Raw genomic sequence first — 115,343 nt, forward strand, 5'->3', positions numbered from 1 at the left:
CGCCAAAAGATAATGCGTTATCAACAGCAGAAGCTGGGTATCATGTATTAAACCAACTAGACAATGAGTCAACAGTAACCGAAGAATCGGATAAATTTGGTTCGATCCTAACGGCATTTGATAACATGATTGAATTTCACATCAGTCAAATGCCTGAAGGGGTGTACCAAAAGAACTACCGTTCAGAGTAGCTCTTTTATTGTTTAGTCTTGGATTGGTATTTGATCAGATAGGAACAAAAAGTTGATTATATAAGCGCTGGGCATAGCCATCGGTCATGCCTGCAATATAATCGGCAATCACTCGATGCGCATTTCCCCCTGAAGCGATAGCCTCTTGCCACTCCCGTTTATCATTTTCAGGTAATAAGCGCTCAGGATCTGAATTAAGCGCATCAAAAATCTCCATCACAATTTGTTGGCCTTTGTATTCAATACGCTGCATTTCAGAGTTATGTATTACATATTGGCCAACAAACTTTTTCAGAATATCCAACGCATAAGTCATTGATGGTGTTAAATAGGCATTCCAACGTAATAATTTAGATTCAAATTCCGGCTCTTCTTCAAAGGTTGTTTTTTTAATGCTAATCGAAGTTAATAGGGCATTTACGATACTGCCAATACCATCTTTTCGTTGGTATTGTAGACCAGAGAATAATTTATCACTGATGGTTTCAATGTGTTCTTCAAACCATTCATCTCCGCAGTCTGCGAGTTTACTTGCTACTGATTCTTGCCATTGATTGCGAGTAACAATCCCCATAACGATGGCATCTTCCAAGTCATGAACCCCATAAGCTATATCATCAGCTAGCTCCATGATAGAGCAGTCAATAGACTTAAAGCGCGTTTTCCGATGAGAGTTATTCCCTTCTTTTTGAAAGCGAAGGGTCGAAAAAAGAGATCTATCGTGTTCTGATAATGGAGCCAAAACCCAATTTAGGGTCAGGGCATCATCACGGTAAATACCTTTGGGTGGGTGCCATTCTATGGATTTTAAGTGTCGTAAATTAGTCACAGCTTCAGGTCGGTAACTTGAGTGAACTTGATCTAAGAAAGCTGGATACTTTAAAACACCAAGTAAGGTTCTTCTTGCTAAGTTCATACCGAAATGTTCAGTATAAGGTTCTAATTTACTTAAAATTCGTAAAGTCTGGCCATTACCTTCAAAGCCCCCATGATCACGCATCATATAATTCAAGGCAATTTCACCCCCATGTCCAAAGGGAGGGTGGCCAATATCATGCGTTAAACAAATGCTTTCCATTAAACTGGTTGAGGTCAGTAGCCCCCTAAATTCCGGCTGCCTCAGTTTTAGTTGAGCAACAATCCCTGTACCAATTTGAGATACTTCGAGTGAGTGTGTTAGGCGAGTACGGTAAAAATCATTGGCGCTACCTGGCCCATGAACTTGAGTTTTTGCTTGAAGGCGACGAAAAGCGGCAGAGTGGAGAATACGAGCACGATCTCGTTGAAAAACGCTGCGCTGATCATTACGACGTAATTTCTGTTCGTTACTGATGCGGTCTTCCCACTGTTGGGATAAAGTAATATCGATTGGTTTATTCATTATTGTTATTCTCGAAGTTATTGCTACTGATATATCATTACAGCTTTGTTACAAAAAGATCAATGAGTTATTTGAAAAAGAGAACAAGAACACACGGTTAAATTAGAGTTATTTAGTTCATTAAGATGGGTTGCTATAATAAGGCACACTTTGTTGAATGGAATAAGCTCATGAGTAGTGACGTTAATTTATCGTATGAATTTGAACAGCTGCAACAAGCCTATCAAGCCTCACCTTATCCTTCAAAAGAGGCGAGACTGTCGTTATTGAACAGGCTAAAAACGGCACTTTTAGCTGAAAAAGACGCTTTGGTGTCTGCATTAGAAAAGGATTATGGTTTTCGAAGTCATTTTGATTCCACTATTTGTGACTTGATGCCTTCTATTCAACACATCAATTATACGCTTAAGCGATTACCTAAATGGCTTAAAGTAAAAAAGCGTCATGCGGGCTTACTGCTTTCTCCCTCTAAGGTTTCTGTTTGTTATCAACCGCTAGGCGTGGTTGGTGTGATTGTTCCGTGGAACTTTCCGATATATTTAAGTATTGCTCCAATTGTGACTGCAATTGCTGCGGGAAACCGTGTCATGGTGAAGTTGAGTGAATACACCCCTGAAACAAATCAAATACTTTGTCGTGTATTTTCGGAGCTCTCTGAGCACGTTTGCATTATAGAAGGGGAAAGCGACATTGCCGCTGAATTTTCACAATTGCCTTTTAATCATCTGCTGTTTACGGGCTCTACTCAGGTTGGGAAATTAGTTGCTAGCGCCGCGGCTAAAAATCTTACGCCAATTACACTTGAATTGGGTGGTAAATCGCCCGTGATAGTTGCTGAAGATGCAGAGTTAATCTCAGCGGTTGATGCCATTATGCTTGGGAAATCAATGAATGCAGGGCAAATATGTGTGGCGCCTGATTATGTGTTTGTTCCAAAAGATAAGGTGGATAAATTTATCTCGCTTTATACTCGCCGGTTTTTACAGGCTTTTCCTGAGAAAAAAGGGCGACGAGAGTACAGTCATATTATTAACCAAACTCAATACGATCGTTTAATGGCTTATCTTGATGATGCCCAAGAGAAGGGAGCAAGTATCACCGTGATTGGGGATATGGAGAACCAACAAGGACGCTCGTTTCTACCCCATTTGATTACAAACGTAACTGAAGACATGCGGGTTATGCAGGAAGAAATCTTTGGTCCGATTTTGCCTATTATTGGTTATGACGATATAGAAGAAGCCTTGAGTTATATTCAGGCTCGTCGACGACCATTAGCGCTTTATATTATGTCATTAGATAAAAAATTAGTTAAAGATATTAGCCAGAGAACACACAGTGGTGGATTGGCAATTAATGACACCATTATGCATGTAGCAGCCGATGATGCGCCTTTTGGGGGGATCGGAGATTCAGGCATGGGGAGCTATCATGGTATTGAGGGCTTTCGAACGTTCTCTCATGCTAAAACAATATTAAACACACCAAATTGGTTACCAAGAGCAAGATTGCTGCTAAAACACAAAAAATGGATGCTAAAAATCCTAAGTCGTAAGTTTATGAGCTAATCATTACTAATAAGCTCTGTTTATATGTGATTGTTGGGGCTTAGCGGTTGGCAAAAGAGGGGAACAGTCGTATGATTTGTTTCCCTTTTTTAATGTGAATTGCTCTTTATGTCTCAGCATCAACCAGTCCAAGGCGCTTCTTGGATGTTAACCGCAGGCCTTGCCTTTGCGATTGTTAACAGTATTGCTCAATACGTCAGTATGAATTTTGGTCTTCCTTCAACGATGGTTGCTTTAGTTCAATATGGGATTGCGTTGATCGTCATCTTGCCTTATTTACGCACATTAGGGCTGCGTAATTCTCTTCGAACGGAACATTTTGGTATGCATGCGTTGCGTGTATTCTTATCCGTAATTGGTATCCAACTTTGGTTGTGGGCGCTGGCATATCCAGTACCAATTTGGCAAGGTATTGCACTGTTAATGACTTCTCCTTTATTCGCGACTATTGGCTCTGGTTTATTCTTAAAAGAGAAAGTGGGCGCGGCTCGTTGGTGTGCAACATTAGCTGGTTTTGCCGGGGCGATGATCATTCTTGAACCATGGGCAGATAGCTTTACATGGGCAACCTTATTGCCAGTTGGCGCGGCGTTCTTTTGGGCGTGTTATTCGTTAATGGTTAAGAAGATGTCGGCAAATGATTCACCATCAACCATGGTGGTTTATCTTCTGGTTCTTATCACTCCATTTAATATCTTACTGGCGTTACCAGATTGGCAGACACCAAGCGGCATGAATGTGTGGCTATTGCTATTTGGTGCTGGTGTTATGACAGCATTAGCGCAATGGGCGATTGTAAAAGCCTATGCAGTCGCTGATGCCTCGTTTGTGCAACCGTTTGATCATGCTAAGTTACCATTGAATGTATTAGCCGGCTGGGTAGTATTTGGTTGGGCACCACCAGGACGCTTATGGTTAGGTGCTGCAATAATCATTGCTTCTGTTGCCTTCATAACTCAATGGGAGCGTAGAAAGAAATAATCACGACTATATGATTTATTGTTTCAATAAAACCGATGCATTAATGGCATCGGTTTTTTATTAGGTCAGGTTATTATTTCGTGAAAAACATGTCTTTAGCGTAGATATTTCCTTTGGGATTATTATTTGGAAATCCCTTTAACGTTGAGCGAACTAAGCGAGTATGGTTATAGTAATAAAGAGGGATCATTGGCGATGCATCGTTTAGAATCTCTTCTGCCTGTTGATAAATAGTGTAGCGTTGTGATTCATCTTCAGTATTTCCTGCACTTTTCATTAATTGGTCAAATTTAGAATTACAAAAACCACTTTCATTCGCTGTATGCTCACAAGTGAAAGCCTCTAAAATTGAAGATGGTTCAGCATAGTCACCAAATGCCCATGAGCGAGCTAATTGATAATCGCCTAGATTTTTGGCTGATACGTAAGACTTCCACTCCATATTTTCAAGTGTCACTTTTACGCCTAACGGTTTCCACATTGATGCGATAGCAATAGCAATCTTCTTATGATTGTCACTGGTGTTATATGTCAGCGTGAATGTTAGTGGATTATCTTCATTATAACCCGCTTCGTTTAATAAACGCTTTGCCGTGTTTATTCTTTTTTTCATCGACTCATTGTTAAAGCTGAGTTTGCTCGAACGATAATTAGGAATCGTGGTAGGAACGGCAGAGTAAGCTGCAGGTTCACCTTGGCCCGTAATTTTCTCAACTAAAATATCTCGATCAATCGCCATGCTTAGTGCACGTCTTACTTTTTTATTATCAAATGGTGCTACTTTAGTATTGAAAGAATAAATATAAGAGCCTAACAATGCCTGAGCTTTTATTTGTTCAGGTGATTCTTGTTTTAATTTTTGATAATACTCAAGTTGAACACGGTTAGTCATATCAATTTCACCCGCTTGAAAACGAGTGTATTCAGCTTGCTGAGAAGATAGCCCTAGGTAGGTAACTTTTTCAATCACTGTTTTTTTATTATTCCAATAACTAGGATTTCTTACGACATCAACTAATTCATTTGGTACCCATTTTTTTAAAACATAAGCACCATTAGTGACTATGTTTTCAGGTCGAGTCCAGTTATCTTTATGTTTTTCAATTATTTTTTGAGGTAATGGATAAAAATTCTTTAGTCCCATTAAACTTAAGAAATAAGGGGTCGACTTTGATAGGTTGATTTCAAGTGTCTTATCATTTAATGCCTTAATCCCTAAACTAGATGGCTCTAGTGTTCCTTTTTGAATCGCATCTGCATTTAAAATATTGGCGGTAACAAAATAGTGACCAGTATTATTCCCTGTTTTAGGGTTAATGCCTCTTTGCCAAGCATACACAAAATCTGAAGCGAGTAGAGGTGAGCCGTTTGACCAAGTTAATCCTTCTCTCAACGCAAAGGTAATTGTTTTACCTCCATTGCTGAACGTCCAGTTAATTGCTTGACCTGGTACCAGTTCCCCTTCGCCATTCTCAATGAGCAATCCTTCGAACATGTCGTTCGCAATAATATCACCAGGCATACCTGAGTTAACAAAGCTTGGGTCAAGAGTATTAGGCTCTGCTCCATTACCACGGACTAAATGTTGTTCTTTAGCAAGCTTAAGATCGGGAGAAACAACGGCAGAGAATGCTGTTGTTGAAGAAAGCGATAGAGCGGTAGAGATAAGAATGGATAGGGTTGATGTACGCATTGCAATTCCTTTTACAATTTTAACAAAACTGCATACATTAAAATATAGATTTACTTAAAACGCAAGGTACAAAAAAGCCAGTGAATAAATGTTCACTGGCTCTATTATTAATTATTTTTTAATATTAGGTTTACTTCACGGCATCTTCTAGGATTTCACGAGACACCTCAAGGGTAATCGCTTGATGTTCGCCTAAAGCAACCATCCCATGAGCTTCAAGTTGTTTGATGATCGCATCAATTGCTGCTGCTTTATCATCGCCGTGTTCAGTTAGCTCTGTTGGAGAGTTCAGGCTATGGTAGAACGTTTCGATTTCAATGATTGTGCGCTCTGCTAGATCATCAGAAGCGTTTAAACCAAATACATTTTTACCCATTTGTTCTAGTTTAGCGCGTTTTGCTTCGATTTGGTTACGAAGTAAAGATGGCTGAATGATAGATAAAGAACGAGCATGATCAACATGATAAAGCGCTGTCAGTTCGTGGCCAATCATATGTGTAGCCCAATCGTGAGGAACACCAGTACCAATAAGGCCGTTTAAGGCTTGGTTTGCTGTCCACATTAGGTTTGAGCGCCATTCATTATTATCACGGTTCTCGTATTGCTCACCAAGAACTAACAAATTACGAAGTAGAGTTTCTGCGTAACCATCTTGAACCATTGCACCAGCAGGCATCGTTAGGTATTGCTCACAGGTATGAACCCAAGCATCGACTAGGCCATTTGTTAGCTGGCGCTCTGGTAGCGTTTTCATTGAATCAGGATCAAGCACTGCGAATTTTGGTTGTACTGCTGCCGCCATGAAAGGCAGTTTCGTTTGTGTTGATTTTTGAGTAATAACCGCGCCTGAGTTAGACTCAGAGCCTGTCGCTGGTAGTGTTAAAATAGCGCCTAAAGCAACCGCTTCTGTCACCGTGTGCTTACCAATTAAGATATCCCAACCGTTACCATCGTACTTTGTTGCAGCAGCGACGTACTTTGAACCATCAATAACTGAACCGCCACCTACAGCAAGAATGTAATCAACGTTCTCAGCTTTAGCGATAGCTACGGCTTTATCTAAAGTTTCAACCGTTGGGTTTGGCTCTACGCCCGAAAACTCAATCCAAGAATGGTTAGAAAGTGCTGCAACAACTTGGTCATAAACACCGTTTGTTTTAATTGAACCGCCACCATAAATCACTAATACTTTTTGATCTTGTGGAATAGATGTAGCGATTGCTGCAATTTGACCTTGGCCAAAATGGATTTGTGTAGGGTTAACGTAAGAGAATTTCATTGCTGTACCTCATTTCTTCCAAAAGGTGATGCTCTATTTTCTAGAACTTATCATTTCAATAAGTGCATATTAGTATTCAATAGTAACTTTAGGAAGGTGGATTTCTGCTTTTTTATTGCCTATTTCTACAATTATGGGTATTTTGGAAAAAGAAATCGATAGATGTGATCTTGATTGAGATAAAGGAGCGATGATGAAATCTCTTGGTGAATTAATGCAAAGCTATGCGGATCATTATGGTTTTAATGATCTAGAAGGGATCAGAGAAACGGCTATTCCTGGTGTATGGTTTTATCGCAGCAGCAAAGGAAATCAGCGCCAGCCATTTGTTTATCAATCGGGCATTATAGTCATGGGTAAAGGGCATAAACACATACATATTGGTAATCAGCCTGTGCACTATGGGCCTGACGATTATCTAGTTGTCGGTGTGCCGATGCCACTAGAATGTGAAGCCTTTCCTGAAGATGATAGTCCATTACTTGGGTTAACAATTAATGTTGATTCAACCTTACTTCATCGCTTAGTTAATGAGCTTGAGGCGGCTAATTTTCAAGCGCCAGCAAAATCAAATCAAGATGGCTTTGGCCTTACATCAGTAAAAATGGCTGATGATATGTTGGAGAGCTGTAAGCGTTTGATGCAGGCACTACATAGCGATCTCGATACCAAGTTACTCGGTGAATCATTATTAAATGAAATTGTCTATCGAGTACTTACTGGGACTGAAGGCCATGTGTTGTTTAATTTGGCGCACCATGATGGCCAATATGCACGAGTAGCCAAAGCGATGAATAAAATGCACCAATCTTATGCGGATGGATTAACCGTACAAAACTTAGCCGAAGAAGCCAATATGAGCGTGTCAGCGTTTCATTCGGCTTTTCGTAAAGTCACGTTAGAATCTCCACTGCAGTATTTGAAAAAAGTACGTTTGAATAAAGCCAAAGAGTTAATTCAGTTAGAGGGAAGACGAGTAAATGACGCTGCTCATTCTGTGGGTTACACCAGCACATCCCAATTTAGCCGAGAGTTTAAACGCCATTTTAATATGACACCTAAAGGGTGCGTCGCTTAGTTTTAATAAAATAGAGAATTCAAATATGTCAAATGTCGTATTTATAGCAACAAGCCTAGATGGATATATCGCGGATAAAAATGGTGGAATTGATTGGTTACATGCGATCCCTAATCCTGAAGGAAATGACATGGGTTATGCTAAGCATATAGCTAGTATTGATGCGTTAGTGATGGGACGTAATACGTTAGATATGGTATTGAGCTTTGGTATCGATTGGCCTTACTCAAAACCTGTTTTTGTATTGAGCAATACGATGACTTCAGTCCCTGATGGCTATGAAGATAAGGTGTTTCTTATTAATGGCCCACTAAAAGAAGTGCTAGAGAAAATTCATGGGAAAGGGTTTGTGAATTTGTACATTGATGGTGGTGTAACAATTCAGAATTTCTTAAAAGAAGATCTGATTGATGAGATGATTATTACCACGATTCCAGTACTTTTGGGTGGTGGTTCCCCGTTGTTTGGTGATTTAGAAACTTTAATGGATTTTAAATGTATAAAAAGTGAGATGTTTTTGGATTCAATTGTTCAAAATAAATTTGTACGTCAGCGTTCATAGCATTCACTGTTTTTTAATATAAAAAAGCCTGCAAATTCAGCAGGCTCTATTTTTCATTTTATATTCGCGTGATTGGTATTAGAACAATTACTGCTTATAAGTATGTAAGAAGCGCTCTAAACGACCAATTGCCGTTTCTAAATCATCAACACGAGGCAGTGTTACGATGCGGAAATGATCCGGTGTTGGCCAGTTAAAGCCTGTCCCTTGAACTAATAATACTTTTTCTTTAATTAAGAAATCTAGAACAAACTTCTGATCATCTTTAATTTTGTACATCTTAGGATCAAGTTTAGGGAACAAGTACATTGCACCCTTTGGCTTCACACAACTCACCCCTGGGATCTGAGTGATTAAATCATACGCTTTATCACGCTGTTCTAATAAACGACCACCCGGAAGCAGAAGTTCATTAATACTTTGGTAGCCACCTAATGCGGTTTGAATCGCATGTTGCATTGGAACGTTTGCACATAGGCGCATAGAAGCAAGCATATCTAAACCCGCAATATAGCCTTGAGCATGATCTTTTGGACCATTCAAGAACATCCAGCCACCACGAAAACCACAAACACGGTACGCTTTAGACAAGCCATTAAAAGTCACGGTTAAAATATCCGGAGCTAGCGTTGCTAACGTCGTATGAACAGCACCGTCATACAGCACTTTGTCGTAAATCTCATCGGCAAAAATAATCAGATTATTTTGACGCGCAATTTCAACAATTTGTAATAAGAAATCACGGCTATATACCGCACCCGTTGGGTTGTTTGGGTTGATTAGTACAATACCTTTAGTATTCGGTGTGATCTTCTTTTTGATATCGTCAAGATCTGGGTACCAATCAGCGCCTTCATCACATAAGTAATGAACTGGCTTACCACCAGACAGTGCCACTGATGCCGTCCATAATGGGTAATCAGGCGCAGGGACTAGCATTTCATCGCCATTATTTAATAGCGCTTGCATTGCCATTACTATCAGCTCAGATGCACCGTTACCGATGTAAACATCTTCCACATCTAAATCTAATAGACCGCGACGTTGATAATGCTGAACAACCGCTTTACGAGCAGAGTAGATGCCTTTTGAATCACAGTAACCTTGCGATGTTGGTAGGTTTTTAATCACATCAACTAGGATTTCATCAGGGGCGTCAAAGCCAAATGGGGCGGGATTCCCAATATTTAGTTTAAGAATTTTGTGGCCTTCTTCTTCCATTCTTTTAGCATGTTTAAGAACTGGACCACGGATGTCGTAGCATACACTGCTAAGTTTTGATGACATTCCAATATTTTGCATGGTGAAACCCTGATGAAAAAATACGTTATAGACTCAAATTACACTATTTCTAGGGGACTGAGAAACAATTTTTAGAAAATAATCACGCAAAATTCGCATCAGCAATATTTCCTACTGAGAAAGAAGCTTTTACCATTTCTTTTAAAAATGAACAGTATTGGCTGATATATGTGCAATAAAGGAAAATTTACATTGTTTTAGATTTACATAAATAAGCAAAATTTGATAAGAGTTTTATTTTTTAGACATACAATTGATGTGAATTATTTTTTATTTTCAATCATTTTGCTAGAATCACTAGTTCATACAAGGAATAGCAAGCAATTCTGCTTGTGCAATACGGTTGCCAAGATGGCTGAAAACGATCAAGAGAGGTTAATTTGTCCACTTTTCAAAATGCCATTGAATCGATTCGTCATCAAATTACGCAGGCAACGTCACCCCATACCATCAGTCTTGAGTTAGATTGGTCTATTGGTGAACAACTGATTGACTGGCTAGAAGCTCAACCTGTGTATCCTAAATTCTATTGGCAATCTCGTGATGGCCAAGAAGAAGTTGCGGTTGTTGGCCAAGTGAAGACTTTTACTGACCCTAGTGCAGCACAAAAAAAGTGTTAGCGCCACAACAGCGTATCTGGGGGGGCCGCTCTTTTGATGGCCGTACCGAACGTAATCGACGTTGTATGTCATCTTTTTTCTTTTTGCCACAAGTTGAAATTAGCCGTTTAGCGTCATCTTGGCAGATCATGGTGAATTTATCGGAAGATAATTCACGTCTGCTATCGACACTCGATAAACTGGTAGAGCATTTTTCACCATTATCTGAATTACACTGTAAAGTTACTCAGCGTATTAATACTCCAGAAAAAGCCGATTGGACTAATATGGTCAATAAAGCGTTGAAAGCAATTTCAAATAAACAGTTTGAGAAAGTGGTTCTTGCGCGTAAAACCACATTAACATTAGACCAAACCTTATCGTCTGCCCAATTTTTAAAAGCGAGTCGTAAAGCTAACAGCCATAGCTTTCATTTTATGATGGCGTTAGATAGCGAGCACTGTTTTATTGGCTCTACACCAGAACGTTTATATGTACGTAATGGCTACGCCTTAAAAACAGAAGCACTGGCAGGAACGATTGGTCGTGGGCATGATGAAGAAGAAGACAATCAATTAGCATCATGGCTAATCTCTGACAAGAAAAACCAATATGAAAACCGCCTTGTAGTGGATGATATTATTAATAGATTGTCTAAATTTAGTCTATCAATGAAGGTTGCAGAAAAATCTGAATTGGTGAAGTTACGTAAAGTTCAGCACCTAAAACGCCCAATATCTGCTGAGATCAACTCAGATTGCAGTGATTCACAATTATTAGATAACTTACAGCCAACCGCTGCTATTGCTGGCCTACCTCGTATGTCGGCTTTAGATTTTATCATTGATAATGAACCGTTTGCCCGTGGTTGGTACAGTGGTGCGGTAGGTTTTTTAAGCCAACAGCGCAGCGAATTTTGTGTTGCGATTCGCAGTGCATTAGTTATGGGTAATAAATTGCATTTATTTGCAGGGGCTGGGATTGTTCCTGGCTCAGAACCAAGTAGTGAATGGGAAGAGTTAGATAAAAAAACCTCAACCCTATGCACCTTATTAGAATCTGATACAGCCTTAAATGCAGAGATCAAGGAGTCGCAAGTCGCATGATGCAACCAGATCTGCAAGTAATGCTAAATCAAGTTTGGGCTGAGTTGATTATTGAAGAGTTAGTTCGACATGGAGTAAAACATGTTTGTATTGCTCCGGGATCACGCTCAACACCGTTAACACTTGCTGCCTCAGAGCATCAAGTGTTAACTATTCATACTCATTTTGATGAGCGAGGGTTGGGTTTTCTTGCTCTTGGTATTGCTAAAGCATCAAGTGAATCAGTGGCGATTATTGTGACATCTGGAACCGCGGTAGCTAACTTATTGCCAGCGGTTGCTGAATCAGGATTAACCAAAGAGAAGCTTATATTACTGACGGCAGATCGTCCTGTTGAGTTGATTAACTGTGGTGCAAATCAAGCGATTAATCAGCAAGGTATATTCTCATCTCATGTTTGTCATTCGCTACAACTGCCATCGCCAAGCATTAATATTCCAGCCCAGTGGTTATTAAGTCGATTAGATCAAGCCTGCTTTGCTCAGCAAGAGCAGGGTGGTGCTATTCATATAAACTGTCCTTTTCCTGAACCATTTTATGGTAAGAAAGATAATGATCTTGTGCGAGATTATCTTATTCCAATTCAAGAGTGGAAAGTGGCATCCTCAGCCTATATTCAGCAGCCTAAATACTCTTCAGTGGTAACGGTATCTCCTCAATGGATGAAAACGACGCAGAAGAAGGGCATTGTGATTATCGGTAAAGTCACATTAGAAGAGGCACAAGCAGCGGCTAAATTAGCGCAAGAGTTAGGATGGCCAGTATTGGCAGATCCACAGTCGGGTTATTACTCTGAGTGGGCGCATTACGATTTATGGCTACAAAATACAGCCTGTCTAGAATTACTTTCTGATGTTGAATGCGTATTCCAGTTTGGTGCTCGCTTAGTGTCTAAACGTTTAAGTGCATGGCTAGATAAATATCAGCAAGATTACTACTTAATTGATCCGCACTTTGAACTACTCGATGCCAGTTGTCATTCTCATGTTCGCTACCGTGTTGACATTACTGCGTGGTGTCAGACTCATACCGATAGTTTAACCGAACGAGATTGTTTTTTTGACCATGCTCCTTCTGTATTATGGAGTGAGTCGCTAAAAGTAGCTTCACATAATGCACTGGCTTTAGCTCGTTCAATGGCATGCCACAGTGAAACATTGTCAGAATTAAGCTTTGCTCTCACCATAGGTCAGAAGGGTGAACCTTGTGATTGGTTTATTGGCAACAGCTTAATTGTTCGTTTGTTAGATATGGTTGGAGAGTTAAACCAACAGTATACCTATACCAATCGTGGCGCTTCAGGTATTGATGGATTAATCGCAACTGCGGTGGGTGTTCAACGAGCAAATCAAAATCCACTATTGGCTTTAGTCGGCGATACGTCTCTGCTTTATGATCTAAATTCACTGGCATTATTAAAGCAAGCAACACAGCCTGTTGTCATCGTAGTTATGAATAATGACGGCGGTGGTATTTTTGATTTATTGCCTGTCGATGAGAAGAAAAAAGACGACTTTTATCGAATGCCTCATCAACTTGAGTTTAGTCATGCTGCTGCGATGTTTGGGTTGAATTACCATAAACCAGAAACCTTGACTTGTGCGATGTCCATAATAAATGAGGGACTCAATGAGGGGTTTCATTTAGTTGAAATCAATACCCCATCAGGTCAAGTAGGCGAAGAGCTGACGCGTTTATTCCAAACTATTCAACATGCCACTTTATTTTAAATTAAATATACCCAAAGAAAATACGACGCAACCTTGCGTTGTATTTTTGCATGGGTTATTAGGGTCAATTCAAGATTGGGAGCACATAGCCTCCGCTATTTCTCAGTCATATCCTGTGTTATTGATTGATTTACCTGGGCATGGACGAAGCCAATCGACAGTGTTGGATGAATCGTTAGGGTTTGAACAAACATGCCAGCTTATTGTTGAATCACTACAGCAAACACCCTATCAATCGTTTGTTTTTGTGGGGTACTCTTTAGGTGGGCGAGTGGCAATGTATTTAAGTTCGTACTTTGCATTACCACCATTAATGTCTATTTGTGGTTTATGTATTGAAGGTGGCAACTTTGGCTTGCGTTCAAAACACGACAAGCAAACTCGATTTAACAATGATGTTCAGTGGGCTGAACGATTTGAGCAACAACCTATTGCTGATGTTTTAGACATTTGGTATCAGCAAAAGGTATTTTCTTCACTAAACCCTGAGCAAAGACAAGTTTTAGTAGCTAAAAGAAGTGATAATCTTGGTCACTCAATTGGAATGATGTTGAGATCTACATCACTGGCTAAGCAACCATATTTGCTTGAAGCCTTACATCGTAGCACCATTCCCATGCTTTATATTTGCGGCGAAGCAGATAATAAATTTCAACACTTGGCTGAGCAAAGTCAATTAACGTATCAAATCATTGCTCAGGCAGGGCATAACGCTCATGTGGAACAGCCAGAACGCTTTACACATGTACTTAATACATTCTTACAACAATGGAAATAAACCCATGGCGAGAACTGTTGGCATTTCAGAACAAGAACTTTACGCTCCAGTAGATTGGACAGATTGCACAGCTCAATACGAAGATATTCAATATCATAAATCCGCTGATGGCATTGCGAAAATCACTATCGCACGCCCACAAGTACGCAACGCTTTCCGTCCTGGTACGGTTAAAGAGATGATCGATGCGCTAGCGGATGCACGCTACGATGAAAAAGTTGGTGTTATCGTCCTAACGGGTTTAGGTGAAGATGCGTTCTGTTCTGGTGGTGACCAAAAAATCCGTGGCGATTACGGCGGTTACCGTGATGACAGTGGCACACACCACTTAAACGTATTGGATTTCCAACGTCAAATTCGTACGTGTCCAAAACCAGTTATTGCTGCTGTTGCAGGCTATGCTGTTGGTGGTGGTCATGTTCTTCATATGATGTGTGATTTAACTATCGCAGCAGAGAATGCGCAATTTGGTCAAACAGGCCCTAAAGTGGGTTCTTTTGATGGCGGTTGGGGTGCTTCTTACATGGCCCGTATCGTTGGTCAGAAAAAAGCGCGTGAAATTTGGTTCTTATGTCGTTTCTATGATGCACAAGAAGCATTGGACATGGGCCTAGTAAACACGGTTGTACCTGTTGCTGATTTAGAAAAAGAAACGGTTCGCTGGTGTCGTGAAACACTGCAACACAGCCCTATGGCATTACGTTGCCTTAAAGCGGCATTAAATGCGGACTGTGATGGTCAAGCAGGCCTTCAAGAGTTAGCGGGTAACGCAACCATGATGTTCTACATGACTGAAGAAGGTCAAGAAGGCCGTAACGCATTTAATGAAAAGCGCCGTCCTGATTTCGATAAATTCCCTCGTAATCCATAAGCCGACTATCACTGATTTAGTGCAAGTATTTAGAGGCTCTTTATGAGTCTCTTTTTTCTTTTTATTGGTTGGAGTAACAAATGAAAACAGCCAAGATATATCAATATCAACTCCCTATGGATAGTGGAGTGATTCTTCGTGAGCAGCGTCTTCAACAGCGAGATGGATTGATCATTGAATTAAGTGATGGATCGCGTATTGGTAAAGGTGAAATTGCGCCTTTGCCTGAATTTAGTAAAGAAACACTAGAGCAAGCACGTGAAGATCTTATTTCATTAACTCAGTTATGGTTAAGCGGTGAAGAAGTAGATCTAGATTCACATTGTCCATCAGTAGCGTTTGGTTTTAGTATGGCTTTGTTAGAACTTGAAGGAAGTTTACCACAACAAGGTAACTATCAAGTTGCACCGTTATGCTCAGGCGATCCTGATGACTTAGTGGTGAAACTCAATGAGATGAATGGCAAAAAGATCGCCAAAATTAAAGTAGGGCTCTATGAACCAATTCGTGATGGAATGGTGGTTAATATGTTTTTAGAGCTTATTCCTGATCTTTCTTTACGTCTTGATGCTAATCGTAATTGGACACCAAAAAAAGCCGAACAATTTGCTAATTACGTCAATCCACAGTTTCGCTCTCGTATCGAGTTTTTAGAAGAGCCTTGTCATACACCAGAAGAGAGCTTGGCATTCTCAGAGGCAACAGGTATTGCCATTGCTTGGGATGAAACCGTGCGTGATGACGGCTTTGAAGTGAAAATTCAACAAGGTGTTAAAGCGATTGTGATTAAGCCAACACTGGTTGGATCTGTTGCTAAATGTATTGAACTTATCGAGAGTGCAGAGCAGTTAGGTATGCAAGCTGTGATCAGTTCAAGTATAGAATCCAGTTTAGCATTAACACAGCTTGCTCGATTAGCTGAATGGAAAACTCCAAAGTCGATCCCAGGTTTGGATACAATTGATCTTTTTAAATTGCAATTAGACACAGCATGGCCTAATTGTAAGTTACCGATGAATTTATTATCAGAGCTAGACGTTGTATGGGAAAACTGATCTCACCACACTTTACTACCTGGCCTTGGGCTAAATGGGGCGAAGAGCGTGAACTTGAAATTGCGCTTCGTGATGGCTCTAATGTATGGACTTGGTCTGAAGTTCTAATACAGATTAATCAATACGCTAACGGTTTATTGCAGCAAGGCGTTAAGCGTGATGATGTGGTTGTCGGCATAGCTAAAAGTGGTATTGAGCTAGTCTGGTTGCAATTAGCTTCCATTCGAATTGGTGCACGTTTTTGTGCTATCAACCCTAAGACTCCTAGTCGTCAACTTCATCAATTAGTAACCAATATCTCTGCTAAGCATATTTGGTTTGGTGAAGGACAAGAGACCATCTCAGGAACTTGGCATCATTTACAGTTAATTAACGCAGAATACAGTGTGTTAGCAGCAACATGGCAGCCAAGTCGATTAGCTACGCTAACATTTACCTCAGGTTCTACTGGGTTACCAAAAGCTGTTGCCCATAGTGCTAGTAACCATTTGCACTCTGCTGCCGGCCTGTTAAGTTGGGTCGAGTTTGATAGTTGTGACTCGTGGTTATTGTCACTACCTTTATTTCACGTCTCTGGTTTGGCGATTGTATGGCGTTGGCTGCTCTCTGGAGCAACGCTGGTTATGCCAACAGAAGAAGGGTTACTGAATGATCTTTGTGAAGTGACTCATGCCTCATTAGTTCCAACACAACTTCAACGTATTTTAAGGAGTGAAGATCTTCCTCGGCTTGCTTTAAAGCGAGTTTTACTTGGTGGTGCATTTATTTCAACAGAGCTAACCAATGAAGCTCAAGAAAAAGGCATAGAGTGCTGGGTTGGTTATGGAATGACAGAAATGTCTTCGACAGTAGCGGCAAAATTGGCTGATGGTAAACCTGGAGTTGGTAATGTTTTACCTTATCGCGAATTACGTATAGAAAATGGCGAAATATTAGTAAGGGGTGAAGCATTAGCGTTAGGCTATTTCCGTTTATCTGGCATTATGAATATTACTAATGAGGAAGGTTGGTTCTCAAGTAAAGATCTTGGTCATGCAGTAGGTGCAGAGCTATATATTCATGGTCGTGTTGATAATATGTTTATTTCTGGGGGAGAAAATATTCATCCAGAAAAAATAGAACAAGCCTTACTTAAGCACACTGCGATTGAGCACGCAATTGTCATTGATGTTGTGGATAGTGAGTTTGGTCAGCGTCCTGTTGCTGTTATTAACACTCAGAGTGAACTTACATTTAAAGAGCTTCAGTTATTTTTACAAGATACGCTGACAAAGTTTGAATGCCCAATTCGTTATGAAATATTACCAGAACACTTATTAGGAACTGGTATTAAAATATCACGACAACAAGTAAGAGAGTGGCTTCACTCATTGACAATTACCGCGTAGTTGAATTACTTTTTCACGCATTATCTTTGATGTCGCAAGATGTGGTGGTACGGGTTCTCCGGCTACCACTTCTATTCTTGACCAGCATCGACTAGGACGTTTTAATATCGCTTTTCCTCCATGACGACTAAAAAAGCTTCCCCATAAACCACGTAATGCCATCGGGATGACCGGAACAGGTGAACGTTTGAGAATTATATCCATCCCTCGTAAAAAAGATCCTATTTCACCATCATGTGTTAATACACCTTCTGGAAAGATCATCACAATCTCCCCATCAGACAAGGCCTTTTCAACATCAAAAAAAGCACGTCTAATTGAACTACTTTTGGTAGCATTAATAGGTATAACTCTAGTTATACGGAAAAAATACTTAATCAGGGGGAGTTCTGCGTATTCTTCTTCCATCACAAAGCGAATAGGGCGAGGGCATGCGCCACTAAGAATAAATGCATCCATATAAGTTATATGGTTACAGACTAATAACGCGCCGCCTTCTTCAGGAAGGTGCTGCAGCTCTTTATGTTTTACTCGATATAAAGTATGAGTAATGATCCAAAGTAAAAAACGGATCACATGCACAGGAACTTTATTGAATAAGAAGAGTGCAACCAGGCTATTTACAATGGAAAGTAGAGCAAAAAACTGTGGGATAGAGAGCTCGATTATCGATAAACAGACGATGCCTAATACTGCACTAGTTACCATAAATAATGCGTTGTAAATATTATTAGCAGCAATGATTTGAGAGCGGTGTTCTGGTTTTGGTCGTTGTTGAATTAAGGTATATAAAGGAACGATATAGAGACCGCCACTGATACCTAAGAAAAACAAATTAATAAAAACAGGTAATAACTCAGGGCTCAGAAGAATGTTCATAAACCCTGTAATATCAACAGGGTTATTCGGTGTTGAGAAGTATAGGTTGATACCGAATATAGTAAGCCCTAAACATCCTAATGGAATTATACCTAGCTCAACTCGATGTTTAGATAAAACATCACACGCAAGAGAGCCAATAGCAATACCAATCGAGAATAGAGCCAACAATACAGTAACGGTAATTGCATTATCATTTAGGTGTAAATGAGTATAGTTTGGAAATTGAGTTAAGTAACTCGCGCCTAAAAACCAGAACCAACTGATCCCCATTATGGCTAGAAATACGGTCTTATCTAATTTGGCAATACGGATAGTATGTTTGGTTTGATGGATTGGTTTCCATTTAAATTCTAATTCAGGAGCGATGGCTCTAGCGTAAGGGATTGAACGGCTAGAGAGGTAACCCAAGACGGCAAAAGTAACAACCGCTCCGGCAGCAATATATTTAGCGTGCTCTTGTGAGGCTATTATACCCGCGCTAATCGTCCCTAATAAAATGGCAAGAAATGTCCCTGTTTCAACTAATGCATTACCAGATACCAGTTCTTCTTGTTTTAACTGTTGAGGGAGGAGTGCGTATTTTACTGGGCCAAAGAAAGCAGATTGCGTCCCCATTAAAAATAAAAGAATAAGGAGTAAAGTATAATCTTGAAGGATAAAAGCCACAGCACCAAATAACATAATTGCAATTTCAGCGAGCTTAACTTTTTGGATATAAGCTGATTTTTCGTATTTATCTGCCAATACGCCAGCAGGAGCTGAGAAAAGAAAAAAAGGAAGGATAAAGAGACCAGCAGCAAGGTTAATAAATAAATTAGAAGAGATAGGTAAACTATCAGCACTTGCGAAAGCAACGAAAAGTAACAAGGTATTTTTAAAAATATTGTCGTTAAATGCCCCTAGAGATTGAGTAATAAAATAAGGGAGAAAACGACGCTGAGTTAACAAGTTAGCTTGCTTTGACATATAAAATCCTTTTCACTACAAAGCTAACTTTGCTTCCATTGATTGATATAGTTCGATAATAAGTTAGTAATGAGCTGATGACCATTAATAGGTGATGAGGAGAAAAAAAGATCATCAAGGCTTAACAGAGTTATACCATGTACACTTGCCCAGATGACTCGGCTACTTTGCACTATCTCCGCGTTTTCTTTACTAGGATTAATTGCTTTAAGGATATCTTCGAGAACCGACATCATCTGATTGATCCGATTTTCTTGCCAATCAGGAAGTTCTTCCCCATTCATATTGTGTTGAAATACTAGCTGCCAACGGTTTGGATGTTGCTGAGCAAAATCATAATAGCAATAGGCAATTGTTTGCAATGAGTCCTCTGGAGTTGAACTTTTTTCTAACTCTAGATGAACCTGTTGCATTAATTCATCTAGTGTTTGAGCTATTGCACGTAGCAGCAATAAGTTATAGCTACCAAAGATATTGACTAAGGTACTCGGTACATAGCCAATGCTTTTTGCTAGTTTTCGTAAGCTGAGTTCGTGATGAGTGTGATCATCAAGAAAGATTTTTACATTATCTAAGGCCATATCACGTATTTCTTGGTGAGAATGGTCGTTTCTGCGGGCCATAGTAGCCTTAATTAATAATTATGAACATTGTTCTTAATTCTAAATGTATCTGTTTATTCTTCAAGTTTGAATTGTATCAATTAAGAGGAATTGCACGTTTTACTTATAAAATCGTTCTTGTTTTAACACTCTGAAACATACTGGTGATGATTAATGCTCCCAAAATAGAGTAAGTCAGGCTATTATCACTTCAAATTATTTTAATATAGTAAGGAAGAGATAATGAAACGTCTTTTATCTATTGCTGCCCTAATGTTCGTTTTTGTTCTTTCTGCACCTCATGCAGAAGCAAAGAAATTTGGTGGTGGTAAATCATTTGGCAAAAGCTTTAAAACAGCGCCTGCGCCAAAACAGAAGCAACAAAACACGAATACGATTGGTAAGCAAGACACAGCTAAAGGCGCATCAAGCAAAAAAGGCTTAATGGGCGGATTACTTGGTGGTCTTCTTATGGGTGGTCTTTTAGCATCAATCTTTGCTGGCGGTGGCTTTGAAGGTATCCAGTTTATGGATATTTTAATTATGGCAGGTGTGGCATTTATTCTGTTTAAGCTTTTCCGTATGTTTATGGCATCAAAGGCCAGCAGTATAAATCAGAGGCAAGGGGCTGCATACGCGGGCCCACAAGCATCTCACGACGAGAAACCAAGCTTCCGTGATAACCAGCAATATTTCCAAGCTGACCAAGAGCAACCAAAAACACAAGCTACTGGTGGTTTTGGTGCTACAGCGGCTGATGAAGTACCGCATAATTATCCACCAGGTTTTGATCTGCAATCTTTCATTAATGGTTCTCGCGAGCACTACCGAATTTTGCAAGGTGCATGGAACCATAATCAACTTGAAACTATTCAAGAGTACGTCTCAATTAGCTTATACAATGATTTAGTGAAAGAGCGTGCAAACCTTGAAGGCGAGCAACACACAGACGTAATGTTTGTCGATGCAGAGGTTGTACGTGCTGAACATGATGCAAGCAGTGCTCAACTTAGTTTACAATTCTCTGGTCGTTACCGCGATTCAGTTGAAGGTGTTGAAGAAGAAATTACAGACATCTGGCACTTGGAGCGTGACCTTACGCAGTCAAATGCACCATGGCTAATTATTGGTGATTCAAGCTTAATTGTTTAAATACACAGTAAACTGATTAAAAAATATCCTCATAGAGAGTAATCCTATGGGGATTTTTTATAGGTGTGATCTAGCTCTGTTTTAATCTGTTAAAGACAGTCTATGCTGATTCCAATTAATAAAATAAGAGAGATAAAACTATGCCATTTAATAAAGATATTATCGAAGAAATGAACCTTCTCAAGCAATTCCCACTAGAAAGCACTCAAGCGGGTTTAAAAATTCATTCAGACGCAGCACCCGAAGCAATCGAAGCAATGAAGCGTCTTTTCAGTAAAGGATTGGTTTCACAAGAAGATGGTGGTTATTTAACAAACCACGGTATTGAGATTTCAGAGCAAGTACAGAACGTAGTCCGCGTATTATCGTAATGTAATTCTTCTATAAAATTATAGCGTCATTGACTCAAGTTCAGTGATGGTTTGAATAGCTTGTTCTGGGGTTGACCCACATACGTCAGGGCAAGCTTTAAATTGATGACACACCTTTGGGCGTTCTGCCTTACCAAACAACTTACACAAGTTCTCATCATTTAATTGTACGCAGCGTACCCCAGCAGGTTTCCCATCAGGCATTCCCGGAATAAATGACGTAATACTCGGAGCGATACAGCAAGCACCGCAATATAATCTACACTCCATAACACTATCTCATTGCATCAATTAAAGGATGCGCAAAATACCATTCTTCCCCTTTCAGGTCAAAACTATACCAACCTAGATAAATATTTAATTATTTTTCCTACGCAATTATCTGCTCAACTACTTATCCAGATTGGTATTACTCAGGATTATCTCTTTACTGAATAGCAAACCACTTGCACTTTTAGCTCAAGATGGGTATAAAACCGCCTCTTCCCATAACGAGTGTAAAGCAATGACAGAGCAATTTTGGCAACAAAAAAAATTAGAAGAAATGACAGAGCAAGAGTGGGAATCTCTTTGTGACGGCTGTGGCAAGTGCTGTCTACACAAGTTAATGGATGAAGATACAGATGAGGTTTACTACACTAACGTGGCATGTAGCTGGTTAAATAGTAAAACGTGTTCATGTAAAGATTACGCTAAGCGTTTTACTTCGGGTGAAAATTGTCTAAAACTAAGCCGTGAAAATATTGCAGAGTTTAACTGGCTACCAGTGACTTGTGCATACCGTCTACTGGCGGAAGGTAAAGGCATTCCTGAGTGGCACCCATTGATTACTGGGTCTAAATCAGCAATGCATGCGGCTGGCGAAAGCGTAAGAAACAAGGTTGTTTATGCGATTGACGTGAAAAATTGGGAAGACCATATCACGAATCACCCTCATAGAAACTAATGACCCATAAACCAAAAATACAAAAACCTGATCGTAAAACCGCGATGCTTAACATCATCGAGTTGGTGAAAGCAGACTTTCCATTTGATGCGCCTGAAGCTCAAATATGTGGTGATACCTGTGTTGGTTGCCCACGTAAATTGATTGAATTAGTGGAAGGTGAATTACTGTATTGGGAATCTTACGTTCAACGTGGAGAAACCCCCAATTTCTCTGAGATCGAAAGCTTTGCCAAACTATGCAAAAACGTTCGCCGTGGTTTAGTTAGAAATGGAATCTTAGAGCCGCTACCAAGGTAACTCTATCCCTTCAAAATTTAAAAAATTGCCCGCTATTGTCCATCGATAGCGGGGTAATATCTCCTCATCAATTCTATTTATTAACACTTCACTGTTGTTACACGGAATAGTTGTGTTTCTGACTGTAAACAAATTGTTGTCTATTTTTAGACGTTAGGCCTTGAGGCAATGTACGCATCTTAATACAATTTATATGTACATAATAAAAACACATTATAAAAACCAGTCAGCCAACAATAAGATAATAATTATGAAATTAGAAGCAATTGATTACACTGCTGAGAATGCAGCAGAACTGTTTGTTAAGTCACTGCGTGAGACAGGATTTGGCGTATTAAAAAATCACCCAATTCAACAAGAGCTTGTACAAAGTATCTATGACAATTGGTATGAATTCTTTAATAGTGAAGAGAAAGAAAACTTCCAGTTTAATGTAGAAACGCAAGATGGCTTTTTCCCAGCTTCTGTATCAGAAGTTGCAAAAGGTCATACTAAAAAAGACATTAAAGAATATTTCCACTACTACCCTACAGGCCAGTGTCCTGAGCAGTTAAAAGCACAGATTCAAGAGTATTACGATAACGCGAATACACTTGCTGCTGAGCTATTATCTTGGGTTGAAGCACATTCACCAAAAGAAGTCTCTGAATTGTATTCTCAATCGCTTTCTAGCATGGTTGAAAATAATGATAAGACATTACTTCGTATTCTTCATTACCCACCATTAGAGGGCGATGAGGAGCTTGGTGCTATTCGTGCTGGTGCTCATGAAGATATTAACTTATTAACTGTACTTCCTGCTGCTAATGAGCCAGGTTTACAAGTTAAGAGCAAAGAAGGTGATTGGTTAGATGTGCCTTGCGATTTTGGCAACTTAATTATCAATATTGGTGATATGTTGCAAGAAGCGTCTGGTGGTTATTATCCATCAACAACGCACCGAGTGATTAACCCTGAGGGCTCGGATAAAACGAAATCTCGTATTTCATTACCATTGTTCTTGCATCCAAAACCTGATGTTGTGTTATCAGAGCGCCACACAGCAAACAGTTACCTAATGGAACGTCTACGCGAGTTAGGTGTAATCTAACTTAGTAGAATAGATTTACAAGCGAGTGACTTTGGTTGCTCGCTTTTTTATATTGGTGTGATCAAGATTGAATCTCTATAGTGACTTTGTGCTGAGTACCTCAATTAGATATTTATAGTTTTCTATAATAAAAAGAGTTCAAGATTGGAGAGTTTGGATATGGAATATCGAATTGTAGGAATTACGAGTGATCATGATAATGACATTTGTTATATCATTAAGAATGTTGGTGTTGAGTTTGGAGCTATGGGTGAAGGCTTTGGGCCATCGGATGACGAAGTTCTAGAAATGAGTAAATATTATAACCCTGCATTTAAAAGTAAATATCTTATTTTATTACTTGATGGGAGAGTCGTTGGCGGCTGTGGGCTATCTTCATTTAATGGTAGTGAAACGGTGTGTGAGCTGCGTAAGTTATTTTTATTGCCAGAAGCGAGAGGTCGAGGGTTTGGTAAGACGATTGCTCAGAAAGTATTAAAACACGCAAAAGAGTTTGGTTATACTCAGTGCTATTTAGATACTCTATCAAGTATGAGATCAGCCATTCATCTGTATAAGGACCTTGGTTTTTCTCATTTATCAGAGCCCCTTAATGGAACAATTCATAACGGTTGTGATGTATGGATGCTGAAAGATTTATCATAATATTACTTTAGATGATCTGGCTTTTTGAAGTGCGATAAAGCTTAACGTTGTCTCTTCCTGCCTCTTTTGCTTCATAAAGAGCGATATCAGCAAATTTTAACCATTGATCTTTTGAGGGATTATTTTCAGAGCTACATACACCAATACTGACAGTTATCGGATAGTTTTCAATTATCTGCTCATTTTTGATTTTCAGTCTTAGTTTATCGGCAACACGCAGTGCATTTTCAATATTAGTATTGTGCATTAATAGAACAAACTCCTCACCACCAATCCGAAATACCTTATCCGTCTCACGACTATGGTTTGTAATAATATTAACTAACTCTTTAATAACGTCATCCCCCACATCGTGACCAAATGAATCATTAACAGCTTTAAAATGGTCGATATCAATAAATAGCAGGGCAGAATGTATACTGTCTTCTTTTTGCTGCTTAAGGCAAGTTTTTAAATGAAATGACAGCTCCTTTCTATTATATGCACCAGTCATCGGGTCTCGAATTATTTCATTGAGTAAACGTTTGTTTAATTGATTGATATGCATTAAGACTGAGCCAGATATTATAATGGTCAATAGTAGAGATGTTGAAATTCGGAGAGCTTCATCTAGAGGCATTTCTATAAAGCTAAAGCCACTGATTATCGACCAAACAATTATATTAAATATAAATGCTGATTTAAGAGGTAGCATAAAGAGTAAAGCGATAGAAATAGGGTAGCACCAGTAAATAGTACTTACACCTAAATAATGAACAGTAAAGAAAAGGGATAAAATAAGTAAAATAGCAATGATGTGGGGATGTAGAATGAGTGGGGATTTTTTATAAATGGCCCAAATATGAAAAGTACTTGTAAGAAAGAAAAGAAGTAAAGTTGATGCAAGTAGATGATAACCGAAAAAGTAATTTTTTATTGCAAGAGGTAGCATCATTACGGAAGGGATAATGATGGTGATATATAGTGCCTTTTTATCACCTATATATAGAAATACAGAACCTTTATTTGGTTGAGTAAATATACCTATCAATCTTTTTAGTATATCCATATCTAGCTCTCTATTTACTTAGTGCTAATGAGTACTTGTTTAACTGTTTATTAGGAATGGTATTAATTGAAAGAAATTTTTAATGTTCTAAACGTTGACACTATTATCATTATATCCATATTTTATAAAATAAATTGAGAGGCGGTAGTCATAATTTAAATTGATGTATTTTCGGTTGGTATTTGATTTTTGAATTATTTGATGGTGTTCATTTTTCAGATACAAAAAAGCCCCAGCATTTCTGCTAGGGCTTTGAATGTGGTGGAGGGATAGGGATTTGAACCCTAGAACCGCTATTAACGGTTGCCGGTTTTCAAGACCGGTGCTTTCGACCACTCAGCCATCCCTCCGATGCGGTGAATAATAGGCGTAACCCTTCTTTTTGTAAAGGATTCTTTTGTTTAAAAATACTGTTTGCTCTAAATTCGATCATATCGATGAAAGTTAGAGCAAAATTTAATGTTCTAACAATTTATTTTAGGATAGGGCGGGCATTAATCGCTTGTACTGGACGGTTATTTCCTTGATACAGAGATTTAAACTGAATTAATTGTTCTGCAGAAATCGTGATTGGGTTCTTCATCACGAACCAAGTTACACCTTCTGTACATGGTGGTGTTGTTAGTGAGCCATTAAAACGGTAATAAGCCTGATTGCTAGGAAGCAACCTTGTAAGCATTAGCTTACTATCAAGATTAACATCGCCTGATTTAGGCATTTTATCCCAGACTTTTTCTAATTCTGAGTTCGTATTACCCTCTTTAAGCATTATACCGATAACCGCAAGATTACCTTCTTTATCTGAATGAACCAAGTGCATCTCTAATGGAAAAGAATGGCCAGCGATCAGGTTTTCGCTTGGAGCATGGAAATGAAGTTGTAATAGGTTAAATGTGGTGCCTTCAACCTGAATAGATTGCTTACCATCAAAGTTTACTTGCACGGTATGACCGTTATTAACGATATTCTTACCCGCTTGAGCGTAATTGAATATGATAGGCTCTAAAGTACTCTCAATGGCATTGGTAATATCTATTGGTGATTGGTTTACGCCAGTCTGGCAGGTGCCATGCCAATTAGCAGGAGCGGTTTCTCCAGCATAACTCCATTCTGAAGCTGAAACGAAAGAGCTAGCCGATAGAGTGGTGATAACTGCCAACGTTGAAATAATATTTTTCATGGTTTTTATAGCCTTTTTTCATAAAGTAAGGGATTAGGCTAGTACAGATGTCGCTGAGTTAACAATGCTTTGACTCGAATTCAGCTAGCTACTTCCATTTATATGAAACGGTTTGAAATTTTGTTTTATTTCTAAGGCACTATTGATGGAAATAAGGTCCAATTGGTAAGTTCCAGACTCTATCTGAATGTTGAAAAGTAGTGGAGGGATAGGGTTTGAATTCTAGAGTTAGTCGTTTAATGAAATTTACAGGGATCTCATATTCGACAGATACAAAAAAGCCTCGTCATTTCTGACAAGGCTTCGTTGATGTTGGCGGAGCGGACGGGACTTTCTATCTCACCTTGAGAGCAGCACGTCTCCCGGCGTGTCAGGCCGATAAGCTCTCCAATAGAAAGTCTAACCAACTGAACTACCGCTCCAATTTTTAAAACTCAGACTCTATCTGAATTTTGAAAAGTGGTGGAGAGATAGGGTTTGAATTCTAGAGTTAGTCGTTTAATGAAATTTACAGGGATCTCATATTCGACAGATACAAAAAAGCCTCGTCATTTCTGACAAGGCTTCGTTGATGTTGGCGGAGCGGGCTGGATTTTCTATCTCACCTTGAGAGCAGCACGTCCCCCGGCGTGTCAGGCCGATAAGCTCTCCAATAGAAAGTCTAACCAACTGAACTACCGCTCCAATTTTTAAAACTCAGACTCTATCTGAATGTTGAAAAGTAGTGGAGGGATAGGGTTTGAATTCTAGAGTTAGTCGTTTAATGAAATTTATAGGGATCCCATATTTGACAGATACAAAAAAGCCTCGTCATTTCTGACAAGGCTTCGTTGATGTTGGCGGAGCGGACGGGACTCGAACCCGCGACCCCCGGCGTGACAGGCCGGTATTCTAACCAACTCGAACTACCGCTCCAATTTTTAAAACCCAGACTCTATCTGAATTTTGAAAAGTGGTGGAGGGATAGGGATTTGAACCCTAGAACCGCTATTAACGGTTGCCGGTTTTCAAGACCGGTGCTTTCGACCACTCAGCCATCCCTCCAATGCCGATTATAATATGCGGAACTGATTTTGTTGTAAAGTATTAATTTAAAAAAACATTCTGCTTGGTTTGTTTTTAATCAACCTGTTCGATTTTAAAACTATGTTGAACGATTTTAATTAAACTATTTATAAGGGATATGCTTAGGAGATGAAAGTAAACTACTGAAGGCTAATATAGAAGGGCTATTTGGCTACTTCTAAATTTTGAAAAGTGGTGGAGGGTAGGGGTTTGAATATTACACCTTGTCAATTAAAAGTGCTGTAATTAAGGTGATTTTTCTATAGTGCAGATACGAAAAAACCGCTGTAAAGACAGCGGTTTAAACTTTAATTTGGTGGAGGGATAGGGATTTGAACCCTAGAACCGCTATTAACGGTTGCCGGTTTTCAAGACCGGTGCTTTCGACCACTCAGCCATCCCTCCAATGCCGCGAATAATAGGGGGTTATGACTTCCTTGTAAAGTACTATTTTAAAAAAACGAATTGGCTGGTTTTTTTTTATTCAATCTGTTGATATTTAAGGCGATAAAGTATTAATCCTAGTACTTACCTGCTAATTATTACTAATTAAAGTACTTTAAGTGATTAAGTGATAACAGAGTGGTTTATTAGAGAAGCATTGAATCGTCTTCAACTATATGAGACTTGGAGATCTAAATTTCATATTCGACAGATACAAAAAAGCCTCGTCATTTCTGACAAGGCTTCGTTGATGTTGGCGGAGCGGACGGGACTCGAACCCGCGACCCCCGGCGTGACAGGCCGGTATTCTAACCAACTGAACTACCGCTCCAATTTTTAAAACCCAGACTCTATCTGAATTTTGAAAAGTGGTGGAGGGATAGGGATTTGAACCCTAGAACCGCTATTAACGGTTGCCGGTTTTCAAGACCGGTGCTTTCGACCACTCAGCCATCCCTCCAATGCCGAGAATAATAGGCGGAATTGGTTTTATTGTAAAGCATAAATTAAAAAAAATGGACTGACTGCCCTATTTTTGTGCAATATGCTCTATTTTTAACTTATTACACCATTTTTGTTATATAAAACAGTTGCAATACAGCCATGAGTATCTTTTTTATTAGTCAGAGTGAATGTTAAATTATAGCGCTGGCAAATGTCTCTAACAATCAATAACCCTAAGCCAAATCCTTCTACACCACGTGGTTTTTCATCTAAGCCAATACCTGAATCAATTACAGAGAATCCATCTTGATTCATTGATATGATGATTTCGCCTTCATCTGTACAGTTGAAGGCATTTTTAATCAGATTACCGATTAGGACTTTTAATATATTTTCAGAGATATAAGTAGTAGTTAAGCTTTCTAATTCAATACTGTAACTAACTTTTTTAAAACGCAGTAGATGTGCGTGCGTTTCAATAATTCTTTCCAATTCAGTAGCGTCGATACTTCGATAAATCATGGTTGAATTTTTTAGATCAGATTCATCACGAGTAAGCGATAGTAAGGCATCAACAAAGTCACTCATCTCTTGTACAGCATCATTTAACCGTTTTTGTTGTCTTTGTATGAATACTGGATCATTTGATTGATTAAGGAGTTTGGTTGCTCCTTTTATAATCATTAGTGGTGTACGTAGTTCATGGCTAGCATATCGAGTGAAAGAACGTTCACGTTCGATTAATTGTTCTATTTGTTGATAATTAGCATTAAGGGTTTCAATTAATTGTGCACTTTCTTGGGTATTGCCTGAAATGTTATCTGGAATTTGAGTGATATCACCCTGTTTTCTATTACTTATGTTTTCTGTTAACTGAGTAAGAGGTTCTGTTATTCTTTGTGAGATTTTTAAAATAATAAAAAAGCTGATAAGCATTAGTAATAAAGAGGAACCAATAGTTTTTGATTCCATGAAGAAAATACGACGCTCAGAATCGTCAGTAAAATCACCAGTTAATACAATGTAAATACTCTTGCCATGATTATCTAATGTACGATAAACAAAGGCCTCATTTTCGACATAGCTGTCTTTTTTGAATACCTCTATTGTCGTGTCTAACGGTAAATTGAAGAAATCAGTGTAATTAATATCAATATCTTCTTTGTTTGTATAAACCGTAATACGATCAGTGATAACCACTTTTGTTGCATTGGTATTACCAAGGCTGTTTATTGCAACTTCTTTTGCACTTAGGATTTTCTGTTTAGCGAGTAAGTTTTCAATGCTATCAAGCGTTGAATCAATCACTAATGCATGAACGATAATAATAGCTAAAGCAACGATTGAAAAATAAATAAAAGTAAGGTGTTTAGCACTGTATTTACGCATTTGAGTCTGTTTTTCCGATTAATTGATAACCAGTTTTTGGAATGGTCTTTAAATACTTATGAGTAAATGGTTTATCTATTAAGTTTCGTAGTTGGTAAATATGACTGCGTAGTACGTCTTTTTCTGGTTCATCGTCTCCCCATAACTCATAAGTAATCGCATCTTTATTGACAATCTTAGGGGCAGAAAGAAGCAGATTTTTCATAATAATAAATTGAGTAGGGTTAAGGCTAAACGTTAACCCTTGGCGAGATAAGGTATTTGAGGTGAGGTCTAACAATAACTCTTCAAACTGAAGCTCTTTTTTGGCTTGTTTTCCTGAGGTTCTACGCACAAGTGCATTGATACGGGCATCAAGAATATCAAGATCAAAAGGTTTAACTAAATAATCGTCGGCACCTTGTTTGAAACCAAGAAGAGTATCTTCTGTGGTATCTCGTGCAGTGAGCATAAGAATTGGAGTATCTATCCCTTCTTCTCGTAAGCGATTACATACGGTTAAGCCATCCATTTTAGGTAGCATGACATCAAGAATAATTAAATCAAAATGTTCTTTTTTAGCAAGTTCATAACCTTGCTGACCATCACTTGCATAATCTAATACGTAGCCTTTAATCTCAAAGAAATCAAAAATGATCCCCGCAATATCTTGATTATCTTCAACAAGCAATAGTTTCATATACACCTCTATTTATTTGATTTTATATCTTAACTATTTTATGTGAAAAAAAAGTAGATTTAAGTCGATATTTTAATTGGGTTCAAAACTTAGATATAAAAAATCCCTTTATGAGAAAGGGATTTTTATGAGGCTATTTATTTTTTAGGGTGATAAAACCGTTTGAGTTCTGATACGCCCTGCATTAATAAGGAGAGCTTAGGTTTTTCATCCTTTAAGCGACGATAGTTTTCATCGTAAACTTTATAGTTACCAAAGGTATCAATAACAACGGTATTAGTATCAGTGATTAGAGCAATGTTCTTTCTATCACCAGCAAGCAACCAATTACGTTCACCATCTTGAGTCAATAAATTTAATCCACTACTATAGCTTTTTGATGTGGTTGTTGTTCTTAAAAATGACTCCATCAATGTTGGTGCAAGATCTAAATGACTTGAACGAGTTGTAATTAACTCAGGTTCAGCGTTAGGCCAGTGAATCAACATTGGTACGCGTAATTGATATTGACTAAAGTTAGAGCTTGCTCCCCAGCTGTTTGTGTTTGTTTCATTAAACTCCATACCGTGATTTGAAGTAATAACAACAATGGTTTTTTCCCAATCAGGAGATTGTTTTAATGTATTTAAAACGGCTCTTAATTGTTGGTCTGTTTTTCTGACGGCTTTACGATAGTTTATTTCAAACACACTTTGGTCAGTATTTGTTGTTGAAATAGGCTCTGAACTATCGTATTTCGAGACCGAAGTTAACTCTAAATAGCTGAACCACGGTTTGTTTGATTCTTGAGTGGAAAACCATGAATTCCATTGGTTTATTGCCTTGCTATCTGTCATTTTTTCTTCAGTATTACTCAGCTCTCCCTGAGTAAAGATAATTTGTTTATATAGTGAAGAGTTAAAATTATCACCACTAAATAATCCAAATGTATAATCCCGGGTATGTAGCTCAGCTAAGATCGGTGATTCAACGCTTGAGTTTCTAAAATTATCAACATAACTTCCTGGTAATCCATAGAATAATCCAAACAAACTTGTTGGGTTATTACTTGCACTGTAATGGTTGTTGTAATTTAAATTATTTTGAGCAAAGCGTGTTAAGTTTGGTGTGTCAGTATGATTTAACGTATCAGATCGTAAACTATCAATCATAATGATCTGTAAATTATATTCTGTCTGCTTTTCTTTAAATCTAATTGGTTCAAGAGGATAGCGCATCGCTTCTTTTGCACCACCTACACCTTCTTCTTCGATTTGCCTTGCTAGTGCTTCACTATCAAGGAAACCATGTTTTTCTAAAAATGAGCGTGCAGTCATTGGATAAGACAGTGGGAATGTCGCTCGTTGGGCGGTCACTGGGCCATAAGCCGATGCGTCTGCCCAAGTATGTATTAAATGACTACCAATGAAGGCTACTGAAAATAGAATAGCAAAAGGGCGACCAACATGTTTATGGGTAAGTTTTCGTAATTTATTCCAGACCCATTCAGATAATGAAAGCTGTAATAAAAAGATTACTGGAACAACAATGAACAAATATTGCCATTGGGTGTTTAAATTTGATTTATCGTTATTCAACAGCATATCCCAAACCAGTGGGGTAATATGCAGGTGAAGATTTTGATAAGCATAAGTATCGAGCAGCAGTAAGGTCATACCTGCGGTTGCTATGATGACACTTAAGACTCGCATTAAGCGCTGGGATGGCGTTATAAAGGTTAGAGGAAAAAGTACAAGAATGTAGAATCCAAAAACCAAAAAACCAAAATGACCTATCCAGTTTAATACTAGATAGGTCTGTCCAAGTAGCGTCTCAGGCCATGGTGATTGCGATATATAACGTGTACCAATAAGCATTGCTGCAATGATATTGAAAAAGCTGAACCAGTGACCCCAAGTAATTAACTTAGAGACTTTGTCGCCGTAGGTATTTCCGCTATCAACCATGGTAATTGAATTCTCGCTCTTAGTGAGTTTTTGGTAGATCTAGTGAGCTAAGCAATGCTTGAGCAAATTTTTCAGCGATGATTTTACGCTGTTCTGCTGGCACTTCTTGGTTTAGAACATTAGTTGCAATGTTACCAACCAACATTAAAGATAGATCAGCAGGTGCACGATGTTTATCTAGTACATCGACCATCTCTGTTAACATTTGTTCAATTTGTTTGTTGCTGTATTTCGAAGTAGTAATAGCCATAAGTCTTTTCAGTTAATGATAGTGAAAGCGGCTTATGATAACCTACTATGTACGTCAACTAAAAACCTTTTCTATTATGAGTTTAACCCTTTCAAACGTAATTTTACATAAATTAGTAAAAAATGAGCAAGATGAACTCGAAGTTTGTCTACGAAATCAAACTCTTGAGAACGAAGAGTTCACTGAAGCCCTAGTATCTGAGCTGCATCGTGTCTTTAACTCTAAAGCAGGTAAAGGCTTTGGTGTATTCAAGACTGAGAGCGAGTTTGGGCATTGGCTAGCTTCTGTTCGTAAGAATGAAACACCATTTTTAGAATTCAGTAATAAATCAGCAGAAAAATTAAAATCAGAGCTGATTAAATACCCATTTGCTGAAGAAGGTATTTTAGTCATCGCTGAATATCGCTCATTGGCAACGGAATATTTGTTTGTCGCTGTATTACCATCTAATGAGAGTATGAAGGTAACGGAGCAACTAGACATTAGCTCTACTGACTACCTTGATATAGCTAAAATGGACATTGCGGCACGTATTGATTTATCAACGTGGGAAACGGATTCAGACTCAAATCGCTACCTTACGTTTATTAAAGGGCGCGTAGGCCGTAAAGTCTCTGATTTCTTCTTGGATTTTTTACAAGCAGATGTAGGCATGGATACTAAGGTACAAAACCAAGTATTGATGCAAGCAGTTGAAGATTTCTGTGCTGATGAGCGCTTAGAAAAAGAAGAGAAGCAACAATATCGTAAGAGTGTATATGACTATTGTAATGGTCAATTACAAGCGGGTGAAGAGTTAACAGTAAAAGAGTTGTCTGGTGAATTACCAACGTCTGAATCTGGATCTAACTTTTATCAATTTGCTGAAGAGCAAGGCTATGAATTAGAAGAGTCTTTCCCTGTTGATCGTACAGCAATGCGTAAGCTTACGAAGTTTGTGGGCGCTGGCGGTGGTTTATCTCTGAACTTTGATGCGATGTTATTGGGTGAACGTGTTTTCTATGATCCAGAAACCGATACTCTAACCATCAAAGGCACGCCGCCAAACTTAAAAGATCAATTAACACGGCGTCTGGGTTCTTCTGAATCATAACTCGTGCTTATATTGCAAAATATAAAACCGTTGATTTATGGATAATTAACGGTTTGTTCTCAAATATTTGATAACTTGATTTTTGCAAAATGATACCCTATCTATTCTTTAATTATAAAATTCTGGTTAGGTAGGGTTGTTCATGAAATACACCTCTAAACTCTTTGTTTCTAAGTTCTCTGTTTCTAAGATCTTCTCGATAGCTCTATCCCTTTTTATGCTCAATGGCTGTTCTTTATTTGAGCTAAAGATAGAGTCTCAATCTGTACCGTTAACGACGGCAGAACTCAATACTCGTATTTTAACCCGCGAATACAGCAAACATTTCTTTAGTGAAGTAGAATCTGCTGCGGATCAAATATCAGCGACGTACCCTAAAGATGATACCTTACATCAATCGTATGTTTTGTTATGGAAAATCCATGCAGAAGAAGGATTGCAGCGTGCGGCGTATCAAGTGTCTCCAAAAATAGCCTTAATTGATACTTGGGTCTTTGCTGCACAAATGGAACAATTTTTCTCACCAGAAGGAAAAGGTTCTGAATTATTTGATGGCGATGTAGCTTTTAAAACAAGCCAAGTTCTGAATGATGACATTAAAAATATGGCCGAGAAGCTCTTGTCGAGTTCAGAGTTTAGTGATGCTCAAGACTTTATTACCGCGTTTGTTACAGAGCATCCGTTTGATAGCTTAATGATGCGTAGAACACCAGCGTTAAAGGCGTGGTTAGCCCATCAGAATATCGATGAAACTGAAGCGGTAGCTACGTTAGGGACCATGCCAGAAGCGTTAGGTGATGTATCAGATCGCTTGGGGTTAGTATCAGAACAAACACCGAAGATCATGACATGGAAAGCACAACTGATCGCGATGAACAGTAATCTAAGTGGTACTGATATCAACAAAACTATGGAAAGCTTGCGTCAAACCTCTGAGTCATTTCAAGATTTTGTGCAAAACAACCCTGAATATATGCAAAATCTAGTAGAGCAAATGAGTTTGCAGTTGCAGCCATTACTTGACGATTTGGATCTAAAGACAGATGACAAGTTAAATCAACTTAGTGCAGAGCGAATTGCGCTGGAGGCAATGGTTGCTCGTGAACGAAAAGAGCTAGTAAATATGGTTGAAAGAGAGCGTAATGCGATAGCGATTATTGTTTCTCAAGAGCGTGAGAAGTTTACTCAAGACTTAGATAAAGTGTCACAAGATGTACTGACATTGGCAATGGATAAAGTGATTGATTTAATTAAGAGTACTATCATTTATTTCATCTTGTTTATCTTAGCTATTTTCTTTGCTCCATTAGGTTTAGGTTACTTTTTAGGAAAGCGAGCAGCCGTGAAGAAAACGGTTGTATAAGACCAATCGTAGTAAATAACTGATCATTCTAGCTGGTTAAAATGCTCGATAACTGCGTTGAAATTTTTGATTGTAGAATAACTACTTATCGAAAAATGTCGCCTTGTTCTCAAGCATTTTCCCTGCGCTATTTCTGATCACTTACTTACTGTGATTGGTATAAATATTGTGATGGCTATAGATAATAGTTAGAACGTAAGAAACAGACATAAAAAATGCCAGTGGTTGAGTCAACCACTGGCATTTTTCTATTTAGATGACGCTATTTAAAATAGAACAGTATGAATTATGCTGTTTTTGTTTCTACTGCAATAGCTTCGTCAGTCTCTTCTGCTGTGATAGTCGGTTCACATTTATCAACAAACCAGCCCATGTAAGACGTTACAATCGTTACGATGATACACACAAAGCTTAACCACATGAACGGTGCGTAAGACAGTGTTGCAACACCTAAGATGCTCGCCATGTAGATGCCGTTATCACTCCACGGAACCATGCCTGAAGTTAACGTACCACCAAACTCAGCATTACGAGAAAGGTTCTTACGTTTGTAACCTAAACGGTCGTAGTTTTTCGCACAAATCTTTGGTGTCAGGATAAGCGATACATACATTGCTGAGCCGAAGATGTTACCAAAGAAGGCTGTTGCAATCGTACTTGTTGCTAGTGAACCAGGACCTTGCACACGTTTTTCGAAAAGCTTAGCGACAGTTTCTAACACGCCAACTTTATCTAATAAACCGCCAAATCCAAGACCGAAGATAATAACTGCAACTGAGCCTAGCATTGAAGACATGCCGCCACGGTTTAGAATTGAGTCAATAAAGCCAACACCAGATTCAATTGAGAACGGAGCCCATGCAGTATTGAATGCCGTTAAAAAGTCGATATCTTGAACCATCACTGCCCAGATAATACCCAGAAGAGAACCGAAGCTGATCACTGGGAAAGAAGGCATACGCATTGCTAATAAGCCAAGCACAATAACAACAGGTACAAATGAGAATGGAGAGATTACAAACTGGTTTTCCATCGCAAGGATTACTGAGTCTACTTGGCTCATGTCAACGTTACCTGCGTAATGGAAACCAAAAGCAGTGAACATGATACCTGTGATGATGTAACTGATAAGTGCAACTGGAAGCATACCCTTGATGTGTTCCATGACTTCAACGCCAGACATAGAAGAGGCAAGAATTACTGAGTCAGACAGTGGAGACATCTTATCGCCAAAGTAACAACCAGAAAGGATAGCACCTGCCGTAATCGGAGCTGGAACACCAAGACCTTGCCCAATCCCCATCATTGCAATACCAGCAGTACCAGCAGCACCCCAAGAAGTGCCAGTCGCTAACGCTGTTAGTGAACAGATGATCATCGTTGCAAGAAGGAAGATTGATGGATGGATTGCTTTTAAACCATAGTAAATGATGGTTGGAACAATACCGCCAGAAATCCAAGTGCCTACTAAAGCACCTACAGCCAAGAGAATTAATACCGCTCCTAGTCCATTGGAGATGCCATTTAGAGCTGCTTTTTCTAAAGATTTGTAATCATGACCTAACTTGATACCAAGAGTAATGATAATGAACCAACCAATATAAAGTGCTAATTGGATAGGTAGATCAAGTTGTGCCGTGAAAGAAAAGGCAAGAAGTAGAAATAGCCCTAAAGATATAATTACCTGCATTAACGAAGGTAACTTTGTCGTTGCTTGCTTCATGTATAAAGCCTCTTTTTTGTATGCATGAATAAAATTCATACGATAAGGGATTGTGTTTTCTAAACGAGGATCACTTTACCTTATGATCAACAAGAGATCGATTAACTATGATTGATTTGTGATTTCTATCTATAGTGGTGTTAATGGACTGTTTTAAAGTGAATTTTTGGTTAAATGTTGGTATTAAATTATGAGTTGATTGATTTTGACACTAAGTTAATGTTTTTATTTTGTGTTAATTATTTTTGCTATATGTGAATTTAATTTGCAATTATTAACTAATAATCAGAGTAATCGTTTGCATTTAATCTTATATGTGAAATTTTATGAACTGTAACAGTATGTAAGTATCCTTAAGTATTGGTTTTTAATCATATTAACCAAACATGTTGCTATAAGAGGGTAAAAGTGTGCTTTATGTTAATTGAAAATGGAGTGATAAATAAAGTTAATTTTATAGTTGTTTCTTTTATGCACGGTTAAGTTGAAGCAAAGAGATAGAACGTAGTAAATTTTGATGCATAAAAAAGAGGGAATAGAACAAATAGTACTTGAGATTTTTTCCTGTTCATCATATAGATGGAGTAAGCATTTTTTATTTTTTGAATTACAGGGAGAGTACAATGAGAGTAGGTTTAGTCGGCTGGCGCGGAATGGTGGGTTCAGTATTAATGCAGCGTATGGTTGAAGAACGCGATTTTGACCATATTGAGCCTGTGTTTTACACCACATCACAAGTTGGTATTCCAGCACCAAACCTTGGTAAAGATGCGGGTTTACTGCAAGATGCATTTGATATTCAATCCTTATTAAAACTAGATGCCATTATTACCTGTCAGGGTGGTAGTTATACTGAAAAAGTATACCCAGCTCTTCGTCAAGCTGGGTGGAAAGGCTACTGGATTGATGCTGCTTCTACATTGCGTATGAAAGATGATGCAATTATTACGCTTGATCCAGTGAACTTTGATCAAATTCAACAAGGCATTCATGCAGGTACTAACACCTCTATGTTGGTGGTAACTGTACGGTTAGCTTGATGCTAATGGGCCTTGGTGGCTTATATAAAGCGGGTTTAGTTGAGTGGGTTAGTGCTATGACGTATCAAGCGGCTTCTGGTGCTGGTGCTAAAAATATGCGTGAGCTAATTTCTCAAATGGGTGTAGTGAATGATTGCGTGACCTCTGAACTAGCAAACCCTTCAAGCTCTATTCTAGACATTGATAGAAAAGTAGCTGAAACAATTCGTTCTGATTCATTCCCAACCTCTGAGTTTGGTGCTCCATTGGCTGGTTCATTGATCCCTTGGATTGATGTGAAGCGCGAAAATGGCCAGAGCAAAGAAGAGTGGAAAGCAACTGTTGAAACCAATAAGATCCTTGGTCTTCAAGATTCACCGATTGCGATTGATGGTACTTGTGTACGTATCGGTGCAATGCGTTGTCACTCACAAGCATTAACGATCAAGTTGAAGCAAGATGTACCAATGGATGAGATCGAAGAGATCATTGCAACGCATAATGATTGGGTTAAAGTTATTCCAAATGAGCGTGATATTACTGCTCAAGAGTTAACACCAGCAAAAGTAACGGGCACTTTGTCTGTTCCTGTAGGTCGTTTACGTAAGATGTCGATGGGTAATGATTTCTTGAATGCCTTTACAGTCGGTGACCAATTACTATGGGGTGCAGCAGAGCCACTTCGTCGTACATTGCGTATCATTCTTAACGAAAAGAAATAATCTCTGAGTAGAGTTAACGCAGCCACTAAGTGATTTAACCAGTAATGATGAAAAGATAATTACTGGTATTGGATTCGTTAATAGAATAAAAAAGGCTTCCCATGAGAATATCAGGGAAGCCTTTTTATTATAACAAGATAACTTTGTTACAAGATTAGTGAGTCAATTCGCCACGTAAACTTTGTTGCATCATAGTACGCATCGTTTCATAAGGTAGATCTTTGCTTAGCAGGTAATGCAATTTAGCTAGTGCAGCTTCTGGTGTCATATCATAACCACTGATCACTCCTGCTTCAGCAAGCGCACAACCTGTAGCATAACCGCCCATGTTTACTTTTCCTGATAAACACTGAGTTAAGTTTACAACGACAACGCCACGCTCAGAAGCATCTTTTAATTGTGCTAAAAGCTCTGGATTTTGTGGGGCGTTACCTACACCAAAAGTAAGTAATATCATTGCATTCACTGGTTGGCGTAATGTATTTTTAATCACTTCTGCTGAGATACCAGGGTACATGGTTACTACGCCTATTGGCTGTGGCGTAATGTCATTAACCGTGAATTCACCTTCTGGCTGCTTATTGATTTCTGCACCGTTGATTTGGATATTAATACCCGCTTCAAGTAACGGTGACAGGTTTGGAGACGAGAAAGCATCAAAACCATCAGCGTGTGATTTTGTACTGCGGTTACCACGAATTAATTTGTTATTAAAAAACAAGGTTACTTCGTTAATAGGGTAATTAGCCGCAATGTGTAAGGCGTTTAATAAGTTGCTTTGGCCATCAGAGCGAAGTTCAGCAAGAGGAATTTGAGAGCCAGTTACGATCACTGGTTTACCAAGATTCTCAAGCATAAATGAAAGTGCTGATGCTGTGTAGGCCATGGTATCCGTACCATGAAGAATTACAAATCCGTCGTATTTATCGTAGTTAGCACGAATATCATCTGCAATACGTTGCCAATCTTCTGGCGTCATGTCAGATGAATCAATTAATGGCTCATATTCGTGAATGGTGAAAATTGGCATTTCTGCACGGTGAAACTCAGGCATTTGTTTTAGTTGATGTTGCATAAACCCTGATGCTGGTACATAACCATGATCATCAGATTTCAACATGCCGATTGTGCCGCCTGTATAGGCGATGTAAATGTGTTTTCTTTCCATAATAACAACGGTACAGAGTTATGGGAGGTGGTGCGATTATACTGTGCATTTGGCATAAAGAAAGCCCGACATGTGTCGGGCTCGTCATGCTTTTAAAGATTGCTACAGTTCAGGCAGAAGAGATATTGCCCTTTTGGGTCATTAAAGTTATTCAACATGTTGATGTCTGTTGCAACTTTGCTGATGGTTGGTTGCAATGCCTCTGGTGCCAATGAAAAAAGTTCTGTTTTTATATTGGCATTAAAGCTCATGCTTAACTCTTCAAGGAATTGCTCCATTGGAGATAGTGGCTCTTTAACCCAATAGAGATTATATGACTCCATATTGGCTAATTGAGCTGCGGCTTGCACGGCATCATCAAAATCACCTAATTGGTCAACTAAACCATGTTTAAGAGCATCCTTTCCTGTCCAAACTCGGCCTTGAGCTACTTTATCAACCGCTTCTAGAGATAGATTACGATGGTCACTCACCAGTTTAATAAAACGGTGATAACCATGTTCGATACCTAACTGCATCACTTGAGCGACATCATCATTTAACGGGCGAGTTAAACCAACTCCATTAAATGGAGATGTTGAGATCCCATCACTGTGGATCCCCATTTTTTCTAATCCTTTTTCAAAGGTAGTTAGAATCCCAAAGATACCAATTGAGCCGGTAATTGTGGTTGGTTGCGCGATGATCTTGTCAGCACTTGCAGAGATCCAATATCCACCAGAGGCAGCGACGCTCGACATTGAAATTACGACAGGTTTTCCTGCTTCTTTTAAAGCGTCAACTTCATTACGGATTACTTCAGAAGCAAAAGCACTACCACCAGGGCTGTCAACACGTAGAACGACTGCTTTTACTTTATCATCTCCGCGAGCTTGACGAAGTAGGGCTGCGGTTGAATCACCACCAACAGTACCTTGGCGTTGCGTTCCATCCATGATAGGACCGCTTGCTACAACAACTGCAATATCTTGTGCGTCAGGAATAATAGTCGGACGAACTTGTGGGCGATAATCGTAATAACTGATTTGTTTAAAGCTATCGTAGCCATTAGAACCAAATTGTTCAATCATGTCTTTACGAACTTCTTGGCGTGTTGCTAGCTTATCCACCAAACCAAGTTCTACGGTCATTTTTGATAAGTCACCATTAAGCGTTTTTAACTTCGCAATGAATTGATCCATTGGCATAGTTAATGTTTTAGCATCAATTTGACGGTTAGTGGCAACATCATCTAAATAGGCATCCCATAATTGAGTAAGCCATACAGATGTTGATTCTTTTGCCGCATCAGACATGTCATTTCTAAGGTACGGTTCTACCGCTGATTTGTACGTTCCTACACGGAAAACATGTGTAGATACATTCAGCTTTTCAAGTAGGTCTTTGTAGTACAGCGTATAAGCACCGTAACCACGCAGTAATACAGTACCATCAGGAGCCATGAAGACTTTATCAGCGTAACTTGCTAAATAATATTGGCTTTGATTGTAGTAATCACCAATGGCATAAACAGGTTTACCTGCAGCTTTAAAGGTATTGATGGCTTTTGCTATATAACGAAGTTTGGTTAAGCTGGTTTCATTCATCTCTTTTAAATGAAGTACTAAGCCAGAAACATTGTCATCATGAGCCGCAAAGCGAATAGTATCGACAATATCAAATAAGACATTTTCTTGTGATTTTTGGCTGCCTAATAAATCAGAAGTTACTCGTTCTAATGGCTCACGAAATTTACTCTCTTCAACGATAGGGCCCGCTAAATCAAGGATTAACGCTTTTTTCTCAACTTGTTGAGTTTCAACGCTAGATTCATCACTGGCTAGGAAAGTGAAGGCTATCACTCCCACAAAAGCAAGAAAAAATAGGTTTAATACCAGTTGACGGGTAAAGGAAAGTAGCTTCCATATGGCTTTAAAACATTTTCCTATGAAGTGGAATAACCCTTTCATATTGTTCCTTATTATTAGTTTGAACTCTGTCACTATCCTACGCTAACTGAATCAGAAAGTAACTAGGCTAAATCATTCTAAATGAGAATTATTATTATTAATGAATTGCAATAAAAACATTGATGGATGTTGCATATTTGTAAATACTTAATTGTAGCAGAAGCCTATAGCTACTATTCTGGTCAGACCACAATAATTATAAGCGATGGATTGTTATGATGTACCCACACCTTTTTCAGCCGTTAGATTTGGGGTTTACCCAATTAAAAAATCGAGTATTAATGGGCTCTATGCATACAGGATTAGAGGAGAGTAATGATGGATTTAAAAAACTCTCAGCCTTTTATGCCGCGCGGGCAAAGGGTGGGGTTGGGCTTATTGTTACCGGGGGCTTTGCCCCAAATTTTCGTGGACGCTTAACTCCATTTAGTGCGCAGTTTAGTTCAGCTCGTGCTGCGGATAAGCATAAAGCCTTAACCAGTGCTGTACATGATAATGGTGGAAAAATCGCACTTCAGCTTCTTCATGCTGGTCGATATGCGATGCACCCTTTAGCGGTCAGCGCCTCTGATATTAGAGCACCAATAGGTATGTTTACGCCAAGCCAAATGAGTGAGCGCCAAATCCAGAAAACAATCCATGACTTTGCTAATAGTGCTTTTTATGCAAAAAAAGCTAATTACGATGGTATTGAAGTGATGGGCTCTGAAGGTTATCTCATTAATCAATTTATTTGTGCTAGAACTAACATGAGATATGACGATTGGGGTGGTAACTATCAAAATCGTATGCGTTTTCCCTTAGAAATAATTAAAGCGATACGTGAAAAAGTAGGTACTGATTTCATTATTATCTTCCGTTTATCTATGCTTGATTTAGTTGAGCAAGGCAGTACTTTCGAAGAGGTGGTGGAGCTTGCTCAAGCATTAGAAAAGGCGGGAGTAACGATATTAAATACAGGCATTGGTTGGCATGAAGCCAGAATACCAACTATAGCGACTCAAGTACCGCGAGCGGCCTTCCGCTGGGTAACTGAAAAGCTAAAAGGTAAAGTCTCTATCCCATTAGTTACTTGTAACCGTATTAATACACCAGAAGTCGCTGAAGATATATTGGCATCAGGACAAGCCGATATGGTATCGATGGCACGAACCATTTTTAGCGGATGCAGAATTTGTAAATAAAGCAAAACAAGAGAAATCAGAATTAATTAATACCTGTATTGGCTGTAATCAAGCGTGTTTGGATCATGTATTTAAAGCTAAGCGAGCTACTTGTTTGGTTAACCCTCAAGCCTGTTATGAAACCGAGTTAGTGCTTACTTCTACTGAAAAAGTGAAGTCAATTGCAGTGATTGGCGCGGGAATGGCCGGTTTGTCTTGTGCTACATCTGCGGCAGAGCGTGGGTATCAAGTGACGATCTTTGAACGTAGTGACCGCATTGGTGGGCAATTCAACTTGGCGATGCAGATACCTGGAAAAGAAGAATTTAAAGAAACCATTCGTTATTTCTCTAATAAAATCGATCATAAAAATATTATAGTAAAATTGAACTATAACGTTGAGATGGATGAACTACGCCAATTTGATGAGGTGGTGGTGGCGACAGGAGTTAAACCAAGAGCGCCACAGCTAGAAGGCAGTGATCATCCAAAGGTGATTGATTATCAAACTTACATTAAAACTCAGCCTAAGCTTGGTCAAAAAGTGGCGGTGATTGGTGCGGGTGGTATTGGTGTTGATGTAGCAACCATGATCACTGAGCCAGAGGATCATACATTAGATGCGTGGCTACAAGATTGGGATATAGATAAAAATATTGAGTTCGAAGGCGGTTTAAAGCCACAAGAAACATATCAAACCACTCGTGAAGTATGGCTGATGCAGCGCAAAAAAGGCAGCATAGGTAAAGGGCCCGGTAAAACAACAGGTTGGATCCATAAACGTACATTACAAAAACGCGGTGTGCATATGCTAGCGGGTGTTGAATATCTAAAAGTAAACGACGAAGGCTTATATATTCGTCAAAACGGTGAAGTAAAACTGTTGGATGTTGATCATGTCTTAATGTGCGCAGGCCAAGTATCGGTAAATGAATTGGTTGAAACACTAACGACTGCGGATATTAAACATCATGTGATTGGTGGCGCGGAGCATGCTGGAGAGCTTGATGCGAAGCGAGCAATTCGCCAAGGGGTTGAACTAGCCGCGAAACTTTAAGCTAAACTTCCAATAAGTTAGGCAACAAAACTTGATAACTGTCTATTCATACAGGTATAGTGCTGATGTTATTCACAACATCAGCACTTTTTTATGTCACGATTATTTATTGCAGAAAAACCGAGTTTAGGTCGAGCGATTGCCGCAGGTCTAGCAAAGCCACAGAAGAATCAGCAAGGCTACATTGAGTGTGGCAATGGTGATATTGTAACTTGGTGTATTGGCCACCTATTAGAGCAAGTTGAGCCTGATGCTTATGATGATAAATACAAATCGTGGCGTATGGAGCATTTACCTATTGTTCCTGAGCAGTGGCAACTTCGTCCAAGAAAATCGTCGAGCAAACAATTAACGGTGATCCGAAAATTATTAAAAACCGCTTCTCAGGTGGTTCACGCGGGCGATCCTGATAGAGAAGGGCAGCTGTTAGTTGATGAAGTGTTGGACTATTTAAAGTTATCTAAAACTAAAAAAGCTGCGACTCAACGGTTATTAATTAGTGATTTAAACTTACCGGCAGTAAAACGTGCATTAACGTCAATGCGAAGTAATCAAGAGTTTATTCCTCTCTCTATCTCAGCCTTAGCACGCTCTCGTGCCGATTGGCTTTATGGCATGAACATGACACGTGCTTATACTTTATTAGGCCAACGTGGTGGCTATCAAGGCGTACTCTCTGTTGGTCGAGTGCAAACCCCAGTGTTAGGTTTAGTAACTCGTCGAGATGAAGAGATTGCTAATTTTATTCCTAAAGCGTATTTCACATTAGAAGCACTGATCCCTTATCAAAATCCTCAGCTTAATGATGGACAGACGTTTGATATTCGAGCGAAGTGGAAGCCAAGTGAAGCGTGTCAACAATGGCAAGACGAAGAAGGTCGCGTGCTCAGTCTTAAATTAGTTGAGAATGTAGCTCAAAGAATTGCGAATCAACCGGCGACCGTAACCAAAGCTGAAAATAAAGAAACCAAACAAAATGCGCCATTACCTTATTCATTATCGTCATTGCAAATTGATGCTTCAAAACGTTATAACTTAAGTGCGCAGCAAGTCTTGGATGCGTGTCAGGCGTTGTATGAAAAGCATAAACTAATCACTTATCCACGTTCAGATAGCCGCCATTTACCTAAAGATCACTATAAACAACGTGAACAAGTATGTGCTGCCATTGGTAATAACGATAAGCAGTTATCTAGCGCAGTAACCAATGCCGATTTAACGTTGAAATCACGAGCATGGAATGACAGTAAAGTAGATGCTCACCATGCGATTATTCCAACCCCAAAATCAAGTGGTTCAGCAGGGCTTTCTGGATTTGAAGAGAAGGTTTATCACTTAATTGCCCGTCAGTATTTAATGCAGTTTTATCCTGCAGCGGTTTATGCCGAAGCGGAATTAGTATTTGATATTGCAGGGGGCGTATTTGTAGCTAAAGGCAAGCAGATGTTGTTTGCAGGCTGGCGAGTATTGCTTGGTAAACCCCAAACACAAAACAGTGACGATGATGTCGCAAATAAAGTGCCACCATTAAAAAAAGGTGAGGTTCATACCTGTCGTGAAGGTGAAATAAAACACAAAATGACAGAGCCTCCCAAGTATTTTACCGAGGCAACATTGCTGCAAGCCATGACGGGTATTGCTCGTTTTGTTGAAGATAAAGAGCTCAAAAAGATCCTAAGAGATACTGATGGATTAGGAACAGAGGCCACCAGAGCAGGAATTTTGGATACCTTATTTAAGCGCCAATTATTAGTTCGTAATGGTAAAAACATTAATGCTAGTGAGGCAGGTAAAGGCTTGATCCATGCTTTGCCAAATGAAGCGAGTTACCCTGATATGACCGCGCATTGGGAGTTTCAATTACAAGGAATGACAGAAAGAACCTGTTCATATCGTCCTTTTATGGCAGCGTTAGAAACGAAAGTCTTGAATTTTATGCAGGGTGTACAGCAAGGTCCAGTACCAGATTCATTACGAACGCTTAAAAGTCCGACAAAATCGCCATTTAAACGACGTAGAAAAACAAAGAAATCATAAAATTAGATCCGTATCATCGCATAATTGAAAAGAATAAATTAAGGTGCCTTTTTACACATTCCTATTATTAGAATTTAAGAAGGCACTATGACGTTTAAGCATGTAATTGGTTTTGGTGTGGCAGGAAACTTTGCTGGGCATTTAGAGCAAGCTGGTGAAGCCACCGATTTTTTAAATGTGAAAGTTGACAATGCGATCCAACCGAAAGCGTTATTTCCTTTTTATATCCCATCCTCAAGCGCTGGTTTCTTATCTCAATATCCGCTCTCTTCGGATTCCATTATTCCACCGAACGATGCAGACAACCTACAAATAGAGCCTGAAGTCGCTATTGTTTTTGATATTACTTATCAAGACAATAAAGTCGTTGCGTTAACGCCGGTAAAATTTGCCGCTTATAACGATTGTTCTATTCGTAAACCGAATGCCAAAAAGATCAGTGAGAAGAAAAACTGGGGTGCAAATACCAAGGGGATCTCGCAAGACTTCATTGAACTCACATCGTTTACTAAAGGTTGTGAGTTAGATAAATACCGTATCGCCAGTTTTCATATTCGTAACGGTGAAATGAATCGATACGGTGAAGATAGCGCTGCGATTGATTACAGTTATTTTCATGAGCAATTAAATAATTGGATGATTGACCGTATGAATAATCAGAAAGATGAAGGGCCAGCTGAAGATCTAGCTCTTTATTTATCTGAAGCTAATTACCCTGAACAAGCCATTATTAGTATTGGAGCCACACGATACACCGAGTTTGGTGAAACGAACTTCTTACAATCAGGCGATGAGAGCATAGTGGTAGTCTATGATGGCGAACAGTATGGAACTCAAGATATTGAAGAAATGGCGATCTCAAAAACATGGACTAAAAATGGGGTATCTTTACTTTCTCAAGTAGTTAGATAATCATTAACTATGTTTCTACTGGTAAATTACTGTCAGCTAAATGTTAAAATAAGTATTTCAGCAAGATATTCAGTAAATAAATAGGTATTATAGTCTGTTCATTTTCTGTTAAAGAATTTATATATGCCGAAGTCAAATTTAAAACATATCTTTATCATTCCAACGCTGTTTTTAGTGTTGATTCTGGGTATTGTTTTAAATAATCATATTGATTCGGTTCAAAGGCAAGTACACCGAGAATACAGCCGAATTATTGATTCTTTACAGCGTTCAATCAAAGTAATGATCTCTCTTGATTACAATTTATCTCAACTATATAAACAAAGTACGGGTGAATTCTATAATCATAACTTTGAGCTCGATGAAGAAGCAGGTTTGTGTATCATTCGGCCTAGCAACAATCATGATGCAGTGATGGATAATCAAGAGATATCACTGCCCAAAAGTCGATTAGATTATAGTATTGCAGGCTCTGATTCATTATGTAACCCAAAATCAGAACTTTATGATATTGCTTCAAAGAAGGTGATACTTGCGCCTGTTATTTCATTTATACATGATTATGAAGAGTATCTTCACGGTATCTATTTTATTTCTAAATACGACTACATCATTTCCTCTCCAAAAGAAATAGCTGAAAATTTAACAAAGCAAAGTTTAGAAACTATCTATTCACGTCCGTACTGGATTAAAAGTATGGAAAATAAGAATCGAAAGCACGTTACGTTTACACCACCCTATACCGATGCCTTTTTTGATGGTTTAGAAGTACTGACGTTCTCGACACCTATTTACTATAAAGATTTATTTAAAGGTGTATTAGTCTTAGATCTTTCTGTTGATAAATTATTGCATTCAGGAGGGGAGGCCTCACAGTATATACAGTTGTTGGACAGTGAAAAGTATCAAAATTTTGAACAATACCGATTCATGAAGTCAGTGACTTTACCTGATACTAATTTTTCTAATTTTCTTTATTATAAAAATTCAGTGAAGAATGAATTTATTCATTTTATTGTCCATGATGCAAACACACTAACTCTGATTTTTGTTACTTACTTTTTAACCTTATTATCTATGTTTTATTATCAGAGCAGATTATCACAACGTTACTACAGTAATCTTGCGAAACAAGATCCAATGACCGGGCTATATAACCGTCGTGGCTTTGAGATTAGCTTACAAGAGCGTGTGATAAAAAAATACGTTGGTTTTGCGATTTATGATATAGATGATTTTAAGCAAATAAATGATGTATTTGGGCATGATGTCGGTGATGAAGCGATTATTTACGTAGCTAAGATGCTTAATAAAAGTGTAAGAGATAATGATATTGTATCTCGTTTTGGTGGTGAAGAGTTTGTGATTTGTATTAATGCAGACTCACAAGCAAGTATAGAAAGTGTATGCGAACGTGTCAGAAAATCAATTCAGGACTCATCTGAAAAAATAGTAACAGGTGGTTTTACTGTTTCTGGTGGTGCCATAATAATGGAGGCGGAAAGAGATTTTACGTTTGAGAATATTATTAAAAAAGCAGATGAGCTTTTGTATAAAGCAAAGCAAGAGGGTAAAAATCGAGTTTACTTTTCATAAACTCGATAAAATAAAGAGGTTAACTGACTTTTTCTAACTCTTGATATAAACGTTCAACAATAGGGTCTGATTTTTTATGGCTTCGAATATCCATAAAAATATCTTTGGCTTCAGTGTATTCCTGACGAAGATAAACTAGCCATTGTTTCACTCGGTTTGAGTAATATTGACCCTTGTCACCCGCCATTTGTAGCTTTGAATAATGAATCAGTAGTGCAATCACTTCAGGCCACGGCATCTTGGTGTGATTGTGTTTTACGACATTACCTAAATTAGGAATGTTGAATGCGCCACGACATACCATTAATGAATCAATCCCAGTGGCAGCAATACAACGTTGTCCATCTTCATAGTTCCAAATCTCACCGTTTGCAATAATTGGAATATCTACTTTTTGACGAACTTGATTTATGTAATCCCACTTTATTTCTTCTGCTCGATAACCATCAACTTTAGTTCTAGCGTGAATTGTCAATTCACTCGCGCCTGCCTGCTTTATTGCATCTGAAATAGCAAAACACTCTTCTGGATTTTCCCAACCTAAACGGATCTTAGCTGTGACTTTTTTATCACTTGGTACGGCATCACGACACGATTTTACGATCTGATAAATTAATTCAGGATCCTTTAGTAGTGCAGCGCCACCTCGACTTTTATTTACCGCTTTTGCTGGGCACCCAAAGTTGAGGTCGACACCATCAGAGCCGAGCTCAATGGCACGGACAGCATTTTCTGCCATCCAATTTGGTTCTTGCCCTAAAAGCTGTACACGTATTGGGGTACCAGATTGTGTTTTACTGCCATTAAGTAGCTCTGGACTGATACGGTGGAACACGTGTGGAGGTAACAATTGGTCTACGATGCGAACAAACTCAGTAACGCAGAAATCATAGTCATTAATCTCGGTTAATAGTTCACGCATTAAGTGATCGAGTACGCCCTCCATCGGGCCTAGTATTACTTGCATATCCCACCTCTTTTATTGGAGGTGGGATTGTAGGGGGAAAGTAGGGTTATGTCACTTATTTTGGAAAGGTAGTATATTGAACAGCAGTTTCTCCAGTAAGTACTGAATAAGTCATCATATAACCGTAGGTAGAATTATCTATCATATTTGATGTGTAATAATAGGTACATTCATCTGTCTGATTATACCAATATTTGATATCTGCATCCGTTGGAAACATGGTTGTTGAATATGTTTCTGTTTTTAAATCTGTGGTGATTAAAGAAGTTAGCAATTCACCACAACCGCTTCCAGATATACCGCTATTACCTGATGACGGGTGATGTGTTGTTCCTACTGGAAATCCTTTTGTTGAAGGATAAACCGTTTCGTCAGCAAAAATCACACCAATTCCAGAGCTTACAGAAGGCTCTCCTTGTAAGATCCAAGCTCCGTGATACATATTGACAGCAGAGCTTAAAGCTGAAAATACCCCCTTAGCCCTTGACTCATGAGCATCACTTTGTAAATTTAGAAATCTTGGGGCAGCAGTCACTGCTAGAATTCCCAAAATAACAATAACAACAACTAACTCAATTAAAGTAAATCCTTGATTTTTTTTCATAATGTTTCTCGACAGCAAAAATTAATAATAATGGGACTTATGGCTCTAATAATTATTTGCGGTATACTACGCCGAAAACTTAATTTCGGAAGTGAATAAATAATGAAGTATCAATTAATTGCACTAGATGGTGTTGATTTAAACTGCTCTGGCCTTTTTCTTGAAGGGGTAGTACTTGCTGCAAATATGGCAACCAAGCCATTAGACCCTGAAGTGTGGTTAAGCGACTTGGTTGGTACTGATAATGTACATAAAATACTAAAACCGGTATCTCAGCAAATAGAGCATCAATACACATTACTAAAGCGTAATGAATATGAAGTTACTGAGGTTGTAAATTTTGATGATCTTGGTGATGTATCAGAATTTGCTGAAGGCTTTATGACATTATGGCCAACAGTTGAAGAGTTATGGGCTGATCTCAACGTTGCAGATGGCACAACACGCATGTTGTCTGCACTATTAAGTACAATGATGCTTGCGGTTGATGAAGAAGAAACCCACCGTCAAATGATGGAAGCAGGAATTGATACGCCACCAACACTAGAGCAGATGTTGCCGAAAATTGATTTTATGATACAAGAAGTCGCTATGGCTGCGGATGAATATCAAATTGGTTATAAAGGCCAGAAAGTAAACCCATATAAAAATGTGGGTCGTAATGATGCTTGCCCATGTGAAAGTGGTAAGAAGTTCAAGAAGTGCTGTGGTAAATAGGTAAATTTCTATTTTCTGATTTAAATAAAAAAGCCATCTGGTAATAATTACCCGATGGCTTTTTTGTTATTCGCAATATAAATAGTTAATTATGCGCTTTTCTTATTGAAGAACTGAGCGATAACAAAAATAGCTAAGGCAACAAGGTTACCGGCAAAGATAATAACCAACCATTGTGGCATGGTAAGTGTTAGAAATTGCCAAACAATCTTACTGCAATCACCATACGCTTCAAACATCCATGGTGCCCATTTGTTCAATGGTGCCCACGAAGGGAAAGTAACAAATAAATCACAGGTAGCGAAAGGTGATGGGTTTAACTGAAAATCTACGTGCTGCATTGCTAATTTTAAACCCCAACCAGCACTAATCCCCCAGGCAATAAGACCACACCAACGAACAATTAGATTATTTGGATTTAGCAAACCAATGATAGCAGCACCACTAATCCCCATCATAGCAACACGTTCGTAAATACACATGACACATGGGGGTAGTTTCATTATGTGTTGAAAGGTTAATGCTGAAGCTTCAAAGAAAACCATACATAAAAGTAATAGAAGCCAAGATAAGCGAACACGGGAGAAATGATTAAGGGCTTGCATCTTTATTCCTTGTAAAAATAAAGGCTCCGTATAAACAGAGCCTTTTCATCAAATAAAAGTAGTTATACTTTATTAGTGACCACTAGAAACCGCAAAAGTTGCACTTTCTATTGTACCATGAGTGATCCAACCTAAATCGTAGAACATTGCAGTCATCGGTTCAAGGAAGAACACAATACCAAACATACCAACAAGAGCTAAAACAATAGTATATGGCAATGCCATCCAAACCATACGTCCGTATGATAATTGAATTAATGGAGCAAGTGCTGAAGTCAGTAAGAATAAGAATGCAGCTTGACCATTTGGTGTTGCAACTGATGGTAAGTTTGTACCGGTATTGATAGCTACCGCTAATAAGTCAAACTGGTCACGAGTAATTTGGCCATTTAGTAATGCTGTTTTCACTTCATTAATATAAACCGTACCAACAAATACATTGTCAGAAACCATCGATAATACGCCATTAGCCACATAGAAGAGAGCAAGCTGAGAGCCTTTATCTTCGACTGCTAGTACGGCATCAATGATAGGCTTAAATAATTGTTGGTCGATAATTACTGCAACAACCGCAAAGAAAACAGCTAATAAAGCAGTAAACGGAAGAGCCTCTTCAAACGCTTTACCCATTGAGTGCTCTTCGATAACACCGGTAAATGCAGTTGCTAGGATAATAACAGATAGACCGATAAGACCAACCGCAGCTAAATGAAGCGCAAGAGCGACAATTAACCAAACGGCAATAACAGCTTGAATAATTAGTTTTGCATTATCAATATTAGTACGGTTTCTACGCTCTTCTGATTCATATTCTTCAAGAATATTACGAACATTAGCAGGCAGTTTTGCACCGTAACCACAGATACCTAATTTCTCAACAGCAACACAAGTTAACATGCCACAAACAAATACAGGAGCGGTGATTGGTAACATTCGGATAATGAATTCACCAAACATCCAACCAGCTTGATCTGCGATGATTAAGTTTTGAGGTTCACCGACCATGGTCATTACACCACCAAGTGCAGTACCTACACCCGCATGCATAAGAAGACTACGTAAGAAAGCACGGTAGTTTTCAAGATCATCACGAGTTAGTTCATCTGTTACGTTTGAATCACACGTGTGATCATGGGTTGGCGTACCACCTTGTCCTGAAGCTACGCGGTGATAAATAGCATAGAAACCGACAGCAACACTGATAACAACCGCAATAACGGTTAAAGCATCAAGGAATGCAGATAGGAAGGCTGCGGTAAAACAAAAAGCAGCAGAAAGCGCAGGTTTAGATTTTATGCCAATTAATATTTTGGTAAAAATAAACAGAAGCAATTGCTTCATGAAATAAATACCGGCAACCATAAATACTAATAGTAGTAAGACTTCAATATTGGCAACTAATTCGTGTTTTACTTGCTCAGGACTTGTCATACCAATAGCAATAGCTTCAATGGCTAATAAACCACCAGGCTGTAAAGGGTAGCATTTCAATGCCATCGCAAGGGTAAAAATGAACTCGACAACCAATAGCCAACCCGCAGTAAATGGGTCAACAAGAAAGAAAACTAAAGGGTTAATTATTAAAAAAGATAGTATTGCAATTTTGTACCAGTCGGGGGCTTTACCAAGAAAGTTTTTGATAAATGCATTCCCTAGCGAAATAGACATGTGATGCTCTCTACATTATTACGTTATTATTACGTTAATTCCATGAAAAATAAGGTTAAGTAGGGAGTTGATAATAATCGCCTAACATATTTTTTTTAGTAAAGATAAACAACTATTTAGAAAAACAACAAAGTAATTTTACTGCTTTGCCAAATAACTACCTATATATACTTAACCTTAATACTAAACGTCTGAACTTTACTCTTTATTAACTAATAGTCAATATTTGAAAAGAGGTAAATTGCATAAAATGTGCCTTTGGTCGGCTTTATTAATAAAAGTAAGGCGTTCTACAATATTGGTGGTTTTATATACGATATGATAAGGGTTTAAAGTAATAATTATGTACCTAAAAGCCTCGCTTTATTTAATAAAGAGTTAAGGATTTATTGAACTGGTGGTATGATGAGTCTAGTTTTTACATTAAAGAATGGATTTGAAACTTGTATGGTTATTAAGGCAAAAAGTCCAGCAGCCTTTGCTGAAAAATACATTATTGAAAGTATTTGGAATGGACGTTTTCCACCAGGTTCAATTTTACCAGCTGAGCGCGAGCTTTCTGAGCTTATCGGTGTGACAAGAACGACATTACGTGAAGTACTACAGCGTTTAGCTCGTGATGGATGGTTAACTATTAAACATGGCAAGCCAACCAAAGTAAATAATTATATGGAGACATCAGGACTTCATATCTTAGATACATTAATGACATTGGTTGATGCAAATAATGCGACTTCTATTGTTGAAGACCTATTAGCTGCACGAACTAATATTAGTTGTATTTTTATGAGACAAGCGTTTAAAACAGATAAAGAAGGTTCTTTACGAACGCTTAATCGTGTTATTGATTCTTGTGAGCAATTATTAGCAGCAGATAGCTGGGATACCTTTATTGAAGAGTCTCCTTTTGGCGCTAAGATTAAAGCTGAAGTAAAAGAAGATAATGAAAAAGATCCAGAAAAACGTGAAGAGATATTAATTGCAAAAACATTTAATTATTACGATTACATGCTTTTCCAAGGGGTTGCGTTTAAATCTGGAAACCAAATTTATGGACTTATCTTTAATGGTCTTAAAAAGCTATATGCTCGTGTTGGTAGCTATTATTTTTCAAATCCAGAAGCACGTGAACTTGCACTGCAATTCTACCGTGATTTAAAACAGATTTGTGAAGAAGAAAGAAAAGACGCAGTAATGCCAAGAATGCGGCAGTATGGTCTTGAAGGTAATTTGATTTGGAATGAAATGAAATTGAATTTACCAAGTAACTTTAGAGAAGATGACAGCTAAGTTACCTAAAAATAGATAAAAAGCAGGCGATAAGCCTGCTTTTTATTATCTGTAACTTTATTATTTTCTTTTCTTCATTTAAATATTAAGCCTTATTATTTTCTTTTATGTTATTTATGAGATTCCCGCCTAAATTTACAAAATTAAAAGTAAAAAACTATGAAAAAGTATTAAGTACTGTATAGTGTGCCTATCGTAACGAGTCAGTAATACTATGATACGTTGTCACAAATTAATGAGCTATAAATAGGGTCGCTATCGTGAATAAATTAGTAAGTGGAATGATTGTCGGTGCAGCATTAACTGTTGCCGCGAGTGCAAACGCACAAATTTCTCAGTGGTCAATTGGTGCAGCAGCTGCCTATTCTCCATCTTTTTATAAAGAAACTCCTTCAAATACGACAGTGATCCCTATGATTGGTTATGAAGGAGAGCATCTTTTCCTTCGTGGGTTTAGTGGTGGTTATCGCCTGCGTCCAGTTGGCTCGCCACAGAATATTATTTTCCGTTTTATCTATGATCCTCGAACGTTTAAACCAGAAGATTCGGATAATGCAGCGATGCAACAATTGGATGAACGTAAAAGCACTATTTTAGGCGGTGTGACTTATCAAGCTATTACTCATATTGGCTTGTTTGAAGTTGGTGCAGGCTCAGATATTGGTAATACACACAATGGAATTTATGCTGAAGCGGTTTGGAAGTTACCAATTCGAAGAAAAGGTTGGGCTATCACACCATCATTTGGTTATTCATATAATAGTGAGCGATTAAATAATCACTTATATGGTGTGTCAGCTGAAGAATCAACGAGAACAGGTGGTGCTATGAGTTCATTTGATGCTGATTGGGATGGACAATTTTTTGTTGGTTTATCAACTTACTTTCATTTAACTCCTAATATTCGTGTTACTGGTGGTCTTCGTTACGTAAACTTGGAAGGACAGATTGAAAGTAGCCCAATGATAGAGCATACGACAAGTACAACAGGTAATGTTGGTATAGCATACGTTTTTTAGAGTTAATTTGAAGAAAAGCCGTGATAAAATTATTTTTAACGGTTTTTTTTGATTTTTTAGAATAATAAATCTAAATGCAGTGACTTTGAATTCCATTAATATAATGAATTTGATGTACTGAACATATTTTAAGTCAATACTCAGATATAAAAAAGCCACTCAAATGAGTGGCTTTAAATTATCTTTAGTCTTATCAATATAATGATTAGATTAGGAAATCTTCTAAAGCTTTACCAGCATCAAGTTGAGTCTGAAGTGCCGATGGAGTACGACCTTGGCCTGTCCATGTTTTTTCTGCACCAGCATGATCTGAGAATTTGTATTTAGCAGGACGTGGAGCACGTTTCTGTTTTGTTTTTACTGTAGTAGAAGACATAGTGTCCATTAGATCTTCAGGTGCAATACCATTATCGATCATCATTTGACGGAACTCTTCAAGTTTCGCTTGTTTTTCAGCAAGTTGAGCGCGGTCTTCTGCCTCAGTATCTTGACGTTCAGCTACAACTGATTGTAGTTTCTCAAGAGCTTCTTCTAATTGCTCAAGAGTCATTTCACGAGATAGTACACGTAAGCTGCGTAGATTCAGTAGTGTTTTAATAGTATCAGACATTGTTCATTCCAAAATTATTTTTGATAATACAATTATAATATAACAGAAAAAGAATATATCAAATTAATTAGTCAATAAATTAAAAATATTAGTGATAGATATATTAAAAGATATTGAGATAAGTGTCATAGGTCAAGTTAAATAAGGTTAAAGTATCTCATTCTGAGTGGTGTGGTAGCCTAATGTTAAATTGCTCAAAATAGCATTGCAAATTTGTTTTCAATAAGTACAATGGGCGCACCTAAACGGGTAGAGGCGCACTGCCTAAAAGTAGATTGTTTGAGGGTGATTCTGATGACGGCAATTGAAAGGAGTCAGTGCCGAAGCTAATTACGTTAATCAAGCGTGCTTAGCTGGGGTTATTTCGAAAAGGAATAACACTGCCATAGTCAATTTTATTTTTTCAACTATGGAGCGCTACTGTGGGGAAATGGTTTACATTCACTTCCTTTATAACGGCTTTGCCGTATCAACAGTAGATCTCCAACCAAACTGGTTGTTGTAGATCATGAACTTAGCTGATTTTTCCAATTCTCCAATATCAATATTGCCCCCATTAATGGCTTTGGGTTTAGCAATTATTACACGCCGAGTATTACTTTCTCTTGGTGTTGGTATTATTTTAGGCGCAATCTTGCTGTCTAATTACTCAATTTCTAGTACTGTGTCTTATACCTTTAGTTCTATTAAAGGTGTTTTCATCGATGATGGGGCTATTAATACATGGAATATGAGTATTGTTGCTTTCCTTATTTTATTAGGAATGACAACGGCACTATTAACACTTTCTGGTGGTACTCGTGCATTTGCAGAATGGGCGCAGACAAAAATTAAAAGTAAACGTGGTGCAAAACTACTTGCTGCTTTTCTTGGTGTCTTCATTTTTGTGGATGACTATTTTAATAGCTTAGCTGTTGGTTCTATTTCTCGTCCTGTAACTGACCGTTTTTATGTATCAAGAGCAAAGCTAGCTTATATTCTTGATTCTACTGCTGCACCAATGTGTGTCTTAATGCCTGCATCAAGTTGGGGCGCGTATATCATTACCATTATTGGTGGTATTTTGGTATCACACGGTGTAACTGAATATTCGGCATTAGGTGCATATGTTCGCTTGATTCCAATGAATTTTTACGCTGTTTTTGCTCTATTAATGGTATTTGCTGTTGTTTGGTTCCAACTAGACGTTGGTCCAATGCGTAATCATGAAAATGAAGCATCACGTGGTAATGGTTTTGATGATAAAGCAGTAAATGCTGAATCTAAAGACCTAAACGAAGAGCTAAATATTACTGAGAGTGAAACTGGTAAAGTTTCAGATTTGATTTTCCCAATAATTACGCTAATTGTAGCGACAGTATTCTTTATGATTTATACCGGCGTACAAGCGTTGGTTGCTGATGGTAAAGAAATTAATATTCTTGGTGCTTTTGAAAATACCGATGTTGGTGCATCATTATGTTATGGTGGTTTGATTGGCCTTGGTGCTGCTCTTATTACTGTTTTTCGTCAAGATATTTCAGCAAAAGATATTGGTATGACCATGTGGATTGGTGCTAAATCGATGTTTGGTGCAATCTTGATTTTATTCTTTGCATGGACAATTGGCTCTGTTATAGGTGATATGAAAACAGGTTCTTACTTATCTAGCTTGGCTCAAGGTAGCATCGGTATTCACTGGATCCCTGTTATTTTATTCCTTCTTTCAGGTCTAATGGCATTTAGTACGGGTACATCATGGGGTACGTTTGGTATCATGTTACCAATTGCAGGTGATATGGCGGGCGCGACTGATATAGCACTTATTTTACCAATGTTAGGTGCGGTATTAGCGGGATCTGTATTTGGAGACCATTGTTCACCAATCTCTGATACTACCATTTTGTCTTCTACTGGTGCTCGTTGTAGTCATATTGATCATGTAGCGACACAATTACCTTATGCATTATCCGTTGCAGGTGTATCTGCTATTGGTTATATCGCTCTTGGTTTTACAGGATCGGTATTAATGGCATTTGCTGCATCAACAGCCGCGTTTATTCTTGTTTGTGGTGCATTGATGATAATGTCTAAAAAACGTGCAGTAACTGCATAAAACTAGCAATATCATTAACAAACCGGTCTAAATGACCGGTTTTTTATTGCTTTTTTATGGTGAAATCGCGATCATTACTTCTGTATCTATTTTGATTGGAGTGTGTTTTGTGTCCCGTTTTACTTTACCTATTATTGATAAACAATCACCCTTCCAAAAAGAGTTTGAACCTGTCATTCGAGATCTGATTGCTCATGTGCGTTCAGCGGTTCCTAAATCACTTCATAGTATCTATCTTTATGGCAGCGTAGCGCGACGTCAAGCGACCCCCGGCCGTTCTAATTTAGATGTAACGATAATAACTACATTACCTTTGACCAATAAAGAGCAAACTTTGGTTAATACGATTAAGGTAAGATTCCAGTCAAAATACCCACAAATAACAGGCGTTACTTTTAACATTGGAGAAGCGAAGGAAGTATTGCAGCTTGAATCAATATTCAGCTGGGGCTTTTGGCTTCGTCACTGCTGCGTGTGTATTTTTGGTGATGATCTATCGACTCGCTTTGGTGATTTTGAACCAAGCTGGGAAATAGCTAAAAATATGAATATGGATATTGAAGAATGGTTGCAGGTATATATTAAAAAAATATCCACGAACCAAAATATAGAAACTCAAGTTGAACAACAGAAAACTATAGCTAAAAAAGTATTACGAAGCTGCTATTCATTGGTTATGCATAGAGATAAAGGTTGGTACGATCATCCAGTGTTGTGTGCGCGAAAGTTTTTAGAGTATTACCCTGACAAGCAAGTTGAAATAGAAAGGCTAGTCATGTTGTTAAAAGGCCGAAAAATACCAAAACGTTCAGTAATTGCACTGTTAAAAGAATTTGGTGATTGGGTGGTTAGTGAGTTTAATAAAATAGAAAGAAAAATAGGTTAACTATATTGAATTTACAGCAGAGTGGTTTTTTACTCACTCGACAGAATAAAGAGATAAGTTCAAAAAGCCGAGTAGATCTTTGGGTAAAATGTGAAGATCATATCGCGCATTTACTTATTGAAAATGAGCTTGCTGTTGCTTTCATATTGCAAGATAGATTATCTGAGTATGAGTGTATTCTAAATAATCAAAAAATTACATATACAGTTAAACCAACTCAATTAGCAACTTTTCAACATCAACCTGTTGCGGGAATATATTTTGTTTCAACCAATGAAAAGCGTTATGCCTCCCAATGCCTCGAGCAAGCTGAACTACCTATTTTTGAAAGTGATATACGTTTAGCTGATCGATATTTAATGGAACGTTTTATTTGTGGTGGTCTTTCTTTTATCGGTACGGCCATTCCGAGGAAAAATCATATTGAATATCGAAATGTAAAAATAAAATCTACCCCCATTTCACCTACATTTAGCAAAGTTTCTTTAGATATAGAGTGTTCAGAAAAAGGGATTCTTTATTCTGTAGCATTAGACAGTGAACTAGATACCAGAATTATAATGGTAGGTACCTCTGAGACCACTGAGCTACCTATTCAATGGGTTGATAATGAAAAGCAATTATTATTAGCACTTGAAGATTGGTTTCAAACATTTGATCCTGATATCGTGATTGGGTGGAATGTAATTAATTTTGATTTTAGGTTACTGCTCCAACGGGCAAAGTGGTATAACCTTTCTTTTAGAATAGGCCGTGGCAATAGTACACTTTATTGGCGAGATTCAGATAAAAATCGACAGCAAGGTTTTCTTTCATTTCCAGGGCGAGTAGTGCTTGATGGCATTGATGCCCTAAAGACGGCAACTTACCATTTCTCTAGTTGGTCTTTGGAGTTCGTGGCCCAAGAATTACTTAATGAAGGTAAGTCGATACATGACCCTAGTGATCGGATGGGCGAAATTAATCGAATGTATCGTGATGATAAACAGGCTCTTGCTAAATATAATCTACAAGATAGCGTGCTTGTTACTCGTATTTTTGAGTTAACCCATTTAATTGAGTTTGTCATTGAACGAACGAAATTAACCGGAGTTGAATTAGACCGTATTGGTGGCTCTGTTGCCGCATTTACTAATTTATATTTACCTCGATTACATCGATCTGGTTATATAGCCCCCAATTTGGAAAGTGAGAACTGGATTGCTAGTCCAGGAGGTTATGTGATGGATTCTAAACCTGGATTATATAACTCTGTATTAGTGTTAGATTTTAAATCACTTTATCCTTCAATTATCCGAACTTTTAGAATTGATCCATTAGGGTTAATTGAAGGTTTGAAGCAAGATATAGGTATTGACAGAGACCAATCTATTGATGGTTTTAGGGGAGGGCGTTTTCATAGAACAAAACATTTTCTGCCCCAATTAATCGAATCATTATGGTCAGCTCGTGATCAGGCAAAGAAAAATAATGAGAAAGCATTTTCCCAAGCAATAAAAATCATTATGAATTCATTTTATGGTGTTTTAGGCTCATCAGGATGTCGTTTTTTCGATCATCGACTTGCTTCTTCAATAACAATGCGCGGCCATGAAATAATGAAAAGTACGCGAGATTTGATTGAAGCTGAAGGGTATGAAGTAATTTACGGAGATACGGACTCTACGTTTGTCACTTTAAATAAAATTGTATCTTCAGAAGAGGCGGATAAGATAGGGCAGCATTTAGTTCAACATATTAACCTATGGTGGGATACTCACTTAGCGTCAGAGTATGGTATTGATTCAGCGTTAGAGCTTGAGTATGAAACGCACTATCGAACTTTTTTAATGCCAACGATCCGGGGTTCAGAGACTGGGTCTAAAAAACGTTATGCTGGATTAATTCGAAAAAATGGCAAAGAAAAGATTATATTTAAAGGGTTAGAAACAGTCCGTACTGATTGGACACCGTTATCGCAAACTTTTCAAAAAGTACTCTTTGATAAGGTTTTTCATCAACAACCTGTAACAGATTACGTGAGAAATTATGTTGATGATACTAAGTCAGGGAAGCTAGATTCTAAATTAATTTACCGTAAAAGATTACGAAGAAAATTAGCAGATTATCAAAAAAATGTTCCCCCTCATGTTAAAGCAGCAAGGCTAGCTGATTATTATAATCAACAACTGGGTAAGCCACTTGAATATCAGTATGGCGGCTGGATAGAATATATTATTACGACTTCTGGGCCTGAGCCGATCAAGTACCTTAAGAGTCCAATAGATTATGATCATTATGTAGAAAAGCAATTAAAGCCGATTGCTGATGGTATTTTACCTTTTATTGGATTGGATTTTACACAGTTATCAGCATCACAATTAGGTCTATTTTAACGATTAATTTTGTTGTATATTGAGAAAAGGCAACTAGGATTTATGTATCTTTAACTCTATATCTATAAAGGGTATAGAGTTCCGTAGAATAAGTAGACTCTAAAGTCAATAGTATTTTAATAGCAAAACTTTGCGTCTTAACGCATAATAAATACGCGATCACCTTAATTTTTAAGGTAAAATAGGCCATAAAACTAGCCTCTGTAATTTGAGGTAGCAGTAGATTTAAGTCGGAGTGTCAGTTGTGATTAAAGTATTCCTTGTAGATGATCATGAGCTGGTTCGCACAGGGATTAGACGTATTCTTGAAGACGTCCGTGGAATTAAAGTAGTAGGGGAAGCTGACAGCGGTGAAGACGCCGTAAAATGGTGTCGAGCAGAGCAGGCAGACATTGTCCTTATGGATATGAATATGCCTGGCATTGGTGGTTTAGAGGCCACAAAAAAGATTTTGCGATTTAATCCAGATATGAAAGTTATTGTCTTAACTATACATACTGAAAATCCATTCCCAACAAAAGTTATGCAAGCAGGAGCTGCTGGCTATTTGACTAAGGGAGCAGGACCGGATGAAATGGTAAATGCCATACGTATGGTTCAAAGTGGACAACGTTATTTATCTCCAGAAATAGCGCAGCAAATGGCATTAAGTCAATTTACACCTGATTCTGAAAACCCATTTAAGGAGCTTTCAGAGCGTGAATTACAAATCATGATGATGATAACTAAAGGCGAAAAGGTGACGGATATTTCCGAGCAGCTGAATTTAAGCCCGAAAACAGTCAATAGTTATCGTTATCGATTATTCAGTAAATTGAATATAAGCGGAGATGTTGAATTAACTCATTTAGCTATTCGTCATGGCATTTTAGATGCTGAGACGCTTTAGTGTCTTCTTTTGATTCAGCCGCTTTTTTAAAATCAGTAACTCACCAGCCCGGTGTTTATCGTATGTATAACACCGGAGCTGATGTTATTTATGTTGGTAAAGCAAAAGATTTAAAAAAAAGATTATCAAGTTATTTTCGCAGTAACATCCCATCAGAAAAAACCAAAGCGTTAGTTAGTCATATTGACCATGTTGATGTGACGGTTACTCATACCGAGACCGAAGCTCTCATTCTTGAACATAATTATATTAAGCAATATTTGCCAAAATATAATGTATTGCTTCGAGATGACAAATCATACCCTTATATTTTTATTTCAAATCATAAACATCCTAGGATCTCTATCCACCGTGGTGCGAAACGAAAAAAAGGGGAATATTTTGGTCCATACCCTGATTCAGGCTCGGTTCGAGAGAGTCTACATTTAATTCAAAAATTATTCCCAATTCGTCAATGTGAAGATTCTGTTTACGCGAATCGTCAACGGCCTTGTTTAATGCACCAAATTGGACGCTGTTTGGCTCCTTGTGTTAAAGGTATTGTCAGTGATGAGGAGTATGAAGAACAAGCTGAATTTATCCGTTTATTTTTACAAGGTAAAGATCGGCAGGTTATTCAAACGTTGGTTGAACAGATGGAAGAGTCTAGTCTGGCGCTTAAGTTTGAAAAAGCGGCCGTTATTCGTGATCAAATTCAAGCAATGAGGCGAGTTCAAGAGCAGCAATATGTGTCAGATGATAGCACTGATGATTTGGATGTTTTGGGGTTTGCCATTGAAAATGGATTGGCCTGTGTACATTTATTAATGATACGACAAGGTAAAATTTTAGGTAGCCGTAGCTTTTACCCTAAAATTCCTGCAAAAACAGATAAAGACGAAGTGTTTTTAAGTTTCCTCTCTCAGTATTATTTAAATCACTCTCAAGGGCGTACGATTCCAAATCGCGTGGTTACAAGTTTTGAATTTGATGGACAAGGGCTAGAACAGGCATTAACGGATTTTTCTGGGCGGAAAGTGACCTTTCAATTAAACCCAAAAGGGATGAAAGGAAGATATTTAAAATTAGCAGATACCAACGCTTTAACTGCGTTAACTAGTAAATCAAACCATAAACTAACCATCTATCAGCGATTCAAGCAGTTAGAAGAGGCGTTGTCTTTAGTATCGATTCAGCGAATGGAATGCTTTGATATTAGTCATACGATGGGGGAAAAAACGGTTGCATCGTGTGTTGTTTTTAATCAAGAAGGACCAGTAAAAACTGAGTATAGACGGTATAATATCACCGGGATTACAGGAGGTGATGATTATGCTGCTATGGCTCAAGTTTTAGAACGTCGATACAGTAAACAGTTAGATGTAGATAAAATTCCCGATATTGTATTTATTGATGGAGGGAAAGGGCAATTAAATCGCGCTTATGAAGTTATTTCAAGTCATTGGGATAGTTGGCCAAAGCAACCCTTATTATTAGGAATTGCGAAAGGTGTCACGCGAAAACATGGCTTAGAAACCTTAGTGAAAATAACAGGTGAAGAATTCTCGATGCCAAGTGATTCTCCTGCGTTACATTTAATTCAGCATATTCGGGATGAAAGCCATAATCATGCAATTAGTGGCCATCGTTCTCAAAGAGCTAAAGTAAGAAAAACCAGTATGTTACAAAACATTGAGGGGGTTGGCCCCAAACGCAGACAAGCATTATTGCAATATTTAGGTGGTCTACAAGAATTAAAAAGTGCAAGTGTTGAAGAAATAACCAAAGTGCCAGGCATTAGCCGATCTTTGGCAGAAAAAATACAGGATGCGTTGAAACAAGGATAAAAAAAGCGCACCATAGGCTCAGCTGATCAAAACTAAAGAATTATTATGCGACTAACGATACCAAATATACTTACTTTTATTCGACTGGCACTGATACCTGTGTTTGTTGTTGTTTTTTACTTACCTTATGAATGGTCAGCTGTTGCAGCGGCAATGGTATTCTGGGTTGCAGGTTTTACTGACTGGCTCGATGGATTACTAGCAAGAAAACTTGGGCAAACCACTCGTTTTGGTGCTTTTTTAGATCCAGTTGCTGATAAAGTGATGGTGGCAGCAGCGTTAATTTTGATTACCGAGCATTATCATTCAATTTGGGTAACAATTCCTGCTATTACCATGATTGGGCGTGAACTTATTATTTCAGCATTAAGAGAATGGATGGCTGAAATAGGTAAAAGAGCAAGTGTTGCGGTTTCATGGGTAGGTAAAGTAAAAACTGTTTCTCAAATGTTTGCTCTATGGGTATTAATTTGGCGTTATGATGATTGGATGGTATGGGTTGGCTATGTTGCACTTTATATAGCAACTATTTTAACCTACTGGTCAATGATCCAATATTTAGCAGCTGCAAAAGATGATTTGCTCAATGCGGATGAATAAATAGTAGAGAGTATATAGAAAAGCGAACTTAGGTTCGCTTTTCTATATATGGTAATAAATAAATGATAGTGATCTGATATCTCAGGCTTTTATATTTTCTTTTTCTTGTAATGACTGCGTTTTAGGTACTGTTTATGTAAGGTATTTAATTGTAATAGTGTCTTTTTTGTTTGTTTTATATTCACTTTGATCGCATTTTATTCAAACGAAACAAAAACGGAAAAATAGTGTTGACTCTAAGTGCTGAATCAGTAGAATGCATCCCGTACCCAAGAGGAAGGCAGCAAATAAGCAGCTAACCGATTGAGATTACAAAGGCGCCTTGGCAGAGTGGCTATGCAGCGGATTGCAAATCCGTGGACCTCGGTTCGACTCCGGGAGGCGCCTCCATTCTCTTTTTGAGAATATCGCGACACTAGCTCAGCTGGTAGAGCGCAACCTTGCCAAGGTTGAGGTCACGAGTTCGAGCCTCGTGTGTCGCTCCAAATTTTGTAAAAAAGTAGTCAAGTAACATTGGCAGACTGCTTAAAAGATGGTGTCTAACCCACTTTATTATAAAGTGCATTGGTTGGGAGCATCGCAATAAAGAATTGCGTGCCCTGGTGGTGGAATTGGTAGACACAAGGGATTTAAAATCCCTCGGCGTTCGCGCTGTGCCGGTTCAAGTCCGGCCCGGGGCACCATCTATTAAAGTCTATATCGTAAGATATAGCATGCGACACTAGCTCAGCTGGTAGAGCGCAACCTTGCCAAGGTTGAGGTCACGAGTTCGAGCCTCGTGTGTCGCTCCAAATTTTGTAAAAAAGTAGTCAAGTAACATTGGCAGACTGCTTAAAAGATGGTGTCTAACCCACTTTATTATAAAGTGCATTGGTTGGGAGCATCGCAATAAAGAATTGCGTGCCCTGGTGGTGGAATTGGTAGACACAAGGGATTTAAAATCCCTCGGCGTTCGCGCTGTGCCGGTTCAAGTCCGGCCCGGGGCACCATCTATTAAAGTCTATATCGTAAGATATAGCATGCGACACTAGCTCAGCTGGTAGAGCGCAACCTTGCCAAGGTTGAGGTCACGAGTTCGAGCCTCGTGTGTCGCTCCAAATTGAGAAGCCCAATCAGAAATGATTGGGCTTTTTGACGTTTACAGCAGAGCAAAAAGAGGCTCGACTCGTGACCTCAATAACTATTGACTCAACTGGTAGAGCGCAACCTTGCCAAAGTTGATGTCACGCCTAGCACCTCGAAGATCGGGAGCCTCGTGTGTCGCTCCCGTTTCTTAAAATAGAGAGCGAGAAGCCCAATCAGAAATGATTGGGCTTTTTGACGTTTACAGCAGAGCAAAAAGAGGCTCGACTCGTGACCTCAATAACTATTGACTCAACTGGTAGAGCGCAACCTTGCCAAAGTTGATGTCACGCCTAGCACCTCGAAGATCGGGAGCCTCGTGTGTCGCTCCCGTTTCTTTAAATAGAGAGCGAGAAGCCCAATCAGAAATGATTGGGCTTTTTGACGTTTACAGCAGAGAAAAAAGAGGCTCGACTAATGACCTCAGCAATTGGTAATTTTCGGATAAAGTGCCGCTTTGCCGAGATTAATATTAATGATAATTCTATTATGAAAAAATATTGCTATATTATGAATAGATGTGTTATTTTTCTTTACAATCTCGGCGTTGCTCTGGGGGATACGCGTTTTATTATCGAATAGATCTTAAATACGTAGGGTAGGTATCAGCAAATGCTTTTGTTGATAGAAGGGATACTAGTGACTGAAAACGTCACGTTTATGGGAAACCCAACAGTGAACACACTTACATTACACACCATCACAATCCGCTTTATATTTCAAATTTGCCCAGTACTTGAAGCTGGAAGCATCACCGAACCTTGAATCTCTGAAAAATATAGCCATCACTTGGCTTAATTTCTATATGCATATTGCTATGGAATGCATTTTTACATTTTAATTTTCTTATCTTTTAGTTTTTAGGATTGTTTTGTCCCAAAAAAGCGTAAGTGAGTTAAAGGAACATGTGATTTTTCAAGGTTAGAAAAATGAATACACTTTTTGATGTCAATAATGGCATTGTAATAGACAAAATTTCTGTTGAAACTCCAATGGTGGATAGCCTTTATGACTTGACCCCAGATCATAATGTTACTGAACAATCAGAGAATGAATCAGAGGTCCGTTCATACCCTCGACGCTTTCCTATTGCAATCAAACGTGCTTATGGTGCATTGATTGAGGATACTCGAGGTCAAATTTATCTAGATTGTCTTGCTGGTGCGGGTACGCTTGCTCTGGGTTATAACCATCCAGAGATTAATCAGGCGTTGAAAGACCATCTAGATTTAGGGCTACCATATCAAACACTAGACATTACGACACCAGTTAAAAATAAATTTATTCAACGTGTAAAATCCTTCTTACCCTCTTACTTCTCAGAGTCGTCGGTTATTCAGTTCTGCGGTCCATCTGGTGCTGATGCAGTAGAAGCAGCAATCAAATTAGCAAAACAAACTACTGGCCGAAACAGTATGTTTGCTTTTCGTGGTGCGTATCATGGTATGACAAATGGCACTATGGGTTTAATGGGTAATCTAGGAACAAAAGCTCGTCGTACAGGTTTAATGTCTGATGTTCATTTTATGCCTTTTCCTTATGATCTTCGTTGTCCATTTGGGATTAGTGGTAATGCAGGTGCAAAAGCCAGTATTCGCTATATTGAACGTTTATTAAATGATGATGAAGCAGGAATAATGAAGCCTGCTGCGATGATCGTTGAGCCAATTCAAGGTGAAGGTGGAGTTATTCCTGCGCCTGCATTTTGGTTGAAAGAGTTACGTCGACTATGTGATGAGCATGAAATTGTCTTAATTCTTGATGAAATCCAGTGTGGCGTCGCTAAAACTGGACATAACTTTGCGTTTGAAGAGTCGGAGATCACCCCTGATATTCTCTGCTTATCAAAAGCGATCGGTGGTGGTCTACCGATGTCTCTGCTTGTTTTTAATAAAAAGATAGATACTTGGAATGCAGGTGAGCACACAGGAACGTTTAGAGGTAATCAACTTGCAATGGTATCTGGTGAAAAAGCATTAGAGATCATACAACGTGATAAGTTAACAGCTAAAGCAAAAACTTCTGGAGAGTACTTTAAAAAAGGACTACAAGCCATTCAGCAGAGAGTGAGTTGTATTGCAGAAGTACGTGGCCATGGCTTAATGCTAGGTGTTGAGATCCAAAAAGTGGATGGTAGTAAAAATAAGTTTGGAGAGCCGAGCAGCGATGGTGATCTAACACTTGCTATCCAGCGGGCAGCATTAGAACGTGGGCTGATGATCGAAAAAGGTGGTCGAGATGGGTCTGTTCTTCGTTTTTTACCCCCTTTAATCATTACTCTTGAGCAAATAGACTTTGCGTTGAAGGTGCTAGAAGAGTCAATACTTTCATTAGTACCAACTATTCAAACAGTTAAAGTACAGCAAGAAGATTGGCAGCAATATTTTATTCAAACTGGTAAAGGAGGATCTAAGCAGTTTTTAGAAATGCTTAATCACACCAACCAAGCGCTAGCTTCTGTATTTGAAGATGTTGAAAAGCCTTATTCAGGAGTTGAACCTGCAGCACTTGAACAAGCTATTCAGCAAGTTAGCTTGGATGATAAAGTTAGTAACTTACGTGATGTTATTGATAATACAACCGACCTTGTTGTGAAAAACGCCATCTTTGTTCAGCATCCAAACTGCATTGCTCACCTTCACACGCCACCTTTACTTTCCTCTATTGCTGCTGAAGCTATGATTGCAGCCTTAAATCAATCAATGGACTCTTGGGATCAAGCATCCTCTGCTACTTATGTAGAACAAAAAGTAATTGATTGGGTGTGTGAGAAATACCAATTGGGTAAGGTATCGGATGGTGTTTTTACTAGTGGTGGTACACAAAGTAATCTAATGGGATTGCTACTTGCTCGTGATTGGATTGCTGATAAAGTGAGCCGACATTCGATTCAAAAAGCTGGGTTACCAGACTATGCAGATAAATTACGTATAATATGCTCTAAAAAATCACATTTCACCGTGCAAAAATCTGCATCTTTGTTAGGATTAGGTGAGCACTCTGTATGCTGTGTTGATACTAATTCAAATGGAACAATTTGTATCGATTCACTAAAGACAGCTGTTGATGAATTAAAAGTAAGTGGTTTAATTCCATTCGCTTTAGTTGGAACAGCAGGAACAACCGATCATGGTGCAATTGATGACTTATCTGCTTTATCAGCAGTAGCAGAAACGCAGGGTATGTGGTTTCATATCGATGCAGCTTATGGTGGGGCTCTGATCTTAAGCAGTCATAAACAACGTTTATTGGGCATTGAGAAAGCAGATTCTCTTAGTGTTGATTTTCATAAATTATTTTATCAAACAGTAAGTTGTGGTGCATTGTTAGTTAAAGATAAGTCTCATTTGAGCTATTTACTACATCATGCTGATTACTTAAATCGTGAAGAGGATGTATTACCTAACTTAGTTGATAAATCCATAGCAACAACCAAACGATTTGATGCGTTAAAAGTATTTATGACAATGCAAAATGTGGGACCTGAACAGCTAGGTAAAATGTACGATCACCTACTGCTACAGACACAGCAAATCGCAAAACTAATTCAAAACAGTGAGCGTTTTGAACTACTGGCAGAACCGTCACTTTCAACAGTGTTATTTCGTTCTAAAAGTCGAATTATCAAGGATTTAGATAAGCTTAATAAAACAGTAAGGCTAGAAGCGTTAACGCGTGGTATAGCAGTGCTAGGTGAGACGATTGTGGAAGATAACACCGCACTTAAATTCACCATCTTAAATCCATGCTTAAAGATTACTGATTTTGAATCTTTATTGGAAAAAATTGATAAGTTAGTAACTGAACTAGAAAAATAAGGGTAAAACGATAATGTCTATTCTACAAATTGGCGCTGGTGGCGTTGGATGGGTGGTTGCACATAAAGCAGCACAAAATAATGACACACTAGGCGATATTACGATTGCTTCTCGTACCATTGCAAAATGTGAAAAGATCATCGAATCGATTAAAGGTAAAAATAACCTGAAAGATACGACGAAGAAATTAGAAGCAAAAGCAGTAAATGCTGATGATGTTGATGCACTTGTTGCCCTTATCAAAGAAGTTAAGCCTGATCTTGTTATTAATGCAGGTCCTCCATGGGTAAATATTGCAATCATGGAAGCTTGTTATCAAGCACAAGTATCTTACTTAGATACGTCTGTCGCTGTGGATCTATGCTCTGAAGGACAACAAGTTCCTGAAGCGTATGATTGGCAATGGGGCTACCGTGAGAAATTTAAAGAAGCGGGCATTACAGGTATTTTAGGTGCAGGCTTTGATCCTGGCGTGGTGAGTGTGTTTGCAGCTTATGCTGTTAAGCACCTGTTTGATGAAATTGAAACCATAGATGTAATGGACATCAACAATGGCGATCATGGTAAAAAGTTTGCAACCAACTTTGACCCAGAAACTAACATGCTAGAAATCCAAGGTGATTCTTTCTACTGGGAAAATGAAGAGTGGAAGCAAGTGCCGTGTCACACACGTATGCTAGAGTTTGATTTCCCACATTGTGGTAGCCATAAAGTTTATTCAATGGCTCATGATGAAGTTCGTTCAATGAAAGAATTTATTCCTGCAAAACGCATTGAATTCTGGATGGGTTTTGGTGATGCTTATTTAAACTACTTTAACTGTATGCGTGATATTGGTTTATTAAGCCCTGATCCACTAACATTGCATGATGGAACGGTTGTTCAACCTTTGCACGTATTAAAAGCGTTACTGCCAGATCCAACATCACTTGCTCCGGGTTACACGGGTTTAACGTGTATTGGTACTTGGGTACAAGGTAAGAAAGATGGTAAAGAGCGTAGTGTATTTATTTACAATAATGCCGATCACGAAGTGGCATACAAAGACGTAGAACACCAAGCGATTTCTTACACGACAGGTGTACCTGCAATTACTGCTGCACTGCAATTCTTCCGTGGTGAGTGGGCGGATAAAGGCGTATTCAACATGGAGCAGCTAAACCCTGATCCGTTCCTAGAAACAATGCCTGAAATTGGCCTAGATTGGCACGTACAAGAGTTGACTCCAGGACAACCAAAAATTAATATCTTAAAATAAACTACGATTATTATAATCGATAGCGTTAAGTAAGATAAATAAAACAATCTTAGCCGATGTGATAATAAAGTAGATTATCACATCGGCTTTGTTCGATTTTTAGAGAAGAGAATCATGAAAACTCAATTAAATAAAAATGAGTTAAAGACTCCTTACTTCATGATTGATGAAGCAAAACTTATTGCTAATCTTGAAGTTGCAAAGAGATTAAAAGAACTATCAGGCGTTAAATTAGTATTGGCGTTAAAATGTTTTTCGACGTGGGGAATATTCGATATCATCAAGCCTTATCTTGATGGTACAACGAGTAGTGGTCCTTATGAAGTTAAATTGGGTCACGAAACCTTCGGTGGTGAAACTCATGCATATAGCGTGGGTTACAGTGAAGATGACGTAAAAGCCGTAGTCGATATCTGCGATAAGATGATCTTTAATTCACAATCTCAGCTTGCCGCTTATCGTCACTTAGTTGAAGGAAAAGCTTCTATTGGACTTCGCTTAAATCCGGGAGTGAGCTATGCAGGTCAAGATTTAGCTAACCCTGCGCGCGAGTTTTCCCGTTTAGGTGTGCAAGCAGACCATCTCGATCCTCAAATATTCGAGAGCCTGAATGGCGTTATGTTTCACATGAACTGTGAAAACAAAGACGTTGATGCATTTTCAGCGCTACTAGACGCTATTTCAGATAAATTTGGTACTTACTTAGATAAACTAGAGTGGGTTAGCTTAGGTGGTGGTGTATTCTTTACATGGCCAAATTATAATGTTGAAAAACTAGCTTCTGTCTTAAAAGCGTTCTCTGATAAACACCAAGTTCAGCTTTATCTTGAACCGGGTGAAGCGATAATAACTAAAACGGCTGATCTTGTAGTGACTGTTGTTGATATTATCGAGAATGGTAAAAAAACAGCGATTGTAGATTCAGCGACAGAAGCACATCGGTTAGACACCTTGATTTATAACGAACCAGCATCAATATTAGAGGCTTCAGAAAATGGCGAATACCAGTACGTGATTGGTTCGTGCTCATGCTTAGCTGGTGATCAGTTTTGTGAGACACAATTTGAACAGCCATTAAAGATAGGTCAAAAGCTGCATTTGTTAGACAGTGCGGGTTATACCATGGTTAAATTAAATTGGTTTAACGGTTTAAAGATGCCATCAATTTATTGTGAACGTGTAACTGGTGACATCGAGAAGCTAAATGAATTTGGCTATGATGATTTTAAACGTTCATTATCACAATGGACGGTAAGTTAATACTTATACCAATAGTAGTAAATAGCTGACTATCCTAACTGGTTAAAATACTCGATTACTTGCTTACTGTGATTGGTATTATATAGATTGGTATTTCTTTGGGGATAAAAATGGCAGCGTATTTAACACTGCCATTTATTGATTATTTATATAGAGTTGAGAGTTAAATTACCGTTACAACCATATCGTCGCTTATGGCTTCTATTTCAGCTGCTAGGTCATTTACATTAGCTGATAAAGGTAATTTTAAGCTTAATGTTGCAGTGAAAACACTACTTCCATTTGCAGGAATACCAATTCGGTGGCTGTTCATATCAACTAACTCAACAGACTCCTTCTGCAAAATATTACTGATATCATTAACGATACCTGCTCTGTCTTCAGCATCAACCTTTAACTGTGTATGTTGGCTTTCAACAATGGTTTCTAATGAATCAGTAAAGGTAACCAGCAAATCCTCTTGAGAAGAAAAATAATCTTGCACTGTTTTTTTATGCTCAGCTGGAATTTCAATTTTTATCACCGCAGAAATATGCGCATCAAGGTAGTGAACTTTACTGACTAGCCATTTCCCACCTTTTTCATGAGTCACAGAAGCCAGTCGTTTAATTAGATCTGGGCTAGAAATTCCAACAAAAGCAGCAATAAATACACTTTTCATAGTGACGCCTCCAACTGAGTTAGGATGTTCTTATATTAATAAGTTATCTTTAATACCAGTGTAGACGCCCTGCCTATAAAAAGTTTGATAAACATCAATTTATCGAGTTAGCTACAAGATCGAGTTCAAACTTTAGTATTCTATTTTTTATCTTTAACTTGAGTAGCGAGAGTTGTAGAGAGGGTATGCATCTCAGGTAAAATTTGATGCATTAAATGCAATTGTTGTAACACCATACGGACTGAGTTTTCGTCTTCATCTCGCCATTCCGATAGGCGTTTTTCAATACTTTCTTCTGCGATAATATTTAACTTTTCACTGCAATCGGTATTGTTCAATTGGCATTGGATTTGATTCAAATGCGAATGAATAATGCGATGTGATTCTGCAACTAACTGATGAGTTTCTTCATCTTTTAATCGAACTCGATGAGCTCCAAGCGCCGATATATAGCTCAACATAGCATGGCATAAGCAGAGAAAGCGAAACGATTCATCTACTGCGGTTTGATATTTTCCAGGTTCAATTAGCATATTACTAATGGCTGAGCTGAGTGCCGCTTCATTGTTATGAGCTTGGCGGCGAGAGAGTCGATATTGCAAAGAATCTTTTTTCCCTGCTCGATACTGAGCAATAATATTTGATAAATAGTCTTGATGAGCATGAACCGTATCGGTCATTACCTTGTGCAAACGTTTTGATTGCCAGTCGGGTAAAATATAAGTGACAGCAACAACAGCTAGCATACAACCAACAATGGTATCTCCTAAGCGAGGAAGAATAACCGCGTAACCTTCACCCAGTTGATTAAAGCAGAAGAGTACTAAAATAGTGATAAATGCCGTTGCAAAACCATAATTAGCTAATCGAAAAGCAAAAAAGAGCACACCAGCAATCACCATTAAGACTAATTGGCTATCAAGAGCGGGGAACAAGACTAGTAATGCCGTTCCTGCTAACAACCCAATGATTGTTCCTGCAACACGAGCAACCAGTTTCTCTTTGGTTGCACTGTAGTTTGGTTGACACACAAAAAGGGTGGTTAATAAAATCCAATAACCGCGATCCAAATCAAATGCTTGAATGATTCCGTAGCCTGCGGTGAGCGCTAGCGCCATTCGAATCGCATGACGAAATAGCATTGAATCTGTGGTCATGTTTGCTCTTAAACGTTGCCACATGGCTTTTGGTGTATGTGCACCTTGATCGGCTAATACTGTATCCTCTTCACTGTCTAAACTTCTTTCTGGGTTACTAATATTGGCAAACTGACGTTCAACCGTTGCGAGATTATTAAATAAATACTCGAGTTGGATCACCGATAAGCGCCATTCAGGTCGTTGTTGCTCTTTTAGGGCAATTAATGACTGCTGTAGCTCATCCAAAGCAAAGGTTGACGTTTGTGCATGTTGATAAGGTAGCCCAAGAGATAAGCAACGAGCGACTTCTTTACACGCTTCAGATTGACTGTGTAATAAATGTTTAAAACGGAAAAGAATATCACTACGACTAAAGGTATTCGCGAGGTCTTGATAGCGATAATGGCTAGAGCTAACACGCTCATGAATATCTTGAGCAATAAAGTAGATTTTTAAAAATCGGTCAGTGGCACCAACTACATGTCCACCTTTGGCGCGAGTAAGTAAAGATGCTTTACTGTTGTTTAATGCAGTTACCATCTGAGCATTGTTTTTGGCTTCTTGAAGACGATAAGGCTGTGGAGTTAAGTTAGTAACAGGGTGAAATAATTCACTTTTACTATTTAAATAGGTTGCCATGGTTTCAAAAACGGTAGCCAAATTTTGTTGTACGGGCTGCAAAGGCCAAAAAATTTGCCATGTAAGAGAAATTGAGTAATACCAAGCTGCGCCACCTAATAAGAGCATCGGTTGATACCAAAGATTAGGGCTGTCTGCCGCACCTAGCATAGTATAAATAGCAATTAATAAAGAACCAAAGGCAATACTCGCATAGCGAGGACCTAATGCTCCTAGCATAATAAATGAAAAGGTTGAGCAGAAAAGCCCAATAGCAAATAAAATTGGAGTATGAAAAAGTAATTCAATAGAGAAAGCAGCAATAGCAAAACAAATAAAAGTTAAGAATAGAGCCTTAAGACGGCCTGATAATTTGTCATCAGTTTCTGCTAAGGCCGCAGCAATAATACCAAGAATAAGTGGGGTGATTGCCATGTTTTGTTCAAGGTACCAACAAGGGATCACTGCACCCACAAGTGCAAGTAAAACACGAACACTAAAATTAATGGTTTTATTAGCCCAATATTGACGGAAAATTTGGCGATAGGTCACAATACGTATTATCTAATTCATGGGAAAAAGTCATCATAACAAAGTCCTATAAAGATGGAACTATCACAGTGCTAATCATTGTCTTAATACTGATCTGAGACAACAAAAAAATAACCTGATATCCTAACCTATCTTCGAGTCATAAATGAGTGTTTGAAATACATTCATAAGTACAATTATCTTTAGGTAGTATTGAATCATGCAGATAAAAGCAACCACTTTCGCTCAGTGGTTAGTTCAAGGTGACTATTATCAACTTGAATTAGAGCAAGAGCAGCTGTTGTTTACCTCACATAAGTTTCAAGTGTCTGTCCCATTTGATAAATGGAGTGGCAAAGTCACTTTTCAAAGAGGGCTAGTGTGGAGTTCTCTTTGTTTTTATAATCGAAATGACCAAATAGCATGGCGAGTGTCTGGTTTACCTTGGCAAGAGTGTGATGAGAGTATTAATCGTGTATTAAATTCTTATGCAAATTGGAAAGAATCTAAAATCTCGTTGCTAAATGAGCTACAGCCACAAATGGTAGAATTAGTAGAAACCTTCTGTCATCAAAAGCGTTTTTTAAAGCAAACAGAAGCGTTATTAATGGTTGAGAAATTATATGATTTATTTGAGCAAACAGGGTTATCGATTCCTCTTGCCAAGCAGCTAAAACCGGATTGTATGGCGTTGGTTTTAGATTGGCTTACAGAGCCAGAGCAACAATTAAAAACCTTGAATGAGGATTGGCTAGAAAATCAAAAAATAGAATGGAAAACCTTTTTTTCTCAATGTGAGTCTCAACCACTGAATGAATCACAGCAGAGTGCTTTGTTGTTAAATGAAGACCATACATTAGTCCTTGCAGGTGCTGGCTCTGGCAAAACCAGTGTTTTAGTTGCACGCGTTAATTATTTAATTGAAAGCGGTCAGGCTCAAGCTGACGAGATCTTATTATTGGCGTTTGGTCGTCAAGCTGCGCAGGAAATGTCTGGTCGTATTATTGAAAAATTTGGCTTTGATGTTGGTCAGAAAGTTAAAGTAGCAACGTTTCATCAATTGGGTTTAGATATCATTCGTCATGTTGAGTACCAACAACCTAAGTTGTCGTGTTTAGTGACTAATGAGAAAGATCGCAAAGAGTGGTTTTCTCATGTACTTGACTCTGAATGGAAAAATGCGACAGCGGTGAACCGTTGGAAAAAGCATTTAAAAAAATGGCCAATAGCTTATCTTCGTGGAGATGTCGATTTAAAAGAAGAATCTCATAATGAAAAGCTTCAAGAGTGGTTATATAAGCAAATTTGCCAACTGAATGCCTTGCAGTTGGATAAAAAAGCGGTGATCAAAAAAATAGAATATCACGCAGATGCAGTACGATTGAAAAGCGAACTAAATATTGTCTGGCCATTCTTTAAAGCGTATGAAAGAACACTAAAGCAAGAAGAAGCGATTGATTATGAAATAATGATCACAAAAGCAAAGCGTTATATTAATGATAAAAAATACGATTTACCGTGGTCATTTGTCATGGTCGATGAGTATCAAGACATTTCACCGCAACGACTAGATTTGATTGAGTCTATTTGTCATAACGAAAATATACATCAAAATAAAGCAACGCTATTTGCTGTTGGAGATGATTGGCAGGCGATTTATCGTTTCTCTGGAGCCGATGTATCATTAACGACAGATTTTGAAACTCGCTTTCAATCGACAAAAGTAACTCAATTATCGACGACGTATCGATTTAATGATCAAATAGGGGCTGTCGCGAATCGTTTTATTCAAGAAAACCCATTACAGCTTAAAAAAGAGCTAACGAGTTTTACTAAACAGAAGCGAAAAGCGGTTAAAGTCATTGAGCATCAATCGATAGAAAAAGAGCTGTTATCATTATCTAAAAATATTAGAGATGGTGAAAAAGTGGTAATTTTAGGCCGTAACCATAGCCATAAACCAGATAATTTTGATGATTGGGTAAAGTATTATCCAGGCTTGAACTTGGAATATAATACATGTCATGCAAGTAAAGGAACGGAAGCTGATTATGTCTTTATTGTTGAAATGACAGCAGGACAATTTCCGATGAAAACCAGAACAATCTCTCTTGATGGTGCTTTACTTCCTCATGAAGAAGATTTTCCCTATGCAGAAGAGCGTCGTTTGTTTTATGTAGCTTTAACACGAGCAAAGAAAAAGGTGTGGATTATTTATCATGGTAAACCATCGCCATTTGTTCAGGAAATTGTAGATAAAGATTACCCTGTGATTATTGATTAGAGCAATGTAGCCTAATTATTATCATTAGAACGATATATATAATATGTTCTTATTTCAGTTTATCTGGGATAAGAGCATCCCTAACAGCACGTTACTCTTGAGATAGAGTACTTATTAAGAATTAATGGATTAATGAAAAAACACTTTTTAGCCATGTTTCTTCTCAGCTTAATTGGTTTACTTGGCATATCGGCAGTGTCCGCAAATTCACTGACTCAAGCTCAAGTGATAGAAGCAAAAACCAATCATTCATCTCAGCGCACTCAGCAGGATATTGATAAAGCAGCACAGCAGATCTTAGAGCTGCAAACCCACATTGAACAAGCAACAGATTCTTTATCTAACCTAACGATATATCGAAAGCACCTGACTCAGATTGTCTCTTCTCAAGAAAAAGAAATACAGGAACTTCAACGTCAAATTGATCAAATAGAAGAGACACGCCAAGGCATTATTCCATTAATGTATCATATGCTTGATGAACTAGACCGACTCCTACATACAGATCTTCCCATTCGTTTTACGGCACGAACAGAGCGCCTAGAACAATTGAATGCTTTAATTATTCGTGCGGATATCTCGGACGCAGAAAAGTTTCGTCGTATTCTTGAAGCGTTTCAGATCGAAATGGATTACGGCTATAAAATCGCGGCTTACCAACAAACAATCACGCTAGATGATGGCAGTCAAAGAGTGGTTCAACAGCTGCATATTGGTCGAATAATATTGATCTCAAGAAGTATTGATAAGCAACAAGCGTGGATTTGGCAACAAGACCAGCAACAGTGGCACTCCGTGTTAAGTGAGGATTTACCCGCGTTAGACAATGCTTTTTCGATAGCGCACAAACAAACGCCCCCTCAATTGTTGCGATTGCCTTTGTCAGTCAATACGTCTATTGAAAGCAATAAAAAGGAGGCTCACTAATGTTTAGCCGTTCATTTTTTATTATATTGATAGCACTGTTTGGTATGACTTCTTTTGTTCACGCTGATGATCTTTCTTTATTAGATAACAAAGCAAAAGAGAGCCAAGTAACACAGTTAGAGCAAGATAAATTACGCACACAAACCATCAAGCAAACTCGTGTGGAATTAGAGAAAAAATTAAATGCGTTAAAACGTTCCATTAAACAAGTAGAAAATGAGACACAGCAACTCAGCTCTGCTTTTAGTCAAAATGAAAAAACATTAACTGAGTTAGAAAAACAGTTACAAATAGAAACGGGCAGTTTAGGTGAATTATTTGGAGTGGTTCGCCAAGGCGCTAAATCGACGGAAGAAATCGTCATGTCCTCTGTTATTCAGCGCAGTGAAGGGCTCTCTTTAGCGCCTTTTGAGCGAGTAACTAATACGGACACTTTACCGTCAATAGCAGTGCTCTCTGATTATGTCAATGCCATGGCAACTTATATCGAACAAAGCCGCGTGGTTACCTCTGTGATGGTGAATCGACTACAAGGTAATGGATTAGTCGTTGAGGAGGGAATGCTCCGAGTGGGTGATATGGCGCTGCTTTCTGAACGTGGTGAGATGCAATGGAATCGTTCACAGGCACAAGCTGAACAATATTCACGATATCCAGATGATGCAACTAATACAGGGAACTTCAGGTCAAACTCAATGCTGATTGATGTAACTCGTGGTGGACTATTTACTCAATATGCTGAGCAACCAACATTACTTCAGCGCATTGAACAAGCGGGGATCGTTGGGCAGATCATTTTAGGCTTATTGCTGATCGGATTGATAATTACGGTGTATCGTAGTGTGGTTCTGATGACTATTCAATGGCAGATCAGCAAGCAATTATTGGTTCCGGAAACCTCGAGCAATAACCCGCTTGGCCGAATTCTATCTGTTTATGACAAAGAAAAAGGACAGAACCTAGAGTCGTTAGAGTTGCGATTACTGGAAGCGATTATGGATGAGCAACAAGGATTAGAAAAGGGGTTATCCATGCTCAAATTACTTGCTGCTTTAGCGCCCATGCTGGGGTTACTTGGCACTGTAACAGGTATGATTGAAACCTTCCAAGTGATCACTCAATTTGGAAATGGCGATCCAAAAGTCATGGCAGGAGGAATATCGATGGCGTTAACGACGACGGTATTAGGTCTAATCGCAGCCATGCCACTGTTGCTGGCCCACAACCTATTATCTAGTCGTGCAGACAGTATTAATGCCACATTAGAAAAGCTGGGCGTGAGTTTAGTCGCTGCCAAGGCTGAGAATGATAATGCTCGTATTATTTGATCAGTACTTCCCAACCATTAGTGAGTTTATGTCGCAAGGCGGCAGTGTATTGTGGTGGCTAATGTTGGTTGTTTTCTTTGGTGGTTTCTTAGTGATTGAGCGATTATTGTTTTTATCTTTCACGTTACCAAAGTATAAAAAACAGTGGATACAAGATTGGCAACGTCGTGATGACCATTCATCTTGGTACGCCATTGCACATAAGGAAGGGCTGATGCAAATTGCTCAGCATGAACTTTATCGCAATCTAAGTTTCATTAAGGTATTAGTCAACTTATGTCCAATGATTGGTTTATTAGGAACCGTGACAGGGATGGTAACGGTATTTGATTTAATGGCACAACAAGGCAGCAGCGATCCAAAATTGATGGCCTCTGGGATATCAATGGCTACCTTACCGACCATGGCTGGAATGGTTTCTGCCTTGGTTGGACTATTTGCTCATGCCCGATTATTAAAAGTCATGACTAGGCATGAATACCGTTTAGAGCAAGCATTAAGGAGTGACGAATGCGCATAATTCGTCGCACTAAAGCGAAAGAAGAAGCCAGTATTGATTTAACATCCATGCTTGATATTGTATTTATCATGCTTATATTTTTTATTGTTACTAGCTCATTTGTTCGTGAATCTGGGGTTGAAGTCAATCGCCCACAAGCCTTGAACTCTGTTGCTCAAAAAGAGACCGGGATTTTTGTGGCAATTACGGCTAATAACCAAATTTTCATTGATAAACGACACGTTGATATTGAGCGAGTAGAAGCGGTATTAGAGGCGTTATATTTAGATAATCCTCTAGCTAATTTGGTTATTCAAGCAGATAGACACGCTTACAATGGCACTGTTGTGTCTGTCATGGATGCCGCGAAAGGTGTTGGGATTAAAGGCATTGCGTTGGCAACGGAGTCGAAATAATGCGTCGAAGTGTGATGGCTTTTTTTCTGTCAATAGTGATGACGTTGGCTTTGTTTAGTTTTATGGCGTGGATGACGATTCAACCAAAAAACACGGCAGTATCAAGTGATACTCTGCAATTTGATGTTGTGATGGTAGAGCCGAATGCCGAGAGTCAGCGACGTATTCGTCAATTACCCGAGCCACCGAAAACACCTAGTGTACCTTCTTCAAAAAGCTCGTTGTCATCAAATGTGGCGAACGTTGCTCCTTTGGAAAACAGCACCATGCCTTCTATTGATGTTGGAGATATTGGGTTAAACGTAGCGGTGTCACTGCCTTCTTTTGATGGGCTAGGACAAAACCAACAAGCAATGCCTCTGTATCGGGTTGAACCGAAATACCCATCACGAGCACTAAAGCGTAAAATGGAAGGGTATGTGATTTTACGCTTTACCATCGATGAGCAAGGTAAACCTGTTGATATTGAGAGTGTTGAAGCGGAGCCAAGTAGAATATTTGTTCGTCCAGCGATTCAAGCATTAAGACAGTGGAAGTATCAACCTAAATTGAGAGAAGGTAAGGCGATCACTCAGCCAGGACAAACCGTGACATTGGAGTATAGATTGAACTAATGACTCTTTATCTTCACTCACTTTTTCGCTTTATTGGTTATGGTACCATCATAAGTTTTTTCCTTATCATCGGCCAAGTGCAAGCCAAAACCCTAAGCAGTTATAATGCTAAGAAGGTTCAGTATTCAAACCAACTACAGCAAAAGGGTGAATTAGTAGAGGCGATTTCTATTCTAGCTGAATTATCCCCATCAGCCGCATATGATCGCGCGTATATAGCCCGTGTTTTAGGGGTGTTTTATTGGCAGAATGAACAACCTAAACAAGCCATCTCCCAATTATCTGCTGCTATTTCTTTGCATGTATTAGAACAACAAGCGCAGTGGCAAACTGAAAAAATGCTGGCAGATATTTACTATTCAGATCATCAATGGTCAAAAGCAATTGAACATTATCAACATCTTTTAGTTAGTCGTTACCCTGTTCGTGCCGATAAGCAGAGCAAAGAGCTCGCTACGAGTAAAAATGAGATCCATTTACGTTTGGCAAACAGTTATTATCAGGATCAATCGTGGAAGTCCTGCTTAACTCATATTCGACAGTTTAAGCCAAAAAATCGTAATGAGAAAATTCAGAAGTTAAAAATTCAATTAGTCAGTGAACTGCAATTAACTCGTTGGTCATCAGCAGAGCGAACTGCACAAGCATTAATCGTGTACGAACCTAATCAAAAGATCTGGTGGCAACAATTAATTACCGCGCAGTTACAGCAACAACAAGCGGACAAAGCCTTGGTTAACTATTCACTGGCAAAGCAACAAGGTATTCAATTTGAAGTACAAGATTATAAAACCTTATCTCAACTTTATAGTCAAAATCGATTACCAGAGCAGGCCGCAAAGGTGATGGAGGAAATGTTTAGCAACTCCCCAAGCACCAAGAGTGAGTCGGAATTGGTTAGACAAGCAACCTATTGGCAAATGGCAAAAGAGTGGGATAAGGCAGAAGAAGCTTGGGGGAGTGCAGCCAAAGAGAGCACAAAGCATTACTGGTCTTTAGCGAAGTTACAATTACAACAAAAGGCGTATCAGCAGGCGTTAAAAAGCACTGAAAAAGCAAAATCAGTGATATTAGATTCTGATTATCGATTAATGAAAGTTCGTCTTTATTATAAGTTAGGGGGCTTTAATGATGCGTTTGCTGAGGCAAAAAAATTAAATGAGTTGTACCCATCAAAAGAAGCCAAAGATTGGATAAGTTATTTAACTCATAAGGTTTAGTTGGATTTTGCTTAGAACATCATCAAGACGTGTAAAAATAAAGCAAACGGTTAAGTTATGTAAGAAACCTCTTGACGGTAGAGTGCTAAATCATTAAATTAGCGCTCGTTGTCTCGAAAAGAGCAATGATTCGGTGAGTTGTCCGAGTGGCTGAAGGAGCACGCCTGGAAAGTGTGTGTACGGCAACGTACCGAGAGTTCGAATCTCTCACTCACCGCCACATTCTAAGCCCTAGCAGAAATGCTGGGGCTTTTTCGTATTCAAAATCATATCTTTAACTTCTTCTTCGCATCGGTTCGCCTTCTGCTGTTTTTTCTAATCTAGTTACGGTAAAAGCTCTCCAACTCTTACATATTGATTCTGGCTATTTTCAGCAATCGCTACCGAAGTAACACCGATTGGAACGGTGCTTAATTTCAATAATGCAAGATACTGAGAAAGGTTGAGACTGTTTCACTGAGGGTGGTATGAGTTTGGAGCGAACTCAACAGAGTACAGTATAGGCTTTGCGTAAATCACAGATAGGGAAGTCGATGAGGGAATCTTTAAGACTCCATGAAAGAAGTGCGAGGACGTATCTTGAGATTGATTATTAGAGTAGAAAAATGCCACTCGTATAGAATGAGTGGCATTAATTTATTAATCACTGTGTTTCATAACTAAAAGACGTTATTCTTCTCTAGCAGCTTCTGCTTCTGAAAGCTCATAACCGCGCATAGTTAAACCACAAAGCATCATTGGCACGGCATTGTAGATTTCAACAAATTCATCTAAACCTTCAATACCTTGTTCTTTTAAGGTATTTAGAGCAGTCTCTGGATCAAACAGCATACTGATAGAAAGTAACACACCACCTAAAAGGGCATTGTTTTCACTTTCTTCTGGCATTAATGTTTCCCAATCATCACGAGTTAGTTGCCAACCTTGTAATAAACCTTCAGAAAATTGACGTGTTTCAGTGGTTACAATCTCTTCATCATCAAGCTGGCAAGCTTCAGGCCACTGCCATTGCCCAGCAAGAAAAGCCTCACGATATTCATTCCAAAGATTAACTATCGCATTTGCATACGTTTCAAGATCTTCCGCACTAGTAAACGGCGAAGTATCCTCACCGCCCCATAAAAAGGCCAACCATTCATTTGGACTAATTAGGTTAGGAGCTGCGGCCATAGAAGCGACAAAACCTTGTGTTTGAGCCTCTGTTAGTAGTTTATTTTCTAATTCAGGGTTTGAAAGAATTGCCGTAAGTGATAAAGACATGATGTTCTTATTTCCATTCGATTTTTTCTTATTGTACCAAGAAGACTTCACCTTGTCTGAAATGAAATAGGCTTCTATTTTTTGGTAATTTTATTACTAAATTGAAAGGGGTAGCGGAATAATCTGAATTTAAATGCGAAAGTAGTTGTAAATTTACCACATTGTTTCAACTTCGAGATCTAATTCTAATAATAGTGTGGTTTAATAGCGATAATTACTGGTGCATTGGACGCTTCCAGTTTCTTTAACTGCCTAATAGATTAAAAGGCAGTTTATTAACCTAATAAATTGTAATTGGAGAGAGAAAGTAAATGTCTAGAAAAGGACCACTTTGTATTCGTAATGCAGCGGCTGATACATTCGCGATGGTGATTTTTTGTTTTATTACAGGCATGTTTATTGAAATTTTTATTTCAGGGATGACATTTGAGCAGTCATTGGCTTCTCGTACTCTTTCTATTCCGGTTAATATAGCAATAGCGTGGCCTTATGGGGTGTTTCGCGACTTGATGCTGCGTCAGGGCTCACGCTTGTCATCGGCACCATTCATGAAAAATATTGCAGACTTACTTGCTTATGTACTGTTCCAATCGCCAGTTTATGCAGCGATTTTATTTACAGTTGGGGCGAGTACTGATCAAATAATTACAGCAGTATCAAGTAATGCGGCTATCTCATGCGTTATGGGGGTATTTTATGGTTACTTCCTTGATGCATGCCGTAAAGCATTTAAAGTGCCTGGTTACACTCAACAAGCTTAATTCAGAATATTTCTAATGAAAAGCCAGCTTTAAATAAGCTGGCTTTTTTTGAAATTACGGCAAAGAGAGCGATTAAATAAATATTTATAAGGAGTTATAAGCGCTCAGCTAAATAGGCGTCGTAATCTGGGATCTCAATATCAAACTCTTTTGACATATTTGGTGATGTGATCATTAATTTTGCACTAGCACGGTTCATCGCAACAGGTACGTTCCAAACAGTCGCTATGCGTAGTAAAGCTTTAACGTCAGGATCATGTGGTACAGCATTAAGAGGATCCCAAAAGAAGATCATCATATCAATTTTCCCTTCCGAGATTAACGCTCCTAATTGCTGATCGCCACCCATAGGGCCGCTTAACAAACTTTTTATCGCCAACCCCGTTTCTCTGCTTAATAAATGCCCTGTAGTGCCAGTACCAAATAAGAAGTGCCCTTGTAAAGCGTCTTTATTTTCTTTCACCCAACGTAAAAGTTCAGGTTTATAGTGGTCATGGGCAACAAGAGCGATATTCTTATGAGCTGGGATAGTCCGTGTTGTTTTTTTCATTAGTATTCCTTCATTTTTTTAAGCTAGAGTGTTTTTATCTCAACTAAATGACAATATGATTACTCAGAAGAGTCGACGAAAAAAGTAGGTCGATATTCTGCTGGAGATAAAGAGTCTAGTAATACTTTTTTAGGTAAATGCATTGGTGTTAATGTTTCAATATTTGGCGACAATCTAAAAGGTAAAGGTTGTTGGTTTAAATAGCCTATTGTTTGCTTAATACTGAGTCGACCTTGCAGTACCATTTTATCGGTAGGGGAAAATAACACACGTTTACGTAATAAACCGCGATATACTGCATGACTTAGATAAGTAGAGACTAATCCCACTTGATTTTGCATTTTTCTGCTAGCTAATTCACTAATCGCCACTTCAATCGCTACTGCACCACCAACAAGATAGTCTAGCTTTTCATTTTGTAGAGCGTCCTGAATTAAATTGCGCTGTAATTCTTTACTATTATCACCCCAATAGGTTGCGCTAATGACAATATCACTGTTTTTAATTGCATCTTGAAACCCTTTTGTTACTGGCTTTGTACCACCGCGTGTTTTGGGGCCAGGAAGCCAGCCAATATAGGTTATTCCTGAATTTTTGGGATGCTGTTTTGCAAGGTAACTGCCCGCTTTAAATCCCATTTCATACCAATCAACACCAACTTCACCAAGGTGTAGTGGGGCTTTAGGTTCAGGAGCACTGGTTAATTGATTGACTGTTGCAAAGATAGGGATGTGCTTGGTGAGGCTTTCTAATTCATTTTGAAAAGCGATTGGATCAACCGTTCCTAAAATAATGGCATCAGATCCAATAGCGACACATTGCTTTATTTGCTCTCTTTGCCTATCTATATTTGGATAGCCACCAGATTCATAAACGGTTAATTCAATGTGATTTAATTTTGCTTCTTCCACCATGCCATAGTTAATAGAAAGCCAGTAAGAATCCTTCAAGTGAGGATAAATAGCACACAGTTTCCACGCTTCCTGCGCTGAAGAAAAAGGTGATAATAAAATAGAAAACAACAGAATAGCTATGGAATGAAAAGTAAGTTTCATGGTCTCTTCGCACTGACTTTAGGTTGGTGATATGATACTCGCATTACTTCTTTTTCTAAAGCGTATTCAGATTATGTTATTTGCTTCTACAGGGATAGGCCGCAAACTTTTTCTTACTTTTATGGTGATGATTGCCCTTATGGCATTTGGCTCTGTTGTTGGCGTCTTAGGTTTTTCTTATGTTGAAAAAACAGAAAGAACTGTGATTGATTCGGCAATTCCTGCGGTAATTGAAGCGCGTTATATCTCAGATTTGAGTACTAAAATTATCTCTACTTCTCAATTGCTATCTCAAGTTGATTCAGAAGCGGAAAGAAAAAAATATGGCAAAGAACTTTTTAGCTCAATTGAAAGTTTATACGTGAGGTTAAAAGGATTAGGGGTTTATCCTTTTGATAAAGCGCTATTGACTCGATTAGATCGACAAGTTCAAGATATTGTCGATAACTTGGCAACAATGGGCAACAACGTCGGCGAAAAAGTTGTTTTACATAAAAAAATCCAAGATAAAAGTAAAGAGTTAACCCAAACAGCACTTCAACTGGAAGAGTTAGCACGTTCCCAAGTGCTAAATTCAAATACTATTACTATCGCGAACGTAGTAAAAATATATGATTTAGTTGAAAACGAAAATAAAGATGCGATCTATAAAGCATTAGATACCTTAGTTGAGATCGATCTTGATTTAGCTGAGCGACTACATGAATTACGCTTATTGACCTTTAAAGTCGTTAATACCATCGATGATGCACGAAATAGCCACGATATCGCAAAAGTAGAGAAGCTGCGTCAAGATTTCACTCGTGATATGACGATTATTACTCGTCGTGTACAAGCGGTTGAAGATCCGAGCCGAACGCAACAAATGTTAATGCTAGCAAATAATCTTACCAAAAGTGAGCGTCTTTTTAGTGAACTGATTCAATTGGTTAATATTAATAAGAAACTCAAAGCATTAAGTGACGAGAATATACATCAGTTTCAAGAGTTAAACCTCACAATAGCTCAACTGCTTGAACAAGCCAATGATGTAACTCAGCAAGCAGTTGCAGATGTGAATTTTGTACTTAAAGTGGTACAGCAGTTATTGATTTCAATCACCCTATTAGGGCTATGTTTAGTTATTTATATTATGTGGCGCTATGTTTACGCTCGTGTGATCATGAGGCTAAATCAATATGAACAAGCGATTACCGATGTTGCAAATGGAAAACTGGATATTGAGTTAGATACCTCCGGTGATGATGAACTGGCTCAAATGGGGCGCTCAATCTTAGTTGCCCGTGATACAGCACAAGAGCTCCAAGATTATAAAGACAGTTTGGAATTACAGATCGCTCAGAGAACTCAAGAATTAAAATCCAGTAACGAACTGTTAAATGTAGAAATTATTAATCATGATAAAGCGCGAGATTTAGCAGAACAAGCGAACCGAGCTAAATCTGCATTCTTAGCAACCATGAGTCATGAAATTCGAACGCCTCTTAATGGTGTACTCGGTACAGGGGAGTTACTCCGTGGTAGTGGTTTAACGGCACAGCAGAAACAATATGTTGATATTATTAACCGCAGCGGTGAAAACCTCCTTGATTTGCTTAATGATATTTTGGACTACTCAAAAATAGAAGCGGGTCATTTATCTATTCGAGCAGTCAACTTTAATGTCCATTCAATGATCACAGATGTTCACCATCTATTTAGCTCAAGAGCACAACAAAAAGGCATTACCTTAGCGTTTGATGTCCCTGCTGACTTACCTGCATGGTGGATTGGAGATTGCACTCGAATTCGACAAGTACTCAATAATTTTGTTGGAAATGCGGTTAAATTCACTCATACCGGAAGTGTCACTATTCAATTGCACGTTATTTTAGATACCACACTATTATTTGAGGTTGTAGATACAGGTGTTGGAATTGCCACTCATGAAATTTCGAGTTTGTTTGAAGCCTTTACACAGGCTGAAGAAGGTCAAAAAGTATATGGTGGTACAGGATTAGGACTCGCTATTAGTCAGCGCCTTGTTGAAGCGATGGATGGTGAAATAGGGGTTGAATCTCAAGAAGGGTTAGGTAGCACATTTTGGTTCTCTTTAGATCTAGAAGAGGGGCATTGTATTACCGTGTCTAATGAAGATAGTATTATCCCCGAAGTGCCTTCTGCTCATCTACTCTTAGTTGAGGATAATCCTGTAAATCAAATGGTTGCGGTTGGATTTTTAGAAAGATTAGGTCATAAAGTCACAGCTGTTGATACAGGGTTACTTGCCGAAGAAGCATTGAAAGAAGCCTCGTTTGATATGTTACTTCTTGATATTAATTTACCAGATACAGATGGCGTATCATTACAAAAAAGATTAAGAGATATTGAGAAAGAAAAAGAAGGTAGTAATGAATACACTCCAATACTTGCTGTTTCTGCTCATGTATTTGATGAAGATATAGAGAGCTATTTAGCTGCAGGCTTTGATGGTTTTTTAGCAAAACCTTTAGTTGAAAATCAATTAATCAAAATGCTGAATCGTTTTTTGAGTGACAATCACCAACAGAAAGGGGCTGAAGTTCCTCAAGAAAAATTAACTCTTGTTATTGAAAATGACAGTGCCGAGGAGATAGAGATGATATTGAATGAAAAAGTACTGCAGAGTGATTTGGCTGTTTTAGGTGATGAGAGAATGCTGAAGATTATTGCTCTATTTAGACAATCCTCTAAAGATAACCTGAGTCAATTACAAGAAGCTATTGAGGAAAATGATACTTATCAAGTTAATCAATTAGCACATAAATTAAAAGGCTCAGCTGGTAGCCTAGGATTGATGCAATTATATGAACTGTGTAATCGCTATGAAGAAATGGGAAAAACGGGAGATATTTCTCAATGCGATAACATAGAGTTAGAGGCAGTTTATCGTAACTCTCTTTTGGCAGTGACTCACTTTTTTGACAGATGAAATTAACTTCATGACTATTTAGTTAATTCATGCGTATAGCTTCATGTATTTATGATATTTTTCATCAGTTTTTTATAACGTATTGATATAGTTTACCGCAGTTATTCAACGTTTGCTTAGGAGAGGCTATGAAGTTTGTTGGAAATTTATCTGTGAGTTCTAAAATAGTAATACCAATGGTTGCGATGGTTATTTTATTCAGTGTGATTTCAATCCTGAATATCATGCAATTGAATAAGCAAGAAGATATAAATTATAAACTTGTTGAGGTAGTGCAGCCAGTCAATGAAAGTTTGGAAGATGCGTACCGCGATTTATATCAAGTCGTTGCTGCAGCTCAGGGATTAATGCTTTCTGAAAGTAAAGTTGAGATTGAACATCATACTTTTGAATTTAAAGATAATGCTTATAAAGCCCTACCAAGAATGAAAAAATTAGATGTTCTTTATCGTGAGAGTATCCTACCAAAAAGCAGTCGCTCTGAATTAACCACTTTAATTAACGCAACTGAAAAGTGGATTAATCTTTATGAACCACTATTTTCAGACCCTTCTAATTCTGGGCAATATTATCTAAATAATAGTAGTGAGCTAGATGCTCAATTTAAGATTATGCGTACACAGCTCAAATCGGTCAGTAATTTGATCATGGCTGAGCAAGTGAAATTAAGAGCGTTGAACCAAGAGGGAATTAGTTCGGTAAAATTGATTTCAGAAGTCGGTGCTGCTTGTGCTGTGTTGTTTGCTTTATTTGCCATTTGGTTATCCAAAAATTGGATTGTTAAGCCTATTCGCTCATTAGAAAAAGCGATGTCAGAAGTCGCTTCTGGTGATGGTGATTTGTCGCAAAGAATTGCTGTTGAATCTAATGACGAAATTGGTCAGCTTGCTAAAGCATTTAATCAGTTTGTATCCAAAATACATAGCACAGTTACAGAGGTGATTATTTCTTCCAATGCTGTTCGTGCAGAAATGGAGAATATAAAAACATTAACTCAAGGTGTTGCTGAGTTCTCTACTGATCAACAGCAAGAAAGTGAAGTGGTAGCCGCTGCTGTGCACGAAATGCAAGTAACAAGTAGCACTGTAAATGAAAGTGCAAATGAGGCAGCCCAAGCAAGTTTAGGGGCAACCACTGAAGCTGAAGTAACAGAGACGATTTTACAACAAACAGTAACCTCTCTTCAAAGTTTAGCGGATGAAATTACACAAGCAGGAACGGTAATACATACTTTAGATAGTGATGTATCAAATATTGCCTCAATACTTGATGTTATCAAAGGCATCGCAGAGCAAACAAACTTACTTGCCTTAAATGCAGCAATTGAAGCAGCTCGTGCTGGCGAACAAGGGCGTGGTTTCGCTGTTGTGGCAGATGAGGTGAGGGCTCTAGCAAGTAAAACTCAAGACAGTACTGGTGAAATTCAGAAAATGATTGAGCGTTTGCAATCAGGCGCTAAAGAAGCCGTTAGTGCAATGGAATTAAGTACTCAAAGTGGTGAAGAGACGATTGGGTTAGCAAATCAAGCTTCAAAGTCATTGCAGCAAATCACTAATGCTATTGTTATTATGAACGATATGAATACTCATATTGCAACTGCGGCTAATGAGCAAAATCATGTGAGTGGTGATGTGAATGCTAACGTGCAACGTATTGCAGATAATAGTACACAAATGGTGGAGATGGTGAATAGTTCAGAGAACGCTTGTATTGCTTTATCTGAGCAGTGTGAGCGATTAGATGATTTGGTTTCGCAATTTAAAGTTTAGTATTTATATTAATTTTAGTTGGTAGATAAGATTATAAATAAAGCAGCCCATAATATGTTATGGGCTGCTTTTTTACTTATTATAGAGAGTTATTTATTCTCTAAGACTGATGAAATAAAACGCTCTTTTGTTTCTTTATCCGCTTTTTCATACCAATAATGTAGCATTTGCTCTGCAGTATTTTCACCTTGTTCGTTTTTGATCTCTTTATGAGTAACGGTTACCATGCCTTCTTTGAAAGCGGCAGGGTTACTTGTGGTATTAAATTGTGCTAATTCAAATTGAATATTACGACCGACTTGAACGCCATGGTGAATGAGTTGAGCTTGAGTAAATGGGATTGTTTTTTCGTTTTTATCAATTAAGTTCCAATTCAGCTCAGTATTAAAAGCTTTTGCTTTTTCTGGTGAATTGTAGGTTGGGAATTTAAACGTAACGTTTGTATCTGACGCTGAAAATTTAGAAACAATAATGTCACTCGATACAATGATATTATCTTTGCCTTGTTTGAACACTGGGTTATATCGGAAAGCAATTTGATGTTGGCCGTTTTCTAATTCTAGTGTTGATGAGGTAGAGAAAAATGAGCTCTCAAGTTTTACTTCTTGGTTATCAACCAGCAATAGCTCAACGTCACCAGGAACGGTTAATTGAATCGCAGCTTGTGCACTGACAGAAGAGAGAATACAAAGGCTGGCAGCAAAGAGAGAATGGATTTTCATTTAGTACACCTAATCATAATAATTTGATTAAGTGTACTTAGATTATAAGTGTAAGGGAATGATAATATTGATTATGGATACTTGATTGATGTTGCAAATTAACCTAACGATTTTCTTGCATTTCTCTAGGCTAATTTAAACCGATTTCTGTAGTGTTTACTCATAAAAAATACGCTATATTAGAATTCACCTCTCTTTATAAACGTGTTTGGGATTATTTTATGTCAACAATTCGAGTGCTTGTTTCTATGTCTTATGATCCTTGGTTTAATTTAGCCGTTGAGGAAAGTATTTTTCGTTCTATGCCTAACGATCAACGAGTGCTTTTTCTGTGGCGCAATGCGGATTGTGTCGTGATAGGCCGAGCTCAAAACCCATGGAAAGAATGTAATACTCGAAAAATGGAGCAAGATGGAATTACTCTTGCCCGCCGACAAAGTGGTGGAGGGGCTGTATTTCATGATTTAGGTAATACTAACTTTACGTTTATGACAGGTAAGCCTGAATATAATAAAGAGCATTCGACTCATATTATCTTAGAAGCTCTTAAAGCATTGAACATAGAAGCAAAAGCGACGGGACGAAATGATCTCGTTGTTGAAAGCAAAGAGGGAGAGAGGAAGTTTTCAGGATCTGCATATCGTGAAACAATGGATAGAGGTTTTCACCATGGAACCTTGCTATTAAATGCTGACCTAAGTCGATTAGCGAATTATTTAAATCCAGATCCTAAAAAACTTCAAGCAAAAGGTATTACGTCAGTACGTTCTCGCGTGACTAATTTAAGTGAGATCAATCCAGAGATTAGTCATGAAAGTGTTTCTGATGCTATTTTGTCGGCTTTTTTCTCTTATTATAATGAAACAGTAGAGCCTGAATATATTTCGCCGGATTCATTACCAGATTTGCCTAATTTTATCGCTAACTTTGAACAGCAGAGTCACTGGGATTGGAATTTTGGTCGTAGCCCTGAGTTTACGCAAACATTAAGTGAACGCTTTGTATGGGGTGGCGTGGATCTTCATCTCGATATAAAAAAAGCCCAGATAGTTAATGCAAAACTCTTTACTGATAGCCTTGATCCCGCACCATTAGAGATGTTAACGAACGTCCTGATTGATAAAACTTATAACATTGAAACGTTCAACCAAGCCATTAGTCAGGTAGGCGATGTTTTTCCTAACAATCTAAATGAACTCACTGAGCTAAAAGCGTGGATTAAAACGGCTATTGCATAAGTAGAGAGAAACAAAAAAGCCCCTAGCTAGTAGGGGCAAAAGTTTCCATCGCTTTGTTATTATTTGGTATTCAATTAACCAAAGTCGCCGTTCACATAACCTTGCGTACGGTCGTCTTTAGGGTTTGAGAAAATAACGTGTGTGTCATCGTGTTCAACTAATTCACCCATTAAGAAGAAAGCCGTTTTATCTGAGATACGACGTGCTTGCTGCATTGAGTGAGTCACAATAACAATGGTGTAATCTTTCTTTAGGGTTTCCATTAGCTCTTCAATCTTATGCGTAGCTATTGGATCCAGTGCTGATGTTGGTTCATCCATTAGAATAATATCTGGTTCCATTGCAATTGTTCGTGCAATACATAGGCGCTGTTGTTGGCCACCAGATAATCCAAAAGCATGAGACTTTAAGCGATCTTTAACTTCATCCCACAAAGCTGCACTGCGTAATGATTTCTCTACTACAGCATCTAATACTTTCTTATCTTTTACGCCTTGTGCTTTTAAGCCATACGCGACATTTTCATAAATGCTCATTGGGAATGGGTTCGCCTTTTGGAAAACCATTCCTACTTTGATACGCAGGTCGGCAACATCAATATTACCGTAGATATCGTCACCATCTAGACTTACAAGACCTGTTATTTTTACGCCTTCAATCAAATCGTTCATGCGGTTCAAGCAACGAAGCAGGGTTGATTTACCACAACCCGATGGGCCAATTAAAGCCGTCACTTGTTTTGCAGGAATAGGTAAGTTAATGCTTTTTAGTGCTTGGTTTTGGCCGTAAAAAAGATCTAGATTTTCAATATTAAATTTGTTCATTGTCGTTTCCTTACTGACTGCATCTTATGCCGTGCAATCAGCGAATAATAAGTGATAATTAATAGTTTGATTAATAAATTAGTAAGACGCTTTGCTGATTTTTCGAGCCAATAACTTGGTTAGCGTGTTAATTATTAATACAAGCACAATCAATACTGTTGCTGTGCCGTAAGCTTGGTTCCACTCTTCAATCGTAAATAGCTCAGTGGTTAGCTTGTATAGGTGAACTGTTAATGTTCGGCCTGAATCAAGCAGTGAATCAGGAATACGAGCAACCATACCTGCCGTTAAGAATACAGGAGCCGACTCACCAATAACGCGACCAATACTCAAGATAACAGAGGTGATGATACCCGGCATCGCACTTGGTAAGATCAAACGCCAAATAGTGTAGATTTTTGATGCGCCCAGTCCGTATGAGCCTTCACGAAACGTTTGAGGTACTGCCATCAATGCTTCTTCGGTGGTACGGATGATTACCGGAAGAATTAAAATACTTAACGTTAATGCACCCGATAAAATAGAGAAGCCTAAACCTAAGATCCCTACAAAGAAAGTCATACCAAATAGACCAAAGATAATCGATGGAATACCGGCTAATGATTCAGTACAAAAACGAATTATTTTTACTAATTTACTGCCGACTTTGGCATATTCTGTTAAGTAAATGGCGGTCATGATCCCAAGTGGTGCTGCAACGGCTATCGATGCTAATACCATATAAAGAGTCGCGACAATCATTGGGAAGATACCGTGCTCTTCACCTGTACGAGTGTAATTATCGGTAATGAATGACCAACTTACGTGTTGCAAACCATTTGATAGGATGTACCACATGATCCAAAATAGAAAACCAACAGTAATAGAAGCTGAGAGCCAAATGAATCCCGCTGCAATCTGATCTTTAATTTGACGTTGTTTTTTTAATTTATTCATTGTCTTATCTCGCTGTTTCACGATTTAGATAAAGAAGAATGCCATTTAGAGACATGATAAATACAAGAAGCACAACACCGGTTGCATACAATGCGCTTGCGTGAATGCCACTTGCATAAGACATTTCAATCGCGATGTTTGCGGTTAGTGTTCGAGCTGAGTCTAAGATACCTTCAGGCATTGCTGGAGCATTACCCATCACCATGATAATTGCCATGGTTTCACCAAGAGCACGAGCGATACCAAGAATAACGCCAGTCATAATACCTGAACGAGCAGCAGGAAGAAGGATGCGGAAAATAGTGAATATTTTTGAAGCACCAAGAGCTAATGAACCTTCTTTGTACGTCGCGGGAACCGCTCTAATCGATGTTTCTGATACTGTGATTACAGTAGGTAAAATCATGATGCCTAATACGATAATACCAGCAAGTATTGTGTTGCCTGCAGGCACTTGAAATACGTCTTGGATTAATGGAACGATAATGACAAGACCAAAGAAGCCATAAACAACAGATGGGATACCAGCAAGTAGCTCAACTGCTGGACGAATAATATCAGCAACGCGTTTTGGTGCGATTTCAGCGATAAAAATTGCGGTTAATATCCCAACAGGAACACCTACCAATACTGCGCCAAAAGTCGAAACTACTGACGCTACAATCATGGTGAAAACACCATATAATGCAGGTGGTAACCAATCTTGCCCTAAGACAATGCCACTTACACCAGCTTGTTGAAATGCAGGAATACTTTCTTTAATGATAAAGTAGGCAATGGTAGCTAAAGAAACAGTACCAATAACCGCACAGCTTAGAAATAAAGCGTGGAAAATACGTTCTCTCCAGTCTATTTGTTTCTTTTTTCTAAGCGGGCTGTGTGAGCCTTTTTGTTCATTTAGAGTTTGTTGATTATTCATTGCGATGGTCATAATAAATACTCACATGTCGAAAAATTCGAAATGGAAAAATACCTGACCTTTGCAGGTCAGGTAAAAGGGTAATAATTAGTTAACTGAAATGTAGCCTTTCTTCTCTACAAGGTTTTGTGCTGTTGTTGTTGTCATCCAATTTAGGAATTTTTCAGCCTCAGCAGATGGCTTGCCTTCTTTGTAAAGAACAAGGAATGGACGAGCTACTTTGTAAGAACCATTTTTAACGTTAGCTACCGTTGCTGGTGTTCCATTGATATCTAGCGCGTTTACAGAGTTATCTACTGTACCTAGCGAGATGTAACCAATAGCATATGGGTTACTTGCAACCATTGTTTTCAGTGCGCCGTTACCGTTAGCAACTTGTGCGCGTTGTGAGATAGCTGAAACTTTGATGCCAGAGATTTTTTTCTTAAGTTTCATAATGTCTTCAAATGCACCACGTGTACCTGACGCAGTATCACGAGTGATAGCAACGATTGGTTTGTCTGCACCACCAACGTCTTTCCAGTTTTTCACTTCGCCTTTATAGATCGCTGTTACTTGCTCAGCGGTTAAGCCTTGAAGTTTGTTATTTGGGTTCACCACAATTGCGATGCCGTCACGAGCAATAACCAATTCTTTTAATGATGATTCTTTTTCTGATGATTTCAGATTACGTGATGACATACCTAAATCAGCAGAGCCATTTTTTGCAGCTTTAACACCAGCTGAAGAGCCAGGCCCCTGAACTTCGATAAATACGTTTGAGTGCTCTTTCATATAAGTTTCAGAAAACACTTCCATAAGAGGGGTCACGCTGCTTGAACCAACGGCAGAAATAGTTTCTTTCGCTGATGTTGGTAATGCTACTACTGAACTCAGAATTGCTAGTGCGCCGATAACTGACTTTTTCATTTTCATTTCCTTTATGAGGCATACGTGCCGGATTAAGTTGACGAGGCCACTTTAGAAAATTTATATGACAGTTATATTTCAGTTTGTTTAAGTATCTATGACAAAAGCAAAATACTACAGCTAAGGGGTCGGCATACTGTATGATTGCTAAGTCTATTATAGGGGGCGGTGGTTTATACAATAGATTGCCATTCCATGGTTGTTTTGTCAGATATTATACATTCTGTATAGATTGGTGAACGGTTTGTAATAACGCATGTGTATTCTGTATAGATGAGTGAACACTTTACGGTTATATATATGTATAGAGATTATATTAATTGATGAATAAATCAGTAATAATGAGAATTGTTTTCATTTTTGGGAGAGTTTAGTTTTATGAGGTTCTATCATGCGTAAATTGATTAATGGTTTTTCAATTAAAATTCAAGTATTAATACCTGTTCTGCTTATTTCTGTTGTTATGACTGCAGGGTTACTTGTTGGGCGATCTGATCTTGATCAATCAATGGAAGATGTTGCTTCTGCTGCAAACGAATTAAGCCATCAAAAAGATGAGTTAGCTGCAATCATTAATAATACTTATGCGATGCGAATTAGTGCTGTATATAGTTTATATGATCCAGAAGAATTGAAAGTATTAGCGAGTAACCTTGATAAAGGGTTCTCAAAAAATATGTCATCTATGAATAAGTTAAAAGAAATTGATGGTTTAGCTAATGAGATTTCAGCACTAAAATCAGCAATGACTTATTACATTCAATACAGTAAATCACCAATGATGCCGTTGTTAAAAGAAAAGCATTCAGGTGACTATAATGTAAGTGAATATAATCTAGCCCGTGCTGAATACCGACGTTCAGGGGCTGCAATGGTTAAATCTATTGAAGGCCTTTCTAAAAAATTGAATATATTATCTGAAGCTAAAGTTGAAAAAGCAGAAGATTCACATGATAGTGTGCTAAATAAAGGGACGGTTGCCATTTTTGTTGCCATTTTTGCCTCTCTTGTTTGTGCATATTGGCTAGCTACATTAATTGTTGCTCCTATCAGTATGATTCAAAAAGTGATGCAACGCATTGCAAAAGGTGATTTGAATGTAACGATTGAAGAAGAGGGCGATAATGAAATTACTGCGTTGAGTCGTGATATTAACTCTACAGTGAGCCAATTACGTACTACCGTTGATTCAATGGTTCGAATTTCAGAAGATGTTGCTTCAGCATCTACAGAACTTGCTACGGTAATGACACAAGCTCAAGTAAACTCAGATCAAGAAAAGCAAGAGATTGAACAAGTTGCGTCAGCAGTTAATGAGTTATCAAGTACTGCTGAAAACGTAAATAGTAGTGCATTAAGTGCAGATACGACAGCGCATCAAGCCAGTGAGATGGCAGCTCATGGACTTAAGTTATACCAAGAGAGTGCAGCAGCTAGCTCTAAGATGGCTGAGCAAATTACCTCTGCAGCTAATGTAGTGAATAATTTAAAAGACCAATCAGAGAAAATTGGTAATGTGATAGAAGTTATCCAAGGTATTTCAGAGCAAACCAATTTATTAGCCTTGAATGCAGCGATTGAAGCGGCACGTGCTGGTGAAACTGGGCGTGGCTTTGCCGTGGTTGCTGATGAGGTTCGTTTACTTGCGGCGCGTACTCAAGAGTCAACACAAGAAATTCAAGCGATTATTGAAGAGCTGCAAACACAATCATCGAAAGCAAATGATGGTATGCAATCAAGCCTTGATGTATTAGCGGAAGATCAAAAACTAGCGCATCAGGTAAATGATGCTCTAATGGGAATTACAGAATCTGTTAATGACATTACTTCCCTGAACACTCACGTAGCAAATGCTGCTGCAGAGCAAACTCAGGTAACGAATGACATTAACCGTAATATTACGACCATTCATGAGATTGTAAATCAGAATGTAACGGGTATTACACAAAGTGCAGCGGCAAGCCACGAGTTATCTCAATTAGCCGAAAAACAGAAACAACAACTGACATATTTCTCATTATAGTAGTATTGTCTTATTGATAAAATGCCTGTGAATAATCGATTTATTTACAGGCATTTTTTATTTGAACTGCTTCGCAAATTATCTTTATAGCAATCGTGTTCGTTAGCTAAATGAATAAATTTTATGCATCATTACTTAATATTCCGAATTGAGTGCTGATAAATTGCTATGATCCCAAATATAGAGTTATTTAAAGAAAACACCAAACAAACATTAGAGCAGAAGTTGATTCAATGTCATGATCAGCGACTTATTTCTGATATTGTTTTTTGGTACTTTTCTACAGCATTTGATGCAACATCTGCTTCGGTTATTTCTTTCGAAAGCCAAATGTATGAATGCCATGAAGATTATGTTTATGGTGATAAGATCCAAATAGAGAAGATTCCTGAGGCTTTTTGGCTTTGGGCTGCACAATTTAGTACTAGTGATGGCTTGGTATCTATTTCAAATAATACGATAGGGTGGGATTATCAGCAGATTTTACCTAATGAAACTTTCCTTTTTGTTCTTGATAGCCATACTTTTTCTCGTACTTATTTAATTGTTCAAAGTATTCATTGCCCTTTAATAGAATCCAATAAAAGCACGAAACTAGATTTTCTATATATTGCCGCTTCTCAATGGCAATGCATTAGAGCAGAGAAGAATGCCAGTAATGAAATTCGATTAAGAGATATTAAAGCTGCAAAATATTTAGATGAGATAAAAGAGCGTGATCTTTTTTTAGAAAAAATGAAGCTAGTACAACATGTATCCATCAAATTATCCAAACCAGAAACGTTAGATTCGTTATTTCAAGCAGCAGTTGAAGCTGTTCGTGATGATATGGGTTTCGATCGCAGTGTATTTATGCTGCTTGATTACAAACAGCGATCATTTAGTAGTACTTACGGAACAGATGAGAGCGGTAATACAATAAGTGAACATCATAAAATATATGACTTACATCAATTGGAACCATCATATATTGAAGCTCTTTATAATAGTAATAAAACATTAGTTGTCGTTGATCCTGCTCCTTTATATACCGCTGGAGAAGTCGTTGGTGAAGGATGGAATGCTATGTTGATTTTACGTGATGAAAATTCCCCTGTTGGCTGGATAGCATTAGATAATTTTATTCATCGTGAACCCATGACGATTTATCAGCAAGAAATGTTGAAGTCTTTTGCTGCTCTTCTTTCTCAAATCTATATTAGAAAACGTCGAGAACAATCAATTAAGCTATTGAACATGAGTTTGGTTGAGTTTTCTCGGTGCCAATCATTAAATGATGTTTGCTATTGTGCTGTTTCTTTTGCAATTAAATACCTTGGGGTTGATCGCTTGGGTATTCTATTAACTAATGAAAATTGCACCAGTTTAAAAGGAACATGGGGAACTGATCAGCAAGGCAATGTTGTTAATGAATCTTATTTTTATAGTGAGAATTTAGATGTAGTTCAAGAAGCTATTGAGCAACCAGAAACATTAATCTATACAGATTCGTCACCCATATTCCATGATCTTGAAGTGATTGGTTTTGGAGCTAAAGGTATAGCTCTTATACAAACAACGGATAAAAAGCCTTTTGCGTTTGTTGTACTCGATAATTTTTTAACGAAAAAGTCATTGAGTACAGAAGAGCAAGAAATTATTAATTTATTTATATCAACATTAAGTGAAGTTTTACAGCGTACACAAGCAATGGATAAATTGGCTCAGTTAAATAGAGAGCTTGAATTGAAAATACGAGAAAGGACAAATGAGCTTGAAAATGTGAATAAGAAATTAGAAATTTTATCGCTACAAGACCCTCTGACTAAGTTAGGTAATCGACGTCAGTTTGAAAAATACTTTAAGCAAGCACTGTCTGATAGTCATATTACTAACATGGCTGTACTTTTAATCGATATCGATTTTTTTGGTTTATATAATAATAGCTATGGCCATTTACAAGGTGATAAGGCTTTATTAAAAGTGTCTCGAATATTACATAATACGATGAATGAGATCGCAGTGACTTCATTTTGTCGGATTGGTGGGGAAGAATTTGCAGTTTGTTTGCCGAATCAAACATTAGAAGAGATTGAAGCTTTGAGTTTTTCAATTCAAGATAGATTGGAGGAAAAAAATATCGAGCATAACTTAAGTTCAGTTTCTCCACGTTTAACTATATCTATTGGTGGCATTATTACAGATAAAGCGATTGAAAATATTGATGAAATATACCATCAAGCTGATGTTCAACTGTATAAAGCAAAAGAAACAAGAAATACAGTGTGTTGCAGAGTAATTAGTTAAGGTTACTTACAAACGTATTATAAGTAACCTTAGTAAGGAGAGGCTCTATTTGCTACAGACTGAACAGCTCGTTTGCTTCATTAACTTCATTTCACGCCAACTCATAGAAAGTGCGTCTAGCATAAGTAATTTACTGATTAATGGCTGACCATAATTCGCTAATACTTTAATAGCTTCTAGCGCTTGCGTAGCACCAATGATCCCAACAACAGGAGACATCACTCCCGCTTCTACACAGGTCAGTGCTTGTTGACCAAATAAACTGCTTAGGCATTGATAGCAAGGCTCGTTATCTTGATAAGTATAAACGCTTACTTGGCCTTCCATTCGAATCGCAGCACCTGATACAAGTGGTGTTTTGGATTCAAAGCATAAACGATTAAGTTGATTACGAGTATCTACGTTGTCTGTACCATCTAAAACCAGATCATGACTTGCAATAAGTGAACGTAATTCATCATCAGATAAGCGCTTATCAAGCGTATCAATCTGACAATGAGGGTTGATGCGATTTAATGCAATTTTGGCAGAAATAACTTTTTTCTCACCAATCGTTTCATCACAATGCAGCACTTGACGTTGCAAGTTAGAGAGCTCAACGCTATCGTCATCGACAAGTGTGATCTTCCCGATACCTGCTGCCGCTAGGTATTGGCTTGACGCACAGCCTAAGCCTCCTGCACCAATAATAAGTATTGAACTCTCTTTTAAGCGTTCTTGACCTTCAAAATCAAAGTTTCGTAAAATAATTTGACGGTTATAACGCAGCATTTCTTGATCAGTTAATTCAGACATTAAAAGCGCTCTTAATATAAAGAAGAGTTAAACAATTCAATATTAACCATTTCACCAGCTTCAACACGGCCACGTTCACGCTCTAAAACAACAAAGCAGTTAGCAATACTCATTGAACTAAACGCACCTGAACCTTGGTTGCCAGTGGTAGCAACTTCAAACTGACCTTGAGCGTTGATTGAGTAAATGCCACGTTGGTAATCAGTACGACCTGGGCGTTTTTTAAATAGTGTTGTAGCTACAGCAGGAATAGCTTTTGGCGCTTCCCATTGTGTGTGACCTGCTAATTTCGCTAACATTGGTTGTACTAATACGTACATGGTTAGCATGGCAGAAACAGGGTTACCCGGTAAACCGCAGAAATAAGAGTCTGGTAAATTACCAAATGCAAAAGGTTTGCCTGGTTTTATTGCTAGCTTCCAAAAGCCAATTTGCCCAAGTTCATCTAGAATATCTTTTGTATAATCGGCTTCACCGACGCTTACGCCACCCGAAGTAACAACCACATCCGCTTCTTTATCTGCTTTTAAGAACACTTCTTTTAGTGTCTCAGGGCAATCAGGAATGATACCTAAATCAATGGCTTCACAGCCAAAGCGCTCGATTAATACTTTAATACCATAGCGATTACTGTCATAGATCTGCCCATCTTCTAGCGGCTGACCGAGAGGTTTTAGCTCATCACCTGTCGAGAAGAAAGCCACTTTTGGTTTATTCACTACCGGAATATCATTAATACCCAGCGAGGCAATTAATGGTATATCACGCGGAGTTAAACGGTGACCTTTTGCTAATACCGTTTGACCTTGAGCAACATCATCACTAATTGGGCGAATGTTGGTCTGTGGTTTAACATCAGCTAAAGCAAGATCAAAGGTAATGTTACCTTCTGAATCAGAAGTCAGTTCTTGCATGATAACGGCATCGCAACCCTCAGGGATTTTTGCGCCTGTCATGATACGAATAGTTGTTTGCTCTGGCCATTGACCTTCAAAAGGAGTGCCTGCAAAAGACTTACCGGCAAGAGGAAGTGTTAAAGAGTGCTCTAAATCAGAGATACGAACGGCATAACCATCCATTGCTGAGTTGGCAAATGGCGGAACGTTGATTGGTGAACAAATATCTTCAGCCAATACAAAGCCAATTGCATCAGCTAATGCTAATGTGCGTGTTGATGAAATAGGAGAAACTTGAGATAAAAGGGTCTCTAAAGCGGTTTCTACTGGGATCAAACCTTGAGTTGCGCAGCAATCCATCATGGTACTCTCTAGATTAATAGTAATAATGACAGAACATTACCATATTTTGCCTAATAACATCTAATAGACCTAGTAAAATCAAGGTGTATTTCTGTCACAGAGCGGGTATCCTTAGTGAAGTTCAATTGATTATGGAATTTGGAGTATATGATGTCATCACTCAGTGAATCAGCCATATTAGTACGTGACGCTCTCGTTGCGCGTGGTCTTGAGACGCCAATGAAAGAAAATGGAATTAGTCGCGAAGAGAAAAAAGAACGTATAGAAGAACACATGCGTGAAATCTTAACGTTATTAAGCCTCGATCTTACTGATGATAGTTTAGAAGAAACACCTCATCGAATTGCGAAAATGTACGTTGATGAGATTTTTTCTGGTTTGGATTATGCAAACTTTCCAAAAATCACTGTAATTGATAATAAAATGAACTGTGATGAAATGGTACGAGTGAACGATATTACGTTAACCAGTACGTGTGAGCACCACCTAGTCACTATTGATGGCAAAGCAACAGTTGCTTACATTCCTCGTGAAAAGATCATTGGTTTATCAAAAATTAATCGTATTGTTCGTTTCTTTGCACAGCGCCCACAAGTTCAAGAGCGTATGACACAACAAATTTTAGTGGCATTACAGACCTTACTTGGCAGTGATGATGTGGCGATTACAATGGAAGCTACGCATTATTGTGTGAAATCTCGCGGTGTTATGGATGCAACAAGCAGCACGACAACAACCGCACTTGGTGGGATTTTTAAAAGAAATCCAGCAACAAGACATGAGTTTTTAAGCGGTATCCGCTAGATATTAGCTATGTAAAAATAACAAAAAGACAGTAAAAAGCCCGTTATTTAATTGATAAATAACGGGTTTTTTTATCGTTTAATTTTTACAGTAGGGGACTGAACATAGAGAAGAAGCGTTCAGTAAAGCGATGAGACAAGTTGCGCTGTTGCCATACTGCGAATTCAATAGGGGTCGATTGTTCTAGATAGCCGTTTAATACCCATGATAATTGTTTAGTAAATTCAGGATCATCAACGATTAAACTGACTTCAAAATTTAACCAAAAGCTACGCATATCTAAATTAACCGTACCGATAATACAATAGCTATCATCAATCACTACCGATTTTGTATGTAGTAGGCCACCATTGAATTCATAAATATGAACACCTGCTTTTAATAGAGTCTCAAAGAAAGATTTTGAGGCCCAGCTAACCATTAAGGAATCATTCTTTTTTGGTAAAATGAGTTTAACTTCAATACCGCGGTGAGCAGTGGTTCGTAACGTATGCAAAAGTATTTCACTTGGTACAAAATAAGGCGTAGTGATGGTAATTGATTTTCTTGCCTGATTAATTGCCGTAATTAAGACTTGCTGAATAATATCATCAGGCATACCAGGACCAGATGGAACTACTTGGGTCGTATGATTGAAAGCATCAATTGAAATAGGGTACTGAGGAATATTAGGTAATTCTCGTACGCCAGTTTCAACTTCCCAATCCCATGCATGAATCGTATTTAAGATCGCGACATTCGGACCTATGATCCTAATCATCACATCAATCCATTGACCAACACCTGAATTCTGTTTGAAATATTGTGGGTCAACAAGATTCATTGAACCGGTATAAGCAATATGGTTGTCAATAACGACGATTTTACGATGAAGTCGCAAATCCAGTCGTCTAAAAAACATACGGAACGGGCTAACACTAAGCGCTTCTACTATATTGATCCCTGATTTTCTGAGTAATTTAGGCCAGTGGCTTTTAAAGAAATCAATACTACCAGCTGAGTCTAAAAGAATATTAACAGTAACACCTCTCTTTGCTGCTCCAATTAATGCACTCGCAACACTGTCAGCTAGACCACCATGGTGCCAAATGTAAAATTCCATATTAACTTCATGTTTTGCTTTCTCTATATCTCGAATCATAGAAGTTAAAATTTCGGAAGGGGTATTAAGTAAGGAGAGGGAGTCTCCACTAAGAGCTGGAATACCAAGCCGGTTAGAGCATAAATTATGAATAGCTGATATACGGTGAGATATATAATTAGGTTGATGGGATTGGCAATGATGAACTTGAGCAAACCAATGTTCATAAGGGGTAAACATTGCTTTAGCACGCTCACCTCGAGTGCGACCTAAGTTGAGTTCGCCAATAAGAAAATAAGCGATAACACCAATAAAAGGTAAAATATATATCACCATTAACCATGCTAAAGACACGCCAACAGGTCTTGGTTTAAATACAACCCGTATAGTTACCCCTGCAACTAAAAGCCAATATAAGACAAAACCAATAATAGTAAGTGCTTGATAGAATTTATCCATTAACCTTTATCACAGGGTTATTAAGTGGATCTCTATTAAATCAGGAGTTACTTCAAAAGAGTAGATAAGATGAGAAAGATTTACAAAATAAAGGGTATTGATTACTTTGTAAACAGTTAAGTTAAAAAAGGGAGCTATACGTTAAAAAATATGACTATCGGGGTTTAAATTTTATTCTTAAACTGTTTTAATTGCAATATTGAGTATTAACCCTATTCCTTTTAAAGTGTACACATTTATGTACATCATTTTAATGCTCATTCATACAAAAACAGTGCATACACAATAATATTAATATTTGGAGAATTTGTGTCGATGAGTAATACCACTAAGCCCCGTGATACCTGGGGTTCAAAATTAGGATTTGTAATGGCAGCAGCAGGTTCTGCTGTTGGTTTGGGCAATATTTGGAAATTTCCATATACAGCTGGTGAGAATGGTGGTGGTGCATTTGTTGCTATTTACCTGTTCTTTGTGATTTTTATTGGCTTCAGTGTGATGTTAACTGAATTTGCTATCGGCCGTCGTACGCAAAAATCTGCGGTAGGCGCGTTTAAATCTACCGATCGCCGTTGGACATTTGCAGGGGTTATCGGGGTTGTCAGTGGCCTATTAATCATGGGTTTCTACCCAGTTGTTGGTGGTTGGGCTCTTGCTTATATTGGTAAAGTAGGAACTGGTCTTTTAGATACTCCTTCTGCTATCGGTGATAGCTTTGGTAGTTTTATCTCTGATCCAGTTCAGCCGTTAATGTGGATGGGTGCTTATCTTCTGCTTAATATCGTTATCGTAATGAAGGGTATTTCTGGCGGTATTGAAAAAGCAGGTAAAGTTTTAATGCCTTTACTGTTTGTTATTTTAATTATCGTTTCAGTTAAAGGCCTTATGTTACCTGGAGCAATGGCAGGTCTTGAGTTTTTATTTAGCCCTGAACTTTTCTAAAATTGATAGCAATGTAATTCTAGCTGCGCTAGGTCAAGCATTCTTCTCATTATCTCTTGGTATGGGTTGTATGATGACTTATGGTTCTTATTTGAAAAAGAAAGAAAACCTAGTTCAAACAACTGCGATGGTTACAGCAATGGATACAAGTGTGGCGATCCTTGCAGGTATTGCAATGTTCCCTGCAATGTTTGCTTTTGGTATGGAGCCAACCGCTGGCCCGGGTCTAGTGTTTGTTGTCGTGCCTCAACTGTTTGCTGAAATGGGTGGCGCAATAGGCCTTATGCTTGCTCTAATGTTTTTTGTTGGTTTAAGTGTTGCTGCATTAACCTCTTCAGTATCTCTTTTAGAAGTTGTAGTTTCTTACTTGATTGATGAAAAAGGCTTCTCACGCATTAAAGCGGTTATTGCATCAAGCCTTGTAATGGCAATTTTATGTGTGTTTGCTTCATTATCTTTAGGTGGCTTAGGTCCAACATTATTTGATACTGGTGCATTCGATATCTTTGACTTGTTAACGGATAAGATATTCCTAGCAGTTGGCGGTATGTTGGTATGTATCTTCGCTGGTTGGAGATTGAAGCGTGAAGATCTTGAGGATGAAATAACCAATGGCGGCGAAGTGAAATTCCCACTGTTCGGTTTATGGTACACTCTAGTTAAGTATATCATCCCTGTAGCAATCGCAATCGTAGCTTTCATGGGTATTTCATCTGGCTTTGATAGTGGTAAAGGCCCAATCATGCTATTAGGTGTTGCTATTATTGCTGGTTCAGCGCTAATCTCGAAGAAATTCTAATCTAGATAGCAGAACGTAGATAAATGAAAACGAGAGCTTTATTGCTCTCGTTTTTTTATGTCTATAATTAGGTAATACCAATCGTAGTAAATAACTGATCACTTACTGTGATTGGTATAATATCAACTCAAGTAATGTGTGATTAATAGTTGTCTGGCTATAAATATAGAAGCTATAAACATAAAAAAGCCTGATAAATAATCAGGCTTTAGTTTTTAATTATGTGGAATCTAATTCAGTTATTCAATTTCACCATCAATGTAATACCACTTGCCATTTTCTTTTAAAAAACGAGAGAGTTCTTTTAATTGGTGCAATTGACCATCTTCCGAATAGGTGGCTTTGAATGATACAAAGCCTTCGTTACCACTTTTATCAGATAAATGTGAGGATACTACCTTCAGTTTTCGCCAATCAAGTTCGATAGAATCTTCTATACCTTCTTTAAATTCTTCAGCGTTGCATGATGGGTGATAAGTATCAATAATATATTGAGTTAACCCTTTTACATGAGCACTATAACGAGAGCGCATTAGTAACTCAGGAGTCACTGCAAGAGAGTGTTTATTATGGATTAGTTCACAGCAAACGGAATAATTTTTTTTTGAGCCACAAGGGCAATGATTAATTTTAGACATCAATAATAACCTAATCTTCCATCTCATCTACCCACTTGGCAGATTCTGTATAGCAAGTTGTAAATTCTGATTCAGAAATTTTTAAAGCAGCACAACATTTAGATACTGTTGTCCAGTTCGCTTTTTCATAACTTTCTATTGCTAGAATAAGCATACCAAGAGCACCTTTACGCTCTGTTAAGGCTAATTTTATTTCAGTAGAAATAGGTAAATGTTGAATTAAACTATTTAACGGTTGATCTAATAGTGGTTCTAAAAGTGAAAATAGACCGACGAGAAAAGCCTGACTTGGTTCAAGATTTATATTAGTTTTGGTTACGATTAATTCACATAATTTAGCACGATGAATCGATAACGTATAAAGCGACTGTGGCTTATGTTGAGTTGCGTGTGCAACAGCCACTAAAGAGATAAATTGGCGTAATTTAGTCTCCCCTAAATAAACAAGAGCTTGTTTAAAAGAGCTAATAGGCTTGTCGATTACTGAAGACGAATTAACAAAACGTAATAATTTATATGATAGAGAAACATCTTGAACTAAATATTTTTCAACGGCTTTGAAATCAACAGTTGGAGCAGAGATCTCTTGGTACAGCTGCATTATTGAAAGTTGATTTGGCTGAATAGCTCGTTGTTGTAACATCTCAGGTTTACTAAAAAAATAGCCTTGAAAGTAAATGAACCCAGCAGCTTTTGCTTCTTCGAACTCTTCATGAGTTTCTACTTTTTCAGCTAAAAAGGAGATGTTGTATTTTTCACAGTGTCGAATAAATAATTTTGCTTTTAAAATAGGTACAGCACGAATATCAAACTTAATAATATTGATATAAGGAAGAAATGGTGTCCATTCTGGACTAGGCTCAAAGTCATCAAGCGCTAGTTTATAGCCCCTTTCAAACAGTATTTTTACAGCATTGAGTAATTCTTGATTTGGTATGCAGTCTTCTAGGATCTCAACCACTAAATTATTTGAATTAAACAATGTAGGAACAAGGTTTATTAAACTTTGATGTGGGAAATTAACAAAGCCTAGCTTGTCATTAGTAGCATTACACTGAGAGCTGAGAAAATGGTCTGATAATAATCGACTTGTTGCCTCTTCAGCTTCGACTGCAGGAAAGGTATTTTTTGGACCATCACGGAATAATAATTCGTAACCGATCGTATTTTTTTTCAAGTCTAAAATAGGTTGACGAGCAACATATGAGTACATAAAAGCTATTCTCTACAGCGTATTGAATCGAAATTGTTATTATGATAGACGTTTTATAGTTAAAAAACTATATTTCTCATCTAAGTAAAAGCACTCTGATTTAGGTTAATGTGACTTATTTAAAGCTTTTATTGTGAAGTGTGTATTTATTGTTCTTATATTCAAGTATAGAGCCTTGTTTGTACCAATCCCCAAGTACAATTCGAGTCATTTTTTCATCATTATTAATAAAACTATGAACATCAGGGCGATGGGTATGACCGTGGATTAATCTTTTTACCCCCTTTTCTGACATGACTTTTTCTACTTCACTTTGTGTTACATCCATTATAGTCAATGTTTTGTGTTGCTTCCTTGCTTTTATTTTATCTTGAACATTTTTAACTATGCGCTGGCGTATAAATAGGGGAATGCGATTGAATACCCATTGCAGCCATGGTTGATGTACTTTAGCGCGAAACTCTTGATATTTAATATCATCAATGCATAGGGTATCACCGTGCATTACTAAGACAGACTCGCCATCAATATTAATAACAGTGTGATCATCGAGAAGTTGAACCCCTGTTTCTTTACAGAAACGTTTGTTTAATAGGAAATCACGATTACCTTGAGTGAAGTAACATTCAACACCTTGCTGAGTTAGGGCTTTAAACGCGTTTTTAATAAGAATATTAAATGGTGAATTATCATCATCGCCGATCCAAAACTCAAAGAGATCGCCTAAGACATACAGTTTTTCAGCGTGAACCGCTTCGGTGGTCATAAAATCTAAGAAGCAATCAGTAATATCAGGTCGAAGAGGGGAAAGATGAAGATCTGAGATAAATAAAGTAGTCATAGAATGCTTTTAGTTAGAATATGAAAATGCTAGCTCTATTCTCTAGAGCTAGCAAAGTACAGGTTACTCTGTAATTGTAGTACCAGTGATGAATACTTCTTCAACAGGAACATCTTGGTGTACGTAACCGTAATTACCAGTAGCAACCGCTTTGATTTTGTTTACTACGTCCATGCCTTCAACAACTTCAGCAAATACACAGTAACCCCAACCATCCATAGATTCAGATTTAAAATCTAGGAATTTGTTGTCGTTTACATTGATGAAGAATTGAGAACTTGCAGAATGCGGTTCCATAGTACGAGCCATTGCTAATGTACCTACTTTGTTGCTTAGGCCATTGTTTGCTTCATTCTTGATTGTTGCACGGCTTGTTTTCTCTTCAAGACCAGCAGTCATGCCACCGCCTTGAACCATAAAGCCATCAATTACACGGTGAAAAAGTGTGTTGTCGTAGAAACCTTCTTGACAGTATTGTAGGAAGTTAGCACAAGTAGCTGGTGCTTTGTCTTCGTGAAGTTTAACTGTGATGTCACCAAAAGAGGTATGAAGGATGATCATGAAATTACCTTTGTAATTGTATTTAAATAGAATTTGATTTTACCTAAGATTAACGCGGATCTACAGGGAATTTTCTTGCTATCATTACTTAATATAGGTTTAATAGCCTTTATATATCCTTTAAACAAATAATGAGTAAAAAAAGAGCATGTTGAAAATATATAACTCACTAACACGACAAAAAGAAGAATTCAAACCAATTACCGAAGGAAAAATCGGTATGTATGTGTGTGGGGTTACCATTTACGACTTGTGTCACATTGGTCATGGTCGAACGTTTGTCTCTTTTGATGTGATTTCTCGTTATTTACGTTTTTTAGGTTACGACCTTACTTTTGTTCGTAACATTACAGATATTGACGATAAAATTATTAAGCGTGCTGCTGAGAATGGTGAAAGCTGTGATGAGTTAACAGAACGTCTAATTGCAGATATGCATAAAGATTTCGACGCATTAAATATGAAACGCCCAGATGTTGAACCAAGAGCAACAGAATACATCACTGAAATTGTTGAGTTAGTTGAACGTTTGATTGAACGTGGTTTTGCTTATGTTGCATCAAATGGTGATGTGATGTTTGAAGTGAAAAAATTTGATGAATACGGTCGTCTTTCTCGTCAAGACCTTGACCAACTACAAGCAGGTTCTCGTGTTACTCTTGAAGAAACAAGTGTAAAACGCAGCGGTATGGATTTTGTGCTTTGGAAAATGTCTAAGCCGGGTGAGCCAACTTGGGGATCTCCATGGGGCCCTGGTCGTCCTGGTTGGCATATCGAATGTTCAGCGATGAACTCTTCTATTTTAGGCAATCATTTTGATATCCATGGCGGTGGCTCAGATCTTATGTTCCCACATCATGAAAATGAAATTGCTCAATCATGCTGTGCGCATGACTCTAAGTACGTAAATACTTGGATGCATAGTGGGATGGTAATGGTTGATCGTGAAAAAATGTCTAAGTCACTAGGAAACTTTTTTACTATCCGTGATGTATTAGAACATTACGATTCAGAAACTGTGCGTTACTTCTTAATGTCTGGTCATTACCGTAGTCAATTAAATTACAGTGAAGACAACCTGAATCAAGCTCGTGCTTCATTAGAACGTCTATATACTTCTTTACGTGGACTTGATTCTACTGTTACCCCTGCTGGTGGTGGAGAGTTTGTGACTCGCTTCTCTACGGCAATGAATGATGATTTCAATACACCTGAAGCTTATTCAGTACTATTTGAAATGGCTCGTGAAGTGAACCGTCTAAAAACAGAAAATTTAGAAGCTGCTTCTAAATTGGGTGCATTAATGCGCGAGTTAGCCGATGTGTTAGGTTTATTATCACAAGATCCTGAAGCTTTCTTACAAGGTGATAATGGCAGTGATGATGAAGTTGCTGAAATTGAAGCATTAATTAAAGCACGTAACGATGCTCGTGCTGCAAAAGATTGGGCAGCTGCTGATGCTGCTCGTGATGCGATTGCAGCATTAAATATTGTTTTAGAAGATGGACCAGAAGGGACGACATGGCGTCGTAAGTAACCTTAAGTAATTATATAAAAGGGGCTGGTTTTCCAGCCTTTTTTATTGCCAAATTTATAACTTTTTCAATTTTAATAGAGGACACATTTGTGGCTCAAATGTACTTTTATTACTCAGCAATGAATGCGGGTAAATCAACAACACTTCTTCAATCATCTTTTAATTATCAAGAGCGTGGTATGAATCCTGCGATCTTTACAGCAGCGATCGATGATCGTTACGGAGTGGGGAAGGTTAGTTCACGTATCGGTTTAGATGCTGATGCACACTTATTCAATAAAGACATGGATTTATTTGAAGCAATTAAAACGCTTCATGAAAAAAAGAAATTGCACTGTGTATTGATTGATGAATGTCAGTTCTTAACAAAAGAGCAAGTTTATCAATTGACAGAAGTTGTCGATAAATTAAATATTCCAGCATTATGTTATGGTTTAAGAACAGACTTCCTAGGTGAGTTGTTTGAAGGCAGTAAATACTTATTATCATGGGCAGATAAGTTGGTAGAACTAAAAACCATCTGTCATTGTGGCCGTAAAGCGAATATGGTTATTCGTACTGACGAGCATGGTGTTGCTATTGCTGATGGGGATCAAGTCGCTATTGGTGGTAATGAATTGTATGTTTCAGTTTGCCGTTTGCATTACAAAGAAGCGTTAGGTAAGTAAAGTTTACTAAAGTAATTTCTATTGTTTTGAAAAGAAAGACCAAGCTCAGATGAATGAACTTGGTCTTTTTTATTGTTAATTAAGAGGATTAATTACAAGTAGAAATACCTACTTCTTTCCATACACCCCATTCACCAGATTTCGATGGTGTATCTCCTTTTGTCCACCATTTTGCTTCCCATACTTTACCTGCTTGTGAAACTTGGTCTCCACCGTTATAGATTGCAGATGCATCCCATGCATTATCACAAGTGACAGGTGGTTCTCCAGCATCTTTTAATACAGTAATACTCACTGTTGCTGTATTTGATGCTTGACCATCATTCGCTGTTACTGAGAATGATAATGGAGTATCTACCGTATAAGAACCAGCAATAAAGGTTACTTTAGATCCTACAACAGTCGCATCTATTCCTGATGGAACAGCCCACGTAAACGTTAGAGGATCACTATCTGCATCAGCAGAAGAAGAGGCATCTAATGTAACTACATCTCCTTGGTTTACTGATGTAGGAGCAACAATTATGGCTACTGGTGGTGTATTTACAGGTTCTGTACCTTCAACAGTTACTGATACCGCGACTGAGTCAGATGCTGTTGCACCTTTATCATCAGTGACGGTTAGTGTGAATTGAAGCGTTTCAGATTGAGTAAAAGTATCAGTAGTAAAGCTTGAGTTGACTGAATCTGCACCAATTAATGTAACACTCGGTCCAGAAGTTTGTGTCCATACATAAGAAACAATAGAGCCATCACTGTCGGATGATAATGAAGCGTCAAGCTGTACAGGTGTAGGCGCAATAACTGAAACATCTACGCCAGCGTTAGCAACAGGTTTTTTGTTTGCAGGAGGCGTAACTGTACCGTCGCCAGCAAGACCTTCTTGCATAGCATTAAGAATATCACCATTATCTGCATCGATTTCCCATGCAAATAAACCACCTAAGCCCAATGAACGAACGTATTCACCTTTAGCTAATACTGATTTTTTATTATCGTAAGTAACAAGATCACCATTGCTTGGATCATAAGCATAAGCGGCTTGAGCTATTTCATCATAGCCCACTTCAACGCCTGCTTTATTCTCATAGCGAGTTACTACATCTTTATAATCGATAACACCAGCTTCCCACGAACCTGCAACTTTACCGTTACCAATACCTGTCATTGGGTTGGCTGGGTCAGTCATACTTTCACGAGTAACACCAGTCCAACCACGCGCATACATAGCAGCACCAACCACGAGTTTTTTAGCATCAACACCTTGAGCAAGTAATAAGTCAATCGCATTAGTGATTGTATAAGCAGGGCCTTTACGAGGTTCGCCTTTATCATCAAGACCAGTACCATCACACTCACCTTGAGACATGTGTGAACCACAATTTAATGCAGTTTGATGGCCAACGACGTTATTCCAACCGCCGAAGAAATCGTATGTCATGGCAAAAATATAATCCATGTATTGCGATGCCGCAGCATAGTCAACATCTTCAATTTTGTCATAACCAGCACCTATTGCTGATGTTAACTCATAGGTTTTTCCCGTTTCAGCGCTTAATTCATCAAGCATTGCTCGTAGTTCTTGCATCAAAGCAACATAAGCAGGGCCATCATTAACAGGATCACCACCTGTTGCACTTGCGCCGTCACCACCAGGGAACTCCCAATCAATATCTACACCATCATAAAATTTCCACGTTTTAAGGAATTTCTTAACAGAAGCAACGAAAATGTCTCGTTTTGGTTTATCAACGAAGTCATAGAAAGGGTCAGATAACGTCCAGCCGCCAATTGATGGGACAATCTTTAGATCTGGATAGCGTTGTTTGAGTGCCATCATTTGACCATAAGTACCTTTATAAGGAGTACTGTGAGCATGACCAGATTGAGGTTGTGGCATTTGAATTGCAGCCCACGGGTCATGAATAACCACTTCATAATCTGGAGTTCCAGCACAAGCGCGATTAAGGGCAGCTAGACTGTTACCATTTTCAATTTCGCCTAAAGAAGGGTTTGGACCACAAATAGGAACGAAGCCGTAAAGAATGTGAGTTAAATTTTGTGCAGGGATCTGATCAACGGCAAATTTACGACCATACACACCCCATTCAACAAAATAAGCACCAGAAACCATTCCTACAGGAATTGTGTAATTGCCATTTGCTGGATCAACATTCATTGGTAGTGGATCTAAGTGACTGCCGTCGGTATCAGCTACAACAATAGATTTTGCTGCACTTATTGAACACTCTTCAGAAGCCCCTGAGCCATTACATAACTGTACAGTCATTTCATATTGACCGCCTTGGCGAACTTCTAAGATGGTAGAGGCTTTCTGAGATGCTGTAGCAGATATTGTTTCTTCATGAACTACAACATCATTTAATAAAACACGCCATTTTTCAGCTGGCTCGCCTGACCAACGATCCCAAGTGACAGGAACTTCTGCGAACTCTTTTACTGTAACTAGACTTTTATAAGATGTCGCAGCTTGATCAACCTCAATGATAGCAAAATCAGTTTCCATCCAAGAAATAATCGCTTGACCAGGTATAGCTGCATAAGTTGGAGCAGAAAGGGCAAGAGTGATTGCTGCGGAGCAAAACCCCAGTTTCTTTTTAAACATAAATAACATCCTTGATAAATAAACCCAAAATGGATTGCTGCTGAAATATTCAGCATTATTATATATTCGCCTAATATTTATAAAATTCCAGGGGGGCTAGTAACTTTGGCAGCAGACTAAAATAAATGTTATGTATAAATGAAACGGCTTAGAAAATATGAAGAGTGCTTCTAAAATACACTTTTCTCGTATTGCACGACAAAGCTGTATACGCTGCTAATTATTTACGATTCAAATTAATTGTTCTGGTTGGTATGTTTTATATTGATTACTCTGATTATTTTCATTTGATACTACTTTCCTCTTTTTT

General features: G+C 38.3%; 88 protein-coding genes, 13 tRNA genes, 4 pseudogenes and 1 riboswitch (1 of these 106 cut by a window edge). Of the genes and pseudogenes, 60 read left to right on the forward strand and 45 right to left on the reverse strand.

Annotated features, from left to right (window positions below):
- A protein-coding gene (locus ACU5DF_RS09250; protein ID WP_446712647.1) for a tRNA-uridine aminocarboxypropyltransferase crosses the window boundary here: on the forward strand, window positions 1-191 show its 3' portion. The gene continues 436 nt to the left of window position 1, outside the view; only the last 191 of its 627 coding nucleotides appear in the window; its start codon lies off the left edge, out of view; it ends in the stop codon at window positions 189-191.
- Window positions 192-225: 34 nt separating this feature from the next.
- Here the strand turns inward: ACU5DF_RS09250 and ACU5DF_RS09255 are convergent, their stop codons facing one another.
- Complete coding sequence (locus ACU5DF_RS09255; protein WP_446712648.1) at window positions 226-1,572, reverse strand: anti-phage deoxyguanosine triphosphatase; 1,347 nt, start codon at window positions 1,570-1,572, stop codon at window positions 226-228.
- Between the two features lie 170 nt (window positions 1,573-1,742).
- Between ACU5DF_RS09255 and ACU5DF_RS09260 the strand changes: the two genes are divergently transcribed.
- Window positions 1,743-3,140, forward strand: a complete 1,398-nt coding sequence (locus tag ACU5DF_RS09260; RefSeq protein ID WP_446712649.1) for a coniferyl aldehyde dehydrogenase — start codon at window positions 1,743-1,745, stop codon at window positions 3,138-3,140.
- 108 nt (window positions 3,141-3,248) lie between these two features.
- The gene (locus ACU5DF_RS09265) at window positions 3,249-4,121 is read left to right on the forward strand and encodes a DMT family transporter (protein ID WP_446712650.1); all 873 of its coding nucleotides are present in this window, start codon (window positions 3,249-3,251) and stop codon (window positions 4,119-4,121) included.
- A gap of 73 nt (window positions 4,122-4,194) precedes the next feature.
- On the opposite strand, the gene ACU5DF_RS09270 is transcribed toward ACU5DF_RS09265, so the two are convergent.
- Window positions 4,195-5,814 carry a peptide ABC transporter substrate-binding protein gene (locus ACU5DF_RS09270; RefSeq protein ID WP_446712651.1) on the reverse strand — a complete coding sequence of 540 codons (1,620 nt, stop codon included), beginning with the start codon at window positions 5,812-5,814 and terminating at the stop codon, window positions 4,195-4,197.
- Between the two features lie 130 nt (window positions 5,815-5,944).
- On the reverse strand, window positions 5,945-7,093 hold the full coding sequence (locus tag ACU5DF_RS09275; protein WP_446712652.1) for an iron-containing alcohol dehydrogenase: 1,149 nt from the start codon (window positions 7,091-7,093) through the stop codon (window positions 5,945-5,947).
- A gap of 193 nt (window positions 7,094-7,286) precedes the next feature.
- Between ACU5DF_RS09275 and ACU5DF_RS09280 the strand changes: the two genes are divergently transcribed.
- Together ACU5DF_RS09280 and ACU5DF_RS09285 are read left to right on the forward strand one after the other, a co-directional pair.
- Window positions 7,287-8,171 (forward strand): AraC family transcriptional regulator, encoded by an 885-nt coding sequence (locus tag ACU5DF_RS09280; protein ID WP_446714215.1) that lies wholly within the window; start codon window positions 7,287-7,289, stop codon window positions 8,169-8,171.
- Between the two features lie 25 nt (window positions 8,172-8,196).
- Window positions 8,197-8,733: a dihydrofolate reductase family protein gene (locus ACU5DF_RS09285; protein WP_446712653.1), complete on the forward strand. Its 537-nt coding sequence runs from the start codon at window positions 8,197-8,199 to the stop codon at window positions 8,731-8,733.
- 87 nt (window positions 8,734-8,820) lie between these two features.
- Here the strand turns inward: ACU5DF_RS09285 and ACU5DF_RS09290 are convergent, their stop codons facing one another.
- Window positions 8,821-10,035: a pyridoxal phosphate-dependent aminotransferase gene (locus ACU5DF_RS09290; protein WP_446712654.1), complete on the reverse strand. Its 1,215-nt coding sequence runs from the start codon at window positions 10,033-10,035 to the stop codon at window positions 8,821-8,823.
- 380 nt (window positions 10,036-10,415) lie between these two features.
- Here ACU5DF_RS09290 and ACU5DF_RS09295 point away from each other — a divergent pair.
- From ACU5DF_RS09295 to menE, 6 genes and pseudogenes are all read left to right on the forward strand, one after another.
- A pseudogene (locus ACU5DF_RS09295) lies at window positions 10,416-11,740 on the forward strand (isochorismate synthase).
- Entirely contained in the window at window positions 11,737-13,470 is a 1,734-nt protein-coding gene (gene menD, locus ACU5DF_RS09300; protein WP_446712655.1) for a 2-succinyl-5-enolpyruvyl-6-hydroxy-3-cyclohexene-1-carboxylic-acid synthase, read from the forward strand. Before ACU5DF_RS09295 ends, menD begins: the two are co-directional and overlap by 4 nt.
- Entirely contained in the window at window positions 13,454-14,248 is a 795-nt protein-coding gene (gene menH / locus ACU5DF_RS09305) for a 2-succinyl-6-hydroxy-2,4-cyclohexadiene-1-carboxylate synthase (RefSeq protein WP_446712656.1), read from the forward strand. Before menD ends, menH begins: the two co-directional genes overlap by 17 nt.
- A 4-nt stretch (window positions 14,249-14,252) precedes the next feature.
- Window positions 14,253-15,119, forward strand: a complete 867-nt coding sequence (menB, locus tag ACU5DF_RS09310; protein WP_446712657.1) for a 1,4-dihydroxy-2-naphthoyl-CoA synthase — start codon at window positions 14,253-14,255, stop codon at window positions 15,117-15,119.
- 80 nt (window positions 15,120-15,199) lie between these two features.
- Window positions 15,200-16,174, forward strand: coding sequence for an o-succinylbenzoate synthase (menC, locus tag ACU5DF_RS09315; RefSeq protein WP_446712658.1), 975 nt, complete (start codon window positions 15,200-15,202; stop codon window positions 16,172-16,174).
- On the forward strand, window positions 16,162-17,562 hold the full coding sequence (gene menE / locus ACU5DF_RS09320; RefSeq protein ID WP_446712659.1) for an o-succinylbenzoate--CoA ligase: 1,401 nt from the start codon (window positions 16,162-16,164) through the stop codon (window positions 17,560-17,562). Before menC ends, menE begins: the two co-directional genes overlap by 13 nt.
- Here the strand turns inward: menE and ACU5DF_RS09325 are convergent.
- Window positions 17,542-19,410, reverse strand: a complete 1,869-nt coding sequence (locus tag ACU5DF_RS09325) for an MFS transporter (RefSeq protein WP_446712660.1) — start codon at window positions 19,408-19,410, stop codon at window positions 17,542-17,544. The two genes, menE and ACU5DF_RS09325, sit on opposite strands and share 21 nt — an antisense overlap.
- 23 nt (window positions 19,411-19,433) lie before the next feature.
- Window positions 19,434-20,033, reverse strand: a complete 600-nt coding sequence (locus tag ACU5DF_RS09330) for a TetR/AcrR family transcriptional regulator (RefSeq protein WP_446712661.1) — start codon at window positions 20,031-20,033, stop codon at window positions 19,434-19,436.
- Window positions 20,034-20,255: 222 nt separating this feature from the next.
- On the opposite strand from ACU5DF_RS09330, the gene ACU5DF_RS09335 reads away from it, so the two are divergent.
- Together ACU5DF_RS09335 and ACU5DF_RS09340 are read left to right on the forward strand one after the other, a co-directional pair.
- Window positions 20,256-21,164 carry a Tim44 domain-containing protein gene (locus ACU5DF_RS09335; RefSeq protein ID WP_446712662.1) on the forward strand — a complete coding sequence of 303 codons (909 nt, stop codon included), beginning with the start codon at window positions 20,256-20,258 and terminating at the stop codon, window positions 21,162-21,164.
- Window positions 21,165-21,304: 140 nt separating this feature from the next.
- Complete coding sequence (locus tag ACU5DF_RS09340; RefSeq protein ID WP_045102449.1) at window positions 21,305-21,535, forward strand: TIGR02647 family protein; 231 nt, start codon at window positions 21,305-21,307, stop codon at window positions 21,533-21,535.
- 18 nt (window positions 21,536-21,553) lie between these two features.
- On the opposite strand, the gene ACU5DF_RS09345 is transcribed toward ACU5DF_RS09340, so the two are convergent.
- Window positions 21,554-21,805 carry a YkgJ family cysteine cluster protein gene (locus tag ACU5DF_RS09345; protein ID WP_045102448.1) on the reverse strand — a complete coding sequence of 84 codons (252 nt, stop codon included), beginning with the start codon at window positions 21,803-21,805 and terminating at the stop codon, window positions 21,554-21,556.
- A gap of 235 nt (window positions 21,806-22,040) precedes the next feature.
- Between ACU5DF_RS09345 and ACU5DF_RS09350 the strand changes: the two genes are divergently transcribed.
- The 4 genes from ACU5DF_RS09350 (at window position 22,041) to ACU5DF_RS09365 (ending at window position 24,515) form a co-directional block, all read left to right on the forward strand.
- Window positions 22,041-22,481 (forward strand): YcgN family cysteine cluster protein, encoded by a 441-nt coding sequence (locus tag ACU5DF_RS09350; RefSeq protein ID WP_446704250.1) that lies wholly within the window; start codon window positions 22,041-22,043, stop codon window positions 22,479-22,481.
- Window positions 22,481-22,780, forward strand: a complete 300-nt coding sequence (locus tag ACU5DF_RS09355) for a hypothetical protein (protein ID WP_446712663.1) — start codon at window positions 22,481-22,483, stop codon at window positions 22,778-22,780. The genes ACU5DF_RS09350 and ACU5DF_RS09355 overlap by 1 nt, the downstream gene beginning before the upstream one ends.
- 250 nt (window positions 22,781-23,030) lie before the next feature.
- Entirely contained in the window at window positions 23,031-23,870 is an 840-nt protein-coding gene (locus tag ACU5DF_RS09360) for an isopenicillin N synthase family dioxygenase (protein ID WP_446712664.1), read from the forward strand.
- 159 nt (window positions 23,871-24,029) lie between these two features.
- Complete coding sequence (locus tag ACU5DF_RS09365; RefSeq protein WP_446712665.1) at window positions 24,030-24,515, forward strand: GNAT family N-acetyltransferase; 486 nt, start codon at window positions 24,030-24,032, stop codon at window positions 24,513-24,515.
- Window positions 24,516-24,522: 7 nt separating this feature from the next.
- Here ACU5DF_RS09365 and ACU5DF_RS09370 read toward each other — a convergent pair whose 3' ends face one another.
- The 12 genes from ACU5DF_RS09370 to ACU5DF_RS09425 all read right to left on the reverse strand — a co-directional run bounded on the left by ACU5DF_RS09370 (window position 24,523) and on the right by ACU5DF_RS09425 (window position 32,960).
- Window positions 24,523-25,563: a GGDEF domain-containing protein gene (locus ACU5DF_RS09370; protein WP_446712666.1), complete on the reverse strand. Its 1,041-nt coding sequence runs from the start codon at window positions 25,561-25,563 to the stop codon at window positions 24,523-24,525.
- Between the two features lie 259 nt (window positions 25,564-25,822).
- Window positions 25,823-25,913 (reverse strand) — tRNA-Ser (locus tag ACU5DF_RS09375).
- A gap of 122 nt (window positions 25,914-26,035) precedes the next feature.
- Window positions 26,036-26,743, reverse strand: a complete 708-nt coding sequence (locus tag ACU5DF_RS09380; RefSeq protein WP_446712667.1) for a carbonic anhydrase — start codon at window positions 26,741-26,743, stop codon at window positions 26,036-26,038.
- 837 nt (window positions 26,744-27,580) lie between these two features.
- Window positions 27,581-27,658 (reverse strand) — tRNA-Asp (locus tag ACU5DF_RS09385).
- Between the two features lie 38 nt (window positions 27,659-27,696).
- A tRNA-Ser gene (locus tag ACU5DF_RS09390) sits at window positions 27,697-27,787 on the reverse strand.
- 335 nt (window positions 27,788-28,122) lie between these two features.
- Window positions 28,123-28,213 (reverse strand) — tRNA-Ser (locus tag ACU5DF_RS09395).
- A 293-nt stretch (window positions 28,214-28,506) separates the two neighbouring features.
- Window positions 28,507-28,583 (reverse strand) — tRNA-Asp (locus ACU5DF_RS09400).
- Window positions 28,584-28,621: 38 nt separating this feature from the next.
- A tRNA-Ser gene (locus tag ACU5DF_RS09405) sits at window positions 28,622-28,712 on the reverse strand.
- 95 nt (window positions 28,713-28,807) lie between these two features.
- A complete protein-coding gene (locus ACU5DF_RS09410; RefSeq protein ID WP_446712668.1) occupies window positions 28,808-30,085 on the reverse strand; it encodes a sensor histidine kinase in 1,278 nt (425 codons plus the stop codon).
- Window positions 30,078-30,764 (reverse strand): response regulator transcription factor, encoded by a 687-nt coding sequence (locus tag ACU5DF_RS09415; protein ID WP_446712669.1) that lies wholly within the window; start codon window positions 30,762-30,764, stop codon window positions 30,078-30,080. The genes ACU5DF_RS09410 and ACU5DF_RS09415 overlap by 8 nt, the downstream gene beginning before the upstream one ends.
- A 137-nt stretch (window positions 30,765-30,901) precedes the next feature.
- A complete protein-coding gene (locus tag ACU5DF_RS09420; RefSeq protein WP_446712670.1) occupies window positions 30,902-32,710 on the reverse strand; it encodes a DUF3413 domain-containing protein in 1,809 nt (602 codons plus the stop codon).
- Between the two features lie 19 nt (window positions 32,711-32,729).
- Window positions 32,730-32,960: a YejL family protein gene (locus tag ACU5DF_RS09425; RefSeq protein ID WP_446712671.1), complete on the reverse strand. Its 231-nt coding sequence runs from the start codon at window positions 32,958-32,960 to the stop codon at window positions 32,730-32,732.
- Window positions 32,961-33,036: 76 nt separating this feature from the next.
- On the opposite strand from ACU5DF_RS09425, the gene yejK reads away from it, so the two are divergent.
- The gene (yejK, locus tag ACU5DF_RS09430; RefSeq protein ID WP_446714216.1) at window positions 33,037-34,053 is read left to right on the forward strand and encodes a nucleoid-associated protein YejK; all 1,017 of its coding nucleotides are present in this window, start codon (window positions 33,037-33,039) and stop codon (window positions 34,051-34,053) included.
- A gap of 142 nt (window positions 34,054-34,195) precedes the next feature.
- Window positions 34,196-35,416 (forward strand): chemotaxis protein, encoded by a 1,221-nt coding sequence (locus tag ACU5DF_RS09435; RefSeq protein WP_446712672.1) that lies wholly within the window; start codon window positions 34,196-34,198, stop codon window positions 35,414-35,416.
- 286 nt (window positions 35,417-35,702) lie between these two features.
- Here the strand turns inward: ACU5DF_RS09435 and nhaC are convergent, their stop codons facing one another.
- Window positions 35,703-37,139, reverse strand: coding sequence for a Na+/H+ antiporter NhaC (gene nhaC, locus ACU5DF_RS09440; RefSeq protein ID WP_446712673.1), 1,437 nt, complete (start codon window positions 37,137-37,139; stop codon window positions 35,703-35,705).
- Window positions 37,140-37,762: 623 nt separating this feature from the next.
- On the opposite strand from nhaC, the pseudogene asd reads away from it, so the two are divergent.
- A pseudogene (gene asd / locus ACU5DF_RS09445) lies at window positions 37,763-38,880 on the forward strand (aspartate-semialdehyde dehydrogenase).
- Window positions 38,881-39,034: 154 nt separating this feature from the next.
- Here the strand turns inward: asd and ansA are convergent.
- Window positions 39,035-40,048 (reverse strand): asparaginase, encoded by a 1,014-nt coding sequence (ansA, locus tag ACU5DF_RS09450; protein ID WP_446704223.1) that lies wholly within the window; start codon window positions 40,046-40,048, stop codon window positions 39,035-39,037.
- A 92-nt stretch (window positions 40,049-40,140) separates the two neighbouring features.
- Window positions 40,141-41,997 carry a signal peptide peptidase SppA gene (gene sppA, locus ACU5DF_RS09455; protein ID WP_446712674.1) on the reverse strand — a complete coding sequence of 619 codons (1,857 nt, stop codon included), beginning with the start codon at window positions 41,995-41,997 and terminating at the stop codon, window positions 40,141-40,143.
- Between the two features lie 215 nt (window positions 41,998-42,212).
- Here sppA and ACU5DF_RS09460 point away from each other — a divergent pair.
- From ACU5DF_RS09460 to ACU5DF_RS09475, 4 genes and pseudogenes are all read left to right on the forward strand, one after another.
- A pseudogene (locus ACU5DF_RS09460) lies at window positions 42,213-44,217 on the forward strand (FAD-dependent oxidoreductase).
- A 93-nt stretch (window positions 44,218-44,310) separates the two neighbouring features.
- On the forward strand, window positions 44,311-46,254 hold the full coding sequence (locus ACU5DF_RS09465; RefSeq protein ID WP_446712675.1) for a DNA topoisomerase III: 1,944 nt from the start codon (window positions 44,311-44,313) through the stop codon (window positions 46,252-46,254).
- 87 nt (window positions 46,255-46,341) lie between these two features.
- Entirely contained in the window at window positions 46,342-47,166 is an 825-nt protein-coding gene (locus ACU5DF_RS09470; RefSeq protein WP_446712676.1) for a DUF5718 family protein, read from the forward strand.
- Between the two features lie 123 nt (window positions 47,167-47,289).
- Complete coding sequence (locus ACU5DF_RS09475; RefSeq protein WP_446712677.1) at window positions 47,290-48,762, forward strand: sensor domain-containing diguanylate cyclase; 1,473 nt, start codon at window positions 47,290-47,292, stop codon at window positions 48,760-48,762.
- A 19-nt stretch (window positions 48,763-48,781) separates the two neighbouring features.
- Here ACU5DF_RS09475 and dusC read toward each other — a convergent pair whose 3' ends face one another.
- Together dusC and ACU5DF_RS09485 are read right to left on the reverse strand one after the other, a co-directional pair.
- On the reverse strand, window positions 48,782-49,729 hold the full coding sequence (gene dusC / locus ACU5DF_RS09480; RefSeq protein ID WP_446712678.1) for a tRNA dihydrouridine(16) synthase DusC: 948 nt from the start codon (window positions 49,727-49,729) through the stop codon (window positions 48,782-48,784).
- 55 nt (window positions 49,730-49,784) lie between these two features.
- On the reverse strand, window positions 49,785-50,333 hold the full coding sequence (locus ACU5DF_RS09485) for a type II secretion system protein (RefSeq protein WP_045102427.1): 549 nt from the start codon (window positions 50,331-50,333) through the stop codon (window positions 49,785-49,787).
- Window positions 50,334-50,435: 102 nt separating this feature from the next.
- On the opposite strand from ACU5DF_RS09485, the gene ACU5DF_RS09490 reads away from it, so the two are divergent.
- Window positions 50,436-51,050, forward strand: coding sequence for an SEC-C metal-binding domain-containing protein (locus ACU5DF_RS09490; RefSeq protein ID WP_446712679.1), 615 nt, complete (start codon window positions 50,436-50,438; stop codon window positions 51,048-51,050).
- 89 nt (window positions 51,051-51,139) lie between these two features.
- Here ACU5DF_RS09490 and dsbB read toward each other — a convergent pair whose 3' ends face one another.
- Window positions 51,140-51,655: a disulfide bond formation protein DsbB gene (dsbB, locus tag ACU5DF_RS09495; protein ID WP_446712680.1), complete on the reverse strand. Its 516-nt coding sequence runs from the start codon at window positions 51,653-51,655 to the stop codon at window positions 51,140-51,142.
- A gap of 72 nt (window positions 51,656-51,727) precedes the next feature.
- Window positions 51,728-53,323, reverse strand: coding sequence for a Na(+)/H(+) antiporter NhaB (gene nhaB / locus ACU5DF_RS09500; protein WP_446712681.1), 1,596 nt, complete (start codon window positions 53,321-53,323; stop codon window positions 51,728-51,730).
- A gap of 447 nt (window positions 53,324-53,770) precedes the next feature.
- Here nhaB and fadR point away from each other — a divergent pair, with 447 nt between their 5' ends.
- Window positions 53,771-54,613, forward strand: coding sequence for a fatty acid metabolism transcriptional regulator FadR (gene fadR, locus ACU5DF_RS09505; protein WP_045103334.1), 843 nt, complete (start codon window positions 53,771-53,773; stop codon window positions 54,611-54,613).
- 281 nt (window positions 54,614-54,894) lie between these two features.
- The gene (locus ACU5DF_RS09510; RefSeq protein WP_446714217.1) at window positions 54,895-55,632 is read left to right on the forward strand and encodes a MipA/OmpV family protein; all 738 of its coding nucleotides are present in this window, start codon (window positions 54,895-54,897) and stop codon (window positions 55,630-55,632) included.
- A 205-nt stretch (window positions 55,633-55,837) separates the two neighbouring features.
- Here the strand turns inward: ACU5DF_RS09510 and ACU5DF_RS09515 are convergent, their stop codons facing one another.
- Window positions 55,838-56,242: an H-NS family histone-like protein gene (locus ACU5DF_RS09515; RefSeq protein ID WP_045102422.1), complete on the reverse strand. Its 405-nt coding sequence runs from the start codon at window positions 56,240-56,242 to the stop codon at window positions 55,838-55,840.
- Window positions 56,243-56,484: 242 nt separating this feature from the next.
- Window positions 56,485-56,670: riboswitch (Lysine riboswitch) on the forward strand.
- Window positions 56,671-56,750: 80 nt separating this feature from the next.
- Between ACU5DF_RS09515 and ACU5DF_RS09520 the strand changes: the two genes are divergently transcribed.
- From ACU5DF_RS09520 to nspC, 15 genes are all read left to right on the forward strand, one after another.
- Entirely contained in the window at window positions 56,751-58,337 is a 1,587-nt protein-coding gene (locus tag ACU5DF_RS09520; RefSeq protein ID WP_045102421.1) for a Na+/H+ antiporter NhaC family protein, read from the forward strand.
- A 109-nt stretch (window positions 58,338-58,446) separates the two neighbouring features.
- Window positions 58,447-59,223 carry a nucleotidyltransferase domain-containing protein gene (locus tag ACU5DF_RS09525; RefSeq protein ID WP_080889833.1) on the forward strand — a complete coding sequence of 259 codons (777 nt, stop codon included), beginning with the start codon at window positions 58,447-58,449 and terminating at the stop codon, window positions 59,221-59,223.
- A gap of 5 nt (window positions 59,224-59,228) precedes the next feature.
- On the forward strand, window positions 59,229-61,598 hold the full coding sequence (locus ACU5DF_RS09530; RefSeq protein ID WP_446712682.1) for a DNA polymerase II: 2,370 nt from the start codon (window positions 59,229-59,231) through the stop codon (window positions 61,596-61,598).
- A gap of 244 nt (window positions 61,599-61,842) precedes the next feature.
- Window positions 61,843-62,487 carry a UvrY/SirA/GacA family response regulator transcription factor gene (gene uvrY, locus ACU5DF_RS09535; protein ID WP_446712683.1) on the forward strand — a complete coding sequence of 215 codons (645 nt, stop codon included), beginning with the start codon at window positions 61,843-61,845 and terminating at the stop codon, window positions 62,485-62,487.
- Window positions 62,487-64,313, forward strand: coding sequence for an excinuclease ABC subunit UvrC (gene uvrC / locus ACU5DF_RS09540; RefSeq protein WP_446712684.1), 1,827 nt, complete (start codon window positions 62,487-62,489; stop codon window positions 64,311-64,313). The genes uvrY and uvrC overlap by 1 nt, the downstream gene beginning before the upstream one ends.
- Before the next feature lie 45 nt (window positions 64,314-64,358).
- Window positions 64,359-64,913, forward strand: a complete 555-nt coding sequence (pgsA, locus tag ACU5DF_RS09545) for a CDP-diacylglycerol--glycerol-3-phosphate 3-phosphatidyltransferase (protein WP_045102417.1) — start codon at window positions 64,359-64,361, stop codon at window positions 64,911-64,913.
- Window positions 64,914-65,229: 316 nt separating this feature from the next.
- A tRNA-Cys gene (locus tag ACU5DF_RS09550) sits at window positions 65,230-65,303 on the forward strand.
- 19 nt (window positions 65,304-65,322) lie between these two features.
- Window positions 65,323-65,398: transfer RNA gene (locus ACU5DF_RS09555), tRNA-Gly, on the forward strand.
- Window positions 65,399-65,509: 111 nt separating this feature from the next.
- Window positions 65,510-65,596: transfer RNA gene (locus ACU5DF_RS09560), tRNA-Leu, on the forward strand.
- 32 nt (window positions 65,597-65,628) lie between these two features.
- A tRNA-Gly gene (locus ACU5DF_RS09565) sits at window positions 65,629-65,704 on the forward strand.
- Window positions 65,705-65,815: 111 nt separating this feature from the next.
- Window positions 65,816-65,902: transfer RNA gene (locus ACU5DF_RS09570), tRNA-Leu, on the forward strand.
- Window positions 65,903-65,934: 32 nt separating this feature from the next.
- A tRNA-Gly gene (locus tag ACU5DF_RS09575) sits at window positions 65,935-66,010 on the forward strand.
- A 954-nt stretch (window positions 66,011-66,964) separates the two neighbouring features.
- Window positions 66,965-69,853: a pyridoxal phosphate-dependent class III aminotransferase gene (locus tag ACU5DF_RS09580; protein WP_446712685.1), complete on the forward strand. Its 2,889-nt coding sequence runs from the start codon at window positions 66,965-66,967 to the stop codon at window positions 69,851-69,853.
- Window positions 69,854-69,866: 13 nt separating this feature from the next.
- Window positions 69,867-71,111: a carboxynorspermidine synthase gene (locus ACU5DF_RS09585; RefSeq protein WP_045102415.1), complete on the forward strand. Its 1,245-nt coding sequence runs from the start codon at window positions 69,867-69,869 to the stop codon at window positions 71,109-71,111.
- A 114-nt stretch (window positions 71,112-71,225) separates the two neighbouring features.
- Window positions 71,226-72,371 carry a carboxynorspermidine decarboxylase gene (gene nspC / locus ACU5DF_RS09590; protein ID WP_446712686.1) on the forward strand — a complete coding sequence of 382 codons (1,146 nt, stop codon included), beginning with the start codon at window positions 71,226-71,228 and terminating at the stop codon, window positions 72,369-72,371.
- A 163-nt stretch (window positions 72,372-72,534) separates the two neighbouring features.
- On the opposite strand, the gene ACU5DF_RS09595 is transcribed toward nspC, so the two are convergent.
- Window positions 72,535-73,032: a glycine cleavage system transcriptional repressor gene (locus tag ACU5DF_RS09595; protein ID WP_446712687.1), complete on the reverse strand. Its 498-nt coding sequence runs from the start codon at window positions 73,030-73,032 to the stop codon at window positions 72,535-72,537.
- Window positions 73,033-73,172: 140 nt separating this feature from the next.
- Window positions 73,173-75,341 carry a YccS family putative transporter gene (gene yccS / locus ACU5DF_RS09600; RefSeq protein ID WP_446712688.1) on the reverse strand — a complete coding sequence of 723 codons (2,169 nt, stop codon included), beginning with the start codon at window positions 75,339-75,341 and terminating at the stop codon, window positions 73,173-73,175.
- A gap of 199 nt (window positions 75,342-75,540) precedes the next feature.
- On the opposite strand from yccS, the gene helD reads away from it, so the two are divergent.
- The 8 genes from helD to ACU5DF_RS09640 all read left to right on the forward strand — a co-directional run bounded on the left by helD (window position 75,541) and on the right by ACU5DF_RS09640 (window position 82,828).
- Window positions 75,541-77,604: a DNA helicase IV gene (helD, locus tag ACU5DF_RS09605; protein WP_446712689.1), complete on the forward strand. Its 2,064-nt coding sequence runs from the start codon at window positions 75,541-75,543 to the stop codon at window positions 77,602-77,604.
- A 132-nt stretch (window positions 77,605-77,736) separates the two neighbouring features.
- Entirely contained in the window at window positions 77,737-78,531 is a 795-nt protein-coding gene (locus ACU5DF_RS09610) for a DUF3450 domain-containing protein (protein ID WP_446712690.1), read from the forward strand.
- Window positions 78,531-79,859, forward strand: a complete 1,329-nt coding sequence (locus ACU5DF_RS09615) for a MotA/TolQ/ExbB proton channel family protein (protein WP_446712691.1) — start codon at window positions 78,531-78,533, stop codon at window positions 79,857-79,859. Before ACU5DF_RS09610 ends, ACU5DF_RS09615 begins: the two co-directional genes overlap by 1 nt.
- Window positions 79,843-80,379, forward strand: coding sequence for a MotA/TolQ/ExbB proton channel family protein (locus ACU5DF_RS09620; RefSeq protein WP_446712692.1), 537 nt, complete (start codon window positions 79,843-79,845; stop codon window positions 80,377-80,379). The genes ACU5DF_RS09615 and ACU5DF_RS09620 overlap by 17 nt, the downstream gene beginning before the upstream one ends.
- Window positions 80,370-80,774 (forward strand): ExbD/TolR family protein, encoded by a 405-nt coding sequence (locus tag ACU5DF_RS09625; protein WP_446712693.1) that lies wholly within the window; start codon window positions 80,370-80,372, stop codon window positions 80,772-80,774. The genes ACU5DF_RS09620 and ACU5DF_RS09625 overlap by 10 nt, the downstream gene beginning before the upstream one ends.
- A complete protein-coding gene (locus ACU5DF_RS09630; protein ID WP_446712694.1) occupies window positions 80,774-81,388 on the forward strand; it encodes an energy transducer TonB in 615 nt (204 codons plus the stop codon). Before ACU5DF_RS09625 ends, ACU5DF_RS09630 begins: the two co-directional genes overlap by 1 nt.
- Complete coding sequence (locus ACU5DF_RS09635) at window positions 81,388-82,608, forward strand: tetratricopeptide repeat protein (RefSeq protein WP_446712695.1); 1,221 nt, start codon at window positions 81,388-81,390, stop codon at window positions 82,606-82,608. The genes ACU5DF_RS09630 and ACU5DF_RS09635 overlap by 1 nt, the downstream gene beginning before the upstream one ends.
- Before the next feature lie 132 nt (window positions 82,609-82,740).
- Window positions 82,741-82,828, forward strand: a tRNA-Ser gene (locus tag ACU5DF_RS09640).
- Between the two features lie 449 nt (window positions 82,829-83,277).
- Here ACU5DF_RS09640 and ACU5DF_RS09645 read toward each other — a convergent pair.
- Complete coding sequence (locus ACU5DF_RS09645) at window positions 83,278-83,868, reverse strand: UPF0149 family protein (RefSeq protein ID WP_446712696.1); 591 nt, start codon at window positions 83,866-83,868, stop codon at window positions 83,278-83,280.
- A gap of 311 nt (window positions 83,869-84,179) precedes the next feature.
- On the opposite strand from ACU5DF_RS09645, the gene ACU5DF_RS09650 reads away from it, so the two are divergent.
- A complete protein-coding gene (locus ACU5DF_RS09650) occupies window positions 84,180-84,629 on the forward strand; it encodes an L-alanine exporter AlaE (RefSeq protein WP_446712697.1) in 450 nt (149 codons plus the stop codon).
- Between the two features lie 94 nt (window positions 84,630-84,723).
- Here ACU5DF_RS09650 and ACU5DF_RS09655 read toward each other — a convergent pair whose 3' ends face one another.
- Both ACU5DF_RS09655 and torT read right to left on the reverse strand, forming a co-directional pair.
- Window positions 84,724-85,179, reverse strand: a complete 456-nt coding sequence (locus ACU5DF_RS09655) for a methylglyoxal synthase (RefSeq protein ID WP_045102403.1) — start codon at window positions 85,177-85,179, stop codon at window positions 84,724-84,726.
- Between the two features lie 59 nt (window positions 85,180-85,238).
- Window positions 85,239-86,234, reverse strand: coding sequence for a TMAO reductase system periplasmic protein TorT (gene torT / locus ACU5DF_RS09660; RefSeq protein WP_446712698.1), 996 nt, complete (start codon window positions 86,232-86,234; stop codon window positions 85,239-85,241).
- A gap of 73 nt (window positions 86,235-86,307) precedes the next feature.
- On the opposite strand from torT, the gene torS reads away from it, so the two are divergent.
- On the forward strand, window positions 86,308-89,184 hold the full coding sequence (gene torS / locus ACU5DF_RS09665) for a TMAO reductase system sensor histidine kinase/response regulator TorS (protein WP_446714218.1): 2,877 nt from the start codon (window positions 86,308-86,310) through the stop codon (window positions 89,182-89,184).
- Between the two features lie 128 nt (window positions 89,185-89,312).
- Window positions 89,313-90,953, forward strand: a complete 1,641-nt coding sequence (locus ACU5DF_RS09670; protein WP_446712699.1) for a methyl-accepting chemotaxis protein — start codon at window positions 89,313-89,315, stop codon at window positions 90,951-90,953.
- 89 nt (window positions 90,954-91,042) lie between these two features.
- On the opposite strand, the gene ACU5DF_RS09675 is transcribed toward ACU5DF_RS09670, so the two are convergent.
- Window positions 91,043-91,675, reverse strand: coding sequence for a YccT family protein (locus ACU5DF_RS09675; RefSeq protein ID WP_446712700.1), 633 nt, complete (start codon window positions 91,673-91,675; stop codon window positions 91,043-91,045).
- 221 nt (window positions 91,676-91,896) lie between these two features.
- On the opposite strand from ACU5DF_RS09675, the gene lplA reads away from it, so the two are divergent.
- The gene (lplA, locus tag ACU5DF_RS09680; RefSeq protein WP_446712701.1) at window positions 91,897-92,913 is read left to right on the forward strand and encodes a lipoate--protein ligase; all 1,017 of its coding nucleotides are present in this window, start codon (window positions 91,897-91,899) and stop codon (window positions 92,911-92,913) included.
- A 74-nt stretch (window positions 92,914-92,987) separates the two neighbouring features.
- Here the strand turns inward: lplA and pstB are convergent, their stop codons facing one another.
- The 4 genes from pstB to ACU5DF_RS09700 form a co-directional block, all read right to left on the reverse strand.
- Window positions 92,988-93,737 carry a phosphate ABC transporter ATP-binding protein PstB gene (pstB, locus tag ACU5DF_RS09685; protein ID WP_045102397.1) on the reverse strand — a complete coding sequence of 250 codons (750 nt, stop codon included), beginning with the start codon at window positions 93,735-93,737 and terminating at the stop codon, window positions 92,988-92,990.
- Between the two features lie 78 nt (window positions 93,738-93,815).
- A complete protein-coding gene (gene pstA, locus ACU5DF_RS09690; protein ID WP_446712702.1) occupies window positions 93,816-94,673 on the reverse strand; it encodes a phosphate ABC transporter permease PstA in 858 nt (285 codons plus the stop codon).
- A 4-nt stretch (window positions 94,674-94,677) separates the two neighbouring features.
- The gene (pstC, locus tag ACU5DF_RS09695; protein WP_446712703.1) at window positions 94,678-95,604 is read right to left on the reverse strand and encodes a phosphate ABC transporter permease subunit PstC; all 927 of its coding nucleotides are present in this window, start codon (window positions 95,602-95,604) and stop codon (window positions 94,678-94,680) included.
- Between the two features lie 75 nt (window positions 95,605-95,679).
- Window positions 95,680-96,501: a phosphate ABC transporter substrate-binding protein gene (locus tag ACU5DF_RS09700; protein ID WP_446712704.1), complete on the reverse strand. Its 822-nt coding sequence runs from the start codon at window positions 96,499-96,501 to the stop codon at window positions 95,680-95,682.
- A 391-nt stretch (window positions 96,502-96,892) separates the two neighbouring features.
- Between ACU5DF_RS09700 and ACU5DF_RS09705 the strand changes: the two genes are divergently transcribed.
- Together ACU5DF_RS09705 and ACU5DF_RS09710 are read left to right on the forward strand one after the other, a co-directional pair.
- The gene (locus ACU5DF_RS09705) at window positions 96,893-98,524 is read left to right on the forward strand and encodes a methyl-accepting chemotaxis protein (RefSeq protein ID WP_446712705.1); all 1,632 of its coding nucleotides are present in this window, start codon (window positions 96,893-96,895) and stop codon (window positions 98,522-98,524) included.
- 168 nt (window positions 98,525-98,692) lie between these two features.
- Window positions 98,693-100,810 carry a sensor domain-containing diguanylate cyclase gene (locus tag ACU5DF_RS09710; protein WP_446712706.1) on the forward strand — a complete coding sequence of 706 codons (2,118 nt, stop codon included), beginning with the start codon at window positions 98,693-98,695 and terminating at the stop codon, window positions 100,808-100,810.
- A 45-nt stretch (window positions 100,811-100,855) separates the two neighbouring features.
- Here the strand turns inward: ACU5DF_RS09710 and moeB are convergent, their stop codons facing one another.
- Window positions 100,856-101,605, reverse strand: a complete 750-nt coding sequence (moeB, locus tag ACU5DF_RS09715; RefSeq protein WP_446712707.1) for a molybdopterin-synthase adenylyltransferase MoeB — start codon at window positions 101,603-101,605, stop codon at window positions 100,856-100,858.
- Window positions 101,606-101,616: 11 nt separating this feature from the next.
- The gene (moeA, locus tag ACU5DF_RS09720) at window positions 101,617-102,861 is read right to left on the reverse strand and encodes a molybdopterin molybdotransferase MoeA (RefSeq protein ID WP_446714219.1); all 1,245 of its coding nucleotides are present in this window, start codon (window positions 102,859-102,861) and stop codon (window positions 101,617-101,619) included.
- Window positions 102,862-103,014: 153 nt separating this feature from the next.
- On the opposite strand from moeA, the gene folE reads away from it, so the two are divergent.
- Complete coding sequence (gene folE / locus ACU5DF_RS09725; RefSeq protein WP_446714220.1) at window positions 103,015-103,668, forward strand: GTP cyclohydrolase I FolE; 654 nt, start codon at window positions 103,015-103,017, stop codon at window positions 103,666-103,668.
- An 85-nt stretch (window positions 103,669-103,753) separates the two neighbouring features.
- On the opposite strand, the gene cls is transcribed toward folE, so the two are convergent.
- Complete coding sequence (gene cls, locus ACU5DF_RS09730) at window positions 103,754-105,208, reverse strand: cardiolipin synthase (protein WP_446712708.1); 1,455 nt, start codon at window positions 105,206-105,208, stop codon at window positions 103,754-103,756.
- A gap of 369 nt (window positions 105,209-105,577) precedes the next feature.
- Between cls and ACU5DF_RS09735 the strand changes: the two are divergent.
- Window positions 105,578-106,949 (forward strand): annotated as a pseudogene (locus ACU5DF_RS09735) (sodium-dependent transporter).
- 239 nt (window positions 106,950-107,188) lie between these two features.
- On the opposite strand, the gene ACU5DF_RS09740 reads toward ACU5DF_RS09735, so the two are convergent.
- From ACU5DF_RS09740 to ACU5DF_RS09755, 4 genes are all read right to left on the reverse strand, one after another.
- Entirely contained in the window at window positions 107,189-107,587 is a 399-nt protein-coding gene (locus ACU5DF_RS09740) for a YchJ family protein (protein ID WP_045102386.1), read from the reverse strand.
- Window positions 107,588-107,597: 10 nt separating this feature from the next.
- Window positions 107,598-108,800 carry an EAL and HDOD domain-containing protein gene (locus tag ACU5DF_RS09745; protein WP_446712709.1) on the reverse strand — a complete coding sequence of 401 codons (1,203 nt, stop codon included), beginning with the start codon at window positions 108,798-108,800 and terminating at the stop codon, window positions 107,598-107,600.
- A 115-nt stretch (window positions 108,801-108,915) separates the two neighbouring features.
- Window positions 108,916-109,641: a UDP-2,3-diacylglucosamine diphosphatase gene (gene lpxH, locus ACU5DF_RS09750; RefSeq protein WP_446712710.1), complete on the reverse strand. Its 726-nt coding sequence runs from the start codon at window positions 109,639-109,641 to the stop codon at window positions 108,916-108,918.
- Window positions 109,642-109,704: 63 nt separating this feature from the next.
- A complete protein-coding gene (locus ACU5DF_RS09755; RefSeq protein ID WP_045102383.1) occupies window positions 109,705-110,202 on the reverse strand; it encodes a peptidylprolyl isomerase in 498 nt (165 codons plus the stop codon).
- Between the two features lie 148 nt (window positions 110,203-110,350).
- Between ACU5DF_RS09755 and cysS the strand changes: the two genes are divergently transcribed.
- On the forward strand, window positions 110,351-111,739 hold the full coding sequence (gene cysS / locus ACU5DF_RS09760; RefSeq protein ID WP_446712711.1) for a cysteine--tRNA ligase: 1,389 nt from the start codon (window positions 110,351-110,353) through the stop codon (window positions 111,737-111,739).
- An 89-nt stretch (window positions 111,740-111,828) separates the two neighbouring features.
- Window positions 111,829-112,407 (forward strand): thymidine kinase, encoded by a 579-nt coding sequence (locus ACU5DF_RS09765; RefSeq protein ID WP_045102381.1) that lies wholly within the window; start codon window positions 111,829-111,831, stop codon window positions 112,405-112,407.
- Window positions 112,408-112,495: 88 nt separating this feature from the next.
- Here the strand turns inward: ACU5DF_RS09765 and ACU5DF_RS09770 are convergent, their stop codons facing one another.
- The gene (locus ACU5DF_RS09770) at window positions 112,496-115,033 is read right to left on the reverse strand and encodes a glycosyl hydrolase family 18 protein (protein WP_446712712.1); all 2,538 of its coding nucleotides are present in this window, start codon (window positions 115,031-115,033) and stop codon (window positions 112,496-112,498) included.
- Window positions 115,034-115,343: the final 310 nt, after the last annotated feature.

The sequence above is a fragment of the Aliivibrio wodanis genome, assembly GCF_052920805.1.

What these genes read in the sequence shown, in the direction of transcription:
- ACU5DF_RS09435 (WP_446712672.1), top strand. Translation starts at nt 34,196, where the DNA reads ATGAAATACACCTCTAAACTCTTTGTTTCTAAGTTCTCTGTTTCTAAG.
- ACU5DF_RS09520 (WP_045102421.1), top strand. Translation starts at nt 56,751, where the DNA reads ATGAACTTAGCTGATTTTTCCAATTCTCCAATATCAATATTGCCCCCA.
- ACU5DF_RS09595 (WP_446712687.1), bottom strand. Translation starts at nt 73,032, where the DNA reads ATGAAAAGTGTATTTATTGCTGCTTTTGTTGGAATTTCTAGCCCAGAT.
- ACU5DF_RS09420 (WP_446712670.1), bottom strand. Translation starts at nt 32,710, where the DNA reads ATGGTTGATAGCGGAAATACCTACGGCGACAAAGTCTCTAAGTTAATT.
- ACU5DF_RS09675 (WP_446712700.1), bottom strand. Translation starts at nt 91,675, where the DNA reads ATGAAAATCCATTCTCTCTTTGCTGCCAGCCTTTGTATTCTCTCTTCT.
- nhaB (WP_446712681.1), bottom strand. Translation starts at nt 53,323, where the DNA reads ATGTCTATTTCGCTAGGGAATGCATTTATCAAAAACTTTCTTGGTAAA.
- ACU5DF_RS09355 (WP_446712663.1), top strand. Translation starts at nt 22,481, where the DNA reads ATGACCCATAAACCAAAAATACAAAAACCTGATCGTAAAACCGCGATG.
- ACU5DF_RS09710 (WP_446712706.1), top strand. Translation starts at nt 98,693, where the DNA reads ATGATCCCAAATATAGAGTTATTTAAAGAAAACACCAAACAAACATTA.
- helD (WP_446712689.1), top strand. Translation starts at nt 75,541, where the DNA reads ATGCAGATAAAAGCAACCACTTTCGCTCAGTGGTTAGTTCAAGGTGAC.
- sppA (WP_446712674.1), bottom strand. Translation starts at nt 41,997, where the DNA reads ATGAAAGGGTTATTCCACTTCATAGGAAAATGTTTTAAAGCCATATGG.
- ACU5DF_RS09255 (WP_446712648.1), bottom strand. Translation starts at nt 1,572, where the DNA reads ATGAATAAACCAATCGATATTACTTTATCCCAACAGTGGGAAGACCGC.
- ACU5DF_RS09345 (WP_045102448.1), bottom strand. Translation starts at nt 21,805, where the DNA reads ATGGAGTGTAGATTATATTGCGGTGCTTGCTGTATCGCTCCGAGTATT.
- ACU5DF_RS09635 (WP_446712695.1), top strand. Translation starts at nt 81,388, where the DNA reads ATGACTCTTTATCTTCACTCACTTTTTCGCTTTATTGGTTATGGTACC.
- ACU5DF_RS09700 (WP_446712704.1), bottom strand. Translation starts at nt 96,501, where the DNA reads ATGAAAAAGTCAGTTATCGGCGCACTAGCAATTCTGAGTTCAGTAGTA.
- dsbB (WP_446712680.1), bottom strand. Translation starts at nt 51,655, where the DNA reads ATGCAAGCCCTTAATCATTTCTCCCGTGTTCGCTTATCTTGGCTTCTA.
- ACU5DF_RS09365 (WP_446712665.1), top strand. Translation starts at nt 24,030, where the DNA reads ATGGAATATCGAATTGTAGGAATTACGAGTGATCATGATAATGACATT.
- menC (WP_446712658.1), top strand. Translation starts at nt 15,200, where the DNA reads ATGAAAACAGCCAAGATATATCAATATCAACTCCCTATGGATAGTGGA.
- ACU5DF_RS09350 (WP_446704250.1), top strand. Translation starts at nt 22,041, where the DNA reads ATGACAGAGCAATTTTGGCAACAAAAAAAATTAGAAGAAATGACAGAG.
- ACU5DF_RS09755 (WP_045102383.1), bottom strand. Translation starts at nt 110,202, where the DNA reads ATGATCATCCTTCATACCTCTTTTGGTGACATCACAGTTAAACTTCAC.
- ACU5DF_RS09465 (WP_446712675.1), top strand. Translation starts at nt 44,311, where the DNA reads ATGTCACGATTATTTATTGCAGAAAAACCGAGTTTAGGTCGAGCGATT.
- lplA (WP_446712701.1), top strand. Translation starts at nt 91,897, where the DNA reads ATGTCAACAATTCGAGTGCTTGTTTCTATGTCTTATGATCCTTGGTTT.
- ACU5DF_RS09770 (WP_446712712.1), bottom strand. Translation starts at nt 115,033, where the DNA reads ATGTTTAAAAAGAAACTGGGGTTTTGCTCCGCAGCAATCACTCTTGCC.
- dusC (WP_446712678.1), bottom strand. Translation starts at nt 49,729, where the DNA reads ATGCAAGTAATACTAGGCCCGATGGAGGGCGTACTCGATCACTTAATG.
- ACU5DF_RS09655 (WP_045102403.1), bottom strand. Translation starts at nt 85,179, where the DNA reads ATGAAAAAAACAACACGGACTATCCCAGCTCATAAGAATATCGCTCTT.
- ACU5DF_RS09330 (WP_446712661.1), bottom strand. Translation starts at nt 20,033, where the DNA reads ATGGCCCGCAGAAACGACCATTCTCACCAAGAAATACGTGATATGGCC.
- ACU5DF_RS09615 (WP_446712691.1), top strand. Translation starts at nt 78,531, where the DNA reads ATGTTTAGCCGTTCATTTTTTATTATATTGATAGCACTGTTTGGTATG.
- ACU5DF_RS09275 (WP_446712652.1), bottom strand. Translation starts at nt 7,093, where the DNA reads ATGAAATTCTCTTACGTTAACCCTACACAAATCCATTTTGGCCAAGGT.
- ACU5DF_RS09265 (WP_446712650.1), top strand. Translation starts at nt 3,249, where the DNA reads ATGTCTCAGCATCAACCAGTCCAAGGCGCTTCTTGGATGTTAACCGCA.
- ACU5DF_RS09740 (WP_045102386.1), bottom strand. Translation starts at nt 107,587, where the DNA reads ATGTCTAAAATTAATCATTGCCCTTGTGGCTCAAAAAAAAATTATTCC.
- ACU5DF_RS09335 (WP_446712662.1), top strand. Translation starts at nt 20,256, where the DNA reads ATGAAACGTCTTTTATCTATTGCTGCCCTAATGTTCGTTTTTGTTCTT.
- ACU5DF_RS09370 (WP_446712666.1), bottom strand. Translation starts at nt 25,563, where the DNA reads ATGGATATACTAAAAAGATTGATAGGTATATTTACTCAACCAAATAAA.
- nhaC (WP_446712673.1), bottom strand. Translation starts at nt 37,139, where the DNA reads ATGAAGCAAGCAACGACAAAGTTACCTTCGTTAATGCAGGTAATTATA.
- torS (WP_446714218.1), top strand. Translation starts at nt 86,308, where the DNA reads ATGTTATTTGCTTCTACAGGGATAGGCCGCAAACTTTTTCTTACTTTT.
- ACU5DF_RS09325 (WP_446712660.1), bottom strand. Translation starts at nt 19,410, where the DNA reads ATGTCAAAGCAAGCTAACTTGTTAACTCAGCGTCGTTTTCTCCCTTAT.
- ACU5DF_RS09475 (WP_446712677.1), top strand. Translation starts at nt 47,290, where the DNA reads ATGCCGAAGTCAAATTTAAAACATATCTTTATCATTCCAACGCTGTTT.
- ACU5DF_RS09610 (WP_446712690.1), top strand. Translation starts at nt 77,737, where the DNA reads ATGAAAAAACACTTTTTAGCCATGTTTCTTCTCAGCTTAATTGGTTTA.
- moeA (WP_446714219.1), bottom strand. Translation starts at nt 102,861, where the DNA reads ATGGATTGCTGCGCAACTCAAGGTTTGATCCCAGTAGAAACCGCTTTA.
- pstB (WP_045102397.1), bottom strand. Translation starts at nt 93,737, where the DNA reads ATGAACAAATTTAATATTGAAAATCTAGATCTTTTTTACGGCCAAAAC.
- ACU5DF_RS09425 (WP_446712671.1), bottom strand. Translation starts at nt 32,960, where the DNA reads ATGGCTATTACTACTTCGAAATACAGCAACAAACAAATTGAACAAATG.
- ACU5DF_RS09490 (WP_446712679.1), top strand. Translation starts at nt 50,436, where the DNA reads ATGAAGTATCAATTAATTGCACTAGATGGTGTTGATTTAAACTGCTCT.
- ansA (WP_446704223.1), bottom strand. Translation starts at nt 40,048, where the DNA reads ATGGAAAGAAAACACATTTACATCGCCTATACAGGCGGCACAATCGGC.
- ACU5DF_RS09515 (WP_045102422.1), bottom strand. Translation starts at nt 56,242, where the DNA reads ATGTCTGATACTATTAAAACACTACTGAATCTACGCAGCTTACGTGTA.
- ACU5DF_RS09260 (WP_446712649.1), top strand. Translation starts at nt 1,743, where the DNA reads ATGAGTAGTGACGTTAATTTATCGTATGAATTTGAACAGCTGCAACAA.
- ACU5DF_RS09380 (WP_446712667.1), bottom strand. Translation starts at nt 26,743, where the DNA reads ATGAAAAATATTATTTCAACGTTGGCAGTTATCACCACTCTATCGGCT.
- pstC (WP_446712703.1), bottom strand. Translation starts at nt 95,604, where the DNA reads ATGACCATCGCAATGAATAATCAACAAACTCTAAATGAACAAAAAGGC.
- ACU5DF_RS09470 (WP_446712676.1), top strand. Translation starts at nt 46,342, where the DNA reads ATGACGTTTAAGCATGTAATTGGTTTTGGTGTGGCAGGAAACTTTGCT.
- ACU5DF_RS09580 (WP_446712685.1), top strand. Translation starts at nt 66,965, where the DNA reads ATGAATACACTTTTTGATGTCAATAATGGCATTGTAATAGACAAAATT.
- ACU5DF_RS09485 (WP_045102427.1), bottom strand. Translation starts at nt 50,333, where the DNA reads ATGAAAAAAAATCAAGGATTTACTTTAATTGAGTTAGTTGTTGTTATT.
- ACU5DF_RS09280 (WP_446714215.1), top strand. Translation starts at nt 7,287, where the DNA reads ATGAAATCTCTTGGTGAATTAATGCAAAGCTATGCGGATCATTATGGT.
- ACU5DF_RS09650 (WP_446712697.1), top strand. Translation starts at nt 84,180, where the DNA reads ATGTCTAGAAAAGGACCACTTTGTATTCGTAATGCAGCGGCTGATACA.
- yejK (WP_446714216.1), top strand. Translation starts at nt 33,037, where the DNA reads ATGAGTTTAACCCTTTCAAACGTAATTTTACATAAATTAGTAAAAAAT.
- ACU5DF_RS09510 (WP_446714217.1), top strand. Translation starts at nt 54,895, where the DNA reads ATGATTGTCGGTGCAGCATTAACTGTTGCCGCGAGTGCAAACGCACAA.
- menH (WP_446712656.1), top strand. Translation starts at nt 13,454, where the DNA reads ATGCCACTTTATTTTAAATTAAATATACCCAAAGAAAATACGACGCAA.
- pstA (WP_446712702.1), bottom strand. Translation starts at nt 94,673, where the DNA reads ATGAATAAATTAAAAAAACAACGTCAAATTAAAGATCAGATTGCAGCG.
- ACU5DF_RS09360 (WP_446712664.1), top strand. Translation starts at nt 23,031, where the DNA reads ATGAAATTAGAAGCAATTGATTACACTGCTGAGAATGCAGCAGAACTG.
- folE (WP_446714220.1), top strand. Translation starts at nt 103,015, where the DNA reads ATGTCATCACTCAGTGAATCAGCCATATTAGTACGTGACGCTCTCGTT.
- menB (WP_446712657.1), top strand. Translation starts at nt 14,253, where the DNA reads ATGGCGAGAACTGTTGGCATTTCAGAACAAGAACTTTACGCTCCAGTA.
- fadR (WP_045103334.1), top strand. Translation starts at nt 53,771, where the DNA reads ATGGTTATTAAGGCAAAAAGTCCAGCAGCCTTTGCTGAAAAATACATT.
- ACU5DF_RS09745 (WP_446712709.1), bottom strand. Translation starts at nt 108,800, where the DNA reads ATGTACTCATATGTTGCTCGTCAACCTATTTTAGACTTGAAAAAAAAT.
- ACU5DF_RS09410 (WP_446712668.1), bottom strand. Translation starts at nt 30,085, where the DNA reads ATGCGTAAATACAGTGCTAAACACCTTACTTTTATTTATTTTTCAATC.
- ACU5DF_RS09645 (WP_446712696.1), bottom strand. Translation starts at nt 83,868, where the DNA reads ATGTCTTTATCACTTACGGCAATTCTTTCAAACCCTGAATTAGAAAAT.
- ACU5DF_RS09585 (WP_045102415.1), top strand. Translation starts at nt 69,867, where the DNA reads ATGTCTATTCTACAAATTGGCGCTGGTGGCGTTGGATGGGTGGTTGCA.
- ACU5DF_RS09415 (WP_446712669.1), bottom strand. Translation starts at nt 30,764, where the DNA reads ATGAAACTATTGCTTGTTGAAGATAATCAAGATATTGCGGGGATCATT.
- torT (WP_446712698.1), bottom strand. Translation starts at nt 86,234, where the DNA reads ATGAAACTTACTTTTCATTCCATAGCTATTCTGTTGTTTTCTATTTTA.
- pgsA (WP_045102417.1), top strand. Translation starts at nt 64,359, where the DNA reads ATGCGACTAACGATACCAAATATACTTACTTTTATTCGACTGGCACTG.
- cysS (WP_446712711.1), top strand. Translation starts at nt 110,351, where the DNA reads ATGTTGAAAATATATAACTCACTAACACGACAAAAAGAAGAATTCAAA.
- ACU5DF_RS09670 (WP_446712699.1), top strand. Translation starts at nt 89,313, where the DNA reads ATGAAGTTTGTTGGAAATTTATCTGTGAGTTCTAAAATAGTAATACCA.
- nspC (WP_446712686.1), top strand. Translation starts at nt 71,226, where the DNA reads ATGAAAACTCAATTAAATAAAAATGAGTTAAAGACTCCTTACTTCATG.
- menD (WP_446712655.1), top strand. Translation starts at nt 11,737, where the DNA reads ATGATGCAACCAGATCTGCAAGTAATGCTAAATCAAGTTTGGGCTGAG.
- ACU5DF_RS09285 (WP_446712653.1), top strand. Translation starts at nt 8,197, where the DNA reads ATGTCAAATGTCGTATTTATAGCAACAAGCCTAGATGGATATATCGCG.
- menE (WP_446712659.1), top strand. Translation starts at nt 16,162, where the DNA reads ATGGGAAAACTGATCTCACCACACTTTACTACCTGGCCTTGGGCTAAA.
- moeB (WP_446712707.1), bottom strand. Translation starts at nt 101,605, where the DNA reads ATGTCTGAATTAACTGATCAAGAAATGCTGCGTTATAACCGTCAAATT.
- cls (WP_446712708.1), bottom strand. Translation starts at nt 105,208, where the DNA reads ATGGATAAATTCTATCAAGCACTTACTATTATTGGTTTTGTCTTATAT.
- ACU5DF_RS09340 (WP_045102449.1), top strand. Translation starts at nt 21,305, where the DNA reads ATGCCATTTAATAAAGATATTATCGAAGAAATGAACCTTCTCAAGCAA.
- ACU5DF_RS09290 (WP_446712654.1), bottom strand. Translation starts at nt 10,035, where the DNA reads ATGCAAAATATTGGAATGTCATCAAAACTTAGCAGTGTATGCTACGAC.
- ACU5DF_RS09620 (WP_446712692.1), top strand. Translation starts at nt 79,843, where the DNA reads ATGCTCGTATTATTTGATCAGTACTTCCCAACCATTAGTGAGTTTATG.
- ACU5DF_RS09270 (WP_446712651.1), bottom strand. Translation starts at nt 5,814, where the DNA reads ATGCGTACATCAACCCTATCCATTCTTATCTCTACCGCTCTATCGCTT.
- ACU5DF_RS09625 (WP_446712693.1), top strand. Translation starts at nt 80,370, where the DNA reads ATGCGCATAATTCGTCGCACTAAAGCGAAAGAAGAAGCCAGTATTGAT.
- ACU5DF_RS09630 (WP_446712694.1), top strand. Translation starts at nt 80,774, where the DNA reads ATGCGTCGAAGTGTGATGGCTTTTTTTCTGTCAATAGTGATGACGTTG.
- lpxH (WP_446712710.1), bottom strand. Translation starts at nt 109,641, where the DNA reads ATGACTACTTTATTTATCTCAGATCTTCATCTTTCCCCTCTTCGACCT.
- ACU5DF_RS09705 (WP_446712705.1), top strand. Translation starts at nt 96,893, where the DNA reads ATGCGTAAATTGATTAATGGTTTTTCAATTAAAATTCAAGTATTAATA.